The 114,413-nt window shown below is 47.5% G+C and carries 111 protein-coding genes and 1 other RNA gene; 79 read left to right on the top strand and 33 right to left on the bottom strand.

What is annotated here, in order from left to right; translation table 11 throughout:
- Both NJR55_RS03970 and NJR55_RS03965 read left to right on the top strand, forming a co-directional pair.
- The coding region (locus NJR55_RS03970; RefSeq protein ID WP_253618040.1) for an EF-Tu C-terminal domain-related protein at window positions 1-471 on the top strand (471 nt) is incomplete at its 5' end.
- Window positions 472-709: 238 nt separating this feature from the next.
- Entirely contained in the window at window positions 710-1,435 is a 726-nt protein-coding gene (locus NJR55_RS03965; RefSeq protein WP_253618038.1) for an amino acid ABC transporter substrate-binding protein, read from the top strand.
- Here the strand turns inward: NJR55_RS03965 and glsA are convergent.
- Genes glsA through uvrA form a run of 3 tightly spaced genes read right to left on the bottom strand, consistent with a single transcriptional unit; the run spans window position 1,432 to window position 5,623 of the window.
- Window positions 1,432-2,388: a glutaminase A gene (gene glsA / locus NJR55_RS03960; RefSeq protein WP_253618035.1), complete on the bottom strand. Its 957-nt coding sequence runs from the start codon at window positions 2,386-2,388 to the stop codon at window positions 1,432-1,434. The two genes, NJR55_RS03965 and glsA, sit on opposite strands and share 4 nt — an antisense overlap.
- A complete protein-coding gene (locus NJR55_RS03955) occupies window positions 2,378-2,785 on the bottom strand; it encodes an acyl-CoA thioesterase (protein WP_253618033.1) in 408 nt (135 codons plus the stop codon). Before NJR55_RS03955 ends, glsA begins: the two co-directional genes overlap by 11 nt.
- A 12-nt stretch (window positions 2,786-2,797) precedes the next feature.
- Window positions 2,798-5,623, bottom strand: coding sequence for an excinuclease ABC subunit UvrA (gene uvrA, locus NJR55_RS03950; protein WP_253618031.1), 2,826 nt, complete (start codon window positions 5,621-5,623; stop codon window positions 2,798-2,800).
- Between the two features lie 116 nt (window positions 5,624-5,739).
- On the opposite strand from uvrA, the gene NJR55_RS03945 reads away from it, so the two are divergent.
- The 5 genes from NJR55_RS03945 to NJR55_RS03925 all read left to right on the top strand — a co-directional run bounded on the left by NJR55_RS03945 (window position 5,740) and on the right by NJR55_RS03925 (window position 10,478).
- The gene (locus NJR55_RS03945; protein ID WP_253618029.1) at window positions 5,740-7,116 is read left to right on the top strand and encodes an MFS transporter; all 1,377 of its coding nucleotides are present in this window, start codon (window positions 5,740-5,742) and stop codon (window positions 7,114-7,116) included.
- Window positions 7,117-7,160: 44 nt separating this feature from the next.
- Window positions 7,161-7,721, top strand: a complete 561-nt coding sequence (ssb, locus tag NJR55_RS03940; protein WP_253618027.1) for a single-stranded DNA-binding protein — start codon at window positions 7,161-7,163, stop codon at window positions 7,719-7,721.
- A 168-nt stretch (window positions 7,722-7,889) separates the two neighbouring features.
- The gene (locus tag NJR55_RS03935) at window positions 7,890-8,378 is read left to right on the top strand and encodes a MarR family transcriptional regulator (protein WP_253618025.1); all 489 of its coding nucleotides are present in this window, start codon (window positions 7,890-7,892) and stop codon (window positions 8,376-8,378) included.
- Window positions 8,375-9,436: an HlyD family secretion protein gene (locus NJR55_RS03930; protein ID WP_253618023.1), complete on the top strand. Its 1,062-nt coding sequence runs from the start codon at window positions 8,375-8,377 to the stop codon at window positions 9,434-9,436. Before NJR55_RS03935 ends, NJR55_RS03930 begins: the two co-directional genes overlap by 4 nt.
- 13 nt (window positions 9,437-9,449) lie before the next feature.
- Window positions 9,450-10,478, top strand: a complete 1,029-nt coding sequence (locus NJR55_RS03925) for a DUF2955 domain-containing protein (RefSeq protein ID WP_253618021.1) — start codon at window positions 9,450-9,452, stop codon at window positions 10,476-10,478.
- A gap of 90 nt (window positions 10,479-10,568) precedes the next feature.
- Here NJR55_RS03925 and NJR55_RS03920 read toward each other — a convergent pair whose 3' ends face one another.
- Window positions 10,569-11,801 (bottom strand): adenosine deaminase family protein, encoded by a 1,233-nt coding sequence (locus NJR55_RS03920; RefSeq protein WP_253618067.1) that lies wholly within the window; start codon window positions 11,799-11,801, stop codon window positions 10,569-10,571.
- A gap of 100 nt (window positions 11,802-11,901) precedes the next feature.
- On the opposite strand from NJR55_RS03920, the gene NJR55_RS03915 reads away from it, so the two are divergent.
- From NJR55_RS03915 to tldD, 28 genes are all read left to right on the top strand, one after another.
- A complete protein-coding gene (locus NJR55_RS03915; protein WP_153849928.1) occupies window positions 11,902-12,483 on the top strand; it encodes a thymidine kinase in 582 nt (193 codons plus the stop codon).
- Window positions 12,484-12,569: 86 nt separating this feature from the next.
- Window positions 12,570-13,604 (top strand): dihydroorotase, encoded by a 1,035-nt coding sequence (gene pyrC / locus NJR55_RS03910; RefSeq protein ID WP_253618019.1) that lies wholly within the window; start codon window positions 12,570-12,572, stop codon window positions 13,602-13,604.
- 130 nt (window positions 13,605-13,734) lie between these two features.
- Window positions 13,735-14,646: a Type II secretory pathway component gene (locus tag NJR55_RS03905; RefSeq protein WP_253618017.1), complete on the top strand. Its 912-nt coding sequence runs from the start codon at window positions 13,735-13,737 to the stop codon at window positions 14,644-14,646.
- Window positions 14,643-15,251, top strand: a complete 609-nt coding sequence (locus NJR55_RS03900) for a PilN domain-containing protein (protein ID WP_253618015.1) — start codon at window positions 14,643-14,645, stop codon at window positions 15,249-15,251. Before NJR55_RS03905 ends, NJR55_RS03900 begins: the two co-directional genes overlap by 4 nt.
- Window positions 15,244-15,879 carry a Type II secretory pathway component gene (locus NJR55_RS03895; protein ID WP_253618014.1) on the top strand — a complete coding sequence of 212 codons (636 nt, stop codon included), beginning with the start codon at window positions 15,244-15,246 and terminating at the stop codon, window positions 15,877-15,879. The genes NJR55_RS03900 and NJR55_RS03895 overlap by 8 nt, the downstream gene beginning before the upstream one ends.
- Complete coding sequence (locus tag NJR55_RS03890) at window positions 15,872-16,213, top strand: Type II secretory pathway component (protein WP_253618013.1); 342 nt, start codon at window positions 15,872-15,874, stop codon at window positions 16,211-16,213. The genes NJR55_RS03895 and NJR55_RS03890 overlap by 8 nt, the downstream gene beginning before the upstream one ends.
- Window positions 16,210-17,886 carry a pilus (MSHA type) biogenesis protein MshL gene (gene mshL / locus NJR55_RS03885; protein ID WP_253618012.1) on the top strand — a complete coding sequence of 559 codons (1,677 nt, stop codon included), beginning with the start codon at window positions 16,210-16,212 and terminating at the stop codon, window positions 17,884-17,886. Before NJR55_RS03890 ends, mshL begins: the two co-directional genes overlap by 4 nt.
- Window positions 17,887-17,896: 10 nt before the next feature.
- Window positions 17,897-18,805, top strand: coding sequence for an ExeA family protein (locus NJR55_RS03880; RefSeq protein WP_253618011.1), 909 nt, complete (start codon window positions 17,897-17,899; stop codon window positions 18,803-18,805).
- Window positions 18,802-19,875 (top strand): tetratricopeptide repeat protein, encoded by a 1,074-nt coding sequence (locus NJR55_RS03875; RefSeq protein ID WP_253618010.1) that lies wholly within the window; start codon window positions 18,802-18,804, stop codon window positions 19,873-19,875. Before NJR55_RS03880 ends, NJR55_RS03875 begins: the two co-directional genes overlap by 4 nt.
- On the top strand, window positions 19,872-21,587 hold the full coding sequence (locus NJR55_RS03870; RefSeq protein WP_253618008.1) for a GspE/PulE family protein: 1,716 nt from the start codon (window positions 19,872-19,874) through the stop codon (window positions 21,585-21,587). Before NJR55_RS03875 ends, NJR55_RS03870 begins: the two co-directional genes overlap by 4 nt.
- The gene (locus NJR55_RS03865; RefSeq protein ID WP_253618007.1) at window positions 21,587-22,825 is read left to right on the top strand and encodes a type II secretion system F family protein; all 1,239 of its coding nucleotides are present in this window, start codon (window positions 21,587-21,589) and stop codon (window positions 22,823-22,825) included. The genes NJR55_RS03870 and NJR55_RS03865 overlap by 1 nt, the downstream gene beginning before the upstream one ends.
- Window positions 22,825-23,274, top strand: a complete 450-nt coding sequence (locus NJR55_RS03860; RefSeq protein ID WP_253618005.1) for a Type II secretory pathway component — start codon at window positions 22,825-22,827, stop codon at window positions 23,272-23,274. The genes NJR55_RS03865 and NJR55_RS03860 overlap by 1 nt, the downstream gene beginning before the upstream one ends.
- Window positions 23,275-23,349: 75 nt before the next feature.
- The gene (locus NJR55_RS03855) at window positions 23,350-23,943 is read left to right on the top strand and encodes a prepilin-type N-terminal cleavage/methylation domain-containing protein (RefSeq protein WP_253618003.1); all 594 of its coding nucleotides are present in this window, start codon (window positions 23,350-23,352) and stop codon (window positions 23,941-23,943) included.
- 30 nt (window positions 23,944-23,973) lie between these two features.
- Complete coding sequence (locus NJR55_RS13705) at window positions 23,974-24,537, top strand: type II secretion system protein (protein WP_275978033.1); 564 nt, start codon at window positions 23,974-23,976, stop codon at window positions 24,535-24,537.
- A gap of 51 nt (window positions 24,538-24,588) precedes the next feature.
- Window positions 24,589-25,074, top strand: a complete 486-nt coding sequence (locus tag NJR55_RS03845; protein WP_253618002.1) for a prepilin-type N-terminal cleavage/methylation domain-containing protein — start codon at window positions 24,589-24,591, stop codon at window positions 25,072-25,074.
- Entirely contained in the window at window positions 25,064-25,633 is a 570-nt protein-coding gene (locus NJR55_RS03840) for a type IV pilus modification PilV family protein (RefSeq protein ID WP_253618000.1), read from the top strand. The genes NJR55_RS03845 and NJR55_RS03840 overlap by 11 nt, the downstream gene beginning before the upstream one ends.
- Entirely contained in the window at window positions 25,633-26,457 is an 825-nt protein-coding gene (locus NJR55_RS03835) for a PilW family protein (protein ID WP_253617998.1), read from the top strand. Before NJR55_RS03840 ends, NJR55_RS03835 begins: the two co-directional genes overlap by 1 nt.
- A complete protein-coding gene (locus tag NJR55_RS03830) occupies window positions 26,447-26,908 on the top strand; it encodes a Type II secretory pathway component (RefSeq protein ID WP_253617996.1) in 462 nt (153 codons plus the stop codon). Before NJR55_RS03835 ends, NJR55_RS03830 begins: the two co-directional genes overlap by 11 nt.
- The gene (locus NJR55_RS03825) at window positions 26,908-31,203 is read left to right on the top strand and encodes a DUF6701 domain-containing protein (RefSeq protein WP_253617994.1); all 4,296 of its coding nucleotides are present in this window, start codon (window positions 26,908-26,910) and stop codon (window positions 31,201-31,203) included. Before NJR55_RS03830 ends, NJR55_RS03825 begins: the two co-directional genes overlap by 1 nt.
- A gap of 197 nt (window positions 31,204-31,400) precedes the next feature.
- On the top strand, window positions 31,401-33,260 hold the full coding sequence (locus NJR55_RS03820) for a formylglycine-generating enzyme family protein (protein ID WP_253617991.1): 1,860 nt from the start codon (window positions 31,401-31,403) through the stop codon (window positions 33,258-33,260).
- Between the two features lie 59 nt (window positions 33,261-33,319).
- Window positions 33,320-34,363, top strand: coding sequence for a rod shape-determining protein (locus NJR55_RS03815; protein ID WP_011233642.1), 1,044 nt, complete (start codon window positions 33,320-33,322; stop codon window positions 34,361-34,363).
- 3 nt (window positions 34,364-34,366) lie between these two features.
- Window positions 34,367-35,224 carry a rod shape-determining protein MreC gene (gene mreC / locus NJR55_RS03810; RefSeq protein ID WP_253617988.1) on the top strand — a complete coding sequence of 286 codons (858 nt, stop codon included), beginning with the start codon at window positions 34,367-34,369 and terminating at the stop codon, window positions 35,222-35,224.
- Window positions 35,221-35,706: a rod shape-determining protein MreD gene (gene mreD / locus NJR55_RS03805; RefSeq protein WP_253617987.1), complete on the top strand. Its 486-nt coding sequence runs from the start codon at window positions 35,221-35,223 to the stop codon at window positions 35,704-35,706. The genes mreC and mreD overlap by 4 nt, the downstream gene beginning before the upstream one ends.
- Complete coding sequence (locus NJR55_RS03800; protein WP_253617985.1) at window positions 35,706-36,302, top strand: Maf family protein; 597 nt, start codon at window positions 35,706-35,708, stop codon at window positions 36,300-36,302. The genes mreD and NJR55_RS03800 overlap by 1 nt, the downstream gene beginning before the upstream one ends.
- Complete coding sequence (rng, locus tag NJR55_RS03795; RefSeq protein ID WP_011233646.1) at window positions 36,292-37,761, top strand: ribonuclease G; 1,470 nt, start codon at window positions 36,292-36,294, stop codon at window positions 37,759-37,761. The genes NJR55_RS03800 and rng overlap by 11 nt, the downstream gene beginning before the upstream one ends.
- A gap of 5 nt (window positions 37,762-37,766) precedes the next feature.
- Window positions 37,767-41,636: a YhdP family protein gene (locus tag NJR55_RS03790; protein ID WP_253617983.1), complete on the top strand. Its 3,870-nt coding sequence runs from the start codon at window positions 37,767-37,769 to the stop codon at window positions 41,634-41,636.
- On the top strand, window positions 41,578-42,405 hold the full coding sequence (locus tag NJR55_RS03785; protein ID WP_253617982.1) for a carbon-nitrogen hydrolase family protein: 828 nt from the start codon (window positions 41,578-41,580) through the stop codon (window positions 42,403-42,405). Before NJR55_RS03790 ends, NJR55_RS03785 begins: the two co-directional genes overlap by 59 nt.
- The gene (tldD, locus tag NJR55_RS03780) at window positions 42,402-43,823 is read left to right on the top strand and encodes a metalloprotease TldD (RefSeq protein ID WP_253617979.1); all 1,422 of its coding nucleotides are present in this window, start codon (window positions 42,402-42,404) and stop codon (window positions 43,821-43,823) included. Before NJR55_RS03785 ends, tldD begins: the two co-directional genes overlap by 4 nt.
- Before the next feature lie 15 nt (window positions 43,824-43,838).
- On the opposite strand, the gene yjgA is transcribed toward tldD, so the two are convergent.
- Window positions 43,839-44,354 (bottom strand): ribosome biogenesis factor YjgA, encoded by a 516-nt coding sequence (yjgA, locus tag NJR55_RS03775; RefSeq protein ID WP_253617978.1) that lies wholly within the window; start codon window positions 44,352-44,354, stop codon window positions 43,839-43,841.
- A 54-nt stretch (window positions 44,355-44,408) separates the two neighbouring features.
- Between yjgA and pmbA the strand changes: the two genes are divergently transcribed.
- Entirely contained in the window at window positions 44,409-45,755 is a 1,347-nt protein-coding gene (pmbA, locus tag NJR55_RS03770; protein WP_011233651.1) for a metalloprotease PmbA, read from the top strand.
- Between the two features lie 12 nt (window positions 45,756-45,767).
- Here pmbA and mgtE read toward each other — a convergent pair whose 3' ends face one another.
- The 11 genes from mgtE to NJR55_RS03715 are packed head-to-tail and all read right to left on the bottom strand — an operon-like array spanning window position 45,768 to window position 53,842.
- Window positions 45,768-47,129, bottom strand: a complete 1,362-nt coding sequence (gene mgtE, locus NJR55_RS03765) for a magnesium transporter (RefSeq protein ID WP_253617976.1) — start codon at window positions 47,127-47,129, stop codon at window positions 45,768-45,770.
- Between the two features lie 2 nt (window positions 47,130-47,131).
- The gene (locus NJR55_RS03760) at window positions 47,132-47,407 is read right to left on the bottom strand and encodes an HPr family phosphocarrier protein (RefSeq protein ID WP_253617975.1); all 276 of its coding nucleotides are present in this window, start codon (window positions 47,405-47,407) and stop codon (window positions 47,132-47,134) included.
- Window positions 47,400-48,251 carry an RNase adapter RapZ gene (gene rapZ / locus NJR55_RS03755; protein ID WP_011233654.1) on the bottom strand — a complete coding sequence of 284 codons (852 nt, stop codon included), beginning with the start codon at window positions 48,249-48,251 and terminating at the stop codon, window positions 47,400-47,402. The genes NJR55_RS03760 and rapZ overlap by 8 nt, the downstream gene beginning before the upstream one ends.
- Window positions 48,242-48,712: a PTS IIA-like nitrogen regulatory protein PtsN gene (ptsN, locus tag NJR55_RS03750; protein ID WP_011233655.1), complete on the bottom strand. Its 471-nt coding sequence runs from the start codon at window positions 48,710-48,712 to the stop codon at window positions 48,242-48,244. The genes rapZ and ptsN overlap by 10 nt, the downstream gene beginning before the upstream one ends.
- 3 nt (window positions 48,713-48,715) lie before the next feature.
- Window positions 48,716-49,003: a ribosome hibernation promoting factor gene (hpf, locus tag NJR55_RS03745; RefSeq protein ID WP_011233656.1), complete on the bottom strand. Its 288-nt coding sequence runs from the start codon at window positions 49,001-49,003 to the stop codon at window positions 48,716-48,718.
- 27 nt (window positions 49,004-49,030) lie between these two features.
- The gene (locus NJR55_RS03740; RefSeq protein ID WP_253617973.1) at window positions 49,031-50,491 is read right to left on the bottom strand and encodes an RNA polymerase factor sigma-54; all 1,461 of its coding nucleotides are present in this window, start codon (window positions 50,489-50,491) and stop codon (window positions 49,031-49,033) included.
- A gap of 21 nt (window positions 50,492-50,512) precedes the next feature.
- Window positions 50,513-51,238 carry an LPS export ABC transporter ATP-binding protein gene (lptB, locus tag NJR55_RS03735; RefSeq protein ID WP_253617971.1) on the bottom strand — a complete coding sequence of 242 codons (726 nt, stop codon included), beginning with the start codon at window positions 51,236-51,238 and terminating at the stop codon, window positions 50,513-50,515.
- Window position 51,239: 1 nt separating this feature from the next.
- A complete protein-coding gene (gene lptA / locus NJR55_RS03730) occupies window positions 51,240-51,782 on the bottom strand; it encodes a lipopolysaccharide transport periplasmic protein LptA (RefSeq protein WP_253617963.1) in 543 nt (180 codons plus the stop codon).
- Window positions 51,751-52,314 (bottom strand): LPS export ABC transporter periplasmic protein LptC, encoded by a 564-nt coding sequence (gene lptC / locus NJR55_RS03725; protein WP_253617961.1) that lies wholly within the window; start codon window positions 52,312-52,314, stop codon window positions 51,751-51,753. Before lptC ends, lptA begins: the two co-directional genes overlap by 32 nt.
- A complete protein-coding gene (kdsC, locus tag NJR55_RS03720) occupies window positions 52,311-52,865 on the bottom strand; it encodes a 3-deoxy-manno-octulosonate-8-phosphatase KdsC (protein WP_253617959.1) in 555 nt (184 codons plus the stop codon). The genes lptC and kdsC overlap by 4 nt, the downstream gene beginning before the upstream one ends.
- Window positions 52,865-53,842: a KpsF/GutQ family sugar-phosphate isomerase gene (locus tag NJR55_RS03715; RefSeq protein ID WP_011233662.1), complete on the bottom strand. Its 978-nt coding sequence runs from the start codon at window positions 53,840-53,842 to the stop codon at window positions 52,865-52,867. The genes kdsC and NJR55_RS03715 overlap by 1 nt, the downstream gene beginning before the upstream one ends.
- A gap of 156 nt (window positions 53,843-53,998) precedes the next feature.
- On the opposite strand from NJR55_RS03715, the gene NJR55_RS03710 reads away from it, so the two are divergent.
- From NJR55_RS03710 to murA, 8 genes are all read left to right on the top strand, one after another.
- Window positions 53,999-54,574, top strand: a complete 576-nt coding sequence (locus NJR55_RS03710) for a TetR/AcrR family transcriptional regulator (RefSeq protein WP_253617957.1) — start codon at window positions 53,999-54,001, stop codon at window positions 54,572-54,574.
- A gap of 84 nt (window positions 54,575-54,658) precedes the next feature.
- Window positions 54,659-55,459, top strand: a complete 801-nt coding sequence (locus NJR55_RS03705; RefSeq protein ID WP_253617955.1) for an ATP-binding cassette domain-containing protein — start codon at window positions 54,659-54,661, stop codon at window positions 55,457-55,459.
- Entirely contained in the window at window positions 55,456-56,235 is a 780-nt protein-coding gene (mlaE, locus tag NJR55_RS03700; protein ID WP_275978032.1) for a lipid asymmetry maintenance ABC transporter permease subunit MlaE, read from the top strand. Before NJR55_RS03705 ends, mlaE begins: the two co-directional genes overlap by 4 nt.
- 2 nt (window positions 56,236-56,237) lie before the next feature.
- Window positions 56,238-56,705, top strand: a complete 468-nt coding sequence (gene mlaD / locus NJR55_RS03695; protein ID WP_034818660.1) for an outer membrane lipid asymmetry maintenance protein MlaD — start codon at window positions 56,238-56,240, stop codon at window positions 56,703-56,705.
- A 17-nt stretch (window positions 56,706-56,722) separates the two neighbouring features.
- On the top strand, window positions 56,723-57,394 hold the full coding sequence (locus NJR55_RS03690) for an MlaC/ttg2D family ABC transporter substrate-binding protein (protein WP_253617953.1): 672 nt from the start codon (window positions 56,723-56,725) through the stop codon (window positions 57,392-57,394).
- On the top strand, window positions 57,394-57,705 hold the full coding sequence (locus NJR55_RS03685) for an STAS domain-containing protein (RefSeq protein WP_253617951.1): 312 nt from the start codon (window positions 57,394-57,396) through the stop codon (window positions 57,703-57,705). Before NJR55_RS03690 ends, NJR55_RS03685 begins: the two co-directional genes overlap by 1 nt.
- Before the next feature lie 37 nt (window positions 57,706-57,742).
- Window positions 57,743-57,997: a BolA family protein gene (locus tag NJR55_RS03680; protein WP_011233669.1), complete on the top strand. Its 255-nt coding sequence runs from the start codon at window positions 57,743-57,745 to the stop codon at window positions 57,995-57,997.
- Window positions 57,998-58,013: 16 nt separating this feature from the next.
- The gene (gene murA, locus NJR55_RS03675; RefSeq protein WP_253617949.1) at window positions 58,014-59,273 is read left to right on the top strand and encodes a UDP-N-acetylglucosamine 1-carboxyvinyltransferase; all 1,260 of its coding nucleotides are present in this window, start codon (window positions 58,014-58,016) and stop codon (window positions 59,271-59,273) included.
- 16 nt (window positions 59,274-59,289) lie between these two features.
- Here the strand turns inward: murA and NJR55_RS03670 are convergent, their stop codons facing one another.
- The 3 genes from NJR55_RS03670 to NJR55_RS03660 all read right to left on the bottom strand — a co-directional run bounded on the left by NJR55_RS03670 (window position 59,290) and on the right by NJR55_RS03660 (window position 62,310).
- Window positions 59,290-60,339 (bottom strand): trypsin-like peptidase domain-containing protein, encoded by a 1,050-nt coding sequence (locus NJR55_RS03670; protein ID WP_253617947.1) that lies wholly within the window; start codon window positions 60,337-60,339, stop codon window positions 59,290-59,292.
- A 63-nt stretch (window positions 60,340-60,402) separates the two neighbouring features.
- Window positions 60,403-61,758 (bottom strand): DegQ family serine endoprotease, encoded by a 1,356-nt coding sequence (locus NJR55_RS03665; protein ID WP_253617945.1) that lies wholly within the window; start codon window positions 61,756-61,758, stop codon window positions 60,403-60,405.
- Between the two features lie 87 nt (window positions 61,759-61,845).
- A complete protein-coding gene (locus tag NJR55_RS03660) occupies window positions 61,846-62,310 on the bottom strand; it encodes a Z-ring associated ZapG family protein (protein ID WP_253617943.1) in 465 nt (154 codons plus the stop codon).
- A gap of 119 nt (window positions 62,311-62,429) precedes the next feature.
- On the opposite strand from NJR55_RS03660, the gene zapE reads away from it, so the two are divergent.
- From zapE to NJR55_RS03620, 8 genes are all read left to right on the top strand, one after another.
- Window positions 62,430-63,524, top strand: coding sequence for a cell division protein ZapE (gene zapE / locus NJR55_RS03655; protein WP_253618062.1), 1,095 nt, complete (start codon window positions 62,430-62,432; stop codon window positions 63,522-63,524).
- Between the two features lie 197 nt (window positions 63,525-63,721).
- Window positions 63,722-64,150 carry a 50S ribosomal protein L13 gene (gene rplM / locus NJR55_RS03650; protein ID WP_034818651.1) on the top strand — a complete coding sequence of 143 codons (429 nt, stop codon included), beginning with the start codon at window positions 63,722-63,724 and terminating at the stop codon, window positions 64,148-64,150.
- Between the two features lie 17 nt (window positions 64,151-64,167).
- Window positions 64,168-64,560: a 30S ribosomal protein S9 gene (rpsI, locus tag NJR55_RS03645; RefSeq protein ID WP_011233676.1), complete on the top strand. Its 393-nt coding sequence runs from the start codon at window positions 64,168-64,170 to the stop codon at window positions 64,558-64,560.
- Between the two features lie 225 nt (window positions 64,561-64,785).
- Window positions 64,786-65,376, top strand: a complete 591-nt coding sequence (gene petA / locus NJR55_RS03640; protein ID WP_253618060.1) for a ubiquinol-cytochrome c reductase iron-sulfur subunit — start codon at window positions 64,786-64,788, stop codon at window positions 65,374-65,376.
- Window positions 65,376-66,644, top strand: a complete 1,269-nt coding sequence (locus tag NJR55_RS03635; protein WP_253617941.1) for a cytochrome b — start codon at window positions 65,376-65,378, stop codon at window positions 66,642-66,644. Before petA ends, NJR55_RS03635 begins: the two co-directional genes overlap by 1 nt.
- On the top strand, window positions 66,641-67,375 hold the full coding sequence (locus NJR55_RS03630; protein ID WP_253617939.1) for a cytochrome c1: 735 nt from the start codon (window positions 66,641-66,643) through the stop codon (window positions 67,373-67,375). Before NJR55_RS03635 ends, NJR55_RS03630 begins: the two co-directional genes overlap by 4 nt.
- 84 nt (window positions 67,376-67,459) lie before the next feature.
- On the top strand, window positions 67,460-68,083 hold the full coding sequence (gene sspA, locus NJR55_RS03625; protein ID WP_011233680.1) for a stringent starvation protein SspA: 624 nt from the start codon (window positions 67,460-67,462) through the stop codon (window positions 68,081-68,083).
- Between the two features lie 26 nt (window positions 68,084-68,109).
- Window positions 68,110-68,520 carry a ClpXP protease specificity-enhancing factor gene (locus NJR55_RS03620; RefSeq protein ID WP_114982062.1) on the top strand — a complete coding sequence of 137 codons (411 nt, stop codon included), beginning with the start codon at window positions 68,110-68,112 and terminating at the stop codon, window positions 68,518-68,520.
- Window positions 68,521-68,532: 12 nt separating this feature from the next.
- Here the strand turns inward: NJR55_RS03620 and dolP are convergent, their stop codons facing one another.
- From dolP to NJR55_RS03600, 4 genes are read right to left on the bottom strand one after another with little or no spacing between them, the layout of a single operon-like run.
- Window positions 68,533-69,108, bottom strand: coding sequence for a division/outer membrane stress-associated lipid-binding lipoprotein (gene dolP, locus NJR55_RS03615; RefSeq protein ID WP_253617937.1), 576 nt, complete (start codon window positions 69,106-69,108; stop codon window positions 68,533-68,535).
- Window positions 69,109-69,113: 5 nt separating this feature from the next.
- The gene (locus NJR55_RS03610) at window positions 69,114-69,656 is read right to left on the bottom strand and encodes an SIS domain-containing protein (RefSeq protein WP_253617935.1); all 543 of its coding nucleotides are present in this window, start codon (window positions 69,654-69,656) and stop codon (window positions 69,114-69,116) included.
- A gap of 2 nt (window positions 69,657-69,658) precedes the next feature.
- A complete protein-coding gene (locus NJR55_RS03605; RefSeq protein ID WP_253617933.1) occupies window positions 69,659-70,009 on the bottom strand; it encodes a YraN family protein in 351 nt (116 codons plus the stop codon).
- The gene (locus NJR55_RS03600) at window positions 69,987-71,870 is read right to left on the bottom strand and encodes a penicillin-binding protein activator (protein ID WP_253617932.1); all 1,884 of its coding nucleotides are present in this window, start codon (window positions 71,868-71,870) and stop codon (window positions 69,987-69,989) included. The genes NJR55_RS03605 and NJR55_RS03600 overlap by 23 nt, the downstream gene beginning before the upstream one ends.
- 75 nt (window positions 71,871-71,945) lie before the next feature.
- On the opposite strand from NJR55_RS03600, the gene rsmI reads away from it, so the two are divergent.
- Together rsmI and rnpB are read left to right on the top strand one after the other, a co-directional pair.
- Window positions 71,946-72,800 (top strand): 16S rRNA (cytidine(1402)-2'-O)-methyltransferase, encoded by an 855-nt coding sequence (gene rsmI / locus NJR55_RS03595; RefSeq protein ID WP_253618059.1) that lies wholly within the window; start codon window positions 71,946-71,948, stop codon window positions 72,798-72,800.
- 46 nt (window positions 72,801-72,846) lie between these two features.
- Window positions 72,847-73,196: RNase P RNA component class A (gene rnpB / locus NJR55_RS03590), an RNA gene on the top strand.
- Window positions 73,197-73,208: 12 nt separating this feature from the next.
- Here rnpB and NJR55_RS03585 read toward each other — a convergent pair.
- A complete protein-coding gene (locus NJR55_RS03585) occupies window positions 73,209-75,347 on the bottom strand; it encodes a putative bifunctional diguanylate cyclase/phosphodiesterase (protein ID WP_253617930.1) in 2,139 nt (712 codons plus the stop codon).
- 224 nt (window positions 75,348-75,571) lie between these two features.
- Here NJR55_RS03585 and mraZ point away from each other — a divergent pair, with 224 nt between their 5' ends.
- The 16 genes from mraZ to lpxC all read left to right on the top strand — a co-directional run bounded on the left by mraZ (window position 75,572) and on the right by lpxC (window position 93,302).
- The gene (gene mraZ / locus NJR55_RS03580) at window positions 75,572-76,030 is read left to right on the top strand and encodes a division/cell wall cluster transcriptional repressor MraZ (protein WP_011233688.1); all 459 of its coding nucleotides are present in this window, start codon (window positions 75,572-75,574) and stop codon (window positions 76,028-76,030) included.
- The gene (gene rsmH, locus NJR55_RS03575) at window positions 76,030-76,977 is read left to right on the top strand and encodes a 16S rRNA (cytosine(1402)-N(4))-methyltransferase RsmH (RefSeq protein WP_253617928.1); all 948 of its coding nucleotides are present in this window, start codon (window positions 76,030-76,032) and stop codon (window positions 76,975-76,977) included. The genes mraZ and rsmH overlap by 1 nt, the downstream gene beginning before the upstream one ends.
- Window positions 76,970-77,287: a cell division protein FtsL gene (gene ftsL, locus NJR55_RS03570; RefSeq protein ID WP_011233690.1), complete on the top strand. Its 318-nt coding sequence runs from the start codon at window positions 76,970-76,972 to the stop codon at window positions 77,285-77,287. Before rsmH ends, ftsL begins: the two co-directional genes overlap by 8 nt.
- Window positions 77,278-79,011: a peptidoglycan D,D-transpeptidase FtsI family protein gene (locus tag NJR55_RS03565; protein ID WP_253617926.1), complete on the top strand. Its 1,734-nt coding sequence runs from the start codon at window positions 77,278-77,280 to the stop codon at window positions 79,009-79,011. The genes ftsL and NJR55_RS03565 overlap by 10 nt, the downstream gene beginning before the upstream one ends.
- Entirely contained in the window at window positions 79,008-80,474 is a 1,467-nt protein-coding gene (gene murE, locus NJR55_RS03560; protein WP_253617924.1) for a UDP-N-acetylmuramoyl-L-alanyl-D-glutamate--2,6-diaminopimelate ligase, read from the top strand. Before NJR55_RS03565 ends, murE begins: the two co-directional genes overlap by 4 nt.
- Window positions 80,471-81,874, top strand: a complete 1,404-nt coding sequence (locus tag NJR55_RS03555) for a UDP-N-acetylmuramoyl-tripeptide--D-alanyl-D-alanine ligase (protein WP_253617922.1) — start codon at window positions 80,471-80,473, stop codon at window positions 81,872-81,874. The genes murE and NJR55_RS03555 overlap by 4 nt, the downstream gene beginning before the upstream one ends.
- Window positions 81,868-82,950 (top strand): phospho-N-acetylmuramoyl-pentapeptide-transferase, encoded by a 1,083-nt coding sequence (gene mraY / locus NJR55_RS03550; protein WP_253617920.1) that lies wholly within the window; start codon window positions 81,868-81,870, stop codon window positions 82,948-82,950. The genes NJR55_RS03555 and mraY overlap by 7 nt, the downstream gene beginning before the upstream one ends.
- 6 nt (window positions 82,951-82,956) lie before the next feature.
- Window positions 82,957-84,348: a UDP-N-acetylmuramoyl-L-alanine--D-glutamate ligase gene (gene murD, locus NJR55_RS03545; protein WP_253617918.1), complete on the top strand. Its 1,392-nt coding sequence runs from the start codon at window positions 82,957-82,959 to the stop codon at window positions 84,346-84,348.
- Window positions 84,332-85,561, top strand: coding sequence for a cell division protein FtsW (gene ftsW / locus NJR55_RS03540; RefSeq protein WP_253617916.1), 1,230 nt, complete (start codon window positions 84,332-84,334; stop codon window positions 85,559-85,561). The genes murD and ftsW overlap by 17 nt, the downstream gene beginning before the upstream one ends.
- Window positions 85,558-86,646, top strand: coding sequence for an undecaprenyldiphospho-muramoylpentapeptide beta-N-acetylglucosaminyltransferase (gene murG / locus NJR55_RS03535; protein ID WP_253617915.1), 1,089 nt, complete (start codon window positions 85,558-85,560; stop codon window positions 86,644-86,646). The genes ftsW and murG overlap by 4 nt, the downstream gene beginning before the upstream one ends.
- Entirely contained in the window at window positions 86,639-88,111 is a 1,473-nt protein-coding gene (gene murC / locus NJR55_RS03530; protein WP_253617913.1) for a UDP-N-acetylmuramate--L-alanine ligase, read from the top strand. The genes murG and murC overlap by 8 nt, the downstream gene beginning before the upstream one ends.
- Complete coding sequence (locus tag NJR55_RS03525) at window positions 88,101-89,030, top strand: D-alanine--D-alanine ligase (RefSeq protein WP_253617912.1); 930 nt, start codon at window positions 88,101-88,103, stop codon at window positions 89,028-89,030. Before murC ends, NJR55_RS03525 begins: the two co-directional genes overlap by 11 nt.
- Before the next feature lie 2 nt (window positions 89,031-89,032).
- Window positions 89,033-89,779: a cell division protein FtsQ/DivIB gene (locus NJR55_RS03520; RefSeq protein WP_253617910.1), complete on the top strand. Its 747-nt coding sequence runs from the start codon at window positions 89,033-89,035 to the stop codon at window positions 89,777-89,779.
- A gap of 6 nt (window positions 89,780-89,785) precedes the next feature.
- Complete coding sequence (gene ftsA, locus NJR55_RS03515) at window positions 89,786-91,018, top strand: cell division protein FtsA (RefSeq protein WP_016341267.1); 1,233 nt, start codon at window positions 89,786-89,788, stop codon at window positions 91,016-91,018.
- Between the two features lie 39 nt (window positions 91,019-91,057).
- Window positions 91,058-92,257: a cell division protein FtsZ gene (gene ftsZ, locus NJR55_RS03510; RefSeq protein WP_011233702.1), complete on the top strand. Its 1,200-nt coding sequence runs from the start codon at window positions 91,058-91,060 to the stop codon at window positions 92,255-92,257.
- 124 nt (window positions 92,258-92,381) lie between these two features.
- Window positions 92,382-93,302, top strand: a complete 921-nt coding sequence (lpxC, locus tag NJR55_RS03505; RefSeq protein WP_011233703.1) for a UDP-3-O-acyl-N-acetylglucosamine deacetylase — start codon at window positions 92,382-92,384, stop codon at window positions 93,300-93,302.
- Here the strand turns inward: lpxC and NJR55_RS03500 are convergent.
- A complete protein-coding gene (locus NJR55_RS03500) occupies window positions 93,299-93,757 on the bottom strand; it encodes a DUF721 domain-containing protein (RefSeq protein WP_011233704.1) in 459 nt (152 codons plus the stop codon). The two genes, lpxC and NJR55_RS03500, sit on opposite strands and share 4 nt — an antisense overlap.
- 34 nt (window positions 93,758-93,791) lie before the next feature.
- Here NJR55_RS03500 and NJR55_RS03495 point away from each other — a divergent pair, with 34 nt between their 5' ends.
- The 3 genes from NJR55_RS03495 to mutT all read left to right on the top strand — a co-directional run bounded on the left by NJR55_RS03495 (window position 93,792) and on the right by mutT (window position 97,947).
- Window positions 93,792-94,724: a M23 family metallopeptidase gene (locus tag NJR55_RS03495; protein WP_253617909.1), complete on the top strand. Its 933-nt coding sequence runs from the start codon at window positions 93,792-93,794 to the stop codon at window positions 94,722-94,724.
- Between the two features lie 82 nt (window positions 94,725-94,806).
- Window positions 94,807-97,524, top strand: a complete 2,718-nt coding sequence (secA, locus tag NJR55_RS03490; RefSeq protein ID WP_253617907.1) for a preprotein translocase subunit SecA — start codon at window positions 94,807-94,809, stop codon at window positions 97,522-97,524.
- Between the two features lie 6 nt (window positions 97,525-97,530).
- Entirely contained in the window at window positions 97,531-97,947 is a 417-nt protein-coding gene (gene mutT, locus NJR55_RS03485) for an 8-oxo-dGTP diphosphatase MutT (RefSeq protein WP_253617905.1), read from the top strand.
- 35 nt (window positions 97,948-97,982) lie between these two features.
- Here the strand turns inward: mutT and yacG are convergent, their stop codons facing one another.
- The 8 genes from yacG to nadC form a co-directional block, all read right to left on the bottom strand.
- Entirely contained in the window at window positions 97,983-98,177 is a 195-nt protein-coding gene (yacG, locus tag NJR55_RS03480) for a DNA gyrase inhibitor YacG (RefSeq protein ID WP_253617903.1), read from the bottom strand.
- Window positions 98,174-98,938, bottom strand: a complete 765-nt coding sequence (zapD, locus tag NJR55_RS03475; protein WP_253617901.1) for a cell division protein ZapD — start codon at window positions 98,936-98,938, stop codon at window positions 98,174-98,176. The genes yacG and zapD overlap by 4 nt, the downstream gene beginning before the upstream one ends.
- Before the next feature lie 40 nt (window positions 98,939-98,978).
- On the bottom strand, window positions 98,979-99,587 hold the full coding sequence (gene coaE, locus NJR55_RS03470) for a dephospho-CoA kinase (protein ID WP_253617899.1): 609 nt from the start codon (window positions 99,585-99,587) through the stop codon (window positions 98,979-98,981).
- Window positions 99,588-99,589: 2 nt separating this feature from the next.
- Entirely contained in the window at window positions 99,590-100,450 is an 861-nt protein-coding gene (locus NJR55_RS03465; protein WP_253617897.1) for a prepilin peptidase, read from the bottom strand.
- 15 nt (window positions 100,451-100,465) lie between these two features.
- Window positions 100,466-101,644, bottom strand: coding sequence for a type II secretion system F family protein (locus NJR55_RS03460; protein WP_253617895.1), 1,179 nt, complete (start codon window positions 101,642-101,644; stop codon window positions 100,466-100,468).
- A complete protein-coding gene (locus NJR55_RS03455; RefSeq protein WP_253617893.1) occupies window positions 101,631-102,947 on the bottom strand; it encodes a GspE/PulE family protein in 1,317 nt (438 codons plus the stop codon). Before NJR55_RS03455 ends, NJR55_RS03460 begins: the two co-directional genes overlap by 14 nt.
- Entirely contained in the window at window positions 102,947-103,429 is a 483-nt protein-coding gene (locus tag NJR55_RS03450) for a pilin (protein WP_253617891.1), read from the bottom strand. The genes NJR55_RS03455 and NJR55_RS03450 overlap by 1 nt, the downstream gene beginning before the upstream one ends.
- Before the next feature lie 99 nt (window positions 103,430-103,528).
- Window positions 103,529-104,398 carry a carboxylating nicotinate-nucleotide diphosphorylase gene (nadC, locus tag NJR55_RS03445; protein ID WP_253617862.1) on the bottom strand — a complete coding sequence of 290 codons (870 nt, stop codon included), beginning with the start codon at window positions 104,396-104,398 and terminating at the stop codon, window positions 103,529-103,531.
- 67 nt (window positions 104,399-104,465) lie between these two features.
- Between nadC and ampD the strand changes: the two genes are divergently transcribed.
- The 6 genes from ampD to NJR55_RS03415 all read left to right on the top strand — a co-directional run bounded on the left by ampD (window position 104,466) and on the right by NJR55_RS03415 (window position 114,237).
- Complete coding sequence (ampD, locus tag NJR55_RS03440; RefSeq protein ID WP_253617860.1) at window positions 104,466-105,014, top strand: 1,6-anhydro-N-acetylmuramyl-L-alanine amidase AmpD; 549 nt, start codon at window positions 104,466-104,468, stop codon at window positions 105,012-105,014.
- Between the two features lie 10 nt (window positions 105,015-105,024).
- On the top strand, window positions 105,025-105,849 hold the full coding sequence (gene ampE / locus NJR55_RS03435; protein ID WP_253617859.1) for a beta-lactamase regulator AmpE: 825 nt from the start codon (window positions 105,025-105,027) through the stop codon (window positions 105,847-105,849).
- A gap of 289 nt (window positions 105,850-106,138) precedes the next feature.
- Complete coding sequence (locus NJR55_RS03430) at window positions 106,139-107,953, top strand: InlB B-repeat-containing protein (RefSeq protein ID WP_253617858.1); 1,815 nt, start codon at window positions 106,139-106,141, stop codon at window positions 107,951-107,953.
- 25 nt (window positions 107,954-107,978) lie between these two features.
- A complete protein-coding gene (locus NJR55_RS03425) occupies window positions 107,979-112,820 on the top strand; it encodes an RHS repeat domain-containing protein (protein WP_253617857.1) in 4,842 nt (1,613 codons plus the stop codon).
- Window positions 112,813-113,286 (top strand): hypothetical protein, encoded by a 474-nt coding sequence (locus NJR55_RS03420; RefSeq protein ID WP_253617856.1) that lies wholly within the window; start codon window positions 112,813-112,815, stop codon window positions 113,284-113,286. The genes NJR55_RS03425 and NJR55_RS03420 overlap by 8 nt, the downstream gene beginning before the upstream one ends.
- A 615-nt stretch (window positions 113,287-113,901) precedes the next feature.
- Entirely contained in the window at window positions 113,902-114,237 is a 336-nt protein-coding gene (locus NJR55_RS03415; protein WP_253617855.1) for a hypothetical protein, read from the top strand.
- Window positions 114,238-114,413 lie beyond the last annotated feature (176 nt).

The raw sequence follows: 114,413 nt of genomic DNA, 5'->3' as shown, positions 1-114,413 counted from the left end.
ACAGGCGACGAGTGTGAAATCGTTGGTATGAAAGACACGACTAAGACCACTGTTACTGGTGTTGAAATGTTCCGTAAGCTGCTTGACGAAGGTCGTGCAGGCGAGAACATCGGTGCCTTGTTGCGTGGTACTAAGCGTGACGACGTAGAGCGTGGCCAGGTACTGGCTAAGCCAGGTACAATCACTCCGCATACTAAGTTCGAAGCGGAAGTTTACGTACTGAGCAAAGACGAAGGTGGCCGTCATACGCCATTCTTCAAAGGCTACCGTCCACAGTTCTACTTCCGTACAACGGACGTAACTGGTGCAGTAGAATTGCCAGAAGGCGTAGAAATGGTAATGCCTGGCGACAACCTGAAGTTTGTTGTAGAGCTGATAGCTCCAATTGCAATGGACGAAGGTCTGCGTTTCGCTATCCGTGAGGGTGGCCGTACCGTAGGTGCAGGCGTTGTATCAAAAATCATGGACTAAGCAGTCCGTTTGATTTTAGGAGCCCGGCTTTGGCCGGGCTTTTTTATGCCTACTAATAAGTTTTATTAAAAGAGCCTTATCAAAAGTAAGCGAAGGCTCGCTCAAGTATTGACATTTAAGTCCAAAAAATGAACTATTGAGAAAGATACTTAACTTATAGTCAGCCGATCAATTGAAATTACTCAGATACTTTTCTGTGTTCGTTTTTATGGGACTAAGCTGTTCTGCTAGAGCACAAGTGCCCGTCTATGTTGCTGCCTACGATTACCCTCCCTATTTTTCCGATGTACTGCAAACTGATCTCACCCGTGAACTGATAACCTTGTTGAACGAGCATCAGGACAGCTATGAGTTCCGTATTCAGGTAATCCCTCCAGCAAGTCGCCATAAAGCCTTGAGTGCGAAAGGGTGCTGTGATGTTATATTTTTCGAGTCACCCCTCTGGGGTTGGAAGAAAAGCGGAGTAACCTTTCAGGAAACAATTCCTTTAGTCAAAGGAAATGAGAGGCTGGTCGCCTTGAAAAAAGAGGGTAGAGATCAGTCGTTTTTCGATACATTTGATGGCAAAACCTTAGGTGGGGTTAAGGGGTATCATTATCTGTTAGGAGGCGAGCTATTGGCTTCAGATGAAGTCGAGGAAAAGTATACGACGTATTTGGCAGACTCCAGAATTATAAATTTGCAGATGGTATTAGGAGGTCGCATAGATCTTACTATTATCAATGATGAACTTCTGGCTGCTTTAAAAGGCTCAAATCAAATTAATGTGGACAGTCTATTGTTGTCCGAAAAGGTTAGTCTGGAATACAAGCTGCACTTACTCGTTGGCGATAATAAGAGTATCAGCGCAGATACGTTACAGAGGTTGCTGCGAGAGCTTGGCCGACAGGGAGAGTTTGAAATACTATTTAGACGATTTAATATGGAGCGGTTTCAGATATATCGGCCGACAATAACGCGCTAGTAAACACTAAGCCCCAAGCGGTTTGCTAGCTCGCGTACCATGTACATTCCACGGGCACTGTTACCGTAGCTGTTTAATCTTGGGCTCCATGAGCAAATAACGCCAAAGTCAGGAACGACAGCAATCATCCCACCACCAACACCACTTTTAGCGGGAACACCTACGGTAAAAGCAAACTCACCGCTTTGGTCGTACATGCCGCTGGTTGATAGCAATGCATTAATGCGTTGAGAGTCTCGTTTTGACATAATTTTCTTTTTGGAAAAAGGACAAATTCCGTCATTGGCAAGAAAAGTAAAAGAGCGAGCCAGATTTTCGCATGACATGGTCAACGCACACTGCCAAAAGTAATGATCCAGTAGTTCATCAACTTCTGCGTCAATATTACCAAAGCTTTTCATTAGGTGAGCAAGAGCCGCATTGCGGTGGCCATGCTCTTTTTCTGACTGGTGAACAATGTTATCGGCGTAAACATTGTCATTGCCACAAAGGCTGCGAACCAAGCTTAAAACTGCGTTCTTACTGGCTGAGTAGCGACTAACCAATACATCGCTGACCACAATAGCCCCGGCATTTATCATCGGATTACGGGGTATGCCTTTTTCCCACTCTAGCTGCACTATAGAGTTAAATGCCTGGCCTGAAGGCTCCATTTTAACTCTGTCCCACAAGTCCTCTCCAAGGCGTTCCATTGCCAGCATAAGACCAAAAATCTTCGAGATCGACTGGATAGAGAATTGCTCCTGGGTATCACCGACGTTAAACACCTCTCCGTCGAGAGTGGCCAGAGTAAGTCCGCAGAGCTCGGGGTCGACCTCTGCTAACGCGGGGATGTAGTTAGCAACATGCCCTTCGGTGATCTTCATTGCCTGCTGGTGAATCTCCTCCAGTAAGCTTTTGAGATCATCCGGGGCATGTATCTGCTGCCCGCCACTGACAAGATCACGCGTCAAGAGGATGCTCCGGATGCGTGATGGTAGACAGGCGTTCTTTTAATTCGTCAGATAGCTTCACAGAGCGCTCCTGCTGAAAATCAAAGTACACTAATACTGTTTTACCTTTAGCGCACAGTTTATCTTTCTGCCAAATTTCGGTAATGATATCAAATGAGCTGCCACCTAAACGGCTGACGTAAGTATTCACTGTGACATGCCCGCCAAAATAAATGGGTAAGAGGTAATCGACTTCCAGTCGCGCAACAATCAAGCTTTGTGTTTTCGGAGACATTTCTCCAAAGAACTCAAAAATAGGCAAACGCCCGGTTTCTATCCACCCCGGTATCACCGTGTTATTGACGTGCCCAAGGGCGTCGGTTTCATAAAATCTTATTTTAAAGTCTTCCGTTAACATATTGCGTCCTTTTTATGACAGCTTAAGCATAGGTTTTAAGAAACGGGCCGTGTGTGAGCGCTCATTTTCACAGATATCTTCTGGTGTACCTTCGCAGAGGATTTCACCACCGCCAGAACCACCTTCAGGGCCTAAGTCGATGATCCAGTCAGCGGTTTTTATTACGTCTAAGTTGTGCTCAATAACCACTACCGTGTTGCCGTGGTCACGCAAACGGTGAATAACCGCCAGCAGTTGCTTAATATCGTGGAAGTGCAGACCGGTTGTAGGCTCGTCCAGAATGTATAAGGTTTTGCCGGTATCACGCTTGGACAACTCACGTGACAATTTCACCCGTTGCGCTTCACCACCGGAGAGTGTTGTCGCTGACTGGCCTAACCGGACGTAAGACAAGCCTACATCCATTAAGGTTTGCAACTTGCGCGCAATAGCCGGAACCGGATCGAAGAATTCACGAGCATCTTCAATGGTCATATCCAGCACTTCGTGAATATTTTTACCTTTATACTGTACTTCCAGCGTTTCGCGATTATAGCGCTGACCTTTACAAATATCGCAAGGAACATACACGTCCGGCAAGAAGTGCATTTCAACCTTAATAACCCCATCGCCCTGACAAGCTTCACAACGACCGCCGCGTACGTTAAAGCTGAAGCGACCGGGTTTGTAACCCCTAGCTCGTGATTCCGGAACACCTGCGAACAGTTCGCGAATGGGCGTGAAAATACCGGTGTACGTTGCCGGGTTAGAGCGAGGCGTGCGGCCTATTGGGCTCTGGTCAATATCTACGACCTTATCCAGCAGTTGCATGCCATCGACACTTTTGTAAGGAGCCGGTTCGCCCGTTGTCGCGCCGTTAAGTTCGCGGTGCGCAATATGGAAAAGCGTATTGTTGACCAGCGTCGACTTACCTGAACCTGATACTCCGGTCACACAGGTCATAATACCCAATGGTAAATTGAAATCGACATCCTTCAGGTTGTTACCGCTAGCTCCGTGAATGGTTAACCGGCGTTTATCAGGTTTGTGGCGTTGTTTGGGAACTTCTATTTCTTTTCTGCCGGACAGGTAGTCACCGGTTAGTGAACCTTCACTTCCGACAATATCTTCAACCTGACCCTGAGCAATGATTTCACCACCATGTACGCCGGCACCAGGTCCAATATCAATAACGTGGTCGGCCTGACGAATAGCGTCTTCATCGTGTTCAACCACAATTACGGTGTTACCCAGGTCACGCAGGTGAGTCAGAGTGTTTAACAGCCGTTCGTTGTCGCGCTGGTGCAAGCCAATACTGGGCTCATCCAGTACGTACATAACACCAACCAGACCTGCACCAATTTGGCTGGCCAGACGAATACGCTGCGCCTCACCACCAGACAAAGTTTCCGCGCTACGAGACAAACTTAAATAGTTAAGCCCCACGTTAACTAAAAAGCGCAGACGGTCATTAATTTCTTTCAGAATTTTTTCTGCAATTTGCGCGCGCTGACCTTCCAGACTCAGTTGCTGGAAGAACTCAAGTGCGTCGCCAATGGACTGCTCAACCACTTCCGGCAGGGTCGTGCCCTGAATAAACACATGACGTGCTTCAGTACGTAAGCGCGTACCATCGCAGCTTTTACAGGGTTGCGTTGCTACGTATTTGGACAACTCGTCACGCACAGCCTGTGACTCAGTCTCGCGGTAACGACGCTGCATGTTAGGAATAATTCCCTCAAACGGATGCGCTCTGACCACCTTGTCGCCGCGGTCGTTCATGTAAGTGAATTTTATTTCTTCCTTACCGCTGCCAAACAGAATCTTTTCGCGAATATCATCGGGTAATTCGTTAAAAGGCTGCGACAATTTAAAGTCGTAATGCTTCGCCAGGGACTGCAGCATTTGGTAATAATAGAAGTTGCGTTTGTCCCAGCCGCGAATTGCGCCGCCGGTTAGCGACAGCTCTGCATTAACAACAACTTTGGCCGGATCAAAAAACTGCTCAACACCCAGACCGTCACAGGTAGTACAGGCGCCAGCCGGATTGTTGAACGAGAACAACCGTGGCTCCAGTTCCTGCATGCTGTAACCACAATGCGGGCAGGCAAAGTTCGCCGAGTACACTTCTGCATCACCGTCGCCGTCCATAGGCACGACTAAAGCTGTTCCGCCACTAAGTTCCAGCGCGGTTTCAAAAGATTCCGCCAGACGCTGCTCCATGCCTTCGCGAACTTTAAAGCGGTCAACGACCACTTCAATGGTGTGCTTTTTCTGCAACTCTAACGTCGGAGGATCGCTTAAATCGCATATCTCACCGTCTATACGAGCGCGGATATAACCCTGCAAGGCGAGATTTTCTAGCACTTTTAAGTGCTCGCCTTTACGGTTTTGAATAATTGGCGCAAGCAACATACGCTTTTCGCCTTCAGGAGCCGCCAGCACGTTATCGACCATTTGCGATACGGTTTGCGCCGCCAGCGGCACGTCGTGAGTCGGGCAACGGGGCTCGCCCACCCGGGCAAACATCAGACGTAAATAGTCGTAAATTTCCGTAATGGTACCGACCGTCGAACGCGGATTATGCGATGTTGACTTCTGTTCTATTGATATAGCCGGAGACAAACCCTCAATACTGTCAACATCAGGCTTTTCCATCAGCGATAAGAACTGACGTGCATAGGCAGACAGCGACTCTACATAGCGTCTCTGCCCCTCGGCATACAAGGTGTCGAAGGCAAGTGATGACTTACCCGAACCGGATAAGCCGGTAATCACAATAAGCTTATTGCGGGGTATCGTCAGATTGAAATTTTTTAAATTGTGGGTGCGCGCACCGCGTACTTCAATAGTATCCATAATTCCCGTCTGTTGTTCAGTAAATGACTGACGACAAAACGCTATTATCGCACAGTGTTAGGCATCTGGTACAATAACGGCATCATTTATCATGTTACTGATATAAAAGCAGTGAAATGACGCCGCAAAAATTAAATAAAACAGAGAAAAAAGCCGCTTTAGCACTAGCTTCCGTGTTTGGTATACGGATGTTAGGGCTGTTTTTGATCATGCCAGTTTTAGCGGTTTATGCACAAGACTACCCTGACTACTCGCCGCTGTGGGTTGGTATTGCTCTGGGTGCCTATGGCCTGACACAGGCATTGTTGCAAATTCCGTTAGGCATGCTGTCTGACCGCCTTGGCCGAAAACCGGTTATTGTCGGTGGCTTGCTGGTCTTTATTCTTGGTAGTGTGGTGGCCGCTCAGGCCGATACTCTATTCGGTGTATCCATTGGTCGGGCGCTACAGGGGCTAGGCGCTATTGCGGCTGCTATTCTGGCGCTGGCAGCTGACTTATCGCGTGACGAACAACGACCGAAAGTGATGGCCACTATTGGTATGTGCATTGGCCTGGCGTTTGCTATTTCGCTGGTAGCCGGGCCTTTATTGGGCGATATTATTGGTCTTTCGGGTTTGTTCTGGTTTACTGCTGCCAGTGGTGTTCTGGGCATTCTGGTGTTGTTGCTGAGTGTACCCAAAGTGGTGACAACCTCTGCCAGGCGTGAATCCTTACCCGTATTGTCTGAACTGGGCCACTTGCTTAAACACAAACAACTGTGGTGCCTGAACAGCGGTATTTTTGTGTTACACGCTATTTTAACGGCCTGGTTTGTGACTTTACCCATGCAGCTGCAAAATGCGGGTTTTGAAAGTCAGACTCACGCCTGGTTTTACTTACCTACGCTGGCGGCTTCTATTTTGTTCATGGTACCAATGATTATCAGCAGTTCGCGCAATAATAATTCTGTGCAGTGGCTGCGGTTTTCTATTATTACCTTAATTGTCGCGCTGTTAATTATTGCCATAGCGGGGCAAAACGCCTGGCTGCTGGTTGCTGCTTTGGTGATATTTTTCACCGGCTTTAATTTTATTGAAGCCAGTTTACCTTCGTTACTGACCCGAGTTGCTCCGGCGGGGAGCAAAGGCAGTGCCAGTGGGATTTATTCAACAGGTCAGTTTCTAGGCTCTTTTGTCGGTGGGGTCGTAGGCGGCTCCGTCTTACAATTTTTTGGGCTATCTGGCGTTGTTGTTTTCTGCCTGATCTTGCTAGTATGTTGGTTGCTAATCAGTTTCGTCATGGTTAACCCCGCAGGTGTCACCAGCGTCTCGTTATCATTGCCGGGGTTAACTGAAAGCAAGGCTATCAAGCTAAGTGAGCAGTTACTTACCGTAACCGGCGTTACGGAAGCAAGATGGGTTGAAGAAGATCAGGCCACTTACTTAAAAGTTGATAAAAAACATTACGATGAAAAGGCGGTTAATCAGTTGCTTAAAGAAGCATCGGTCGCTTAATAATTTAAAGCAGTTGTAACGCGTACAAGGAACAGGAGAATCTAATGGCCAGTCGCGGTGTAAATAAAGTAATTTTAATTGGTAATTTGGGCGCTGACCCAGAGGTTCGTTATACCCAAAACAGCACAGCGATAGCCAACCTGTCGATTGCGACCAGTGAAACCTGGAAAGATAAGCAAACAGGCGAACCGCGCGAACAAACCGAATGGCACCGTTGTGTGGCTTATCGTCGCTTAGCAGAAATTGCCGGCGAGTACCTGAAAAAGGGCTCTAAAGTTTATGTTGAAGGGCGTTTGCAAACGCGTAAATGGACAGGCCAGGACAACGTAGAGCGTTACACGACAGAAGTGGTCATTAACGAAATGCAAATGCTGGATTCTCGTGGCGGCCCTCAGGGTGGTGCTCCACAACAAGGCCAGGGTTTTGGTGGCGGTCAGCAGCAAGGCGGTGGTTACGGTGGTGGTCAACCACAACAGCCGTCACAGCAACAACAGCGTCCTGCGCCTCAGCCAGCGCAGCAGCAAAATCAACAGTCACAACAAAAACCGGCAGAACCCGCGCCGTTTTCACCTGACAACGATTTTGATGACGATATTCCCTTCTAGATTGCCAAGTGTAGGATTTACCCGCTGGATATCTGTATTATTTGATAAAAGCCCCTTTTTCAGGGGCTTTTTTGTATCTAATTTTTAGCTCAAACCTATCGCTATTTTCATTTTAGTTAGCACGCTAAGTTTGTTATTATACTTAGCGTGCTAACTAAAGAGATTGATATGACATTAACACAAGAACAGCTCAGACAATTATCTGTACCTGAACGACTCGGTCGCGTTGCGCGTCAGTGGCAGGCTATTGCGGATAAGGAACTGGCACCGCTGGGGTTAACCTACCCACGCTGGAGTGCTATGTGGAAATTGGCACGTATTGGTGATGGAGTCAGTCAGAAGCAGCTTGCGGAAGCGCTTGAACTAGAACTTGGTTCACTTATGCGCACGCTGGCGCAGCTGGAGGAGCAAGAGCTGGTTACGCGCAAAGCAAGCCCGGACGATGGTCGTGCTAAGCAAGTGTTTTTAACAAATTCAGGTCATGCCCTGGTTAGAAAAATGGAAGCGAAAATTCTAAAAGTTAGAAGGGCGCTGCTGGCCAATATCGAAGACGAAGAGCTTGAAACGGTTAAAAAGGTATTGGCCATGATTTCATACAATGCGAATCACATGTCTGAAGCTCAGCAGGCTGACCGAAATAACGAGGACGAAGTATGACTGCGGACGAAAAGTTTGCCCGCTGGGTTAAGCGGGCACTGGTATTATTTGTACTCGTATTTGCCTACTTCCTGTGGGCTGATTTAAGCCTGCCGTTGACCCCGCAGGCAATGGTAACCCGGGTGGTGACTCAGGTTGCGCCACAGGTGAATGGTACGGTAGAAAAAGTCTTGGTTAATAATAACCAGTATGTTGAAGAGGGCGATCCATTATTTAAAATCGACCCGCGGCCTTATCAACTTCAATTACAGCAAGCAGAGCTTGCACTGGCTCAGGCGCAGCAGTCAAACCAGCAGTTTGATGCCCAAATTCGAACTGCCCAGGCAAAGTTAAAATCAGTACAGGCAACAGCTCAAGAGCTTAGCCGTGAGGCTCGGCGCATTAAAAATCTGATGGAAGACGGCAGTTCGTCGCAGCAGGAATATGACCGCGCGCAGAGTAGCAAGCTGGAGGCCATGGCAAATGTTGAAGCCGCCCAGTCACAACTAAAAAGCCTAAAAGTGCAACGAGGTGCTGAGGACGATGCAAGCAACTTACTTATTCAACAAGCCGAAAATGCAATAGAAACAGCGAAGCTTAACTTAAGCTACACCACCGTGCGTGCGAAACATGCCGGACGTGTCGGCAATTTAAAGCTCAGCGAAGGCGCTTATGCTCGTCAAGGATCTCCGCTAATGGCGCTAGTTTCCCCCAATGCCGATATTGTTGCCGATTTTCGCGAGAAGAACTTACGGAACATAAAGTCCGGGCAGCAGGCTCTGGTGGTATTTGATGCCGAACCCGGCACGCTTTATGAGGTAAAAGTGGAGAGCATTGATGCCGGTGTTAACGCGGGTCAGTTAAGTGCCGACGGAGCCTTAGCAGCACCGGTTAATTCAAACCGTTGGATACGTGACGCGCAGCGACTTCGGGTTCATTTGCGTTTAACCGAACAACCGGATTCAGAGCGCCCGGCCGGAGCGAAGGCCACGGTACAGATAGTTCCTGAAGGAAGCGTCAAAGCTGCGATCGCGAAAGCTCAAATCCGGTTGCTGGGCTGGTTGCACTACATTTATTGATCAGGAAGAGACTATGGCAACTTCAGCACTGAGCGAAAACGGCCTAAGGCAATGCTTACGAATAGCCTTTGGTGGCTCCATTGGCTTTCTGGCAACGGCACTGTTTGACTTGTCTTATGGCGTGTTTTTTACCGTTTTACCAATGCTACTATTGGGTTTAGTGCCAATGATAAACCGGCAGGTCGCCCGGCAAATACTTGCGGCGTCGGTTATGTGCGGACTGGAAGTCGGTATTCTGGCGCAGATACTGGGCGGGCATTCAGTATTAATGACAATGGTCGCCTTTGTCTTATTTCTGTATCGGTTTGCTTTTATGGCGCGGGGCACGGCCTTTCTGTTCGGAGCGAACGGTGTGCTGATGCTGAGCATTATGCTGCATTACGCCAGTTACCCAGGCACCGACGTTAATAACCTAATAGCCAGTAACTTTTTTGCGTCGATACTGGCAATAGTCATTGCCTTTGTTATGCATGCGATTATACCCAATAAGAAACACAATGCGGCACCACCACCTTTGCCGGATAAGTCACCTAGCCGCGTGCGCCATGAAGCGATTTTGGGCGCTACGGTGACAACCCTGTCGTTTTTGGTGTTTCAGCTGTTTGATTTACAGGATTCCATTTCTGCGCAGGCCACGACCATTTTGGTGCTATTTCCCATGAATTGGAACGGGGCATTAACTTACGCGCGCAAGCGAGCGGCAGGCACACTTATTGGTGTTATGTTTGGTCTTGGTGTGCAGGTTCTGCTGTACGGTTGGTATGACATACTGTGGTTGATTGTGCCTCTGTTCTGGCTTGGGGTGATGTTATTTGCCCGCATTCATGTACTTGAAGCTTCGGGAGCCGGAGTGGGGTTTGGGGCAATGACCACCATGGGCATTCTGTTCGGTCAGTATTTGTCACCAGCGCAAGATTTGATTTATTCCGGGCTTTATCGTCTGAGCAGTACTTTTGTGGCAATTATCGCCGCTATGATGGTGTGCTATTTGGTGCACAAACTTTTGAATCAGTTCGCGGGAACGCGATTTGGCGCGGCATAATAACTAACACTTGCAGGGGCTGAAAGAGCATGCAGCCACTTAATCAGCTGCATGCTTGTCTAAAATATCTAAACTCGAACGGTTCTTTACTTAGCTGGCGTCGTTTAGCCCAAACTGCTTAACCACTTTGTCAAAATATTCCAGGTTTTGCTTGGCGTAATCACGCTTTTCTACATAGCGACCCGGGAAGAAGTTTTTCTTGAAGCCGTAGGCGACAATGTCTTTCAGGCGCTTCAGCGAAATATCAAAATTATCCACAGCTAACTGATATTCGTTGCTGACCGTGGTACGAGAAACCAGACGGTTATCAGTACAAATAATGGTGGCTAAGCGGTTATCCAGCATGTGCTGGAAGTTGTGGTTTTTAATGTCGCCAATATCCGGGTTAGTTTGCAGGTTGCTGGTCAGGCAAACTTCAACGGCAATACGGCGATCAGCAATATAAGAGGCCAGGCTTTCACCATAAGCTTTAGGGTCTTCAATAGACGGATCCTGAGTCATTTCAGGAGAGAATAAGGAATAACCGTGACCCAGGCGGTCGGCATGGCATTTGGTTAAGGCTTCAAAAATGCTCTCAGCACCGTAAGCTTCTCCGGCATGTACGGTTTTCAGCAGAAAGTTCTCGTGCGCGTATTCGTATACTTCTTTGAACTCACCCGCCGGGTAACCAATTTCCTGGCCGGCAATATCCAGTCCGACAATTGGCATAGCTTCTTCATCACGCATACGAACGCTGGCGCGAACCAAATCCATTGCGGCCGTTTTAATAACCTGCATAGGTTCGAAGTCGCGCATTAACTGGAACATTTGTGTGTAATAAGGGGAAAATCCTTTTTTACCGAACATCCGCATGGCGCAGTTGATAATGCCGTAGTCAAATGGCGGTTTATCGCCGTTCTTAACGTCGGCACGGTTGTTGTACTCTTTCTTTGCGCGCAAAAGACCGTCGTTTACTACGTGCATTATGGTGTCAAAAGTAACACCTTTACCCGGATCCATGAGTAGCTGAGGAGCAAAGCGTACCTCTATGTAATTTACCCCTTCGTTTTGATTATCGACGGCTAATTCATAAGAGGCTTGCTCCAGGTTTTCTAAATCACGCAAAGCGGCGCAGGTGTATTGAAAACCGTTAAGGTATTCACCCAAATTGTTGTAATGCGATTTAAACACCAGATCAAACAAGCCTTCTTCGGTATAGCTTGGAAGTTCGATATCAGCGCGTTTAGCCATATCAATTAAGCTGCTGGCACGAAGGCTGCCATCAAGGTGCAAATGCAAGTCAGCTTTAGGAATGGCTTTGATAAACTCGGGGGAATATTGCATAGAGAACTCCTGCCTTAAGGTTGCTTTGTCCCATAATGCCATAAAATCGTGCTAATCTCTGCCAGGATCTGACCACATTAACTTAAAAAAATAGAACAAAATGGCTTCTCTATATTTCACTTACTCGGCAATGAACGCAGGCAAAAGCACCTCGTTATTGCAAGTGGCGCACAACTACGAAGAGCGCCAACAACATGTCTTGCTGATGACGCCGGCTTTAGATGACCGGGCAGGTAAAGGACGTATTGCTTCCCGGTTAGGTATTGGTCGCGATGCAGTGTCTTTCACACACCGGACGGATTTAGCTGCCGTAGTCCGGGCTCGCTATATGCAACAGGCAATTGACTGCGTGTTAATTGATGAAGCACAGTTTTTAAGTGAAGAGCAAGTGTGGCAACTGTCCAGCCTGGCTGACGCCGACAATATTCCGGTAATGTGTTACGGCATACGCACCGACGCTTTCGGTAACGCCTTTCCGGGTAGTGCGGTGTTGTTGGCTATAGCCGACAAGCTAGTGGAAATGAAAACCATCTGCCACTGCGGGCGCAAAGCAACCATGTCATTGCGGGTTGACGAGCAGGGCAATGCAATACGTATGGGGCAGCAAATAGCTATTGGTGGCAATGATCGTTACGTTTCCTGTTGTCGTAAACACTGGAAAGAAGCCATGGGGCTGCGCTAAAACGGTCAAATAGAGTACGGAATATGGGTTTTAGCCAAAGCACTTGATGGTATACTGAGTTTCTCATTTTTTAGCCAGAAGTGACTATGCAAAGCTTAACAATTCCAAGACCTGATGACTGGCACCTGCATTTACGCGATGGTGCAATGTTACAAACAACCGTACCTGCAACTGCGGCAGTGTTTCATCGTGCTGTGGTTATGCCAAACCTTGTACCTCCGGTAACAACCGTAGCGGCCGCTATGGAGTATCGTGAGAGAATTCTGGCCGAGATCCCCGCTGGCATGAGTTTTAATCCGCTCATGGCTTTGTATCTCACGGCAGACACGACCCCAGCAGAAATTGCTGAAGCTGCTGCAAACGAGTATGTTATTGGCTTCAAGCTATATCCATCAGGAGCGACCACCAATTCCGCTGCCGGTGTGAAGTCGGTAGAAGCTCTGGCTCCGGTGCTGGCAGCTATGCAGGAGCATCAGGTGCCTTTGCTGGTGCATGGTGAAGTCACCGACAGCGACATTGATATCTTTGACCGCGAAAGAGTTTTTATTGAGCGGCATTTAATTCCGATAACCGAGCGCTTCCCGCAGTTAAAGCTGGTGCTGGAGCACATTACCACCGCCGACGCGGTTAAGTTTGTCGAAAATGCCAACAGTAATGTCGCAGCAACAATGACCCCGCAACATTTGCTGATGAACCGCAACGACTTGCTGGTCGGCGGTATTCGTCCACATAATTACTGCCTGCCAATTTTAAAGCGCCGCTCACACCAACAGGTATTACAGCAGGCGGCCTTGTCCGGTAACCCTAAGTTTTTCCTCGGCACTGACTCAGCCCCGCATGTGCAGGCAAATAAAGAAACCGCTTGTGGTTGCGCTGGTTGTTATTCAGCTCCAGCTGCAATCGAGCTGTATGCCGAGTTTTTTAGTCAGCATAATGCGTTGGATAAACTGGCGAACTTTGCCAGTGTTTTTGGTGCTGACTTTTATCAGTTGCCCCGTAATACTGAGACTATAGAACTGGTTCAGCAACCATGGACTGTCGCTGAAACGGTAGACACTGCAACAGGGCCTATGGTGCCTTATTGGGCAGGGGCTGATTTGCAATGGAAACTGCGTAGCTAGTCGTCGCAGTTGTACTGCGACAAATGGGTTATGACGAAGATCATAAACTGTAGCGAACCAGCGCTTTTTATAATGAGCTTTGCAAAGTTTCTGTTAACATGGTTGAAAATAAAATAAAGGATGTTGTTGAGTGCTAGAATTTTCAAAGCAAAAACAAAATGATCACCGTATTTGCTTTCAAATAACGCAAAACAGCGTCCGTCTTCTTGTTGTCAAAGGCTCTGCTAAAGCCCCCGAGTTGATAGTTAATGACTATGAACCTGTGCGTCGAGGTTCGTTACTTAAGCACGCGGGCACTCTTTTGGATAAATATTCCCGTTTGTCCCTAAAAAATGCGCAAGTCACGCTGGTGTTGGGAACTGATTTATACGAGTCGGTTCAGGTGGATAGGCCTATGCTGGAACCGGAAGAAATTTCGGAAAGCTTAAAGTACAGTTTAAGCGACTTAGTGTCCTTTGCGGCTGACGAAATCATTGCCGACTATTATGAGTTTCCGGAACAACCATCCGGTCAGGATAAAGTGATTGCGGTTGCGGCCAACAAAAATGATTTAATGCCCTGGGTTGAGTTATTCGGTGAACATGACCTGAGCTTAACGGATATCGCCATTACCGAACTGACGTTACCCAGCTTAGTCGAAACTCAGAACCACGCTGAACTTACTTTATATCAAAACCCTGCGGGCAATTACCTTGCACAAATTAATACCCCTAAAGGGCTTATGTTTACTCGTCTGCTGCGTGGCGTGACCGACGTTTCTAAATACACAGAGAGCGAAATAGAAGCTGGTGCTTTAGAACCTTTGGCAACCGAGTTACAGCGTTCGGTCGATTATTTCGAAAGTCATTTGCGACAAGCCCCCATTAGCCGAATTATTCTCGCCGTAGAGCACATGAAGCCTGCCTCCCTTGAGAAGAGCCTGGCTGAGCTGTTAGCGGTAGAGTGCACTATGTATCAATATCCGCAATGGTCTGCTGACTTGCGCGAGGGTGACTACTCCGATCTTGCTGGTTTAGGTGCGTTAGTTGAGGGCGATTTATGAAGCAATGGGTAAATCTGTACCGCAACGAGCTGAAGCCTATAAAGCAGAGACTCACACTGACAAAGGTCAGTTCTGTTTTGGGCCTTTGGCTGGCGCTGCTGTTGGTTGTGGTGGCTGTTACTCAGTGGCAAACGGCAACGGTTATTCAAAAGAATGAGCAGTTATCGGCTACATTGGAAAAACTCAATAATGACTTGGCCAGTAATCGCGAGAGAATTTCCTTGCGGCAGCCAAGTCCGCAACTTCAGGCAGAAAAAGAACAATTACAGCAAGAATTGCAGGACGCCAGAAGCTTCAGTCAGCAAATTGCAGAGTTTCGTCAAAGCCGGTCTTCATCTGTTAGTGAATTTTTACATGAACTTGCAGAGATAACCCCGGAAGACATCTGGTTAACCGATTTTTCAATGTCTGGCGAAAATATCCGTTTACACGGGCAGGCGCTAAACAGTGAAGCCTTAGTGTTATGGATGGATAAGTTTGGTCAATCGAGGGTTCTGTCAGATAAGCGTTTTGCGGTTGTCGAGCTTAAGCGCAGTGAGCAAGGCTATCAGCAGTTTTTGCTGCAAAGCGTCAGAGGCAGCGAGGACGAATTAAACGATGAATAACTGGTGGTTACGCGCACAAGAAACCTTTAACTCTATGCCCGGGCGACAGCGAGCGCTGTTGTTGCTGGCCGGTTTTTTAATTATTACCCTGCCGCTTATGAGCTACGTTATTTTCCCAACGCTGGAGCAGAACAAAACTCTTTCAGCGGATAACCACCGTATTGCCTCTCAAATAGAGCAATCTGAGCAATTAGAGCAGGACTTGCAGGCGCAGCTAGCTAAGGATATTGATGCTCCGATCAGGGCTGAAATTAAGCAGTTAAAGCAGCGCTTAGCTCAAGCAAAAGGTGATTTTTCGGAAAGCCAGGTTTTGTTGCCCGCACAACAACGAAAACAGTTTCTAAATGGCGTTTTGCGTCATGCTTCAGAACTGGCAATGACTAGCCTGGAAGCTAAAGAGCCGGCCGTCGTATTTGAAACTGGGTCTATTAAACTCTATCAGCACGCCGTACAGGCGGAGTTTACCGGGCACTTTTTCGCTATATCCGACTTTGTCGATACACTGCAAAGCGAATACCCAAATGTCCAGTGGGCTCGCTTTGATTATCAGGTAGGTGACTATCCGACAGCGAAGGTAACGATAGTCTGGTATCTGCTAAGTACAGATAAGGAGTTTATCAGTGCTTAGAGGCATTGTGTTTTTACTGCTCATGGTTCCGGTCTCGGTTTTTGCGCAAGAGCGGGATCCGACCCAACCTCCGTTCACCGTAAGTCAGCCCGCAGTGGAAATGGGTAGTTGGGTGCAGAATATAAAACTGTCTCAAATTTTTTATTCAGAACAGAGCCAGTCAGCGCGTATTAACGGTGAATGGGTTAGGCCTGGCGAGAATATAGATGGGTTTCGGGTTAACTCAGTTAATCCAAACAGCGTTATTTTAGAGAAGAACAACGAAAGAGTAGAGATTACTTTGTTTAAGCCGATAAAGCAGAACGAGAAAGGCAATCCGGGGGCGGTACAATGAAAAGAGTTGCAGCAGGAGCGTTATTGTTGGCACTGAGCGGCTGTGCCTATCAACCGAGCTACTCTCCAGATGAAGCCAATAAAGCGATGAAACCGGAAGCTTCTGAGAAGAAAGAAACAGAGGCAAAGAAAGAGCTGCCAGCAGAAGTCAGTAACTTCTTAAATCAGACGGCAAATAAAGAACAAGAAGATGGACTCGCCTTACTCGAGGAACCTCGTTTTGTGCTGCAGGCCGATGATGTCGACGCGCAAGCCTTTTTTTATGGGTTAGCGGCAGATTCTCCTTATAATATTCTGGTACACCCCAATGTCAGTGGTGAAATTTCGTTAAGCCTGAAAGACGTGACCTTAGATGAAACGCTGGATGCGGTGCAGGATATGTACGGTTTTGAAGTTCGCCGTTCCGGGCGTACTATTCAAATATACCCAGCCGGGGTAAGAACTCAGACTTTCTCGCTGGATTACCTGTCACTCCGCCGTTTTGGCATGTCCCAGACTGAAATTTCAGGTGGTGGGGTGAGCGAGGAGCGCAATCAAGGCTCACGGAATAACTTCGGAAGCAGAAATAGTAATACTCGTTCCGAAGGGAGCTCCCTGCTGGGTAATAATAGTGGTGAGTACAGCGGAAACAACCAGCAAAGCCAATTGCAGGGCAACGGCTCCAGCATTAACACCCAGTCAGAAACCGATTTATGGGGTAGCCTGAAAGAAGTGATTGAGGGCATTATTGGTGAAGGAAATGTGGTGCTATCGCCGCAGGCTGGCATTGTTAGTGTAACAGCGTCCCCGGGAAAATTGCGGGCTGTGGACGACTTTATTAATACTCTGGAAACACGCCTGCAAAGACAAGTCATTTTGGAAGCGCGTATCATAGAAGTAACCTTGAATGATGGTTACCAGCAAGGCATCGAGTGGGAGAGTCTGGCATCTGGAAATGTAGGTTTTGATGTCGACTTTAGCTCTGTTACACCCAGTAACTCGACGTCAGCCACTATTGGAGGCTTGTTTGGGCTAACTTATCGTGATTCGAATAATGGCTTTGAAAGCGCAATAAAAATGTTGCAGACACAAGGTACTGTTCAGGTTCTTTCGAACCCTCGTGTCAGCGCCTCGAATAATCAAAAAGCCGTGATAAAAATTGGCGAAGATGAGTACTATGTTACTGACGTTAACTCAACGACTAACTTAGGTACCAATGGCAGCTCGGCTGTTTCGAATTCAGACATAGATTTAACGCCATTCTTCTCGGGTATTTCATTAGATGTAACGCCACAGATTAGTGATGATGGCGAAGTCATCTTGCATGTACATCCATCGGTAGTAGAAACCGAAGAGCAACAAAAAGTCATTACCTTAACAGAAGGTGAACTGGTGTTGCCGCTGGCGCGAAGTAATATCCGTGAGTCAGACACTATAGTTAAAGCTCGCAACGGAGAAATAGTGGTTCTCGGTGGTTTAATGCAAACGACTAACTCGGAAGAAGTCAGTAAAGTGCCGCTATTAGGTGACATTCCTTTGTTGGGCGAGTTATTTACTAACCGCCGCAACCGTAAGGAAAAGAAAGAACTGGTCATATTACTGAAACCGACTGTGGTGGGTGTTGATACCTGGCGCGATGAATTGAAACGATCACGCGAGCTGTTGCAAGAATGGTTCCCGGATATTGAGAAATAGTTAAGCTAGTATGTATTTATACCATTACGGCTTACGCGAACTGCCTTTTACCATAACGCCGAACACGCAGTTCTACTATGACTTGAAAAGCCACCACGAGGCTTTCGAGGTGGTTTTGACTGCGCTGAAAACCGGTGAAGGCTTTATTAAAATTACCGGAGAAGTCGGAACCGGTAAGACCTTGCTGTGCCGACGTTTGTTAAACGATATTCCTGATTTTTTTAAAACCGCTTACATTCCGGATTCATATCTTGATCCGGCTGAGCTAAGGCTGGCTATTGCTCAGGAACTGGGTTTGGAAACTGAGGAAATAACCAATCAGCAACAGTTAGCGCGCGCATTGCAACAACGCTTGCTGGACATAAATAAAAATGGGCAGGCCGTGGTGATACTCATTGATGAGGCACAGGCGCTTCCGGAAGAAAGTCTCGAAGCTTTGCGTTTGTTGTCCAACTTAGAAACTGAGCGGCGTAAATTGGTGCATATTGTTTTACTGGGTCAGCCGGAACTGGATGAGCGTTTGTCACAAAAAGCCTTTAGGCAACTTCGTCAGCGAATCAGTTTTTCACATAAATTAACCGCCATGAATGCGGATGAGACGGCGGAGTATATAGCGCACCGTATGGATGTTGCCGGTTACCAAGGCACTCCGATATTTGACTGGAAGTTAGTTCGGCGATTACACCGTTGCAGCCGTGGCGTGCCCCGTTTAATTAACATGCTGTGTCATAAAATGCTGCTGCTGGCATACGGAGAGGGGCGTCATCAGCTGTCGACACATGACTTAAGGTTAGCGGTTAATGACACCGAAGACGCGGAATTGACTCGTTCCGTATGGCTTCCCGTAACTGTGTCTGTGTGTGTATTTTTTCTGGCGGCAGCCGCGCTCAGTTATTGGCAAATGGGTGGTTCGCTATGAGCGTTATTAATAAAGTTTTAAAAGATTTAGACCGTCGGGGGCAACAGCCTTTTTCAAAAAGAGCTGCGAGTAGCGCCGTAGAGCGCCGCAGTAGTCATCGTTTAGGGTTATGGTTGCTGGCGCTGATGCTGGTGATTGTTCTGGCTTTAGTGGTTTTCTGGTGGCAGTCGCGTTCAGAAAATACGATGACGGTAACGGAAAGCGGGCCGGCTGAAATGCCAAAACTGCAAGAGCGGGTTGAACCCTTAATTGATGCTGCGGTAATAAAAGTACCAGCCGAGCGAACCCCTATTTCAGAAAGAGCTTTGCAACAATCTAGTGAAATAGTAACAAAAGATTTAGCTTCGATTACGGTTCCGGAAGTGGAGCAGGACTTCCCCGAAAAAGCAGAATCTGAACCAGAAGAGCCAGCGCTGGCTGCTAAAGAGACCGAAAGTGAAGCGGAAAAAGGTGGTGAATTTAGCAAGCAGCCCGTGCAGCTCTCGCCAGCAGAAATTTCCGCGCAACATATTGAGAAAGCACAAAAAGCTCAGCAACAGGGGCGTTTAACTTCGGCAGAAGATCACTGGCGTAAGGCGCTGGCTGTTACACCGGAAAACAAAGAAGTGAGAAAAAAACTGGCGGCTTTGCAGTTTGGCCGGAATAAGGTTTCGCAGGCATTAACAACGCTGGAGGCCGGTTTTAAACTGAACCCAGATGACTTTGAGTTTCGCCTGCTAAGTGCCCGAATCCTGGAGAAAGAAGCGCGACCTGCCGCGGCACTAAGTTTGTTGAAGCAAGCGACGCCGGATGCCGGCCTCTATCCAGAGTATGTGCAGAAGCAGGCGCTGTTAGCTCAGGCTCAGGGTGACTACCAGGCAGCGGCTGACGCGTATCAGCGCCTTATTGAGTCCGAACCTGCACAAGGCCGCTGGTATTTAGGTAAAGCCGTTGCGCAACAGGAGTTCGCGCCGGAAGCCGCTGTTGCCTCTTACCAGAAAGCGTTTAAACGGATAAAGCATCAGCCGACTCTGGACTTTATTGAGCAGCAAATTACGTCTTTACAGGTAACTGAAGCAGGTGAGCAATGAAGCGTCCTCGTCTTAAAATGCGATTAGGCGATTTGCTTGTTCACGAGCAAATCATCAGTGAAGAGCAGCTGCAAAAAGCGCTAGAGCAACAGCGCATTAGCGGGCGTAAGCTGGGCGCGACCTTAACCGATCTCGGTTATATTTCCGAACAACAGTTACTCGAATTCCTGGCGCAGCAACTTAAACTGCCGCTTATCAGTATTTCTGAACGTAAAATTCCGGCTGAAGCCTTTAAATTGCTGCCCGAAGTTCAGGCGCGTCGGCATCGGGCATTGGTTATAGAAGCCAGCGAGGAGCAGGCCTTAGTTGGCATGAGTGACCCGGCCGACTTGTCCTCAATTGATGCGATAAACCAGTTGCTTGCTCCGCGTCAGGTAGAGTTGGCAGTGGTTCCTGAAGGCGAGTTGATGCAGGCGTTTGATAACCTTTATCGACGCACCAAAGAAATTGAAACCTTTGCCAGCCAGCTGCAGGACGAATACGAAGATACCAGTGAGTTTGAACTGGGGCAGTTAAGCCTCGACGAAGATACCGATGAAGCCACGGTGGCTAAGTTACTGCAGTCCATTTTTGAGGATGCGGTGCAAGTCCGAGCTTCGGACATTCACATAGAGCCGGACGATCGTAAACTACGGATTCGCCAACGTGTTGACGGCGTCCTGCAGGAAAATGTGCTGGAAGAAACCAACATCGCCAACGCACTGGTTCTGCGTTTGAAGCTTATGGCCGGGCTGGATATTTCTGAACGACGCCTGCCGCAGGACGGCCGGTTTAATATTAAAATTCGCAAACACAGTATCGATGTGCGGGTATCAACCATGCCGGTGCAATATGGCGAGTCCTGTGTATTGCGTCTGTTGGACCAGTCTGCCGGACTATTGTCGCTGGAGCAAACCGGTATGCCTGCTTCTATTGTTAAGCGTATACGGGCGTTAATTAAACGTCCGCATGGCATGTTGCTGGTAACCGGGCCTACCGGCTCGGGTAAAACCACGACGCTTTATGGTGCACTTAGCGAGCTGAATACCGAAGGCAAAAAGGTGATTACGGTTGAAGACCCGGTTGAGTACCGTTTGCCGCGTATTTCGCAAGTGCAGGTGAACAGTAAAATTGGGCTGGATTTCTCACGGGTTCTGCGCACCACCTTACGTCAGGATCCCGACATTATTATGGTTGGTGAGATGCGCGACCATGAAACCGTTGAAATTGGTTTGCGCGGCTCTATTACCGGTCACCTGGTTTTATCTACTCTGCATACCAATGACGCCATTACCAGTGCTATGCGTTTAATTGATATGGGCGCGCCGTCCTATTTGGTCGCTGCTGCGCTACGAGGCATTTTGGCACAACGTTTGGTACGCCGGGTTTGCGATAAATGTGCCGAGAGTTATCAGCCGGATGAAGCCGAAAGCCAGTGGCTGGAGCACTTACGTGAGGGCAGCTCTGACTATTCGTTTAAACGGGGTGTGGGCTGCCAGACATGCAACCATACCGGCTACCGTGGGCGTATTGGTGTGTTTGAACTGCTGGAAATGAATACGCCAATGATGGACGCCCTGCGTGATGGTAATACACGAGAGTTTGCAATAGCAGCGAAAGCGCACCCGGGTTATCAGTCTATGGCCACGGTTGCACTGGACTATGCCCGTGAAGGTATTACCAGCGTCGATGAAGTCTTATTTCTGGCTGAAAGTGTTGAGGACAGTATCTGATGCAGTTTCGGTATCGCGCACGGGATAAAGCCGGTCAGTTACAGCAGGGCTCGCTGGATGCCAGTGATGAGCGCAATGCCGCCGATATGCTGATGCGTCGCGGCCTGGTTCCGTTGTCGGTTAATTCCGTAAAAAGTCAGAGCTTTTCCTTCTTAAACAGTGGCTTTGGGGAAAGTTTAAAGTCTGCGTTTCAGCAAAAAGTGTCACTGGACGAGTTGATTATATTTTGTCGACAAATGTATTCGCTGACGCAAGCCGGTATCCCTATGCTGCGGGCTATTGAAGGGCTGGCAGATACAACCCAGAACAAGCGCTTACGTAAAACCTTACAGGATGTGCATGAGCAACTGGAGCGGGGGCGAAACTTGTCGTCAGCCATGTCGAATCACCGGGGCGTTTTTCCGCGGCTGGTTATTGCTATTGTGCATGTGGGTGAAAATACCGGTCAGCTGGAAGAGTCCTTCCAACAGCTTTCGGTTTATTTAGAAAAAGAACAAGACACCAGAAAGCGGATAAAAGCCGCCACCCGCTACCCAAGCTTTGTTCTTATTGCGCTTGTAATAGCCATGTTTGTACTGAATATTTTCGTGATCCCAACTTTCGCGTCAATGTTCAGCCGGTTTAATGTTGAACTGCCATGGGCAACCCGCGCCTTGTTGGGCTCGTCTGAGTTTTTCGTTGCCTATTGGCATGTGTTGTTGATTGCAATGGTCGGTACTTTTTTCGGCCTCAGGTATTACATAGCGACCGACAGCGGAAGACTGAACTGGGACAGTCTGAAGTTAAAAACACCTATTATTGGCTCCATTTTAATGCGTTCCATGTTAGGTCGTTTTGCCCGCAGTTTCTCGGTCATGATAGGAGCCGGGGTTCCGCTGACACAGGCTTTATCTTTGGTTGCTGAAGCGGTTGATAACGCCTGGATGGAAAAACGTATTATTGAAATGCGGCGCGGCATTGAACGAGGTGAGAACTTGTCGCGAGTTGCCCGTCAGTCAGGCCTGTTTACGCCATTAATTTTGCAAATGATATCCGTTGGTGAAGAAACCGGCCGGGTTGATGTTTTGCTGTTAGAGGTCGCTGAATATTACGAACGTGAAACCGACTACGATCTCAAAACTTTAACCGCTCGTATTGAGCCATTAATGATAGCTGTTGTTGCCGTTATGGTATTGATTCTCGCGCTGGGCATATTCACCCCAATGTGGGACATGATGAGCGCGTATCAGGGACGGTAATGACCAGAGCCGAAACGGATGAGCGCAAGGGTATTCAGCGGCTGCAGAATATTCTGGTGGTATTGCTGTTGTTGGTCTTGGCTGCCGTGGCGGCCAGAATGGTTTTGGTGGAAGAGCCGCAAAAATGGCGTCAGACCGAGTTGGATATTGCGGTTTCGCGTTTTATTGACTCGCTTTGGCTGGCCAGAACTGAGTGGATGCGCCGCGGTAAGCCAAAAGAAGTTGCTTTGCTTTATGAAAATAAAGCGCAGCAAACCACTGTAGTAATGAATGAGCAAGGGTGGCCGTCGGTTAAGGCGGGGTGTTTGCAGTTGTGGCAGCAGCTGGGCAGTAACGTGCCGGGCAGTGCTTTAGATACGGAATTAGAGAACGGGAATTGCCATTACAGAATTAACCAAAGCCCTTGGTTTACCTATAAAAGTGACCGGGGTCAGGTTGTTCGGAAATAACCCGGGAACTCGGTGTTAAGTGTTAAGGAAATGTAATAAAATGGATTCTATTGGAGTTTTAGTATGAGAGCTAAAATGAGTAAAAAACAGCAGGGTTTTACCATCATCGAGCTGATTATTGTCGTAGTCATTCTCGGCTTGTTGGCAGCCGCCGCCATTCCGCGCTTCACCGATGTGTCATCGGATGCTGAAGACGCCGCCCTAGAAGGTGTTGCCGGTGGCTTTGCCAGTGCGGTTGGTATTGTTCGCGGCGAATGGGAACTGAGTGGTCGTCCGAAAGGCGCCAGTGACACCGGTGCAGGTGCTGAAGTGTCTATGGATCAAATTCAGCTTTACGTAGACGGCAGCACGGGTTATCCGGTAAGCGGTGATAACAATCAGGCGCACGACGAAAATTTAGCGGCAACAGACTGCGTCAGTGTTATGCAGTCTATTTTGCAGGGCGCACCAACGGTCACAACCAATTTTAATAACCTGAACGAAACACGCTATTTTACTTACGTGACACAAGATAGCGCTGCAGGTAACGATATGTGTGTTTACTATTTAGCGAACACCATAAAAAATGAAACAGAAGCTCCGTCGGGTGATGATTATCTGACAGTGGGTAATGCTTTCGTTTATAATCCACGCAACGGCGGCGTGAGTATTCACAGCAACAACCAGTAAGTTTTTTTACAACAATTGAGAGTTTTAATTATGCGCAATCAAAAAGGTTTTACCCTGATCGAACTGATCATCGTTATTGTAGTTTTGGGGATTTTAGCAGTAACGGCTGCGCCTCAGTTTATTAATTTTTCTAGTGATGCTCGTGCCAGTGCCTTAAAAGGTATGGAAGGTTCGGTTAAAGGAGCTACACAGCTTGCTTATTCAAAAGCTGCGATTAAAGGAGTGGAAACTCAACCGTCAGCTTCGATTCAAGTTAAAGGTAATTCCAACGTAGCATTGACGTTTGGTTATCCGGCCGCTTCTGAAGCCGGTATCATAAGCGTTCTTGACGGGGGCTTTGCGTCTGACCTTAGCAGTGACTGGGTCTATGAAGCAGGTAGCCAAGACGATGGTTCTGGTGGCACGGAATCAACAGGTGAAATATTTATAGCTCAGTCTTCGTCAGTTAATGGCTCAGGTACAGATGGAGCCTATAGCTCTGGTGATATTGTTAGTTCACAATGTTATCTAACCTATACCGCAGCCTCAGCAACAACGGCTACACCTCCTGTAATTTCACCCGCAAGTGTTACAGTTACAGCCGACGGCTGTTAAAAACAACGAAGCCCGCAGCTCCCTCTGCGGGCTTTCAAACTAAGGCCGCATATGAAGTCCAAAGGCTTCACACTTATAGAGCTTATCATCATACTGGTGATCATCGGTATCCTCGCCGTATCGGTCAGCCCCGTTTTTTTTGATAGCTCCGGTACGCAAAGTCTCGTTTTAAGACAGCGAGCAATAAGTATTTTGCGCAGCATTCAGCAACAAGCGATGCAAAATATAGACAAAAGCCTCCAACTAGAGGTCCGTCTTGAGGTAACACAAAACACACTGGGTGTTCCTCCATACAACAATGAAAACAACCTTCAAATTAGCAACATTGAAGGCGTAAACTTTTCATTCTCATATTCAGGCTCAGACGTTTTGCCCGCCACTATTGCATTTGATGCGCTAGGCAGACCAATTGTTTTTAACGGGTCAGGAAAAGAAGTCAGCGGTTGTGCTAGCGCTTGCACTATCACGATTAAAGAACGTTCGGGTGTGGAACGGGTAATTGGCATTAATAAAGAGGGCTTTATTGATGCGCGCTAATATTTCTAAGGGCTTTACACTTATAGAGGTGGTTGTCGGCTTAGTCGTTATTGCCATAGTTACTTTGGTCATTACGGTTGGGATGGGCTCAGTGTTTCGTCAAACGGAGGATCCATGGCAACAAGTTCGCGCGGCTGAGTTAGGTCAAAGTTTGATGAATGAGATTATGTCGCGAAAGTTTGATGAGATGAATACATCTACTTTACGCTGCTCCATGGATTCTGAACCCTGTACTAATCCCCTCCCTCCGTCTGAAGCGAGTTGCCCTGCAGTGGGTGAAGATTTACCTAACGTTGATCCAATCGACCCAGATACTCCAACTATTCTGGAAACTCGCAGTGAGTTTGATGATGTCGATGATTTTAATTGTTTAGGTATTACCCTCACAGGGTTGAATAATGTTTTTGGTAACAACATTGAGCTGGATTTCTATCGGGGTTTTAGTGCGGAGGTTCGAGTTTTCAATGTTACTGATGATAAACTCAAACAAATCGATGTTGTTATCATCACCCCGCAGGACGAGCGTATAAAGTTTTCAGCGCAGCGGGGCAATTGGTAATGAAAGTAAAAGGCTTTACCTTAGTTGAGCTCATTATCGTCATTGTGTTACTGGCTGTTATCTCAACTTTCACCTTCCGCTTCGTCGGTATTGGCGCCGAAATGTATGCAACAGGAGCCTCCCGTCTTCAACTATTAGAGCAAAGTCGTTTTGCGGTAGAGCGTATAACGCGTGAGCTCAGGAATTCCGTCCCTAATAGTGCAAGAGTTACGAATGGTAACCAGTGTCTGGAGTTCGTTCCTGTTAAAGCTGCCGGTACCTATTACGATGCGCCTTTTTCTTCGTCTTCTTCGGCATCGCTGGATTTTGTATCGCTATCGACCGGATGGGATGAGATTGTTGATGACGAGACGTCGACAGCTTCTTTAGTATACCCGCTGTATGACCGTTTGTTTATTTATGCCACCCAGGCTATTTATATTTACCAGGATGAATCCTCCTTTCCCAGACGCTGGGCAAAAGTTGAAGACGACACCACGCGTGAGAGCGCCTTAACCGATTTGGAGCTTGAGCCGGACAGTTACTTTGCGCAGAAATCTCCCCTTCGTAGAATGTATGTGGGGAAGCCCCCGGTACGCTTTTGCGTGGAAGGAACGCAGTTAATACGCTACAGCAATTACGGCTGGGAAAACCCTCCCGATGGGGATGACGGGGTTGTGATTAGTGAACACTTGATGAATTCTTCGAGTGGCGCAATATCATTTAGAGTTATTAACGCGGAGTTAATGCGAAACAACGTTGTGCATATATTCTTAGAGTACCAATCGCCGAACGCGGAGCCGCTGTTCTTTAACCAAAAGATTCATATTCCCAATGCACCTTAACAGTTCAAAGTATCACCCTATAAAGAAACAGCAAGGCAGCACCTTAGTGGCCGCGATTTTCGTGATCGTGGTATTGGGCGCGCTGGTTGCTGGCCTGTCGAGCTTAGTAAGAACGACTTCGGAAAGTGTGGTGGTTGAAGTTTTAGGCGCGCGCAGCTTTATGGCTGCACAGTCAGGTTTAGAACGCGGAATGGTTAAACTATATTCTCCGAATCAAAATCCTGTAGAAATCTGCAGGAATTTTTCTCTTGATAATGAAAGTGGCAATGTTCTGGATTTAGATACTAACTGTAAGGCAACGGTGACTTGCCGAGAACCACACGAATATGAGCTAGAGTCAAAAGAAGTTGAGGTTCATCTTAGGCTAGAGTCGGTTGGCTCATGCACTGGCGGCAAAGAAGAAACCTCGCGGAAACTCGCAATTGAAACACGTGTAAGGGTGGAGAACTGATGAGCATATTGAAGGGATTTCAGTTCGTCTTAACCATTGTAGTCGCTTTTGCGTCGCTTCCCGCTATGGCCGCCAATTACAATCTGCCCAATAATAATCTTCCCGGGTGTTCTAAATCTGGTAATACCTATACGTGTCCTAACGGGTTAAACCTGAACTTCCGCGACCGAATCCAAATTTCCGGCAATAATTCGGTTGTGATTAATGTGAATGGAAATTTTAATCTCGGCTCTGAAATGCGCATTAACGAGAATGGCAGCGCTCAGCAGTTAACAATTACTACCACAGGCTCATATAACGGCGGCTTCCGAAGCGTTATTAACGCGAATATTAGCAGCCAGCAAAACATCACCCTGGCCAATGAGAATATCTTTTCCGGTTCTTTAGTTGCGGCAAACGATGTCTCCGTCGGTTTTCGAACAAATATTGATGGTTCTATCCGGTCGACCAATGGCAGCGTTATTTTACAGGGTGAAAACAGTATTACGGGTAATGTCGATGCCCGAGATAATGTCATTGTGCGCTTCTTAACGGAGGTCAATGGCAACCTTAACGCGACAAACGGCAACGTTATTCTGGAAGGACAAAACGATGTTTCCGGTGTTATTTTCAGTGGCGGTGACACCATTTTACGTTTTCGTTCAGACGTTGAAGGGGCAATTACTAGTGACGGGCGAGTTGTTTTAGAAGGAGAGAACACCGTTAATGGTAATATTATTGCAGGCGACGACGTAACACTTAGATACGGCTCCGATGTAAATGGTGATATTGATGCAGATGGCAGCGTAACGCTGGATGGGGCGAATCTTGTTGATGGAAATATTAACGCTACTGACAGGGTCACCATTCCTAACTCAAGCACGGTAACAGGCTATGTGAATGCTCCGCAGATTATTGACGAAAGTAATGTTCAGGGTGAAACCTGTGACATCAACAATAACGAAGGGCCTTGCGGAAGTGAGCCTCCGGACCAGCCGTTAGATGGGCTTGGTTACTGGACTTTTGATCAACCCGAGTGGCGCGGGCAGTTTGGTGAGGTTCTGGATATTTCCGGCAACGGTCTGCACGGGCAAGCATTAAGAGGGGCTAATACTTCAGGGTTTAATCCGGCAATTGCAGGCAGCCCCGGCACCTGCCGTTATGGAAAATTTAATGGCGATAACGCAGTGCGTGTAGATAACGCTCAGTCAATTGCTAATGCTGAATCGGTAAGTGTTGCATTTTGGTTTAAAGGCAGTGCCACTGAGCAAAATCAGTCGGATCGTTACCAGAGTCTTTTAGTGATAGGTAACGGACCTACTGAAGGGGCTTCCGGACGTTTCGAAGTTTACCGGCAGGACACCCGCGATGGTGGCGGACTCTATTTTGAAATACGCCGCAATAACGGTCAAATTGTTAATGTCGAAGCAGGCAATACGCAACAAGGCCAGGCCAACTTGCTGGATGATAACTGGCATCATCTGGCGGCTTCTTATGACAGTAATGCACGACGTTTAACTCTTTATATTGACGGGCAACGGGCTGATCAAACCTCATTTAATGGGTCATCCAACTTGAACCCTGTTGTCCCCCGTTTGTATATTGGCGGACAAGGAACTGGGGAAAACAGCTTCTACGGTGAAATTGATGAGGTTTTTATTGATGACAAGGTTCTCACCGAAAGTGACGTGGCAACATTAAAAAGCATTACGCGACCTTGTAATGACCAGCGACCACTTTGTGAAGATGTCTGGCCTGTTGCTTTTGAAGTGCCGAATAACGTACCTAAACCTTTTGATTTACCGGATCGCTCCTACAATACGCAGCTTCCCGCGCAGTTGCAGCCAATTGATTACTTACGTACCGGAAATTTCAGTAACACCGGCTTTAATTACACCACCAATGGGCAAACCTCTCGTGTCTATATAGATGGTGATGTGACTATTCAATCCGGACGCCGTATTAACGTTGGCGGTAATGCCAATGAAATGATGCTGATTGTAACGGGCGATTTAACGTTAGAGCAGGATGTCCAGTTTAATGGGTACATATACGTTGCTGGTAATTTTCTTTTTGAGCGTAGTTTCTTCTTTTGGCAGACATCAGAAGTAACCGGCGGAGTGAGTGTTGGTGGGCGAAGCTTTGCCACAGGTAACTTCGGTTTTTTTGATCCCGAAGTGAATTATCAGGCGCCTGCAGAACCCATTGCCGGAGGTAACTTCTGTAGAGCGTCCGATACGGCGCCACCTGTGTCGCCAGTGCATCATTACCAGCTGTCTTATAACAGCCCGGCATTGACCTGCTCTGCTGCTGACATTGAGGTTACCGCCTGTGCCAACGCCAGCTGCTCGGAATTGTATGCGGGTAGCAGCACCATTCAGTTAAATTCTACAGCAGGAGGTTGGTCAACTAACCCTGTTTCGGCTTCTCCGGTGGGTAACACTAGCCTGGAACAGATTAATGCCGGCACTTATCCTCTCGCCATTGAAACAACAGGGACTTTACCGCAACCGCAGAATCCGATGCGTTGTTTAGTTAATGGGAACTTGTCGGAGAACTGCAATATTGAGTTTACCGATACCGGATTCATTTTCACTAGTGGTGATAACTTTGAGGATACTGATATTCCGTCACAGGTGTCAGCTGTGCCTTTTAATAATCTGCAATTGCGTGCAGTGGAAACGAACAGTCAGACATTGGCTTGTCAGGCTGTGACGCAGCCTTTGAACTCGGTATCTATGAGTATGAACTGTGTTGACCCTGACCAATGTTTGATGGGGGCGTCTGTTAATGAAACAGAGGTGACAGAAAATAGCACCAGTAATATCAATGTTAGCTTTACTGACGGAAAAGCGCCTCTGGAAATCAACTATAAAGACGCTGGTGCTATCAATTTAACAGCGGAAGCCACTTTACCGAATGGGAAGACGTTAAGGGGAACGTCGGAAGCTTTTGTATGGCGCCCCGCAAGTATTGATGTCGAAGCCAGTCAGGACACCTCAAGCAATTACGACGGAACTATTTTAGCAAAAGCTGGAGAAGTTTTTTCCGCACAGCTTATCGCGATTAATGATGAAGGTGACGTCACACCAAACTTCGGTAATGAAGCTGCTCCTGAAACATTACAGCTTATGGCTCAGACTGAGGCGGTTGAATCTTATAACGGTGAAATAACGAATGCTGATGGATTTACTAAGGATGGAGCCAGTGTCTTTACAAACTCGGGGCTTACCTACACTGAAGTCGGCTCAACTCGGGTAACTGCATATATAAGAAGCCAGAATTATTTGCCTGGCTACCACGCGTCTCCAATTATGTTGACAACGGAGAGTGAAGTAGGAAGGTTTATCCCTTACGAATTTCAAATGGAAACCTTCGGTGGTTTCAGCGGTGTCTGTAACAGGAATAATGAAAGCCAGGGCGACGAATTTTATTATATAGGGGAGGCGCAGCTATTAGGAGCAAGCTTTACCTTAACAGCGGTTAATAAAAATGGTGAAACGACTAAGAATTACCCGACAGAAGTTGTCGAGGGTGAGTTGGAGTTCTATCCGTTTAATGAGGTAAATGGTAATCCTGAACCTTTGAACCCAAGCCAGCTTTTTGCAACAGACGTTGAACTTGAATGGGGGCAAGATGAAGAGAGTGCGGGAACGGCTTCGTTCAAGTCGCTTACCCCGTCAGTTACTTACCGTCGAAACGGTGCAGAAGAAGGCCCTTATGAAGACTATAAATTGGGAATTCAGTTTAATGATAGCGAAGGCGGCAATTATTATTCGATAATAACAGAGTCTAACCTTCCGGCGGCTGCCCAGGCACCAGCATTCAAACTGTATGATAGTGTAAAGTTACTTTACGGGCGCTTTGTTTTAGATAATATCTTCGGCGCCGAAGTTGATGACCTTCCGCTGTCTGGTCGAGCCCAGTTTTGGAACGGTGATAATTTCGTCAAAAATACTAATGATAACTGCTTTACTGTCTCAGTATCCAAACTCGACGTCCTATCGGCTATCGATCCTACAACGGAGCCGGTTACAAGCTTAGACATTGAATCTATTGAGCCGACAGATACGCCGGACTCGGTCAGTTTGGCTGAAGGTGCATTGCAGGAAGAATATAGTCCAATGGAAGACTTGTTGCGCTGGCGAGCTTATGGTTCTGCAGCCGAATTTACTTTCGAGCTGACTGTTCCTTCATTTTTGCAATACGATTGGGACGGCGACAGTAACTACCAGGATAACCCCACAGCCGAAGGTACATTCGGTATTTACAGGGGCCGCGACAGGCAAATTTACTGGCAGGAAGTGGGTTGGTAGAACGAATTATAACGATTAATCGACAATTCGATGACAATGCCTCTTGCTCTTTTGTTAACAAGCAAATAGCATAAAGCAGAGTTTAAACGAAAAATGCGGACGTTGACGAACGTTCATAATTATTACAATAACGATAGTGCGACTACAGCTTTGGCTTTTACGCCGCTTTGTTATTTTTTCAAGCTTGGAATGGAAACATGATGCGATTGGCTCGACTGGCCCTGGTAATGGCCTCTACATTGACATTCGCCTCGACGGCTCTTGCTCAGCAGGAGATGACTGTCGAAGAAATTGCTAACCAAATTTCGACTCTAGAGAGCGATTTTGAAAACTTTTCTGGCACCGTAAACACGCTTCAGCAAGAAGAGCGGGACCTGCGGGAAAAGCTACAAAACTTGCGTGAGCGCAATAGCGAACTGGAAACGAAACGCGAATCAGCACTGGCGGAAATGAATGACCGCTACCAACGTTTGGTGGAAGACCCAACAATTGATATTGCTGGCGCTCAAGAAGCGTACAAGCAAGCCGTTATGGCTCACCAACAGAATAAAGCAGACATTAAGCAGCAAGTGAGCTTGGTTAATGAGAAGGCGCGCGAAGTAGAAGAAGCGCGGGTGAGCAAACACAGCCTGATTAATGAAATTGAGACGCTAAAAGAGCAACGTAATTTAGCTCGTGTCGATCGCTTAGAAAATGAATTTAATCGTACTGGCGAACTCGAAGTGAGTCAGTCAATTAGCTGTGACCGCCAGGAAACACTGGGACAGTGTGAAAATCGTGGCAAACTCATGGCTAAACAAAAAGCGTCTAAGCAGTACCTTAATACCATTTTAGATGGTTTAAGTGAGGCTTCACTCGCTCGTGAAAATATTGAAAAAGCCAGCCCGAATGTGCAAATTCTGGGCTCTAAAACAATCAGTAACGGTTTTAGTGGCGCGGGTAACTATGGGGTTAAATTGGCGGTTGAGCTGCGTGGACAGTTACCTCAAAGCCAGGCTTGTACGTTATTGAACGTTGACATGCGCTATTGCGCGTCGGAGCAACGGCCGGGGGAGCTGCAAGCGGGTGATGAGGAAACGGTTGATAGCTCCGTCATGCACCCGTTAACCATACGCTCTAACGTGTATGACGATGAAGTTGTTATCGATGGTGTTAGCTATGGTTCTACCCCGCTGGAAGTTATGCTGCCGGGTGGTGAACATCAGATTGAAATTCTTAAGTATGGTTACTCTGCCTATGCGGAGAAAATCTTACTGAAAGACGCTACCGCTATTCGGGCTGAATTAGAGAAGTCTGATTATTCCTTTACTCGTGGCGAAAAAATTCAGGATATTCTGTATCGTGATGTTCGTGGCCCTGAACTGGTTGTCGTTCCTGCGGGTAAATTTAAGATGGGTGACCTGGTCGGCAATGGTTTACCAAATGAACGTCCGGCAGAGACGCGTGAAATTCCAACTGCCCTGGGCATCTCTGATACCGAAATTACGGTTGAGCAATTTGGGAACTTTGTCGAAGACACGGCTTATGTCACCGAGGCTGAAAAAAGTGGTACTTGCGCAAGTCTGAGCGATGGGCGTCCGCAGTTTAATGAAAAACTCAGCTGGAAAAACCCTGGGTTTAAACAGTCTGAGAGTTCTCCGGTTGTTTGCGTAAGTTATAACGACGCACAAGCTTATGCTGAGTGGTTAACTCAAAAGAGTGGCTTTAAATACAGCATTCCCACTGAAGCGGAATGGGAATACGCTGCCCGCGCCGGGTCGGAAACCGATTTCTGGTGGGGAAATGATGTTGGTTATGGCAAAGCAAACTGCCGTAACTGTGGAACAGATTGGTCAAATACACGTCCAGCTCCGGTAGCTAGTTTTCATCGTAACCCCTGGGGATTATACGATACTGTCGGTAATGTCTGGGAGTGGGCTGAAACCGATGAGGGTGTTGTAGTTAAGGGCGGAGCCTGGAACTTTACACCAAGTTTGGCTCGAGTTTCGACTAGAATGGAACTTCCGTCAGATTTTAACTCCAACTACATTGGATTCCGTGTTGTAAGAGCTCAGTAAGTACTTGCTGCGCTCTTTGCTGTCACTCTGTTAGCTTATAAGTAGGGATATACCGCTTCATGTTTAAAAAAATTCGCGGCCTTTTTTCAAACGACCTTTCTATTGACCTGGGAACAGCGAATACGCTTATCTATGTCAAAGATGAGGGGATCGTTCTGAACGAGCCGTCCGTTGTTGCCATTCGTCAGGAACGCTCAGGCGGGCCAAAATCTATCGCCGCCGTTGGTGCAGCAGCAAAACAAATGCTGGGTCGTACACCAGGAAACATTCGTGCCATTCGTCCTATGAAAGACGGTGTTATCGCAGACTTCTATGTGTGCGAGAAAATGCTCCAGTTTTTCATCAAACAAGTGCACGACAGCCACTATTTCCGGCCTAGCCCTCGTGTTCTGGTATGTGTTCCATGCGGATCAACTCAAGTAGAACGCCGTGCTATTCGCGAATCTGCATTGGGTGCAGGTGCACGCGAGGTTTACTTAATTGATGAACCAATGGCCGCTGCTATCGGTGCTGGTTTGCCAGTGTCTGAAGCTACGGGTTCGATGGTGGTTGATATTGGTGGTGGTACAACGGAAGTCGCCATTATTTCATTAAATGGTGTGGTTTATTCATCATCGGTTCGTATTGGTGGTGATAAATTTGACGAAGCCATTATTAACTATGTTCGTCGTAACTTTGGTGCACTTATTGGTGACGCAACTGCTGAACGTATTAAGCACGAAATTGGTTCTGCATTCCCGGGCGAAGAACTGAAAGAAATTGAAGTTCGTGGACGTAATCTTGCTGAAGGTGTTCCGCGTTCATTTACTCTTAACAGTAATGAAATTCTGGAAGCTTTGCAGGAACCTTTAATGGGTATTGTCAGTGCCGTTATGGTTGCGTTGGAGCAGTCTCCACCAGAGCTTGCATCGGACATATCCGAGCGCGGCATGGTGTTAACTGGTGGTGGTGCGTTACTGAAAGACATCGACCGTTTGCTTCTGGAAGAAACAGGCATTCCGGTCATTATTGCTGATGATCCGCTAACTTGTGTCGCTCGAGGCGGCGGTAAAGCTCTGGAAATGATTGATATGCATGGTGGTGATTTATTCAGTTATGAGTAATTCATGAAGACGCTGTTTGCTCGCGGTCCATCGTTACTCTCCAGGCTAGTGCTCGCACTAGCCTGTTCGTTTCTGCTGATCTTTATTGACCACCGGCTTCAGGCAATGAAGCCGGTTCGGTTATTTTTGAATTCCCTGGTTGCCCCGGTTCAATATTTGGCTATTTTGCCAGAACAGCTGCTGGATGGTGTCTCCGAATCATTAAAAACCACGTCGCAGTTAAGCAATGAAAATAAGCGGTTAAAGCAGGCTATTCTGGAATTACAGGGTGAGCAACAGCAGCTTCGCTTTCTTCAGAACGAGAATAAACGGCTACGTGAACTTCTCGGTTCAGACGCCCGCGATTCAGTCCGGCGTATGGTTGCTGAGGTCATCGCTGTTGCCTCTGAACCGTTTTCACAGCAGTTGGTCATTAATAAAGGCACACTTAGCGGAGTCTACGAAGGCCAGCCCGTACTCGACAGTCATGGCATTATTGGACAAGTGCAGGATGTAGGCGGTAATACCGCGCGCGTACTGCTACTCTCTGATCAGAGTCATGCGATATCATTGCGCTCTGAGCGCAATGATATTCGTGTACTGGCGCAGGGAACCGGCGATATAGGACGGCTGGAGTTGATGTTTATCCCCCACAGCACTGAGCTAAAAGAAGGGGATCTTCTAATGTCTTCGGGGTTAGGAGGCATATTTCCTGAAGGTTATCCGGTGGCAACAATTCGACAGATTGTCAGAGATGAGTCTCTGCCTTTTGCTAAAGTGATAGCGGATCCGGTCAGTGCGCTTGACCGCGTGCGTAATGTTTTATTGTTGTGGCCAAGCGACGGTGAACAGCAACCTATTTTTGATGAGGACGAGGAATGATAGTGATTAAACCCGGCTTCATTACGTTGTTGATTACCTATGTCATTGCGCTGACTCTTATGGTCATGCCAATGCCTGCCGCGTTCGATACCTTTCGGCCTGACTGGCCAACTTTGGTTATGCTCTACTGGATAATAGCCTTGCCGCACCGGGTAAACATGGGAACCGCTTTGGTGCTCGGTGTGCTGAGCGATATATTGCTGGGTTCTATTGTCGGTGTTCATGCTTTAGGTATGGTCGTTGTTACTTATTTTGCGGCGCGTCATTTTCAGCGTATTCGCAATTTTGCTTTAATACAGCAAGCACTGGTTATTGCCGTGCTGATTTTTATTAAGCGCTTTGTTGTGTTTGAAGCCAATGTGTTTTTGCACGACGCTGAATTTACTTTCTCTTACTTCTGGCCAGTGCTCACCTCAGCTGTTTTCTGGTTGTGGGTGTTTCCGTTACTGCGAAAAGTTCGTCGTCAATTCGGAGTGGTTTAATGCGCCTGCTGCTCGCTTCTTCTTCTCCCCGTCGGCGAGAGCTGCTGACGCTTTTGCATCGCCCCTTTGATTGCGAAGTTCCGGAAATTGAGGAGCTACGAGGGGCTCATGAGAATGCCGATGACTATGTGACTCGTCTGGCTGAAGAGAAAGCCCAGGCTGTGGCACAACGCCAACAAGCTCCCTGCTTGGTGATTGGTTCTGATACCCTGATAAGCTTTCAGGGACAAGTGCTGGAAAAACCAGAGAGTTATGAACATTTCAGTCAAATGATGAAGCAACTTTCCGGTCAGACACATCAGGTTCTGACATCAGTTAGTGTTTGCTACTGGAATGGCCACAGCGTGGTTGCCAGCGAAACAGCTTTAGTAACAACGCAGGTGGAGTTTGCCGCCCTGAGCCAGGAAGAAATAGACGCCTACTGGGAAACCGGTGAACCTCATGATAAAGCGGCTGGCTACGGTATTCAGGGCTATGGCGGGAAATTTGTAAAACGTATTGAAGGTAGCTACTTTGCTGTTGTTGGCTTACCTTTATATGAAACTGAACAGTTGTTGCGGATGTTTGAAATGACAGGTGAAGTCGATGAGCGTTGAAGTCCTAATGAATGTGACCCCCACAGAGACTCGTGTAGTGCTTGTTGAAAATGGCATCCTGCAGGAAGTCCACATTGAACGTCAGGCAAAGCGCGGCTTAGTTGGCAACATTTACATGGGTAAGGTATCGCGGGTGTTGCCGGGAATGCAGGCGGCGTTTATTGATATTGGTCTCGACAAGGCGGCTTTTTTGCATGCCTCGGATATTGTCGTTCAGGTGGATGGTGATGATTTACCTCGACCTGACGAAAAGCCACAACAAAGCATTACCGAATTGGTGCATCAGGGACAGCATATTATGGTGCAGGTGGTTAAGGACCCTCTGGGAACCAAAGGAGCGCGTTTAACCACTGACATCACCCTACCGTCGCGGTACCTGGTCTTTATGCCTAAGAGCGACCATGTAGGCGTCTCTCAGCGTATTGAAGAAGGCGAGGAGCGCGAACGTTTGCGGCAGTTGGCAGAAGAAGTCAGTAAAAGCGACGGAAAATTCATTGTTCGCACAGCGGCAGAAGGTGCTTCAGATCAGTCGCTGCGGGGCGATGCTGACTTTCTTTTCCGGCTGTGGGAGAAAATAAAAGCGCGGAAAAAATCTCAACGCAAAGTGGGCATGTTGTACGAAGACTTGAATCTTTCCTGTCGTGTACTGCGCGACTTTGTTGGCGAAGAAATAGAACGTATTCGGGTTGATTCCAAAGTCACCTTCGACACGCTCAAAGTATTTACTCAGGACTTTATTCCCGAACTAACCAAAGTCCTTGAGTATTACACCGGTGACCGGCCTATTTTTGACTTATTTGATGTCGAAAATGAAATGCAGCGCGCGCTCGACCGTCGGGTTGACTTGAAATCCGGTGGCTCTCTGATTATTGACCAAACCGAAGCGATGACCACGGTCGATATCAACACAGGTGCGTTTGTTGGTCACCGTAATCTGGAAGAAACCATATTTAATACCAATATCGAAGCCACGCAGTCGATAGCCCGTCAATTGCGGTTACGGAATCTTGGCGGCATTATCATTATCGACTTTATTGATATGCAGGACGAGGAGCATAAGCGACGGGTATTGCATAGCCTTGAACAGGCGTTAGGTAAAGACCGCGCAAAAACAACCATCAATGGTTTTACCTCGCTTGGGTTAGTGGAAATGACCCGGAAGCGGACCAGAGAAAGCCTGGAGCATGTTTTGTGCTCAGAATGCCCGGTTTGTCTTGGGCGCGGGAGCATGAAGACGGTTGAAACCGTCTGCTATGAAATTATGCGTGAAATTGTCCGGGTTCATAAAGCTTATGAAGCCGATAAGTTCGTTGTTTATGCCTCTGCACAGGTAAGTGAAGCCTTACTTAACGAAGAATCTCATGCGCTGGCTGAACTTGAGCTGTTTGTTTCGCGTCAAATAAAAATACAAACCGAACCTCTGTATAATCAGGAACAATTCGACGTAGTAATGATGTAAGGCGCATGCGGACACTGTCGTGGATTTTGAACAAACTCTGGCTAACGCTGGCTATTGTGCTGGTGCTGGTTGCTGTCGGCCTGAGTTTATTGCGTTACAGCCTGCCATACCTGCCCGATTTGACCGAACCACTTGAAGAGCAACTGGAAGCCCGTTTCCAGCAACCCGTTAGCATTAGCGACTTATCTATGGCCTGGACCCGGGAAGGGCCTTCCATTGTTCTGGATAATCTCGTTTTGCTGGAACGCGAGCAGTCGCCTGTGCAGGTTCGTGTTGGCAAGGTTCATGTGGTACTCGACTTCTGGAAGACTTTACTGGATCAACAGCTCATTGCGCAGCAGTTTATTCTTAATGACGCCCGCATAGCAGTAGATATACGTAAATTCTCGGCCGCTAACGAAGCTGAGAAATTAGATTTAGATTACGTTAACCGCTTATTCCTGCAGCAATTAGAGAAGTTTTCACTGAATAATGGTGAGTTGTTACTGACAAACTTGCGGGGCGTAACACGAGAAATTGATATTGACCGGCTGTCCTGGACTAATGAAGGCAAGAAGCACCAGGGGATTGGTCAATTCCGGATGGAAGACTTTGCGACTAATAGCCTCGATTTTATTATTGATTTGCGCGGTGATCGCTGGTCGGAATTTAATGGTCAGTTTTACGTCAATTCGCAGAACGTTGATATCAGCCCCTGGCTTGAAGAGCAACTGGGCGACATTGACGTACAAGCTTCAAACGTAAACTTTACCGGTTGGCTGGATGTTCGTAATGGTCAACTATTTGAAGGGCTAGTTAAGTTAAGAGACAACCGTATTACCTGGTTGGACAATAATTCTGAAGAACTCAACTGGTTGCAATTACCCGAGGGTGAAATTGTGCTGCGGCCGGAAGAAAATGGCTGGCTACTCAACAGTTTGCCAATGACAGTAAATACCTCAGTAGGTCATCTTGAATTACCGCGTATAGCCTGGCAGCAACTGGATGAGATCCACGATATCAGTGTAGATAATATCGCAATTGATGAGGTTACCGGATTACTACCTCTGCTGCCTTTTAAGATATCGGCGGAATCGGTCATGAGCCTGGGCTTAAAGGGTAAAGCCAGTGTGCGCTATCGTCTGCACCCTGTCTCTGGCCAGCAATGGTCTATAAAAAGCCACAGCCTGTCGGCAGACGGGAATGAGCGTTGGCCTGGCTTTAATGGCCTGGATGTCAGTATAAGCAGCTTATCGAATCACGGTTTGTGGCAAGTAGAAGGTGATAACGTTAGTCTCACGGGGAACAGCCTTTCCGGTAAGCAAGCGTGGGATATTGATACTTTTAATTTGTCCGGCTCCTGGTTGTTACAAGCTGATGGCTGGCGGGTAAATTTAGAGCAGCTCCAACTTCGGCGAGACGACTTTCAGCTTACCGGTAGTGGCGGTCTGTCCGGCGACAGCGAGACAACGCCACAAATTGACTTATTGCTTTCTACCGCACAGGGCTTTTCTGTCGACACCGCCCGCAAGTTGCTGCCATCAATTATGGGGCAGGGAGTAAAAGACTATCTTTCCGCAGCCTTAGTATCCGGTCGGGCTCGTGGCATGGAATTACTGTGGCGCGGTCCCGTCACTCAGTTTCCGGGTGCGGACAATCAAGGCGTCTTCAATGCGCGGGTGGAGTTCGATGATTTAACCTACCGGTTTCAGCCAGACTGGCTTCCGTTAGCCGATGCTCCGGTAAAGCTCGATTTTTATAACAGGAGCTTATTCATGTCGGCGGATGCTGGGCATATAGAAGATGTGCAGGTAACCCGGGTTGACGCGCAAATTAAGGATTTAGCAGATGCTTCGCAGGGCTTGCAGGTTCAGGCTAGTGTTAGTGCAAAGGGGGAATCGCTGTTACCTGTGTTTGAACAGTCGCCGCTGGACAGCGTAACCGAGACGCTCACTCAAATTAACCCTGGCGGAGAGGTTTCTGGTTCTTTCCAGCTGGATATACCGTTAAACAGCTCGCGAGATGTTGATGTTGCTGTTGAGGCTCCGTTAGCCGGTCTTTCTCTTAACATTGACGCCATACAACAAGATTTTACGGTTTCTGAAGGTCTTCTGAAAATTGACAACAGCAAGGTAAGTACCGAAGGGCTGCGCCTTAACTGGTACGGTATGCCTATACCAACTAAAGTATCCGGAGAGCTAAACGGGGCGGATTACTTACTGAATGTGAATACAACTCTGGACTGGCAAAGCGAACCTTTATTTAAGCAATTGCCTTATCCACAGTGGAAACCGTTTTTCTACGGAGCGGTAAACGGTGAAGCTAATCTTCAGTTAACTTTTAACGCCGACACTGTTGGCGTCGCGTTAGAGTCGCGGTTTGATTTGACCGGTCTTGAAACATCGCTGCCAGTGCCGTTGCAAAAAGATTTTGGAGATAACTGGCAACTGTCGGTTCAGCTCAATGGGACTGGAGAAGAGCTGCGTTTACGGGCTAATATCGACCAGCGCCTTTACTGGGATAGCCGCTGGAAGCCGGGCAGCGGAGGTTGGCAAAAGGCAAGACTGGATATTGGAGAGGTCAGCTCTGCGAACGAACTGGTTAATGGCTTTGCGGTAAACGCGCAGTTACCGCATGCCGATATCGGGCAGTGGTACTCATTACTTTATGCGCTGGCCGGAGATTCAAATGTTGATACTGAAGGTGATAGTGGCGAAGGGTGGCTGCCCGATTCCATTCGCATTGAGACGCCTCAGTTACAGTGGGGACAGCAGAAATTTGCTCAGGCAGATATTCAGGTGTGGCCGGATGATTTAGGCTGGCAAGTGCGGGTAGATGCTGAGAATGCAGTGCTGAACGTGATTATTCCGGAGAAATTTGTACAGCAGGGCATAAAAGTTAGAGCCGATTATCTGGCGTTAAGCAGCAAGGTTGAACTGCCGGAAACCACTGAGAAGACCGACTGGAGCTGGCTTGAAAAAGTACCGGCAATTAACTTTCTCTGTCGCAGTTGTCGTATTGACGAGCATGAGTTAGGCGAAGTTGAATTGGTGCTAGCTCCGCTTGAGGATGGCTTCAGTATAGAAAAGATGGCTCTTAAAAAAGGAAGTGATGAGCTCGCCTTAACGGGGTACTGGCGGTATAAAGATGAACAGGCTCGAAGTGCGCTGTCCGGACGGCTGGAGGCAGGAGATCTTGGTGACTTATTACGTGACTATGGTCTGGAAACGGCGGTAAGAGATAGTGCTGCCGTTATTGATTTTAACTTAAGCTGGCGCGATCATTTGTATCAACCAGACTGGAGTTCGTTGAACGGAGAGGTAGTCTGGGATTTAGAAAAAGGCTATCTGGCCGAAGTGAGTGACGGCGGCGCGCGTATTTTTTCATTATTGAGCCTGGACAGTATTCTCCGAAAGCTGACTTTAGATTTTCGTGATATTTTTTCCCAAGGAATGTTTTTTACTGATTTAACCGGCAGTGTTCAGATTGAAAATGGTGTCGCGCGCACCAAAGATGCAAGATTACTGGGATCCGCAGGGGATATGGATATTCGTGGCTGGACCGATATGCAAACCGGTGAGCTAAATTATAATTTGACCTATGCGCCAAAAGTTACCTCCAGTCTTCCAATTATTCTTGCCTGGATGGTGAATCCTCCCAGCGGCTTGGCTGCGCTGTTCATCGACAAAGTACTGCACGATGCGAAAGTGATTTCGCGTCTGCGTTATCAGGTCACCGGTACTATTGAGGAACCGGTGGTTGAAGAAATAGAACGTGACAGCCGCCCGGTTGATTTGCCAGAATTGGAAGAGAACTCAACCGATTCAGAGGCAGACGATGACACAAGTGCAACTGACGGCGCTGCAAATGAGCAGTCGTCCGGATCCGCAAGATAATTTAGCCATTGTTGCTAAACTGCTGGAACAACTCCCTGCCGCACGTCCGCAACTGGTAGTATTGCCTGAAGCCTTTAGCTGCTTCGGAGCAGGTGACCGCGCTCAGTTGGCAATGGCTGAAACCTACAAGGATGGCGAGGTGCAGAAACGACTGGCCGCCTTAGCAAAAAAGCATGGGGTCTATCTGGTTGGCGGCACCCTGCCAGTAGAGGCCGGTGAGCGATTTTCCGCCGCATCTATTCTTTTCGGGCCCGATGGCGCCATTCTCAATCGCTATGACAAAATTCATTTGTTTGATGTTGATGTGGCTGATAATACTAAGGAATACCGCGAGTCAAAGTGGACTCAGCCGGGCAGTAAAGTGGTAACCACAGAAACGGACTTTGGTGTGGTTGGCATGGCAGTGTGTTATGATCTGCGCTTTCCAGAGTTATTCAGAGCATTGCGTCAGGCTGGCTCCCAAATCATTGTTTTACCCTCTGCTTTTACTCAGGTTACCGGAAAAGCTCACTGGCATGCGCTGGTTCGCGCCCGCGCCATTGAGCAACAGGTTTTTATCGTGGCGCCGGGCCAGGTAGGGGAACATGCAAATGGTCGTGAAACGTTCGGCCATTCAATTATTGTCAGCCCCTGGGGTGAAATACTGGCAGAACAGGAACTGGATGAAGGTGTTGTTTCTGTCAGCGTTGATGTAGCGGATATTGAACCCATACGAAAACAAATGCCAGTGGCGCAACAAAATCAATTTGAGGTTGTACAAAAGACATGACACTAACTGACTACGAATTGTCGCAAGACGACATAAGCAAAGCTTTATCCACGCTATACAGCGGTGATATTGATTTTGCCGATATCTATTTACAACACAGTGTCAACGAGTCGTGGGTGCTGGAAGATGGCATCATTAAAGACGGCGCGTTTCATATTGAAACGGGTATGGGTGTGCGCGCCGTACAGGGTGAAAAAACGGGCTTTGCTTATGCCGATGAAATTACGTTAAAAGCGTTGCAGCGTACCAGCGAGGCGGCTCGCGGTATAGCTCGTCAGGGGCAAAGTAAAAAAGTCGAGGCGTTGAAGTCGGTGCAGGCTAAGTCGCGCTATGAAGCGCTTAATCCGCTGGATACTTTATCTGAAGACGAAAAAATTGAATTGCTGAAGAAAGTCGATGCGCACGCACGGGCGCAGGACTCACGTGTAAGCCAGGTGGTGGTGAGTTTGAGCGGCAGTTATGACGAAGTTTTAGTCGCCGCGACAGACGGCACTTTGGCTACCGATAAACGCCCCCTAATTCGTCTGAACTGTTCTGTTATTACCGAGCAAAACGGTCGCCGCGAGCGCGGCAGTGCCGGTGGTGGAGCTCGTGTAGGATATGAGTTTTTCCTTGATGAAGACTCTGGTAATGCCCGCTGGCAGCGTTTTGCAGAAGAAGCCGTACGTCAGGGGCTCGTGAATTTAGAAGCAAAACCTGCACCTGCAGGCAATATGCCTGTGGTACTGGGCTCCGGTTGGCCGGGTGTGCTGCTGCACGAGGCGGTCGGACACGGCCTGGAGGGCGACTTTAACCGTAAAGGCTCGTCTGCCTATTCCGGTAAAATTGGCGAGCAAGTGGCGTCACCGCTTTGTACTATTGTCGATGACGGTACGCTGAGTGATCGTCGTGGTTCAATGAGTATTGATGACGAAGGCACACCCAGTGGCTACAACGTGTTGATAGAAAACGGCATATTGCGTGGTTACATGCAGGATAAAATGAATGCGCGTTTAATGGGTCAGGCAACGACCGGAAACGGCCGCCGTGAAAGTTTCGCTCACTTACCTATGCCGCGAATGACCAATACGTATATGCTCGCCGGAGAAAGTAGTCCGGAAGACATCATTGGCAGCGTGAAAAAGGGTATTTACGCACCGCAATTTGCTGGCGGTCAGGTCGATATTACTTCCGGACAGTTTGTGTTCTCAGCATCTGAAGCTTATTTAATTGAAGACGGTAAAATTACCACACCGATAAAGGGTGCGACACTTATTGGTAACGGACCAGAAGCTATGGCCCAGGTGTCTATGGTGGGTAATGACCTGTCGCTGGACGAAGGTGTGGGTGTGTGCGGTAAAGACGGGCAGAGTTTACCCGTAGGCGTTGGGCAACCGACGCTAAAATTAGATTCAATGACGGTTGGCGGTACCGAATAAGCGAGTTGCCCGGTATTAACCGAGCAGCTCACGTAAATAAACAAACAGCTGACGGGCAGCAACCGGTGGTTTTTGTTCGGTCTGCTGTTTTTCGGCAAGACGAATAAGCTGACGCAATTTTTGGCGATCAGCCTGAGGATGCTCTTCAATGAATTCTTGCAGAGCGTCGTCGCCTTCATGCAGCAGTTTATCGCGAGTTGTTTCAATCTCGTGGAAAATGGATGTTTGCTGCTGATGTGCATTTTTTAAGTTATTCAAGGCTTGCTCGATAGGCGCGATATCACGTAAGCGCATGAGCTTGCCAATAAATTGAAGCTGACGTCGGTAGCCTTCGTGCTTGTTACGAATTTTACGGGCAAGTAAAACGGCATCGCGCAGCTCATCATCCAGTGGCATTTTTGCTAACTGGCTGTCGGTCAAATTGACAAGTTGAGTCCCGAGCTCCTGGCGTTCAGCCATTTCGCGTTTTTTTTGGGACTTGCTGACGAAGTCGTCAGGTTGTTCAGGATTTTCGGCTGGGCGTTTCGGCATAAGTTCGATTCATTAGCGCTACAAAGCCGTCAGTTTAGCAGTGAGGAGAGTTTTTTGATAGTACAACTGAGTGACTTACAGGTTCAAATGAAGCAGGTAGAGAGTGCTGTTAAAGAAGCACTGCGACTGGCTGAAGCAAAAGGCGTCAGTTCTGCTGAATGCTCAATCAGTCACAGCTCCGGTATTTCGGTGGGAACTCGCCTGGGCGAAGTCGAAACCGTAGAGTTTAATCAGGACGGAGCGCTGGGCATCAGTGTCTACCGTGGTAACCAGAAAGGTTCGGCGTCAACTACGGACTTGTCGGAACAGGCCATTAGCGCTGCGGTTGATAAGGCTTGTGACATTGCCCGATTCACCTCTCCGGACCCATACAATGGTTTGGCTCCGGCAGAGTTAATGGCGACCGATGTACCAGATTTAGACTTGTGCCATCCGGGTGACCAGAGCGCAGAGTATGCCATAAAGCAGGCACTGGCCTGCGAGAAACACGCGTTGAATCTGGACGAGCGCATTGTTAACTCTGACGGCGCGCATTACGGCAGCCACACAGGCTTTCGCGTTTATGGTAATAGTCATGGTTTTATCGGTGGTTACTTACAGTCGCGGCATAACCTCAGTTGCGTTTTAATAGCTAAAGAGGGCGACAAAATGCAGCGCGACATGAGCTACTCGGTCGCCCGCAAAATGCACGAATTAAAATCTGCCGAGAGTGTTGCCGAAGAAGCCGCCGCAGAAACCTTGTCGCGCTTAGGAGCGCGCAAAGTACCAACCGCTAAAGTACCGGTTATTTTCCGGGCTGACGTGGCAGGAAGTTTGTTTGGTCATATGGTCAGTGCAATAAGCGGTGGTAATTTGTATCGTAAGTCCAGTTTCCTGCTCGATCATTTAGGCAAGCCGGTGCTGCCAGAATGGCTGAGCATTCAGGAAAAACCACATATTATCGGCGGCCTGGCGAGTTCACCTTTCGATGCAGAAGGTCTGGCAACAAAAGATAGAGAAATTATTACCGACGGCGTTTTGCAGACTTACCTGTTAACCAGCTATGCCGCACGTAAACTGGATATGCAGCCTACGGGTCACGCTGGTGGTATCCACAACTGGCGGGTGACACAGCAGGACAACTCGTTAGCGCAGTTGTGCAAAAAAATGGGGACAGGCTTGTTGGTAACCGAATTGATGGGGCAGGGCGTGAATATGGTTAATGGTGACTATTCGCGTGGTGCGGCCGGCTTCTGGGTTGAAAACGGTGAAATTCAGTATCCGGTAGAAGAAGTGACCATAGCCGGTAACTTAAAAGACATGCTGGCGAATATTGTTGCTATAGGTAATGACACCGATGAGCGCCATGCGCTACATACCGGCTCGGTGTTATTAGAGCAAATGAGTATTGCCGGCAATTAAAAAGACAGGGAATTAAGACAGTAACAAGGTTGCCGAGCCAAGGAAGGCAAAGATACCGACAACGTCAGTTACTGTGGTCAGAATGACTCCGCCAGCCAGTGCGGGGTCGATATTAAAGCGCTTCAGAACGAGCGGTATGGTAGCACCGGCTAAAGCGGCAGCGACTAAGTTCATCATCATGGCAAAGGCAATAATACCGCCAACCAGCCAGTCTTGTTTCCACAGCGCGACGACAGCCGCAATCAGTACCGACCAGATAATGCCGTTTAAGAAACCAATAGCCAATTCTTTACCGATAAGCCATCGGGAGTTACTGGTGCCTATGTGACCCAGTGCCATTCCTCGTATTACCAGAGTTAATGTCTGGCTACCGGCTATGCCACCCATACTGGGCACAATGGTATTTAAAATAGCCAATACCGCCATTTGTGCCAGTATGTCTTCAAATAATGAGCTGACCATAGCGGCCAGTAAGGCAGTAACCAGGTTTACCGCCAACCATACAGTACGGCGTCGGGTACTTTTTAATACCGGAGCGAAGGTATCTTCGTCATCTTCCAGACCGGCCATGCTCAACATGGAATGCTGGGCTTCTTCGCGGATAATATCGACCACGTCATCGATGGTTATACGACCCACCAACTGCTGCTCATTGTCTACTACTGGAGCGGATACCCAATCATGGCGCTCGAACAGTTTTGCGACTTCCGTTTCATCCATAGTCACGGGGATGGTGGTAATGTCGGTCGACATAATCTCGTCAATGCGATGGCTGGGGTCAATCGTTAACAACTGGGTTAAGGTAATTTCGCCAATGAGCTTCTCGTGACGATCGACTACGTAGAGTTTATCGGTGGCTTCGGGGAGTTCACCTTTAAGACGCAAATAACGCAGTACCACATCGATAGTGACGTCCGAGCGCAAGGTGATGGTATCGGTGTTCATGATACCACCGGCGCTGTCTTCGGCGTATGAGAGCGCGGTTTCCGCACGTTCCCGGTCGCTTTCGTCCATGGACTTCAGAACTTGCTGATAGACAGGTTCAGGTAAGCCACGCAAAACGTAGGCTAAGTCATCGGTGTCCATACCTTCGGTGGCCGCCGCAAGGTTCTCCGGCGCCATTTGACGAATAATGTCTTTCTGAACCTCTTCGTTCAGTTCTTCAAGAATTTCACCATGTTCTTCTACGTCAACCAGTTTCCAGACAATGGAACGGCTTTTGGGCGGCGAGGATTCCAACAGCAATGCCACATCGCATGCCGGCATATTATGCAGCATTCGGCGGGCAGCAACGAACATCCCATCGGACAGCGCGGAGTTAACCTCCTGAATGCGCTGCATGGCATATTCTTTGTCGGAAAGCTCTGCAATCATGCTTACTCGTCTTCCTCGAAGCGATCTTCAAACAAAGTACTCACGGCATCCAGTGCCGCTTGGGCGTCTTTTCCTTCGGCACAGACTTCAACAGTTTTTCCCTGTTGACTGGCCAGTAGCATCAGGCACATAACGCTGGCAGCATTAACGCATTGCTCACCTTGAGTGACTGTAATGTCTGACTCAAATTCCTGCGTTAACTGCGCTAACTTTGTTGCCGCGCGTGCATGCAAGCCTAGTTTATTGCGAATAATTAGCTTTCTGCAAACTTTATCCATGGGTTTTTAGTTCCCGGTGTCTTACCTGAACTTTTACAGCTTTCTGTTCAAAACGCTCGGCTAACTGCTGAGAAATATAAACCGAACGGTGCTGGCCACCGGTACAGCCGGTAGCTATTGTCAGGTAGCTGCGATTGCTGCGCTGGAAGTGCGGCAACCAGGTATCAAGAAAGTTTTCTAGCTGATAAATAAACTTAGTCACCAAAGGTTCCTGACGAAAGAAAATCTGAACGTCGGTATCCAGACCGGTAAGCAGCTTAAGCTCGGGTTGCCAGTGCGGATTAGGTAAAATGCGCGCATCAAAGACAAAGTCAGCGTCTTTGGGCAAACCATATTTAAAGCCAAAAGACTGAAACACAATAATCAGTTTTTTATCAGCCCGCCCCAGCACCCGCTCAGTGACCTGCTCACTTAATTGATGCAGAGATAAATCGCTGCTGTCGAGGCGCCAGGTTGCTCTCTCCATAATAGGTTCAAGCATTTTATGTTCGGCCTGAAGCGCTTCCAGCAGAGGCAGTTCTTTTTGCGATAACGGATGCAGGCGACGAGTCTCGCCAAAACGCTTTAGTAAGGTGTTGTCGTCAGAGTCAATAAACAGAATTTCCGGTTCAACGCCTTTTGGTAAAAAGCTCAGAGAGTCCAGTAGTTCTTCGGAGTGCTCCGGTAAGTTGCGGACATCAATGCTAATGGCTATTTTTTGATACTGTTCTATGACCGCATGCACCAGAGTTGGCAGCAGGCTTATTGGTAAATTATCAACGCAATAAAAGCCTAAGTCCTCCAGTACGCGCAGAGCAATTGTCTTACCTGAACCGGAACGACCACTAACAATGATCAGTTGCATGGCGACTGCTCACCTTCGCCCACAAATAATTGATATAACGCTTTATCAGAATCTGCGTGGCGCAGTGCGCGAGTACAGTCTTTGTCGTTCATTCTTCTGGCCACTGTGGCCAATGTTTGTAGATGGTTTTCGTGCTCTGATTCCGGAACCAGAAGCGCGAAGATAATATCGACAGGCTGGTTGTCAATAGAATCGAATTCGATAGGTTCGTCTAAGGTCAGTAATACCGCTACCGGATGATTCGCATTAGGTAAGCGGCCATGAGGAATTGCGATACCCAAGCCAATTCCCGTACTGCCTAAACGCTCACGGTTTAACAGGCTCTCAAAAATGTCATGACGGGTAATGCCAGACAGCTTAGGGGCTACGATTTGACTAATGGTTTCAAGTAGTCGCTTTTTACTTGCGCCCTCGACTGCACACTTGGTGCAGTCGGGGCTTAACAATTCACTCAGTTGCATGGATTAATGTTGTTTCATTTTCTCTTTGTGTTTAATCACCTGACGGTCCAGTTTATTAATTAAACCGTCGATGGCCGCGTACATATCTTCGTGTTTTGCATCGGCGAAAAGCTCACCGCCATTCACGTGCAGCGTAGCTTCCGCTTTTTGAATCGTTTTTTCAACATTTAGGATGACGTGAACATTAGTTATATGGTCAAAATGTCTTTCCAGCTTGGCAAATTTTGTGTCCACGTAGTCACGCAGAGCTTCGGTAATATCGATGTGATGACCGGTCAAATTAATTTGCATAACGTCTTCCTTCTGCAGTTAACAAAGTTACAAAAGACTTTTGCGTTGGCTCGATGATGGAATGTTTAACGATTCCCGATACTTCGCAATTGTCCTTCTTGCTACTTGGATACCTTGTTCGGCTATCAGTTCAGCAATCTTACTGTCACTTAACGGTTTACTGCGATTCTCAGCAGCGACCATCTTCTTAATTAAAGCACGTATTGCCGTGCTTGAACACTCGCCACCGCCTTCTGTACTGACATGACTTGAGAAAAAATATTTCAACTCAAATACGCCACTTGGACAGTGTAAGTATTTTTGCGTTGTTACGCGTGAAATCGTACTTTCATGCATATCCACGGCTTCAGCAACATCGTTCAGAACCATGGGCTTCATAGCTTCTTCACCATGCTCAAAAAAGCCCTGTTGGCGCTGTACTATGCAATTGGCAACTTTTAGCAAAGTGTCATTGCGACTTTCAAGGCTCTTTATGAACCAGCGAGCTTCCTGTGTATGGTTCTTTATGTACTGGCTGTCGGCTACTGACTTTGCTGCTTTACTCAAGGCCGCGTATTCTTCGTTCACTTTTAATTTAGGTACGCTGTCCGGGTTTAATTCGACCATCCAACGACCATTTTTTTTTGTAACAGCCACATCAGGAATAACATATTCAACCGGTTGCTGCGCAACTTGTTCGCCCGGGTGCGGGTGCAACTGTTGAATTAATCGCATAGTCTGGCGTAAATCGTCTTCCGATAGCTTCAGTTTACGCTGAATGGTGCGAAAATCGCGACTGCCTAGTAAATCCATATGCTCTGTAACCAGACATAGGGCAATATCTCTGTATTCTGTGTCTTCGCTCAGTTGGCGTAATTGAATGGCAAGGCACTCGCTGACGCTGCGTGCGCCGACACCAATGGGGTCGAAATGCTGAATGCGCTTAAGCACCATGCAGACTTCTTCTGCTTCAACTTCGGGCAGGCGCACGGCTTCAATAATTTCATTAACATCGACCATTAGATAGCCGTTGTCGTCTATGGCTTCAATAATGGCTTCAGCTATGGCGGTGTCTTCTTCCGAAAAATGAGAAAGTTGCATTTGCCAAAGCAGGTGATCCTGCAGAGATTCGCTGGTAGAGCCTTGATAGACTTCAAAGTCGCCGTCAAAAGATTTACCGGAAGAGGCTGCACCGTTAGTTGGCGTATGACTGGAGTAGGTGTCGTCCCAGCTACTGTCGACCGGTAGCTCGTCAGGCATTTCCTGCGTTTTTATAACGTCGGATGTTTCCCGCTGACTGTCGTCTCTTTCTTCAATATTGCGGTTTTCCGGCTGATCTGCGTCGTTATTCGTTTCACCTTCAACCTCGAGCAATGGGTTGCTGTCTAATGCATCCTGAATTTCTGACTGAAGATCGAGCGAGGAAAGCTGCAGCAGGCGGATAGCCTGTTGGAGTTGTGGCGTCATGGTCAGGTGCTGACCAATTTTTAGCTGCAGACTTTGCTTCATAATGACTATCCCGGTATCACGTTATAGGGTGAACTGCTCACCGAGGTAAACGTCTCTAACCTGTTGATTCGATAATATACTTTCTGCATCCCCGCTGGCAATAAGCTCGCCATGACTCACAATATAAGCATGTTCACAAACAGACAATGTTTCGCGAACATTGTGGTCGGTAATAAGTACACCAATACCACGTTGTTTCAAATGTTCAACAATCTTTTTAATATCAATAACCGAAATAGGGTCAACTCCGGCAAAAGGCTCATCCAGCAAAATAAACGTAGGTTCCGCTGCCAGGGCGCGGGCAATTTCAACCCGACGGCGCTCACCGCCTGAAAGACTCATGCCCTGACTATTCGCTATGTGGCCAATATGAAATTCTTCGAGCAAGGCATCAAGCTGCTCTTCACGCTCATTGGTTGAAAGTTCTTTACGAGTTTCCAGAATAGCCATTAGGTTATCGCGCACGGTTAATTTGCGAAATATGGAAGCTTCCTGCGGCAAATAGCCAATACCTCTGCGTGCCCGTTCATGCATTGGCAGTAAGGTAAGGTCATTGTCATCCAGCAGAATTTGGCCTTTATCGCTATTAACCAAACCAACAATCATATAGAAAGTTGTGGTTTTACCTGCACCGTTGGGGCCTAGTAAACCAATAACCTGCCCCTGACTAACTTCCAGGCTAACGTCTTTAACGACTTGTCGGTTTTTGTAGCTTTTGGCTAAATGTTTGACTCGTAAGGTTGCCATATTAAGGATTCTCGTTATTTTTTTCGTCGGTATCGGTTTTTGGTTTAGGCGTGAAAATAGTGATAACACGGCTGTCTTCTTCACCTGAACTGCTTGCCGTTACCGTTTGTTTATCCAAATCATAGGTAATCAAACTGCCGCTTGAGCTGCTACTACCTTGAGATATGCGAGCGTCTCCACTAAGTTCCAGTCGCTGTTCCGACTGAAAGTAGGTGATTTTCTTTGCTTCAGCGTTAATTTCATTGCCGTCGTCCAGCGTCTGGCTGTAAGTAGCAGGAGAGCCTTCTGCAATAAAAATGTCTGCTTGCTCAGCACTTTCACTGGCGGACGCTTCTAGTCGATCTGCACGGATTAATAAGGTGCCCTGACGAATAATAACGTTGTCCGTTAAAACCAGACGGTTATTTTTAATATCAAGCTCTTCTTTACTAGACTCAACTTCCATTGGCTTACTAAAGTCAGACTTACCCTGAGCCATAACTGCTGACGGCACTAAGGCAACCAGAATGAGTTTACTCAGCAGGCTGGAAAATCGTTTTAACATGTCTTTTTAGCTCCATTCGTTCAGCTTTGAGATCCGCCGTCATACCGTTCCCCCGAATTAATAGTCGTGGTCCGTGAATGCTTACCGGATATTCGGTGCTCATTGACTCATTTTTTAAATCAACAATCAGGTACTCGGTTAACACTTGCTCAATGTGAGTATCCGGCTCTAAAGCAAGGATTTCAACATCGTGCTCCAAAATCAGGGTTTGATCGTCATAGAAAGTTCCTTGCGCGGCACTGACTTCCCAAAGCTCTTCACCTTGCTCAGAAAATACCGTGTAAACCGGACCCTTAAGTTCAGTTAGACCAATTTGGTTATAGTGAGACATTTTCTCAGATTTTATCTTGTGAGCCAGTAAACCGTCACTTTCGAAAATACGCGTCTCCAGCCCAAAAGCGGTAAAATCGGGCTGCATAGTGCGTGTTGTAGCCGCGTTGTTACCATCAGCATCATCACTAAAAGGGCGCCAGACAAGCAATAGCCCGGCACCGAATAATAAAATTAGAATGACAGTAACGCGTCGACTCACACACTGGCTCCTGTAGCCAGGTGAAGTTGCCCTTGACTGAGCATGATTAAATCACAGATTTCCCGCACCGCACCATGTCCACCATGGCAGCGTGAAATATAATCGGCCTGTTGTTGTACCGATGCGTGAGCGTCCTGGACTGCAATCCCCAGGCCTGCGGCTTTAATTAAAGCTAAATCCGGGGTGTCGTCGCCAACATAAGCAACTTGTTCTGCGCTAAGGCCTAACTTTGTCAGAAGCTCATCGAAAGCAGCCGTTTTATCGTTTTGTCCCTGATAAATAAAGCCGACATCTAAGTGTTCCATGCGATGTTCAACAATGCGTGAGGTTCGTCCGGTAATTACTGCTGTTTCGACTCCTGATTTTTTCAGTGCTTTCATGCCGAAGCCATCCCGGGTGTGAAACGCTTTTAGTTCTTCACCATCGTTACCTAAATAAATGCGGCCGTCGGAGAACACTCCGTCCACGTCCAGCACCAGCAGCTTTATCTCGGAAAAGCGTTTAAACAGGCTTTTTTCAATGTCGCCGTACCAGGTGTTAATACATTCCATCAGAGCACTCCCGCCTGTAGTAAATCATGCATGTTCATTGCGCCACAAGGCTGTCCATCGTCGTTGGTAATTATCAGCCCATTTATTTTTCGGTCCTGCATGAGTTTTAATGCCTCAGCGGCCAGCATATCCTCGTTCGCAGTAATACAGGAGCGGGTCATAACTTCTGCTATCGGAGTCTTATGAACATCAATTCGGTTATCCAGAATGCGACGTAAGTCACCGTCTGTAAAAATGCCGGCAAGACGTTGGTTTTCATCAACTATCGCGGTCATACCCAGCCCTTTACGCGACATTTCCAGTAAGGCATCACTAATAATAGCGTCGGCAGGAATAACCGGGACACGCTCGCCAGTGTGCATCACGTCATGCAACCGTAATAGCAGGCGTTTACCCAGCGAACCGCCAGGGTGTGATAGCGCAAAGTCGTCGGCGGTGAAGCCGCGGGCATTGAGCAGGGCAACCGCCATTGCATCACCCATAACCAGCGTTGCTGTTGTAGAAGCTGTAGGTGCTAACCCGAGTGGGCAGGCCTCTTGTTCAACCGCGATACAAACATGAGTATCAGCCAGTCGGGCAAGAGTGGAGCCAGGTTTACCGGTCATTGAAATTAAGGGCACGCCCAGACGTTTAATGACCGGAATAATATTCAGCACTTCGGCCGTTTCACCACTGTTAGATATCGCAATGACCACATCCTGAGCTGCAACCATGCCTAAGTCTCCGTGGCTGGCTTCGCCCGGATGCACAAAAAACGCCGGTGTGCCGGTTGAGGCAAGCGTGGCTGCTATTTTCCCGCCAATATGGCCGGATTTACCCATGCCGGTGACAATAACGCGGCCTTTGCAGTTAAACAGGGTTTGGCAGGCGGCATCGAAATTATCATCTAAATATTGATACAGGCCTTCAATAGCCTTCTTTTCGATATCCAGTACTTGTTCGCCCAGTAGCCGAAAGTTCTGGGTGACTTGTTTCATTGTCATGCCTCTGGCGTTGTGCTTTTGCCCTGTATAATACGTCATTCGGTACAACTCTGCCTACCGTACACAGGTAAATCTTGTATTTTATTACAAAAATAATTACTATACCAACCAGACGGTTGATAAAGTAAGTGCAGGTAAAGTGAATACACCATGGTAGAGAAAAAAGGCGCAGGGCGACCCAGCAACAGAGACGTCATTCTGGATGCCGCAGATCAATTGGTCGCTGCCGAGGGTGCAGGGCACCTTACATTTGACGCCTTGAGCCAGACAACGGGCATCAGCAAAGGTGGTTTGCTTTATCATTTCAAGAGCAAAGATTGTTTGCTGCAGGCTATGTTAAAACGCCGCGTTGAACGTTATGAAGCACTTCGTGAGCAATATCATCACGAGTTTGCCAATGACCCAAAAGGCGAATTAAAAAGTATTTTACTAGCAGCGCTTGATACGGACGCTGAATGTTCCCGGCTCGGCAGTGGCATGCTGGCTGCCGCTGCGACTAATCCGGAGTTGTTAGGCCCGTTAAAAGAACATATAGCACTGACTTTGCAGCGGTTGGAGCGTATTGCCGGAAGCAAAGTTGGGAAAACTCTGTTTTACGCCGTTCATGGTGCGCGGTTGTTTGAGCAACTCAACTTGTGTGACGCCTGCGTGCATGAACGTGAAGATTTTGCACAATATTTACTGAAGCTTGTCGATGAATTGACAGAAATAGAATCAATTCGCTGATAAGATTTGCAACACTTTTTCGGTATCAGATAATACCGACAGCCCTTAAAATAAAGGCTGATAAACTCGTAACAGGAAACTGTCGTGACAAACTTGGTAGAACTTAAAGATCTGACTTTTGCGCATGGAAGCCATCGGGTCTATGACGGCCTGTCGTTAGATGTTCCGAAAGGCAAAATGGTTGCTGTCATGGGGCCTAGTGGCATTGGCAAAACGACGCTGCTGCGCCTTATCGGTGGCCAGCTTAAGCCTGACAGCGGCAGTATCAAAGTGGCCGGAGAGGAAGTCCCGCAGTTAAAACGCGACGCTTTGTATCAGTTACGAAAGCGCATGAGCATGCTGTTTCAAAGTGGTGCGCTGTTCACTGACATGTCGGTATACGAGAACGTCGCCTTTCCACTGCGCGAACACACTGACTTACCCGAGGAAATTATTCGTAGCGTGGTTTTAATGAAGCTGGAAGCGGTGGGACTGCGTGGCGCGCGTCACCTTATGCCTTCAGAACTGTCTGGTGGCATGGCTCGCAGAGCAGCTCTGGCAAGGGCAATAGCTCTGGATCCCGACTTAATCCTGTACGATGAGCCTTTTGCTGGTCAGGATCCCATTTCTATGGCGGTAATCGTAAAGCTTATTAAATCTTTGAATGAATCGCTGGGTTTGACATCTATTGTTGTATCGCACGACGTAAAAGAAGTGTTATCTATTGCGGATTACGCTTATGTCATTGCTGACAAAAAAGTGGTCGGCAAGGGAACTCCGGATGAACTCCGTAATAATGACACGGCAATTATTAAGCAGTTTTTGAACGGTGCGCCAGATGGACCTGTAGCATTTCATTATTCAGATGACGATTTTACAACGGACTTATTAAGGGGCGAGGGATGATCCAGTTTATACAGTCTGTCGGTCGCCAGGTACTGGACAGCCTGGCGGGTATTGGATACGCCCTGGCTATGTTAATGGGCGCCATTATTGGCAAACCTCAACCAGCTAAGTCCTGGCCGCTCTTTATTAAACAAATGTATGTCGTCGGCGTATTGTCGATGCTCATCGTTATCGTCAGTGGCTTATTTATCGGTATGGTGCTGGGCTTACAGGGCTACACTATTTTAGTGGATTATGGCGCCGAGCAAAGTCTGGGTCCTATGGTTGCGCTGTCGTTACTGCGTGAGTTAGGGCCTGTAGTTACAGGACTTTTATTTGCCGGGCGAGCGGGTTCCGCATTAACTGCTGAAATTGGCCTCATGAAAGCCACTGAGCAACTCTCTAGCCTGGAGATGATGGCGGTTGATCCTTTACGTCGTGTGATTGCACCCCGGTTCTGGGCTGGGGTGGTCAGTATGCCGCTGCTGGCATTGATGTTCTCAGCCGTTGGAATTTACGGCGGTTACCTGGTTGGCTCTGGCTGGCTGGGTGTCGATGAAGGCGCTTTTTGGTCAGTTATGCAATCGGCAGTCGATTGGCAGGATGATCTTCTGAACGGCATTATTAAGTCTATTGTATTTGCCTTTGTTGTTACCTGGATAGCTTTGTATAAAGGTTATCGTTCGGTTCCAACCTCTGCGGGAATCAGTGCTGCGACAACGTCAACAGTTGTGACTGCGTCGTTGGCAATTCTAGGACTCGATTTTATTCTTACAGCTATCATGTTTGGTGGATAACCATGGAATCAAGAAAAACACAGTTATGGGTAGGCGTTTTTGTTGTCGTCGGTATTTTGGCTTTGTTCTTTATCGCATTAAGAGCAGCCAGCGGGACTATGACAACATCGGGAGACAGTTACACCCTGTACGCTAAGTTCGATAATGTTGGTAGCCTGAAAGTCCGCTCGCCGGTGAAAGTAGGTGGTGTAGTTGTGGGTCGTGTTACTGATATTTCATTGTCGGGTGACTACTATGAGCCGCGTGTGACAATGAGTATTAGCAAAGATTACGACAAGTTTTCTGAAGCCAGTACACTGTCGGTGCTAACGTCAGGACTCCTGGGTGAGCAATATCTTGGACTTGAACCCGGCTTTATTGACGATAGCGTAGGTACGTTGGAAGACGGCGATACTATTACTGATACCAAGTCAGCATTGGTTTTAGAAAACCTGATAGGCCAGTTTCTGTTCAGTCAGGGCAATGAATAAGTGGTAAGGAGAGCACCATGGCAGTAAAACAATGGATAGCGGCTGTTTTTGTAACCATAGTACTGGTTGCATCCGCGTCAGCCGATTTAATTCGTAACGATGATCCGCAAGAGTTATTAAAAGAAGTTGCAGAGAAAACTTTTGATCGCATCGCATCGGACAGAGACAAAATTGACGCAGATCCTAATTATCTAAAGGAAGTCGTTGAAGACGAGATGATGCCTTATGTGGATAACATGTATGCGTCGAAGAAAGTATTGGGCCGTTACTTGCGCGACACGACAAAAGAACAGCGTGAGCGTTTTTACCAAGCATTTTATGACTACTTAGTCGCAACTTACGCGCGTGCCTTTACTCAGTATGACGAGGACAAGCATAAGGTCACTTTTGAACCTAGTCAGGAAATTTCTGATGATGCACGTTCGGCCGTCGTGAAGGCGCGAATAAAAGAAGAAGGGCGCCCGGAAATTCGTCTCGATTTTCGTATACGTTACGACTCTGATGAAGAAATCTGGAAGGCCTACGATTTAGTCGTTGAAGGCGTCAGTTTGCTGAACAGTAAGCAAAGTGAAATTTCTTCGGTTATTCGTGCCAATGGTATTGATAAAACTATCGAGCTGATTGAAAAGAAAGCTTCTGAGCCTATTAAGGCGGATGACGAAGCAGAAAGCCCGGCAGAGGGACTCTGATGAGTGCTCAACAGGCAGAATTAACATCCGTTAAAGTGAGCGATGATCAGACGTTGGTTTTCAGCGGTTCATTGACTCGTCACAGTGTTGCTAAACTGTGGTCACAGCGCAAAAGCTGGTCGGTGGGAAGCGAAACCCGGGTTGATTTAACCGATGTCGAGGTTATCGACACTGCCGGTGTTGCCTTTTTGCTTGAAATTCTCAAGTTAATTGGCGATGGCAAAGGGCCGTTAACCTGTATAGGCGCATCTGAGCAGCTAAAACAAATTGCCCGCGTTAGTGGCGTTGAGTCATTGCTTTCGTTAAGCTAGGCGGTCTTATTCACTTTTAAGCCAACGGCAGATAACAATGAATACTGAAGAACTAAAAACTTTGCTGAACGATGCGCTTTCTCTGGAAGAGCTACTGGTTAAAGCTGAAGGCGCTAATGTAGAAATTATTGCTGTCAGTGAAGACTTTAAAGATATGAGTCGTGTTAAGCGTCAGCAAGCCGTGTATGGTCCTCTAAACCCGTTGATTGCCGACGGTTCAATCCATGCCGTATCGATAAAAGCATACACGCCTGAAGACTGGGCGCGTGATAAAAAATTAATGATGCCATAAGGTTGTTGGTTAGTTGATGGATAAATTTAAAATACGTGGTGGCCAACCTTTGTCGGGTTCGGTCACTATTTCAGGGGCAAAAAATGCGGCGCTACCTATTTTAATGGCTTCGCTGTTGCCGTCTGAAAAAATCACCCTGTCTAATGTCCCCGACCTTCATGATGTCGACACGACACTGGAATTATTAGACTGCCTGGGCATTAGTCACAGCAACCTGAATAATAATAGCGTTTGTATTGACCCGACCACGCTTAATCACTTTAAAGCACCTTATGATCTAGTTAAAACTATGCGCGCTTCAATTCTGGTTTTAGGTCCGCTATTAGCTAAAACCGGTAAAGCGGAAGTGTCCCTGCCGGGTGGTTGTGCTATAGGTGCGCGACCAGTAAATCTTCATATTGAAGGTTTGCGCAAAATGGGCGCACATATTGACGTTGAGAATGGTTACATCAAAGCGTCAGTAGAGGGGCGCCTGCAGGGCGCAGAGATTTTGCTGGATACGGTAAGCGTGACCGGCACTGAAAACTTAATGATGGCAGCGGTACTGGCTGAGGGTGAAACGGTTATAGAGAATGCCGCTCGAGAGCCTGAAGTCATTGATTTAGCAAACTTTCTTAACAGCCTGGGCGCGAACGTCCGTGACGCTGGCAGCGACACCATTCATATTACTGGTGTTAATAAGCTGCATGGTGGCGAATACAGTGTCATGCCTGACCGTATCGAAACAGGGACTTTTTTAGTCGCAGCTTTGGCAACTGGAGGCTCGGTGCGTTGTGAGAAAACTGACCCGGCAAGCCTTGATGCGGTGTTGAAAAAGCTGGAAGAAGCTGGCGCGACAATTGATAAAGGTGATGACTGGATAGCGATACAAAGTCATGGGCGACCTAAAGCTGTTAATATTATTACCGCTCCTCACCCGGCCTTTCCAACGGATATGCAAGCTCAATTTTGTGCGCTAAATGCTATTGCAGAAGGTACTGCTGGTATTCGTGAAACGATATTTGAAAACCGCTTTATGCACATTCCCGAGTTACGACGCATGGGCGCAAATGTCGAGTCAGAGGGTAATACTGCATTATGTCACGGGGTTGATGAACTGACCGGCGCAGAGGTTATGTGTACCGACTTACGAGCTTCAGCCTCTCTTGTTATAGCGGGTCTGGTTGCGACCGGCGAAACTGTTGTCGAGCGTATCTATCATATTGACCGGGGCTATGAAGGGATTGAGAAAAAACTTCAGGGCTTAGGTGCTGATATTGAACGAGTAACGGCATAGCTGCCGTTCTCACTCGTTATCTGGGTAATTCGGCCACTGTTACGGTGGTCGTCATTCGTTTTTCATTACGGTAAAATTCAACTTCTAATTTAGTGCCGGGTTCACTACCCGCAACCAGGTCAAGGCCCTCCGGCGCAGAGCGAACAGGGTCACCGCCAATAGCTACCAGAAAGTCGTTTGGTTGTAATCCTGCTTTTGCTGCCGGACTATTCCGTTCAACTCCAGTTATTAATATACCCGATAGTGATTGCTCTTCACTAAAGTTTGGATTAACGCTAATACCAATGTATCCGCGTACCACTTTACCTTCCTGAATAAGGGTTTTCATTACCTTGCGAGCGTTTTCATAGGGTACGGCAAAATAAATGCCTTCGCCGCCATCTCCAAAAGCCGAATTATAGCGGGCGTTATTGATTCCGATAAGCTCTCCGGCGCTATTAACCAAAGCACCGCCTGAGGCGCCCTGGTTTATCACTGCGTCCATTTGAATCAAATCGGAATAGGAATTGCTGACGCCAACCCGGCCGCCACTGGCACTGACAATACCCTGTGTAATTGTCTGGCCAATATTGTATGGATTACCTATAGCAAGGACAATGTCACCAACCCGCACGCGGCGTGTTGACTGCACGGGAATTACCGGTAGGTTCTCCGCATCAATTTTCAGTACAGCTAAATCGGTGTAACGGTCACTACCAATTAACTGAGCGGCATAGCGTCTGCCGTCTTGCAGCGCGACTTCAATTTTATCAACGTTATCGACAACGTGATGGGCGGTCAGAATATAGCCCTGAGAGTCCATAATAACACCTGAACCTAAACGCCATACACGTGATGATTGAGGTTGATAATAAGACCCCTGAATTTCCCCCATACTATAAATATTCACAACGGCAGGGGCGGCTTTTCGGACGGCCTGATTAAAGGAAGTAATTTCGTTGCTGTTTTGTCTTAATGATTCCGATTGTGCCCAGAAAGGCTTAGCGATAATAACAATAGCCGCAACAACTAGGCCTAAGCCAACTGACTGAAGTAAGAATCGTAGAGTTGAAGAAAGTTGTTGCATACCAGCTTCCGGTTAAATCAGGTGATATCAGCATAGCACTGATACCACCTGCCTGTCACAATGTCAGTTTGCGTTACGCAACACAATAAAGAGTGAACTGTCGCCTCGTTTGATATTAAGGGCTATAACGCCGCTTTTATCTTCAATTGCTGCCCGCAACTCCGATAGTGAGCTCACTGCCTTTCTGTTAACGCCCTGAATAATATCGCCTTCCTCGAGGCCAATTCGCGCAGCAGGGGAACGTTCTTCAAGCTCCTCTACTTCAACTCCATTTCCATCCGTTGCAGCAAGAGTAGCGCCCTGTAAAGCCGGGTGAATTGACTCAGCTGTAACAGACATGTCCTGTGCACCAAGGGTGACGTTAATCGATTGCTCTTCACCGTCGCGAATCACCCCAAGTTTTAATGAGTTCCCCGAACCTATAGAGCCGACCATTGCACCAAGCTCCGAAAATGAGCGGATTGTCTGCCCATCGACTGAGATAATGACATCGCCGGATTCAATACCAGCTTCAGCTGCTGAACTACCCGGTACAACTTGTGAAACAAAAGCCCCCCGGTTGACCGGAATATTCAATGCCTGAGCAACATCATGAGTTAAATCGTTACCCCGGACTCCCAGTACTCCGCGGCGAACTTCGCCAAATTCAATCAGTTGTTGTACTAAGTTATTCATCATGTCCGATGGAATAGCGAAACCGATACCGATATTGCCGCCGTTAGGGCCGAGTATCGCGGTGTTAATTCCAATGAGTTCGCCGTCTAAGGTAACCAGAGCTCCGCCCGAATTACCGCTGTTAATAGCGGCATCGGTCTGAATGAAGTTTTCCAACTCCTCAATGCCAAGACCTGCTCGGCCTAGAGCGCTAACGATACCGGAGGTGACTGTCTGACCAAGTCCGAAAGGGTTACCAATAGCGACCACGAAATCACCAACTCGAAGCTCGGATGACTTGCCAAGCTCTATTTCGGTGAGGTCTTCGCCGTTCTCTATTTTTAGCAAAGCCACGTCGCTACGCTCATCAGTGCCTATAACTTTGGCATCAAACTCACGGCCATTTTTTAGAGTGACGAGAATTTCTGTTGCGTCGTCAACAACATGGTTATTGGTTACTACGTAGCCTTTTTCGGCATCAATAATCACGCCGGAACCTAAGCCTCTAAACGGACGCTCGCGGACTTGTTCATGTGGAGAGTTGGGGCCAAAAAAGAAACGAAGCGCTTCCGGCAGGCGCTGTCGCACTTCTCGCTTGCCTTTTACTGATATGTTGACGACGGCGGGTGTGACTTCCTCAAGCATCGGCGCTAAAGTCGGCTGTTCGTCGTCATTGCCAAAAAAAGGAATGCCAGCCTGGGCAGAAGGTATAGAGGTGAAGCTAACAACACAGATTAAACTGAATAATGCTAAGACTCTTTTCATGATTCGAGTAACTCCTTAATCAAGCACTAACAAGCGGTCGCCAGTTATGACCGCCTGTTGGCTATATGAGTTCACTCTAAAAATGTTTCAAGATGTTTTTTTTGACGGCGCTTTTTCTGGGTCTTGTTCATAGTTGTTTGAAAATAAGCCGCTGGAACCCTCGGTGTAATCGCGGGGAATATCATTGGCGCTATAGCTATCACGGCCAGAACGGTGGTCTTTATTTAATGAATTTGCTACGCGCAGTTGCTTAATTGTGTCTTCTGCGAAAAAAGGCAGGTCACTTTGTACATCGCTTTTCTCCAGCAGCTCAGCACTTTGGTTCAAGTAGCTTTGTAAACGCTGCTGCGTATCTGCCAGTTGTTCGACCATAGCGTTTGCAGTGGCGAAGTGTTCGGCAACTTCTCTTTGGTAGTCGGTTAAACGCTGCTGACTTTGCTGTACTTGCTCTTCGAGATCGCCTGACTGGCCTTTCGACTGGCTGTAACGAGCCGCAAAAAAGCCAATGATAGCACCAGCAACGACCAACAGAACTCCAATAATCCAACTCATAATTAACTCCTGAACAAGCTGTCGCAGCGGCGAATGATTGCTGCGCTTCACCTTCATGGTAACATATTAACTTATAGGATAATCCCAACTGAGGTGAAGTGGTAGTGTCCAAACAGCAAATGTCTCCACTAGAACGTTATCAGTATGATATCGAACACAATGATTTCTCGAAAGATGCTGCGCAGCTCAACGCCGTTAAACATTTGCAAAGATTGCATGATGAGCTTATTGAGTGGCATCAATATCAGAACCTGTCGCGCTGGAAAAAGTGGTTTAACAAAGAGCCAGATCAGCCTCAGGGCATCTACTTTTGGGGTGGTGTTGGCCGTGGGAAAACCTATCTGGTTGATACATTCTTTGAAAGTCTGCCAATTGAGCGTAAATGGCGAATCCATTTTCACCGATTTATGCACCGGGTTCATAATGAACTTAAACAACTGGATAAGCAGAGTGATCCGTTACGCATTGTGGCTGATAACATTGCCGCTGAAGCACGAGTTGTCTGCTTTGACGAGTTCTTTGTGCAGGATATTACCGATGCGATGTTACTGGGTAGGCTGTTTGAGTACTTATTTGAGAAAGGGGTGGTGCTGGTAGCCACGTCAAACATTGTTCCTGACGAACTCTATAAAAACGGACTGCAACGGGCGCGCTTTATTCCTGCTATTAAACTCATCAATCAGCACTGCGAAGTGGTTAATGTGGATAGTGGTATTGATTATCGACTAAGGACGTTAACGCGCGCTGAAATTTTTCATTCGCCACTGGATGAAAAGGCCGATAAGAATTTATGGAAATACTTCAAAGAGCTAGCGCCGGAATGTAAAGAGCGGTACGAATCAGACTGTATTGAAATTGAAGGACGGGATATTGACGTTCGGGCAGAGTGTGACGATGTAGTGTTTTTTGATTTTACCTCCATTTGCAAGACAGCCCGTAGCCAAAACGACTATATGGAAATAGCCCGACTTTACCATGCGGTATTGATTAGTAATGTTGAGCAAATGGGCGCAGGGAAAGATGATACGGCCCGCCGCTTTATCGCGTTAGTCGATGAATTTTATGAGCGCCGGGTGAAACTGATTTTGTCAGCTGATGTGGGTATTGAAGCACTCTATACGGAAGGCCAGTTAACTTTTGAATTTCGCCGTTGTGTTAGCCGATTGCAGGAAATGCAAAGTCAGGAATATCTGGCAATGGCTCATAAAGCATAAATTTCAGAAAATGCGTGATCTTTAACCGCATTTTTCCTATAATCCGCGCAGCCCACGTTACAGTCCGTTGTGTTACATAACGTAATGCAGCGGTCGCAGCAGATAACTAAATGATTTTTATCATTTTTTTATTGTTGTGATTCGCGGGGAAGCCCGGAATTACTGTCCGTGAACTTTTAAAATGTAGGTTTTATACAATGAAAACATTTGTAGCCAAGCCAGAAACGGTAAAACGCGACTGGTACGTAGTAGACGCTGAAGGCAAAACTTTAGGTCGTTTAGCTACTGAAATCGCTCGTCGTTTACGCGGCAAGCATAAGCCTGAGTATACTCCTCACGTTGATACCGGCGATTACATCGTTGTAATTAACGCTGAGAAAATTACTGTTACCGGTAATAAAGCTCAGGGCAAGATGTACTACTCGCACACTGGATTTCCGGGTGGTATCAAATCAATCAGTTTTGAAAAACTGATTGCTAAGAAACCAGAGATGGTCATTCAGAAAGCGGTGAAAGGTATGTTACCCCGTGGTCCATTGGGTCGTGCCATGTTCCGTAAACTGAAAGTGTACGCAGGTACTGAGCATAACCATATTGCTCAACAACCTAAACAACTGGATATATAATACGGAGCAAGAACACTATGGCAGATAATCAATACTACGGTACTGGTCGTCGCAAAAACTCCACGGCTCGCGTATTTTTGCGTCCTGGTAGCGGCAACATCAAAATTAACAACCGTGAACTGAACGAATACTTTGGTCGTGAAACGGCTCAAATGGTTGTTCGTCAACCATTAGAGTTAGTTGAAATGACTGAAAAGTTTGACATGTACATCACTGTAAGTGGTGGTGGTACTACAGGTCAGGCGGGTGCAATTCGTCACGGTATTACTCGTGCATTAATGCAATACGACGAAGCTTTACGTGGTCCATTACGTAAAGAAGGTTACGTTACTCGTGACGCTCGTCAAGTTGAACGTAAGAAAATCGGCTTGCATAAAGCACGTAAACGCCCACAGTTCTCAAAGCGTTAATTCGTCTTTGTTTTTTGTGGCAAAACCCAGCTTCGGCTGGGTTTTTTTATGTCAAAAATAAATGGAAATAGACCAATAAGGGCGGCTATTAAGCTTGTAAAAAGTGTGTCTTTTCATTATCATCTCAAAGCATTTTCTGTAATCCGCATAAGCGGACAAAGCAGCAGCTAATTCCCGACTTCGCGACAACGCATCGTGGAGCGTCCAAAACTGGAGAATAGATGGATGAGCAATGCGCCTGTAGATAAAGGCCGCCGTCGTTTTTTGACTGTCGCAACCTCAGTGGTAGGTGGTGCCGGAGCGGTAGCAGTAGCCGTTCCTTTCATAGCATCGTGGAACCCAAGTGCGAAAGCAAAAAACGCGGGAGCGCCCGTAGAAGTAAATATACGCAAAGCTGAGCCTGGCCAGCTAGTCCGTGTTAAATGGCGTGGTAAGCCTGTATGGGTGGTTCGCCGTACACCGGACATGCTTGAAGAATTAGGTGATATCGAAGACAAGCTTCGCGATCCGAATTCTCAAGAGCCGCAGCAGCCACCTTATGCAGCAAATCAATATCGCTCAATTAAAGAAGAATTCTTCGTTGCGGTTGGTATTTGTACCCACCTTGGCTGCTCTCCGTCTTATCTTGCTAGTGGAATGGGGGAGCACGTTGAGGGCGTTGAGTCTGGCTTTTTCTGCCCATGCCACGGTTCTAAATTTGATGTAGCAGGGCGCGTATTCCAAGGTGTTCCTGCACCACTGAACCTGGTCGTGCCGCCACATTATTTTATCGACGATAACACCATTTTGGTGGGTGAAGATAAGGGGCAAGCATAATGTTTAAGCGATTTGTAGAGTGGATGGATGCCCGCATCCCCATGACCAAAACCTGGAACATCCACCTGGCGCAGTATCCGGCTCCAAAAAACTTTAACATGTGGTATGTTTTTGGCTTTTTGGCAACCATCGTATTAATTAACCAAATACTGACTGGTGTCTGGTTAACCATGAACTATGTGCCAAGTGCCGAGGGTGCCTTTGCCTCGGTTGAATACATCATGCGTGATGTCGAATACGGCTGGTTGTTGCGTTATATGCACTCCACCGGTGCTTCTGCGTTCTTCGTTGTCGTTTATCTGCATATGTTCCGCGGTATGATGTACGGTTCTTACCAGAAGCCTCGTGAACTTATTTGGCTGTTTGGTATGTTCATCTTCCTGGTGCTTATGGCCGAAGCCTTTATGGGCTATTTGCTGCCTTGGGGACAAATGTCTTACTGGGGCGCACAGGTTATTATTTCGCTATTCGGTGCCATACCAGTTATTGGTGATGATTTAACCTTATGGATACGTGGTGACTACGTTATTTCAGGGGCTACACTGAACCGTTTCTTTGCGCTGCACGTTATTGCTCTGCCGCTAGTACTGGTTATTCTGGTGTTCCTGCACATTGTCGCTTTACATGAGGTTGGTTCGAACAACCCTGACGGTATCGATACTAAGAAGCCTAAAGGCTCTGTGCCAGACGAAGAAAAGCCGAAGTTTAAGTTCCACGAGCGCTTTACTAACAAGAAAGACATTGTCGATTCTATTCCGTTTTTCCCTTACTACATTATTAAGGATTTATTCGGGTTCGGCGTGTTCTTGTTCTTGTTCTGTTACGTTATTTTCTTCAACCCGGAAATGGGAGGCTTTTTCCTTGAGCCGCCTAACTTTGAGCCGGCGAACCCCTTGAAGACACCGGAACACATTGCTCCTGTATGGTATTTCACACCGTTCTATGCAATTTTACGTGCGGTGCCTGACAAGCTGTTTGGTGTTATTTTGATGTTCGCTGCTATTGTCTTCCTGGCTCTGTTGCCTTGGCTAGACCGTGGACGAGTACGTTCTATTCGCTATCGTAGCCTGTTGCATAAGCTAAACCTCGGCGTATTTGCCATCAGTTTCGTTGTGCTGGGTTATCTGGGAACGCAACCTGCAACTCCTGTTGCAACAATATTCGCACAGATATTTACGTTCCTGTACTTTGCATTCTTCGGGCTGCTTTGGTTCTACAGTAAGCGCGAGAAGACTAAACCGGTACCAGAAAGGGTGACGTCGAAATGAAAAAATTGTTAATCGCTCTTGTAACTTTGGTTCCGTCGCTTGTATTTGCGGCGGGCCCTGAAGTTCCCTTGGATAAGGCCGAAGTCGATTTACACGATAAAGCCTCACTGCAGCGCGGCGCGCAGTTATACATGAACTACTGTCTGGGTTGCCACCAACTGCAGTACCATCGTTATAACCGCACTTTTGAGGATCTTGGTATTCCGCAGGAGTTAGGCGAAGAGAACTTGCAGTTTACCGGCAACAAAGCCGGTGACAGGATCACCAACAATATGAATCCTGAGTCAGCAGCGAACTGGTTTGGTACCGCGGTACCCGATCTGACTAACGTAGCCCGTGTACGCGGAGCCGACTGGATTTATACTTATTTACGTTCATTCTATAAAGATGACAGCCGTCCTTTCGGTGTCAATAATGCGGTCTTCCCAAATGTCGGAATGCCCCATGTATTGCAAGAGCTTCAGGGGCTTCCTGAGAAGACTTATGAAGAACGCCTGATAGACGGTGAAATGGAAGACGTGTACGTCGGGATTGAAACCGATGGCAGCGGGCGTTTATCCGAAAGTGAATATGATCAAGCTATGTTGGACTTAACCGCGTTTCTGGTTTATACCGGAGAACCTATGTTGTTAGAACAACGTCGCATTGGTTGGTTTGTTTTTGGTTTCCTGCTGGTATTCACCATTTTGGCATGGTTACTGAAAAAAGAGTTTTGGAAAGACCTGAAATAATCGGGGCTTATCAGTCTGTTAGACAACGACTTAACAAAGGGTGGCTTGCCACCCTTTTGCCGTTGATATTATCTGGAGAAAGGAATGGCTGTTGCAGCAAATAAACGCTCAGTAATGACGTTATATTCAGGAAAGGATGACTTAAAGAGTCATCAGGTACGTCTGGTGTTAGCTGAGAAAGGTGTTGGGGTCGAAATTACCTATGTGACCGACGAAAGTACGCCGGAGGATTTGTTACAGCTTAATCCGTACCCAGAGGCTAAACCCACTCTGGTTGACCGTGAGCTTGTGCTTTATAACGCTCAAATTATTATGGAATACTTGGACGAGCGTTTCCCGCATCCTCCTTTAATGCCTGTTTACCCAGTTGCTCGTGGAACGAGCCGTTTAATGATGTACCGAATTGAGCGCGACTGGTATAGCCTGGCTGAAAAGATCCAAAAAAATGACGCTCAGGCAAGGCAGGAACTGAAAGAAGGTATTCTTTCTCTGGCTCCTATTTTTGCAGATACACCGTATTTTATGAGCGAAGAATTTAGTCTGGTTGATTGTTATTTGGCTCCTCTGCTTTGGCGTTTGCCAGCCTACGGTATCGATTTAGAAGGTCAGGGCGCAAAAGAAATAAAGCAATATATGGTACGCCTGTTTGAACGCAAAACGTTCCAGGACTCTTTAACAGAAGAAGAGAAAGAACTCGCGCGTAATTAATTTCATCGACGTCGAGGAGTTTTACTATGACGCCGAAAAGACCTTATCTGCTGCGTGCATTGTACGAGTGGATAGTTGATAACGATCTGACTCCACACTTGGTGGTTGATGCAACTATTGTGGGAACCGTTGTGCCCCAGAATTTTGTTAGTGAGGGGCAAATTGTACTCAATATTTCTCCGACGGCGGTTCAGGGGCTGCAACTGGCTGACCATGAAGTTCGCTTTAACGCGCGCTTTGGTGGACAGCCAATGCAGGTGATTGTGCCTATGACGGCGGCTTTAGCAATCTATGCTCGTGAGAACGGTGCTGGAGCGATGTTTGAGGCCGAACCCGAGCTGGATAAAATGCCTGAGCTTGATGAAGAAGATAAGGGTAGTGACGATGCTGAGCAAAAATCAGCAAAGAAAAAGCCCAACCTAAAAGTAGTTAAGTAACAATACAAAGCACTAACGCTTAATGGTTAGTGCTTTAATTACCCGCTCAACGCCATCTACGTTTCTGGCAACTTCTACCGCAGCATCTGCCTCAATCGCGCTTACATGACCTAGTAAAAATACCTCAGCGTTCTCTGTCACTACTTTGATATTAGTTGCATCTATAGATTTATTATTAGCAAACTTGAGCTTAATTTTGCTGGTTATCCAGCTATCCCCGGCGCGCACGGCTGCCGATGCCTTAGAGCCAATACGCAGCTGATTGAAAATTTTATTGATACCGTTAGTGTCTTTGATGATCTCTTCAGCTCTTCTTTTCAGAGCTTCGCTTGGAACCTGGCCAACCAAAAGAACATTAGTATCGTAGCTGATAGCGACCACGCGGGCATCTTCAAGTTGTTCGTCATTTCCCAATTTAGCGTTAGCTTTCAATTCGATAGTCTGATCATCCACTTGTGTTCCAATTGTCCGCGGATCAGTAGCTGAAGATATTCCTACTGCGGCAGCTCCGACAGCAACTGCGGCGCAGCCCTGTAAACTTAACAAACTGATAAAAATGACGGGTAAAAAAGTTCTAGATAAAGTCATACGCTTCAGTGCTCCTGCGGAAAGATCGTGTTTTCAATTTGTTCACATAAGCCGTGGACAATAAACAGCTGAGTTTCTAATATACGAGCTGGATTTAAACTGGGCGCCCTTAATTCGATATCATTAGCACCTAGTAACCCGGAAACAGAATCGTTGCCCTCGCCGGTTAAAGCAATAATAAGCATATCGCGGCTAATAGCTGTTTCCATAACCGATGCCAACTCCTCATTCTCCTGGTTGTCAGCTATGACCAGTAGAATATCACCGGCTTGACCGAGTGCCGCAAGTTGCTTTTGCTTGCCAAGAGCCAATGCCAGTACTGGAAAGGGAGGACGTTCTAATTTCATGCCTTCGGTCATGAGGTTTGCAAAGTGCTGTGCAACGATTCCTGTCGTACGGTCGCCGCAGCAAAAGACACGCTGGCCATTCAACAAATTAGCCACCAACAGTTCAACCGTTGCGGCCATCTCATCGGTCAGGCTTTCCACCGCTGAAATTTGTGTCTGTATGCTTTCTGTAAAAAGCGCCTTAATCAATTCGTCATTCATAATCAGAATGCGTCCTTAAACCATTCAATTTTTGTTGGCTGACCTACTATTGCAATTACGTCGAAACGCATAGCTGCAGTATGTTCATCGATATTATTACTGAGTAAGTAGTGGCGAGCGGTGTATCGAATTCGGCGACATTGCTGCGGGCGAATTTGTTCGATAACCGCTGCAAAATTCTCATCGTCCCGGAACTTAACCTCGCAAAACACCCAGTAATGACCGTCTCGGGCTATGATATCAATTTCACCACCGTCAATACGGTAATTTTTGCAAATAATTGTAAGGTTATTTTTCTTCAGAAACTCGGCTGAAAGTAATTCAGCGCGCTTACCGGTAACGACTTCCTGCATTGTCTGCTTCCTTAGCTAAGGTGATTTCTCCTTCACTAAAGGTAGCCCAAATAAGCTTCCGCTGAACAACTGAATTATCAATGTGCAGTTCACCACTTAAACCCGACCAAACCAATCCGGGCATGCGGTTCATCATCTCAAGTCGTTGAATCAAGGATACGCTGTCGTATCCCATAGCGGTTAAGCGCGCTAGCGACAGCCCCCACCCATTTCGCAATTCAAGCCATTGACTTAGAAGTATGTTTTTACCTGAATTCTCTATTAACCAGGGAATATCTGAAAAAATAATGCCATTAAGATCTGAGTCACCTAAACGATTTTTGAGTTCATGGGTAGCCGAGCTGGCATAAACAGGAATAGGTTCTGCAAATGGCGAAACGCTGACATCAATAAAGGGTTTTAACAGACGTGTCTGTTGTAGATTGCCAGGCAGGTAAATAGCACTAATGTCTCTTCGGCTGCGTTCCTGTGCATCGACAATAATTTTTCCCGCGGCAATTTTAACTGCGCGAATACGCTGCTGACTGTCCGTTAACCCCAGTGACCGTTCGACCGTAGCCTTCATATCTTCGCGTTCAGAAAAATAGGAGATAGTGGGCTGTTCAGCCTGCTCATTTTCCCAACTGGAGGTGAAGGCATCAACCATTCTGCGGCCGCTGGAGCCATCCGCAGTAATTACCAGTGCACTTTTTGAACCGGGGAATTGCTTGTTAATTTTCTGCGCAGCTTGCTCAGCTTCACTCTCAGGGCTTAGTGCGAAAAAAATATTGGTTAATGAATTTTGTGTTGCTTCATCGTCAATCTGATTAAGATAAACTTGAGGAATACCCGTAATAGGTTGTGCTGACCACGCGGCTACCTTGTCTTTTAAGAGTGGGCCAATAATTCCTACGGGGCTCAGTTCCTCTATTCGCTTTTGCTGAGACTCAATGTCGCCCGCTTCGCTGTCTATAAAGACAACTCTTAGGTTTTTCATTTCGCCGGTGCGGGCGATAACACCGTCACGCACAGCCTGGCCTTGTTGCTTATAGCGGCCGGATAATGGCAATAATACCGCGAGGGTGGGTTCCGGGGATGCCTGTTCGGCTTCCGGTTCAAGTTCTGATGGCTTTAATGATGGCTCAAGCCAGGCTTCGACCAGAGTAGCGGCTTCATGGTTTGGGAAGCTTTGTTGCCACTGATTTAAGTATGATGTCAGATTATCAGGGCGAGTCATTGCCTGATGATGATAATCGACCAATCGCCACCAACCCGCCAGGGCTAAATCGTTAGGCCGCTGCTGCGGCAGCTCTGATTGTTTAATCCGGCGTGCAATGGACCAGACTGTATCGGTATTCCGCTGTTCGGCAAAGCGCTGGGCATCAACTTGCCAGACTAGCGACTGCCAGTAGTCTTGTTGCTGATAAGCTGCCTGTGAAAGTAATTGCAAACTAAGAACGCGAAATTCTCGTTGATTAAACTGAGTGGCTACATCTTCTAGCTCTTCTATTACCTTTGCCCAGATTTTCTGTTCTGCGGCCCAACGGGCTTTTGCCAGGCGGTAATATTTCTGACTGTGATGAGTAATTTTTTGCGGAGCTAACTGCGCAAGAATAGTGGCCGCCTGTTGCCACTGTTGTTCATTTTGAAAAGCATTAGCGGCTCTTATTAAAGCCGAGTGTTGCTCAACTTCATTTGCTGCTGCATCGGCTTCCTGTAACCAGTCCCTGGCTGACTTTTCTTCTGTTAAGCTTAATTCCTGATCAGCGACATCGACAGCCTCTGCCGGGCCCTTCGTTGAACGGTCAGGTGCCGAGGTACACTGGGTTAATACCAGTAATGCCATTAGAGCTAAAAGTACAAATGAATGAGTTCTAAACACTGTAAGGTTCCGCTTTGGTGCCTGTTCGGTGATACTATAAACGGCATTGACGTTGGAAACAAACAGAGACTGATTATGACAGAGCAGGGCATTCTTTATATTGTACCGACACCTATCGGTAATTTAGGCGATATAACGGAAAGAGCAGTTAAAACCTTGGCTGAAGTTGCAGCCATTGCAGCGGAAGATACTAGACACACACGCAAGCTAATGCAGCATTATGGTATACAAAATGATGTATTCGCGCTGCATGAACATAATGAGACACAGCGTGTGGACGCGGTTATCGAACGTTTGCTGCAAGGTGATTCGCTGGCGTTAGTCAGTGACGCAGGTACGCCACTTATCAATGACCCTGGTTATGTTTTGGTGCATCGTTGTCGGGAGCGTGGGTTGAAGGTTATTGCGTTACCCGGTGCCTGTGCTGTTACGGTTGCTCTGTCTGCAGCCGGGTTACCAACAGACCGCTTTGCTTTTGAAGGCTTTTTGCCATCAAAGCCGCAGCAACGTCGTGCAAAGCTGGAGGCTCTGAAAATCGAACCCCGAACTGTTGTGGTGTATGAAAGCCCTCATCGAATTTTGCATACGCTGGCTGACATGAATGTGGTTTTAGGCAGTGGCCGGCAGATAGTGCTTGCGCGCGAGCTGACTAAGCAGTTTGAAACTTACTTAAATGGCACTGCGGCTGAATTGTTGCAGGTTTTAACCGACGATACGAACCAACAGCGCGGCGAAATGGTTTTGCTAATAGCACCTGCGCAGTCGGAAGCCGATGTTCGTGACGGTCCGGGAGAAGCGGCTAAGCGCACGTTACTACTGTTACTAGAAGAGTTGCCGTTAAAAAAGGCGGCAGCTATGACCGCAAAAATTCACGATGAACGAAAAAATGAACTCTACCAGTGGGCGCTTGAGAATAAAAATAATGAGTGAAACAAAGATTGAGTTAATGCCTGCTGCAGCGTAGAATCCCCCGCGGAGAGCTGGCCAGACAATCGCCGCCTGTTTACAGGGGGAGGAAAGTCCGGGCTCCATAGGGCAGGGTGCCAGGTAACGCCTGGGCGGTGTAAGCCGACGACTAGTGCAGCAGAGAGTAAACCGCCGATGGCTGCTTGCAGCACAGGTAAGGGTGAAAGGGTGCGGTAAGAGCGCACCGCGCAACTGGTAACAGTTTGTGGCACGGTAAACTCCACCCGGAGCAAGGTCAAATAGGGGTTCTTTGGCGCGGCCCGCGTTGAACCCGGGTAGACTGCTTGAGGGTCAGGGCAACCTGATCACTAGATGAATGATTGTCCACGACAGAACCCGGCTTATCGGCCGGCTCTCCACCTTCTTAGGGTTTTAAAACTGCCAGTCTTTTAGAAATTTTAATAATTCATTAAGCGGCAATGGCTCACTAATAAAGTAGCCCTGTGCAAAATCGCATCGTTGTTGCTGCAGTAACTCCCACTGTTGCCGGGTTTCAACACCCTCGGCAATAACGTTAATATCCAAAGCTCTGGCTACCTGCAACAACGCATCCAGCAGTGCTACCTGCACCTTGTTTTGAGGTGCCTGATTTAAAAAGCTACGGTCTATTTTTATATAATCCACAGGATACCGCTGCAGGTAGTTAATACTGGAATAGCCGGTCCCAAAATCGTCGATTGCCAACTGCACTCCCTGAGACCGCAAATAATGTAAAATTTGTAATTGCCGCTGTTTATTGCTCATTAACAGTGACTCGGTAATTTCAAAGGTTATGCTGGTATTAGGTATTCCATGCTGACTGATGCAGGACAGCCATCGTTTGGCTGACTCCATATCGTTAAGTTCACGTTCGGAGCGGTTAATTGAGACCTCAATGGGGTAACCAGACTTGTGTACGACAGCCCAGTCAACGCAAGCTTGCTCCAGAACAAACTGCCCTAATTCATGAATAAGCCCTGTACGTTCAGCAACTGGAATGAATTCAGCGGGCGAAATCATGTTTCCATCTTCATCCTGCCAGCGCAACAGCGCTTCGCATTTACTGATTTTACCGGTGCTGAAGTCGATGATGGGTTGATAAACCAAAGAAAACTCATGCCGCTTAAGGCCTTCACGCATCCGTTTATGAATGGCATTTTGGCGTTCAGTTTGCTCTCTTAATTCGTCGTTAAAAAAGTAATGCGTGCGTCGCCCTGCCGTTTTTGCTGCGTACATCGCAAGATCGGCATTTTTTAATAGTTCAGAGGCTTTGATGCCGTCATCAGGGTAAAGCGCAATACCTATGCTGCAGGTGGTTTGAATTTGGTTCTGGCGTAAGTTGAAAGGCTCACTTAACTGCCGGTTAATTTGGCTGGCAAGGTCATTAATTATTTGATGCGAGGTAAAACGGTTAATAACGACAACAAATTCATCACCACCAATACGGGCAATGAAGTCTGAACCCCGTAGTTGGTTTCGTAAACGGTCAGAAACTGAAACTAATAGTTCGTCGCCAGCATCATGGCCAAGGTTATCGTTAACTTCTTTAAAGTGGTCAAGGTCGATGAATAGAATGGCAAAGTGTTGTTCCCGGCCTTTCTGGGTAAGTTGATCAAGGTAGTCGACAAAAGCCCGACGATTCGGTAAATCAGTAATCGAATCAAAATGCGCCTGATGGTCAATAGTAACAAGCGCCGAACGCAGGCGGCTTTGCGTCGTCACCAAATTGTACATAAAGGCGGTCATTAAAAAGGACAACAGCAGTCCGGCGACAATAATGATCCAATAAATGCTACCGCGACCGGCCCAAACTGAATTTTTTGGAGCCAGAGCCAGTATCCACTTGCCGGTTGAAACTGCCACTTCAATGGCGACGTAATCTTCGTCCCAGAGTGAAGCGTCGCCGAAGTCAAACAGGTGGTCGCCATTGCCGTTTTCTTTCTTTAACGCGAAAAGGTAATCGTCTACGGAGTCCAGACCACTGCTGGCAAGCAAGTCTCCTATATCAATGACCACAGCAATCATCCCCCACAGCTTATTGTCATTGATAAAAACCGGAGCCCTGGCAATTAGCGCCCAGCCTCCTTGTATTAAATTGACCGGGCCATCAATAATAATTCGCTTTTTCTGAATGGCTTCCTGAACGCTTTCGAACTGTGCCGGTGAGGTGCGGTAATCAAAACCCAGTGCGGCTTTATTAGGAGCCAACGGGTATACAAACTCAATTATCAAGTTAGGCGCTAACGCTACATGGCGTATTGGTGCATCACCGCTAATCAATTCCTGCATTAGTAGTCGATAACGTTCCGGGGAAATGTCTGGTGAGAGCTTAATTTCGGCCTGTAGCGCACGAGCCGTGGCTAACGAGGAATTGATCTGACCTTCCAGCGCGGCACGGAGTTTACCTAAGCGTTCGGTAGCTACTCGTTTGCGTGACTCTACTACCTGCGAGTGCTGATTCTCAGCAAACCAGATAACGCCGGTTACCAGGATGCAGAAGCTGACAAAAATAACGAATAAGTAGCGTTTCATTAATTACCGTTGCTCATCAAAACTGAAATGAGTATCGCACAAAAATTATACGAGCTCTAACGGAAAAATAATTTTACGCGTTGCATCAACCGCTTAATGTAAATTTACCGTCAAGGCCTGACAAATAGAGAGGTTTTTTCTTGACAGTGGGAAAGAGAGACACCTAGACTGTAACATTGTGGGGATTTGTGGATAATAGTGGATCGCAATGATCAGGTGGGATCATGTTCCGAGGTGCAACAACATTAAGTCTGGATAGCAAAGGGCGGTTAGCCATACCGGCTAAATATCGCCATGCGTTGTCATTAGACTGTGAAGGCAAAATGGTCTGCACGATTGATATTAAGCAACCGTGCCTGTTGCTGTACCCGCTTCCCGAGTGGCAAATCATTGAGCAAAAGCTGACTCGATTATCCAGTATGAACCCTGCAGAACGTCGCCTACAGCGACTTCTTTTAGGCCACGCCGACGACTGTGAAATGGATAAAAATGGTCGTCTGCTCCTGTCAGCTCCGTTAAGACAACACGCCGGTTTAGAGAAAAAACTGATGCTTGTCGGGCAGCTGAATAAATTTGAAGTTTGGAATGAAGACGCCTGGCACGAACAAGTGGCGCAGGACATGGATGTTGAACGCGAAGGTGACTTTACTCTCAACGAACGACTAGAAGACTTTTCATTATAATGATTACAACGTCACCGCAACACGTTTCGGTGCTACTGGAAGAGTCGATAGAAGCATTAGCGACTGATCCGCAAGGCACATACATCGACGCCACATTTGGTCGCGGCGGACACACGCGTGCGCTGCTTAACCAGTTAGGTGACGACGCCCGCGTTATTGCCCTGGATCAGGACCCTGAAGCTATTGCTGCTGCGGCTGCATTTGCTGACGACCCCCGTTTTCAAATTATCCACACCCCTTTCTCAAACCTGCAACAGGTGCTTGACGATCTGCAGTTGAACCGGCAAGTGACCGGGATTCTATTTGACCTTGGCGTATCTTCCCCACAATTAGATGACGCTGAGCGCGGTTTTAGTTTTATGCGAGATGGCCCTTTGGATATGCGGATGAACACCACCAGCGGAGAAACCGCCGCCGAATGGCTTAATCGTGCAGAAAAGGATGATATTAGCTGGGTTCTTAAAGAATACGGAGAAGAGCGCTTTGCCCGCCGTATAGCCAGCGCTATTGTGATGGATCGCGAGAAAAAGCCCTTTACCCGCACGAAGCAGCTTGCGGAAATGATTGCCCGCGTCAGTCCGGTAAAAGAAAAGCATAAACACCCGGCAACACGAACCTTTCAGGCCATTCGCATTCACATTAACCGCGAACTGGAGCAAATAGAGCAAGCGCTGGAAGCATCTCTGTCGGGTCTGAAAGAAGACGGCCGACTGGTGGTTATTAGTTTTCATAGTCTGGAAGATCGTTTAGTAAAACGCTTTATTCGTAAGCACAGCGAAGGAAAGCAGTTACCTCCGGGCTTGCCGGTAACTGAAGCTGAGCGCAATAAAGATAAAGCGCTGGAGAAAGTCGGCAAAGCGATTAAGCCGGGTAAAGCTGAAGTGCAGGTTAATCCTCGTTCGCGCAGCTCTGTGTTGCGCATAGCAAGGAGGGTTCACAATGACTAAGCAGCGTTATCCCAGTCTGATGAAAATGTTGCTACAAGATTTATTGCAGCACAAATGGATTTTGCTTCTCAGTGTGGTGGTTATCGGGAATGCGTTAAGTATTGTCTATACCGCTCATTTGAATCGGCAGTTAACCGGCGAGCGTGATGATTTATTGTCGCACCGGGACACTCTGGATCGTGAGTGGCGGCACCTTGTGGTGGAACAAAACGCACTGACTGAACACAGTCGGGTTGAACGTATTGCGCAGGAACAACTCGGCATGCGGGACGTTGAACCAGAGCAGGAGGTGTTGGTTTCATGGCAGTGACTCGTCGCAAGAAGCACACAGAACCAGCGGGTACTCGTTGGCGCTTTTACACCGCAGTATCCCTGCTGTTCGGTGTATTTTCTGTGTTAATTGCACGCGCAGCCTATATTCAGGTGATAAGCCCCGATGCCTTTTCACTGCAAGGTGATATGCGCAGTTTACGGGCGTCCAGTGTTGCGGTTCAGCGAGGTACTATTGTTGATCGTAACGGACGCGAACTGGCGGTTAGCGTCCCCGTAGAAACTGTGTGGGCCGATCCTAAACGAATTGCTGACAAAGATGCTTTAGCGGATGAAATGCGCTGGCAGGCTTTGGCGGAAACCTTCCGTATGAATCGCAAAGAGCTGGTCAGTAAAGTGGATGACCCATCAAAACGTTTTGTTTATCTGCAACGCAAAGTTACGCCATCTGAAGCCGACTATGTGAAGCAGCTGAAAATTCCGGGTGTGTATTTAAAAACAGAATCTCGTCGTTATTACCCTACCGGAGAAATCAGTGCGCACCTAATTGGTTTAACCAATATAGACGGCGTCGGACAAGAAGGTCTGGAGCTGTTGTATGACGAACATTTAACCGGCAAACCGGGTAAGCGAGTTTACCGCAAGGACGCACAAGGGCGGGTTGTTGAAGAAATTAGCCAGACAGATGCACAACAACCAAAACAGCTAACACTGAGTATCGACCAACGTATACAGGCAACTGCTTATACCGAGCTGAAAAAAGCCGTGCGCTACAATCAGGCAACTTCAGGCTCGGCAGTAGTGCTGGATGTCGAGACAGGTGAAGTGCTGGCTATGGTCAATAGCCCGTCCTATAACCCTAACAATCGCGCCGATCTGCAGTCTTTCAGAATGCGAAACCGGGCGATTACCGACAGCTACGAACCAGGTTCAACGATGAAACCTCTTGTGGTTCTTGGTGCGCTAGAAAAAGGCCGGCATAAAGCCGGCGATACCATTGATACAAGCCCCGGCTGGTTAAGAATCGGTGGACGCCGGGTGAGTGATCCTCGTGACTATGGCGAATTGACATTGAGCGAGGTGCTTGAACATTCATCTAACGTGGGTGTAACTAAAATAGCTTTGGATCTTGGCGTTGACTCTTTATTGCAAACCTACGCCGACGCAGGCTTAGGCAGCGACACCGGGATAGCTTTGCTAGGCGAGAGTATTGGTTTGCTAAGTGGCAGACGGCGCTGGTCGGATTTTGAAACTGCGACATTGGCTTATGGCTACGGTTTGTCGGCAACGACACTGCAACTGGCTAACGCTTATAACATTATCGCTAATGGCGGGAAAAAAAGACCGCTGACGATTTTCAGGCAGGAATCGCCTTTACCTGCAGAGCAAGTTTTCAACCCGGATAACACCCGAGCCGTCATGCATATGCTCGAAGAGGTGGTTCGCGATGGAACCGCCACAGCAGCACAAGTTCCCGGATATCGTATTGCAGGAAAAACAGGAACTACGCGTAAAACCAAAGCAACAGGCGGGTACGGTGATGAATACGTCGCTTTGTTTGCGGGGATAGCTCCGGTTAGTGATCCGAAAGTGGTTGTGGTGGTGACAATAAACGAACCGGGTACCGATGACTATTATGGCGGCACAGCCGCGGCTCCGGTGTTCTCAAAAATCGTATCGCAAACTATGCGGCTACTGAATATACCGCCGGATAACCTGGATGATACGCAGGTACATGCTGCGGGCTTTGGAGGAGATAAATGATGAAGCTTGCAGAGTTGCTAACTATGCTGCCGACGTCGTTTTCCATTCCGGATGTTACCGTTAGTGGTATAAAACTCGATAGCCGGCAAGTTGCTAATGGCGATGTTTTTGTCGCTATTCCTGGCTATGAAACCGACGGCCGGGCTTATATCGATGCGGCTATTGATGCTGGTGCAGCGGCAGTTATTGCTGAAGCCCCGGGAATGGCGGTTGAACAGCGCCGGGGTGTGGTCGTCATCGGTTTTAGTGGCGTTCGTGAGCACCTTTCTCGTATTGCCGGTAACTTTTTTGGGCATCCATCAGAAAAAATGAAGCTGGTTGGTGTGACTGGAACCAATGGTAAAACGTCGGTTACCCACATTATGGCGCAGTTGGCAAAAGCACTGGGTATGGAAGCGGCTGTTATTGGTACAACCGGAAGCGGACTTATTGGTCGCTTATTACCTGAGCGTCATACCACACCAGATGCCGTTACCGTCCAGCAACGCCTGGCCACGCTATTGGCTGAAGGCGCAGAACTGGTTGCTATGGAAGTGTCTTCACACGCACTTATACAGCGTCGTGTCGAGGCTTTACACTTTGCGGCGGCCGCCATTACCAATATCAGTCGGGATCATCTCGACTATCACGGCACCATGGAAAATTACGTGGCCGCAAAACAACGTTTATTTGCTGATTTTGGCGTGCGAAACCGAGTGGTTAACGCCGATGACGACACGTTAAGCCAGTGGCAGCAGGATGATTTAACGGACTTATGGGTTAGCCTTAATGCCAGCCCCAATGAACCCTGCCTACAAGCGACCGGAGTTCAGTTTCATGAGCAAGGCTCTGTGTTCAGCTTAAATTGGCAGGGTGAATCCTGCGTCGTTGAAACTCCATTGTTGGGGCGTTTCAACGTTTATAACTTACTTTGCGCGGTTGCGGTACTGTTGAAACTGAATAAACCACTTGCGGATATCGGCAAAGCCTGTGGCAGTTTGCAGCCTGTTCCCGGGCGAATGGAAGCCTTCCATAATAATCAGTCGCCGCTGGTGGTGGTTGACTACGCGCATACACCGGATGCTTTGCACCAGGTACTGAGCGCGCTGCGTCTGCATTGTAAGGGGCGTTTATGGTGTGTATTTGGCTGCGGCGGTGACCGTGACCGTGGTAAGCGTCCGCAAATGGGTAAAGTAGCGGCAGATTACGCTGATGTTGTTGTGGTTACCGATGACAACCCGCGGACAGAACCCGCGGAACAAATTATTGAAGATATTTTGACCGGTATTGCGGATAAAACTCAGGTTAAGGTTTGGCCGGGTCGCCGGGAGGCTGTTATACGCGCAATGCGGGAAGCCGGAAAAGATGACGTTGTACTACTAGCTGGTAAAGGGCATGAAGACTATCAGGTTATTGGTACTCAACGCATTGACTATAACGAACGAGCGGTAGTCAGCGAATGGCTGCAAGGAGACTGCGCATGATCTCAGTATCACTGAAATGGATTGCGGAGCAGGTGGAAGGCCGCCTGATTGGCTCTGATTGTACAATTGATGCAGTGTCCACGGACACTAGAGCAGATTTAACCGACGCGTTGTTCATAGCCTTAAAAGGCAAGAATTTTGATGCCCACGACTTTGTCGAACAGGCTATAGCTAAAGGCGCATCGGCCGTTATTTGCGAAAAGCAAGTGGATAGCGAGTGCCGCCAGATTATTGTCGAGAACAGTCGTCATGCGCTGGGGCGCTTAGGTGCGGCTATTAAGGCGAAGGTAGCGCCGAAAACCGTGGCTGTCACCGGCAGCAACGGTAAAACCACAGTAAAAGAAATGCTGGCAGCCATTTTATCTATTCGTCATCCGGTATTGGCCACGCAGGGTAACTTTAATAACGATATTGGTGTGCCGCTTACATTGTTGCGCCTGCAGGAAAAACACAAATACGCAGTGGTTGAACTGGGTGCGAATCATCCGGGTGAAATTGCTTACACCACAGATTTGGTCAAGCCCGATGTCGCCATATTGAATAATGTGAGCGCTGCCCATGTTGAAGGTTTCGGAAGTTTACACGGGGTTGCCCGTGCTAAAACTGAGATTTTCCGTGGAGTGGGTGGCCAGGGAACGGCCATTACCCCTCGCGACTCCGAATTTTATCCCTGCTGGCAACGAGCTTGCAGCGATATGAAGTGGAAGACTTTTGGCTTGAGCGATAGCGCCGACGTTTACGCCAGCGACGTAACACTGAACGGAGAAGGGCATCCGTCGTTTACTCTGCATTTAGGCGGAGAAACAAAACAGCTGGAGCTTAAACTAAGTGGTCGGCACAACGTGCTTAATGCTCTTTCTGCAGCTGCTGCGGCAAATGAACTGGGTATATCGCTGAATGATATCGTTACCGGTCTGCAGCAGGTTCAACCTGCCCAGGGGCGACTAACCACCATAAAAGTGAGTGATCACTTACGCATTATTGATGACACCTACAACGCTAGCGTTGCCTCAACTAAAGCTGCCCTGGATTTACTGGGAAGTTATCAGGGCTATCGCATTTTTGTATTGGGCGATATGGGTGAGTTGGGCGCCGATGCGCGAGCTTACCACGAGGACATTGGTGAACATGCTATAGGCACCGGTATTGATAACTTATACAGCCTGGGCGTGCTTAGTCAAAGTGCCAGCGAGGTCTTTAACGGCCACGGAGGCAAACACTTCGGTAGCTTACAGTCGCTGGTTGAGTCTGTTTTACAAAGACTTACAGAACAGACCGGCAAGCAACCTGTCACAGTGCTGGTTAAAGGCTCACGCTCCGCACATATGGAGCGCGTTGTTGCAGCAATACAGCAGGCTGTCACGGTCAGTGACAGCGTAGAGGATAAGCACGCATGTTAGTTTGGTTGGCGGAGTACCTAACCCAGTTTGAAAGCGCGTTTAACGTGTTTTCCTACTTAACCTTGCGGGCAATACTCAGTGTTTTGACCGCACTGGTTTTGTCGTTGTGGTTAGGACCAACATTAATTCGCCGTTTGCAGCGTTTACAGATAGGGCAAACGGTGCGGGATGACGGCCCGGAAAGTCATTTAGTAAAAAGTGGTACGCCGACTATGGGAGGTGTATTGATACTGGCAGCGGTTTTGGGTTCTTCACTATTGTGGGCCGATCTCGATAACCGCTACGTTTGGGTCGTTTTATTGGTTACTACTGGCTTTGGTATCGTAGGCTTTGTCGATGATTACCGCAAAGTTGTACGCAAAGACCCGAAAGGTTTAATCGCTAAGTGGAAGTATTTCTGGCAGTCAGTCATTGCCAGCGTCGCCGCCGTTTACCTTTATTGGAGCAGCACTCAGGGCGCTGAAACCGCTCTTCTCGTTCCATTCTTCAAAGATGTGATGCCGCAGTTGGGCATGCTTTATATGCTCATGGCCTATTTTGTCATTGTCGGTACCAGTAATGCGGTTAATTTAACCGACGGTCTGGACGGCCTGGCCATTATGCCAACCATTATGGTAGCTGCGGCTTTGGGAATTTTCGCCTACGTATCCGGCAACGTGAATTTTGCTGAGTACCTGCAAATTCCGTATTTACCTTTGACCGCCGAATTGTTGGTGGTGTGCACCGCTATTGTTGGCGCCGGTCTTGGCTTCCTCTGGTTCAATACTTATCCGGCTCTTGTCTTTATGGGCGACGTTGGCTCGTTGGCGCTGGGAGCCGCGCTTGGCATTATCGCTATATTGGTCCGGCAGGAACTGGTGCTGTTCATTATGGGCGGTGTGTTTGTTATGGAAACAGTATCGGTAATGTTGCAGGTGGGTTCCTATAAGTTGAGGGGTAAGCGTATTTTCCGTATGGCGCCTATTCATCATCATTATGAGTTAAAAGGGTGGCCGGAGCCGCGGGTAATTGTTCGCTTCTGGATATTGTCGCTAATTTTTGTACTGATAGGACTCGCAACTTTGAAGTTGCGTTAAAAAATAATGACTAAAATAGCCTGGCAGAACACAAAACACATTGTTGTCCTTGGTCTCGGAAAGACCGGGGTGTCTGTGCTGCGCTATTTGCAACATAAACGGCAGCAGGATAAGAAGTTCGCCGAGGTTCAAATTCAGGTTTTTGATTCGCGTGAAAACCCTCCGGGTCTGGAAGAAGCGAAACAAATATTGGGCGATACCGAACTGCTTAATCGGCATTGGGAATTAGAAGACACCCTGGCGGCCGACTTAATCATTGCAAGTCCGGGCATCGATTTACGTGAAGACTCAATAGTTCTGGCGCGTGATGCAGATATTCCGATTGTTGGTGACGTTGAGCTGTTTGCCCAAGAATCAAAATTACCGATAGTGGCCGTAACCGGTTCTAATGGAAAATCGACAGTAACTCGCATGGTCGAGTTTGTTGCTGAGCGATGCGGCAAGAATGTGGCCGCTGCCGGAAATATCGGCGTACCAGTACTAGAGTTGCTGCTGCAAGAGCAACAGCCCGATGCTGTAATACTGGAGCTTTCCAGTTTTCAGCTGGAGTCAATTTCCAGCTTAAAACTTAAAGCCGCGGCGCTTATGAATATTAGCGCCGACCATATGGATCGCTACTGCACTCTGGAAGAATATGTAAAAGCCAAACAACGTATTTTTACTCATGCCAAAACATGGATATTGAATCGCCAGCAGCAGGATACCTGGCCACATCCGGTTACCGGAAAGTTAATGACTTTCGGTAACGACTCGCACCCCAAACACTTTGGCTTGCTGTCTGGAAATATCGACCGTGTCAGTGGACCGGTTGCCGTGACTTTCGATGGCAGTGTCGTACTGCGGGCAGATCAATTGCAGCTTCAGGGTATTCATAATCTGGTGAATGTGCAGGCAGCTCTGGCTTTGTGTCAGGCAATAGATATTGATATTGAAGCAGCGGTTAGCGCGGTAAAAGAGTTTAAAGGCCTGGCGCATCGCTGTGAGTTAGTCAGTGACAACAAGGGTGTGCTCTGGGTTAATGATTCAAAAGCCACAAATATCGGTGCTACTGCCGCCGCGGTTGAGGGCCTGAGGCCAATGATCAACGGGCGTTTACTGCTAATAGCTGGTGGAGTCGGGAAAGGCGCAGACTTTCGTGAGCTGCAATCGACTTTGGAGCGGGTCGATATTCTATTAACTATAGGTGAAGACGGCCCCCGCATTGGTCAATTGTTTAACGGTTCACGGCAGGTAAAAAGTTTACAGCAGGCTGTGGAGCTGGCTGCATCTTTAGTGCAAACCGGCGACATGGTGTTGTTGTCGCCTGCGTGTGCAAGCTTTGATCAGTTTCAGAACTTTGAGCATCGGGGCGACAGTTTCCGTCATGCAGTGGAGGCGCTTTATGTCGACAGTGCGTGAAGAACAATTAAATCTTGAGATACCGGCCTCTGACGTCAGTAGTCGCTGGCAGAAACTGATTAACTGGTTTCAACCAAAAGCGAGTCAGCCACTCTACGACCGTATGCTGTTTACCGTTGCAATGGCGTTGCTGGCCTTTGGTTTTGTTATGGTCACGTCCGCATCTCTACCTACGGCAGAACGGTTGACGGGTAATCCGTTCTATTTTGCCATTCGTCACGGTATTTATATTGTTATTAGCTTAGCTGTTATGTTGGCGACTTTAAGAGTACCTACGAATAGCTGGAATCAACAGAGTGGCAAGTTGCTATTGCTCGGGTTGATTATGCTGCTGATGGTTTTAGTTGTGGGGCATGAAGTTAACGGTGCGCAACGCTGGATAAAAGTCGGACCCATTACTTTTCAGGCGGCAGAGGTCGCTAAACTTTTCTTCTGTATTTATATGGCCAGTTATTTGTCCCGTCGGGAAGACGAAGTTAGAGAAGCGACTAAAGGCTTTATAAAACCTCTGGCGCTATTGTTTATCGCCGCTGTGCTTTTATTAATGCAACCGGACTTCGGAACGGTGGTTGTCTTGTCGGCAACAACTGTGGCCATGCTGTTTTTAGCTGGCGCGAGGTTGTGGCAGTTTTTTGCAGTGTTTATTACCTGCGTACTGGCTTTAATTTTACTGATCATCGTTGAACCATACCGAATGCAACGGTTGCTAACCTTCCTGGAGCCGGAGAAAGATCCGTTCGGTGCCGGTTACCAGTTAATGCAGTCACTTATTGCTTTTGGTCAGGGGCAATTCAGTGGTGCCGGTTTGGGTAATAGCATTCAAAAATTACAGTATCTGCCAGAAGCTCACACCGACTTTATTATGGCCGTTGTCGCCGAGGAATTGGGTTTTCTCGGTGTGCTGGCCGTTATTGCAACCGTATTAATGTTGGTGTCGCGAGCCTTAATTATTGGGCGCCGCTGTTTAATGCAGGAACAACGTTACGGCGGTTATCTGGCTTACGGTATTGGTATTTGGTTCAGTATCCAGGCCTTCGTGAATATCGGTGTTGCGTCCGGTGCATTACCAACTAAGGGGCTGACTTTGCCTCTGGTGAGCTACGGCGGTAACAGCCTGATCATCTCGGCTCTGGCCGTTGGGCTGTTGTTACGCATAGACCACGAACGTCGGATGCTGGGTCGCAAAGTGGCACCGCGCGGAGGTGCCGAATGAATAGAGTTTTGATAGCAGCAGCCGGCACCGGCGGTCATATTTTTCCAGCTTTAGCCGTAGCAGAGCAATTGCGCGAGAATGGCTGGCAAGTTGACTGGCTGGGTACGCAAGAAGGCCGATTAGAGAGTCGGGTTATTCCGGCAGCTAATTTCCCTTTACACAGTATTAGCATGACCGGGGTTCGCGGTCATGGGCTGAAGAGAAAGCTGTTTATGCCACTGACTTTGGCGAAAGCCGTACTGCAGTGTCGACGCTTACTGAAAACACTACAGCCACAGGTAGTGGCAACTTTTGGCGGTTATGTCTGCGCACCAATGGGGTTAGCCGCCAAACTGCTGGGCATCCCCTTAGTGGTGCACGAACAAAATGCCATACCGGGCATGACCACCCGGTTGTTAGCTCCCAGAGCAAACAAAGTTATGTTGGGGCTGCCGGTTGCCCTCCCGCAGTGGCAGCAGTATCCGGTTGTTGGCAATCCACTGCGCAAGGGGTTATTGGCACAAGCGGCTGAACAGACAGAAAACTCAAATGCAGACGGTGTCTTGAATATATTGGTGGTTGGTGGAAGTTTAGGTGCGCAGGTATTGAACGAAGCCGTGCCGGAAGCCGTCAAAGCATTAGAAGGTGTTGAGCTTAATGTCTTACACCAATGTGGTGCTGAGCGTGAGGCAACAACTGAAAAGGCTTATTTAGGTGCGTCAGTGCTTAAAACGCTGAAAGTAACTGAGTTTATTGAAGATATGGGCGATGCTTTTAGCTACGCTGACTTGGTCATTTGTCGCGCTGGCGCATTAACCATATCTGAGTTGGCGGTGATGGGCGTAGCGTCCATTCTGGTGCCATTGCCACATGCTGTAGATGACCACCAAAGCGCCAATGCGAAAGTTTTAGAAAGCCGTGGTGCGGCAGTTTTATTGCCGCAAACTGAAGTAATGGAAGGCGCATTGAAACAACAGTTAAAACGTTTATTGCATGACAGACAACAACTGTGGACAATGGCGCGTTTCGCTCGCCAGTGTGCGATGCCAGAGGCAACGCAACGACTGGTGAATGAATGTATGGAATTTAAAAAGAGCGATGACTAGCATGACCGCAACCAACGCACAGCCATTTACAATTGTGAACGTCCCGGAAATGCGCCGGGTACAGCGAATACACTTCGTTGGTATCGGCGGTGCGGGTATGGCCGGTATTGCAGAAGTTCTGTTAAATCAGGGTTATCAGATTTCGGGCTCAGATATTGCCGAAAACGCCAATACCGAACGGTTGCGCTGTCTCGGAGCCACTGTGGTTCTGGGGCATATGGCTAACAATATCGACGGCGCCAGTGTGGTTGTGGTATCCAGTGCAATAAAAGCCGATAACGCTGAACTGGTAGCTGCACACCAGCTGCGGGTGCCTGTGGTACGTCGTGCTGAGATGCTGGCCGAGCTTATGCGTTTTCGCCATGGCATTGCGGTAGCCGGTACACACGGTAAAACGACGACCACGTCATTGGTTGCGAGTATTTTTGCCGAAGCTGATCGTGATCCTACTTTTGTTATTGGTGGCTTGCTCAATAGTGCTGGTTCAAATGCTCGCTTAGGTAACAGTAAGTACCTCATTGCTGAAGCCGATGAAAGCGATGCATCGTTTCTGCATTTACAACCGATGGTCGCGATAGTGACAAATATCGAAGCAGACCATATGGACACCTATGAAGGTGACTTCAATAAGCTGCTGGACACCTACGTTGAATTTTTGCATAACCTGCCGTTTTACGGTTTAGCTGTTATGTGTGTCGATGACCCGGTCGTAGCTGATTTAATACCGCGACTCGGGCGTCAGACAATGACCTACGGCTTTAGTGAAGCCGCTGATGTAAGAGCGATAGATTATAAACAGACCGCCAGTGAGAGCTGCTTTACCATTTTACGTAAAGGGTTGAAACCGCTTGACGTGTGCCTGAACCTGCCGGGCAAGCATAATGTATTGAATGCTTTAGCCGCAGTAGCTGTAGCAACAGATGAAGGAATTAACGACGAAGCCATTAAGTCAGCATTGAATAAATTTGAAGGTATCGGCCGTCGTTTTCAGCATTACGGGAACTTTGTCATCTCAGATAAAGGCTCGAATAAAGAACCGGGCGAGGTCATGCTGGTAGATGACTATGGTCACCATCCTTCAGAAGTTGCTGCCACTATTCAGGCCGCGCGGGAAGGTTGGCCTGAGCGTCGTTTGGTAATGGCATTTCAGCCGCATCGTTATTCGCGCACCCGGGATTTATATGAAGATTTCGTCAATGTACTGTCACAAGTTGACGTATTACTGATGTTGGAAGTTTACAGTGCCGGGGAGACGCCGGTAAGCGGTGCAGATAGCCGTTCATTATGTCGTTCCATACGCCAGCGCGGACAGATAGATCCTGTTTATGTGGCAACCGTGGATGATATGCCGGAAGTTCTTGAATCGGTGCTTGCTCCGGGAGACTTGCTGTTAACGCAGGGCGCTGGAAATATTGGCGCCTTGGCCAAGCGAATTGCAACTGAGGTGTTGAGTCATGAAAGCTAATGCCTTTGGTAAAGTGGCCGTCATGCTGGGCGGTACGTCGGCTGAGCGCGATGTTTCTTTGAAATCCGGAATGGCGGTATTAAAAGGCCTGGTTGCAAAAGGCATCGATGCACACGCATTTGATCCAGCGGCGCATAGTTTGCAGGAGCTTGTGGAGCAAAAGTTTGACCGCGTTTTTATCGCTTTGCATGGCCGCGGCGGTGAAGATGGCAGCATGCAGGGTGCATTGCAAATACTGGAAATGCCATACACCGGCAGTGATGTTCTGGGCTGTGCGCTGGGTATGGATAAAGTGCGTTGTAAACAAATTTGGCATTCACTGGGTCTGCCAACCGCCAATTGGCGGGTGGTAACGCAAGCTGAAATAGAGCAAGTGAACGTGGAAGCTATGTTGCAGGAGCTCGGTGGCCGGGTGATTGTAAAACCTGCACGTGAAGGCTCGTCTATAGGTATGAGCATTGCCGATAACGGGCGAAGCCTGGCTTTAGCGTTGCAGCATGCGGCACAGTTTGACGACGACCTGTTGGTCGAACAGTGGGTTGAAGGTGCGGAATATACTATTGGCATATTAGAAGGTAAGGCATTACCGGTTATTCGACTGCAAACGCCACACGAGTTTTACGATTTTGAAGCCAAGTATCAGGCAAATGATACCCAGTATCATTGTCCTGCAGGACTAAGTGACGATGACGAAGCAAGTTTGCGAACGTTGGCTGAACGCGCTTTCGTGGCCATAGGAGGCAGTGGCTGGGGACGCATTGATGTGATGCGCAATAACGCAGGTGAGTGGTTTTTGTTAGAGGCTAACACCGTACCGGGAATGACAGAAAAAAGCCTGGTACCTATGGCCGCAAAAGTTGCAGGTTTACAGTTTAATGACTTAGTGGAGCGCATTTTAGCGCAAACGCTGGAGCGCTAACGATGGCTGCTGAACAGCGCCTGCGCTCAGTTAATTTTTGGTCAGGTGTGGTGGTGTTATGCCTGACAATTGCGGGGGCATTAGTTGGTATCTATCAGTTAAACGAAGTGCTGACAGACGAACAACAAGTGCCGCTGGCTGAACTAAGTGTGCAAGGCGAGTTGCATTATACCGCCAGCGAAGAGGTTAGACAGGCATTGACAGCAGAGCCGTTAGGAAGCTTTTTTACGGCCGATGTGGATGATTTAAGGCGTCGGGTAGAGCAGTTGCCGTGGGTGCAAAAGGTCTCTATTCGCAAGGTTTGGCCGGATAAGTTGTCGGTTTATGTGACAGAGCACAAACCTGTTGCTATGTGGAACGGTGATCGGCTCATTAATCAGCATCAGGAAGTTTTCCGGGCTGATATAACGAGAGCTGACAGCAGTTTGCCACAGTTGTTCGGCCCGGAGAACGCGGTGAAGGAAACCTGGGAGGAGTTTAACCGGGTACAGCAAATGCTGGAGGTTAATGGCTTTCAGATTAGAGCGTTGAGATTAACCGAACGCTTTGCTGTCAACGTGGTTCTGGCACAGGGAATTGAAATTAAATTGGGGCGGGAAGCCACATTAGAGAGAATTAAGCGGTTTATCGATGTGTTTCCCAGCATCGTTGAGCACGAAAAAAGTAAAAACAACGAAATCGATACTGTGGATTTACGATATGACACCGGGGCTGCAGTGGCCTGGCGTGAAGCAAAAAGTGAGAGTTAGACGGTTATGTCGAAAACATCGGAACACAATATGGTTGTAGGTCTGGATATAGGCACCAGCAAAGTGACTGCACTTATAGGCGAGCTATTGCCTGATAATGAGATCAGTGTTGTTGGCGTTGGCACGGCTACATCGCGGGGAATGGATAAAGGCGGTGTGAATGACCTTAATCTGGTCGTGCAATCGGTTCAGCGCGCTGTTGATGAGGCTGAGCTTATGGCTGACTGCCGTGTGGCATCGGTGTATCTGAACATTTCCGGACGTCATATTTCCTGTCAGAACGAAAGTGGCATGGTACCGATTAACGAAGCTGAAGTGACTCAGGACGATGTCGACAGCGTGATTCACGCAGCGCAGTCAGTGCCTATTGCAAAAGAACGTCGTATTTTGCATGTACTGCCGCAGGAGTATGTCATTGATTCGCAAGAGAGCATTCGCAGCCCCATTGGCATGTCCGGTGTTCGCATGGAGTCGAAAGTGCACATTATTACCTGTGCCAACGATATGGCGAAAAATATTATAAAAGCGGTTGAGCGTTGCGGACTGTCGGTGGATAAACTGATTTTCTCAGCTCTGGCGTCCAGTATCTCGGTACTGACAGACGATGAAAAAGATTTGGGTGTGGCTCTGGTCGATTTAGGCGGCGGCACCATTGATATCTGTATTTATGCGGGCGGTGTACTGCGCCATACCGCGGTGATTCCGGCGGCAGGCAATCAGGTCACCAGTGACATTGCCAAGATATTCCGTACGCCGACTAACCACGCGGAAGAAATTAAGACCAAGCACGCTTGCGCGTTACGGCAAATGGTCAGCATGGAAGACACCATTGAAGTGCCTTCGGTTGGTGGTCGTCCGTCGCGGGTTATGTCGCGTCATACGCTGGCTGAAGTCGTTGAGCCGCGTTATCAGGAATTGTTTGAGCTGGTCAGGGACGAAATCCAGCAAAGCGGGTTAGATGAGCAAATAGCAGCCGGTGTAGTGATTACCGGTGGTAGCGCGAAAATGGAAGGCTGCGTTGATTTTGCCGAAGAAATTTTTCAAATGCCGGTTCGTATCGGCGTTCCTCTGGGCATGAAAGGCCTGCGGGATTACGTCGAAGATCCGGTTTATGCCACGGCGGTGGGACTGTTACGGTATGGGCAGGAAGATGCCGCTGTGTCACAAAAAGAAAGCTCTAAAACTGACGTGATCGGACTCTGGCAAAAAGTGCAGAGTTGGTTCAAAGGTGAGTTTTAACTTGGGGTAGCACGTTAAAAGCAGGTAGGGAGAATTATTATGTTCGAACTGATGGACAATTATGAAAGCGAAGCCGTCATTAAGGTGATTGGCGTCGGTGGTGGTGGCGGAAACGCTGTCCAGCACATGGTAAAAGAATCAATTGAAGGTGTGCAGTTTATTGCAGCCAATACCGATGCGCAGGCTCTGCGTAATCATACGGCGGATGTCACCATTCAATTAGGGCAGGACATCACGAAAGGTCTTGGCGCTGGCGCCAACCCGGAAGTGGGTCGTCAGTCGGCAGAAGAGGACCGCGAGAATATCCGAGTCCACTTAGAAGGTGCCGACATGGTCTTTATTGCAGCTGGCATGGGCGGCGGTACCGGAACCGGTGCAGCACCTGTGGTTGCTGAAGTTGCTAAAGAACTGGGTATTCTGACCGTTGCGGTTGTGACCAAGCCTTTCCCGTTTGAAGGGAAAAAGCGTATGGCCGTAGCCGACGAAGGCATTAACGCACTGGCACAAAGTGTCGACTCGTTAATTACTATACCAAACGAGAAGTTGCTCAAGGTTATGGGTCGTGGAACCAGCTTGCTGGACGCCTTTAGTGCTGCAAACAACGTATTGTTGGGTGCGGTTCAGGGCATTGCCGAGCTGATTACTCGCCCGGGTCTTATCAACGTCGACTTTGCTGACGTTCGCGCGGTAATGAAAGAAATGGGTACTGCCATGATGGGCACCGGTGTTGCCAGCGGTGAAGACCGTGCGCAGGAAGCCGCGGAAATGGCCATTAACAGCCCATTACTGGAAGACATCGACTTGTCTGGTGCTCGTGGCGTTCTGATTAACGTGACTGCCGGCATGGACATGAGCATTGAAGAACTGGACACCGTCGGTAATACGGTTAAAGCCTTTGCTTCAGATAACGCAACGGTGATCGTGGGTACGGTTATCGATACTGAAATGTCTGATGAGTTGCGCGTAACTGTTGTCGCGACAGGTATTGGCGCGGAACGTAAGCCCGATATCTCTTTGGTGAATAATACTAACCAGACAACGGCCAAGCGTGAACCGCAACCGGCTTACCGTAGTAATGATATAGACCGCGGCGGTGCAGCACCTCGTTATGAGGAGCAGGAAGAGCTGCAACCGGAAGCAAAAGCGGAACCAAAACGTCAGCCCGCTGCCAAAGCTAAACAGGATAAAGAACTCGATTACCTGGATATTCCGGCGTTTTTGCGAAAACAGGTCGACTAAATTGACGTAACGCTTGATAAGTATGCGTAAAATTTGATCGAACCATGACAAATGTCGTATAATATGCGGCCGCTTTGGCTTTTGCCTTGGCGAACCGAATATAAAAGGTAGGTGAACAAGTACCATGATTAAGCAACGTACATTACAGCAAGCGATATCAACCACTGGTGTTGGGCTGCACAAAGGCAATAAAGTAAACCTTACTTTACGCCCTGCGCCGGCTAATACCGGTTTGATATTCCGTCGTGTGGACCTTGATCCTGTGGTGGATATTCCAGCACGGGCCGACTGGGTGCGTGATACGCAGCTGTGTACCTGTCTTATCAATGAGGAAAACGTTCGCGTTTCTACCGTCGAGCATTTGCTCGCTGCGCTGGCCGGCGTTGGAATTGATAATGCGATTATCGAAGTCGATTCGCATGAAATTCCAATTATGGACGGCAGCTCGCACCCGTTTGTTTACCTGCTACAAAGCGCGGGCATTGAAGAGCAGTCAGCAGCGAAGAAGTTCATCCGGATCAAACAGCCGGTACGTGTCGAAGACGGTGATAAGTGGGCGGAACTGCTACCCCACGATGGTTTCCGTATCGACTTTGCTATCGACTTTGAACACCCGGCTATCGCAGACACAGGGCAGACCGTTAGTATCGATTTTAGCGCGAATGCTTTTATCAAAGAAATTAGTCGTGCCCGTACCTTTGGCTTTATGAAAGACATTGAGTATTTACGGGAAAACAATCTGGCATTAGGCGGCAGTTTTGATAACGCCGTGGTGCTGGACGAATTCCGCATTCTGAATAGTGACGGCTTACGTTACGATGACGAATTCGTAAAACACAAAATGTTGGACGCTATTGGTGATTTGTACATGGGTGGCCACAGTATTTTAGGCCATCTGCGTGCTTACAAGTCAGGGCATGCGCTGAATAATCAGCTATTACAGGCATTGTTAGCGCAACAGTCAGCATGGGAGTTTGTGACCTTTGACGAAGAGCAGGCTACTGCGCCTATCGCTTTCTGGTCACCAGCAACAACGACAGCTTAATCTTTATCGTTGGCGGTAAACTTTGCCGCCAACGCTTTTAATTCCGACTTCAACGGCTCATCGCACCCCTCAGCCATTGTCAGCAGGCGCTCTGCGCTGCTCGAACCTTTCTGATTTTTAATACTTTTCTCAAAACTGTTCATTGACGGAGACACCTTAATTGAAAGGCTCTGTACCGGGACCGTCGCATTGTGGCGAAAATGCGTTATAATGGCCGCTTGCTGAAGTTTTAGCCTGGTTGCCCAGCTACCGTTATCCACCTGAATGATCATTTGACCATCGCGGATATTCAGCAATTGGCAGTGTTGACTGGTATTTTTATCAACGCATTGTTGAAACAATTGTTGCCAATGCGAAAGTTGGGCGGCAAACTGTGCATAATGTCGTAATGTTGACGACAAGGTTTTTTGACCTGAACGAAGCCATTCTGATGGTGTTTTCGGATGTCGTGACATAGTTGCGTAGTAGGCAAATATTAAGAGAGTTCGAATGAGTTTATCAGTCTTTTATCGAGGCTCCAAAATACGTTTTCGTATTCGGTTAAGTCGACGTCGATTTTTTTCCTTTGTCGGTATTGCAGCCTTTATTGGCCTTGCTACCTGGCAGCCATGGCAGTATCAGGGTATCGACCCTGCGGTGGCGCAGAATAAAATCACGGAAGAGCAGAAAAAGCTTGTGTTACAAGAGCAGGCACTAAAAGAGTTAAAAGAAGATACTCAAAAGCGTCTGGGTGCTATGACCATTTATCTGGGCGAGTTAAGAGCTCAAATGCGTCGTCTGGACGCCTTAGGTGAGCGTTTAGCTGGTGTCGCTAATCTCGACAATGGTGAGTTTAACTTTAATCAGGAACTTCCCATTGGTGGGCCGGAACTAGAAGTTGCTGAACTTCCTCACAGCTCTGGTACGGATGTCCTCACTGAAATTGAAGATATGTTGTCGCAGATCTCTGACAAACAAAAACAGCTATCGCTACTTGAATCTGTGATGATGAATCACCAACTTAATAATGACGCGTATATTGCAGGCCGTCCAATTTCAGATGGTTGGTTGTCTTCGCAATATGGAGTTCGTAAGGACCCTTTCAATGGCACACCCGCTATGCATAAAGGGTTAGATTTTGCCAGTTATAACGAAGACGTTAAGGTTATTGCTACCGGAGCCGGTGTTGTCACCTGGGCCGGCGACAGATACGGTTACGGCACCTTAGTCGAAATTGACCACGGTGGTGGCTTAAAAACCCGTTATGGTCATAACGACGAGTTAACAGTTTCAGTAGGGGATGTTGTTACCCGCGGTCAGCAAATTGCGAAAATGGGCAGCAGTGGCCGGTCGACTGGACCACATGTTCATTACGAAGTTTTGCGTAATGGCCGTCAAATTGACCCTAATCAGTTTGTGTATCGTAAAGCTGACTCAAAATAACTCGGTAATTAATTAGAACGTAGGCGGTACTTTAGGTACCGCTTTTGTTGTTCAGGAAAGTAACACAGGATAAATCAATCTCATGCTAGGCAGTCTGTTTCGAAAAGTATTTGGTAGTCGCAACGATCGCATTCTCAAAACTATGAAGAAAGACGTTGAGCGAATTAATTTGCTGGAACCCGAGTTTGAAGCGTTAAGTGATGCCGAGCTAAAAGAGAAAACCACTGAATTTCGCAAGCGTCTAAACGATGGTGAGCGTATAGAGAAAATTTTACCCGAAGCCTTTGCTACTGTTCGTGAAGCCAGCAAACGTGTTTTTGGGATGCGCCACTTCGACGTACAGCTGATTGGCGGTATGGTACTGAACGATAACCGCATTGCAGAAATGAAAACGGGGGAAGGTAAAACGCTGACAGCGACCTTGCCTGCTTATTTGAATGCGTTACCGGGTAAAGGCGTTCATATTATTACGGTGAACGATTATCTGGCCAAACGTGACGCTGAATTCAACCAACCATTATTCGATTTCCTTGGGTTGACCGTCGCGTTCAACATTCCGGGTATGGCGCCTGAAGACAAAAAAGCGGCTTATCAGGCCGACATTACTTACGGTACCAATAACGAGTTTGGTTTTGATTACCTGCGCGATAATATGGCTTTTGCGCCACAGGACAGAGTTCAGCGCGAATTAAACTACGCTCTGGTCGATGAAGTCGACTCAATTCTGATTGATGAAGCCCGTACACCTCTTATTATTTCCGGTCCGGCCGAAGACAGTTCAGAAATGTACCGTAAAATGAATGAGCTGGTTCCACATTTGGTTCGTCAGGAAAAAGAAGACACTGAAGAAGAACTAGGCGACGGTGATTTTACCATTGATGAAAAAGCCAAGCAGCTGCATCTTACTGAACACGGTCAGGAACACATTGAAGAGCTACTGAAAGAGAAAGGCATGCTGGACGCGGATGATTCGCTATACTCAGCCGCTAATATCAGTTTACTGCACCATATCAATGCTGCTTTACGTGCTCATCATCTGTTTCAAAAAGATGTCGATTACATCATCAAAGACGACAAAGTTGTCATTGTTGATGAACACACCGGACGTACAATGGAAGGCCGTCGTTGGTCTGAAGGTCTGCATCAGGCGGTAGAAGCCAAAGAAGGTGTGCCAATTCAGAATGAAAACCAAACTCTGGCATCTATTACCTTCCAGAATTATTTCCGTCTATACAACAAGCTAGCCGGTATGACCGGTACAGCCGATACTGAAGCCTTCGAGTTCCAGTCTATTTATGGTCTGGAGACCATTGTACTGCCAACCAATAAACCAATGGTTCGTGATGACAGAGCCGACCTGATTTATCTGACCACACTGGAAAAATATGAAGCTATAGCTGAGGACATTGAAGAGTGTCGTAAGCAGAAGCGTCCGGTGTTGGTGGGTACGGTCTCTATTGAAAACTCTGAGCTTTTGTCACAGCTGCTGAAGAAAAAGAAAATTCCTCATGCGGTACTGAACGCTAAATTCCACGAACACGAAGCCGACATTATTGCTCAGGCAGGCCGTCCGGGAACTGTGACCATTGCGACCAACATGGCCGGTCGTGGTACCGATATTGTTCTGGGCGGAAGCTGGATGGCAGAAGTTGAAAAGCTGGAAGAGCCATCTAACGACAAAATTGAGAAAATAAAGCAAGACTGGCGAAAACTGCATGACGCCGTGATTGAAGCCGGCGGATTGCACATTATTGGTACAGAACGCCATGAGTCGCGCCGTATTGACAACCAGTTACGGGGTCGTGCCGGTCGTCAGGGTGACCCTGGTTCATCGCGTTTCTATCTGTCGCTGGAAGATCCACTTATGCGGATTTTCGCTTCAGACCGTATTGGCACTATGATGAAGCGTCTGGGGATGAAAGAAGGCGAAGCCATTGAACACCCCTGGGTAACGCGAGCTATTGAAAATGCGCAACGTAAGGTGGAAGGACGTAACTTCGACGTACGTAAACAATTGCTTGAGTATGACGATGTAGCCAACGATCAGCGTAGTGTTGTCTATGACCAGCGTAATGAATTGCTGGACGAAGGTGATATCTCTGAAACCATCGTTGCGATACGTGAAGACGTGATCAATTCAGTGATCAGCGAGTACGTTCCGCCGCAGTCTCTGGCTGAGCTCTGGGACTTAAAGGGTTTGGAAGAGCGTCTGCGTGGCGATTTCCACATCGAGCTGCCATTACAGCAATGGCTGGACGAAGAAGATCATTTCCATGAGGAAGTGTTGCGGGAGCGAGTACTGGAAGAGCTGGTTAAAGCTTATCAGGAAAAAGAAGAGATGGTGGGGCCAGAAGTACTGCGCCGCTTCGAAAAATCCATCATGTTGCAAAGCCTTGATCAGCACTGGAAAGAACACTTAGCGGCAATGGATCATCTGCGTCAGGGTATTCACCTGCGTGGTTATGCTCAGAAGAACCCGAAACAAGAGTACAAAAAAGAGGCCTTTGAGCTCTTTACCGAGATGCTGGAAGCCCTGAAGCTAGACGTTGTGACTATTCTGAGCAAGGTGAAAGTACGTGCTCAGGAAGATGTCGATGCAGTAGACGAGCAACGTAAAGCTGCCGATAGCGCACCTCGTGAGTTCCGTCATGAACAAAGTGGCCCGGCGGCTGAAGAGCCTCAGAAAAGCTCTGATAATGCTCAGGGGCAACCGGTTCGTAAAGGTGCAAAAGTGGGTCGTAACGAACCATGTCCTTGTGGGTCAGGTAAAAAATACAAACATTGTCACGGTAAACTATAGGTTTTTATGGAAACCCAAAAATCGCCTGCTGTCCATGTGGCAGTCGGCGTGATTGAAAATGAGAAGGGCGAAATTTTTATCGCCCAACGTCATCCTGAACAACATCAGGGTGGTAAGTGGGAATTCCCCGGTGGTAAAGTCGAAGCTGGCGAGAATGTTCAACAAGCATTGCAGCGCGAGCTAAAAGAAGAGTGCGGTATTGATGTGACCGATATGGCGCCGTTAACCGTCATAGAGCATCAGTACAAAGATAAACGCGTTTTACTCGATGTCTGGTGGGTGCTTGCTTACAGCGGTGAAGCGCGTCAGTTAGAAGGTCAGGATTGGTGTTGGGTTGATAAAAACCAACTGGATGCATTCCAGTTTCCGGAAGCTAATCAACCCATTGTCGAATGCATTATGCAGTCATTGAACGCTTATTAATGCAGCAACTCAGACTCTAAAGGCTACTACCTGAACTAATAGTCCTGTTCGTCGTTGTTATAGTCGTCGTTAGCTATGACAACGGGCTCGCCCGGGATGCTTTTTTCTTCGTTTGCCCACTCACCTAAATCAATCAGTTTACACCGTTCACTGCAAAAAGGTCTGGCAGGGGATTTATCTGACCATTCTACTTTAGCCTGACAGGTTGGGCAGTTAACACTTATACTCATGGACTACACCTTGCGAGTTCAAATTCAATATCGTGCAGGGATGCCTCTTTGCTCTCCCCGGGTAAGGGCATGAATCGTACCGTAAATCGTTGCCGATGCCCACTGATGACCGGATAAATCTTGGCCGAGCGGGGGACTTTAATTCGCAGCATAGCTAGTAACTGCTCTGAACTTTCCTGCAGGAATCCATTTTGCAATTGTATTGGCGCGAAAACGGATTGCTCGCGTAATAATGTCAGTTTTAAGGTAATTGCCAGTTCGACAAAAGCCAGTGTCTGACTCCAGCGTTCACATTGTTGTTGCTTTTCTTCAGCAGACTGGCTTAACCATAAATGTAGTTGCGGTAATTCAAATAAGCCGCTCATGCCAGGCTGGCTGAACCGTTGGCGTATACTCGTCAGCAGGGCATCATCTTTGAGCTGGCGTAAGTACTTTGGAATATCCTGTAGCGTGTTGAGACAATGCGCAATTTCATTAATGGTTCTTCGCAATGCATCGCGGTCTACGTCGGGATGTTCTTCCCATTTTTGTAAACGTTGTTTGTCGAGTTCTAAATCTTTCGTCAGTTCGGTGCGGATGTCACAGCGTTCAAGCAACTCAGTAACGGCAAACAGGGCGTTAAAAAAGGGTTCAGCCTGCTTGTCAAAACAGGTTTGGCTGGCTTTTAGCTGCTCAAAACCATGCTCTAACCGCAAATAAGTTCGCATACGCTCCTGAAGCGGATATTCATAGAGAATGTTGTCGTTATCAGTAGATGTCATGCGATTGCCGATTGTTGAACTCTGTTTCTATGATAGCGGATTACTCTTCCTGTGCAACGGTTGCCGAAAGATAGCGCTGATGCAGTTGGTTAACCTGCTGACGTAATTCGCCGATACTGCCCTCGTTATTCAGAATATCGTCCGCTTTGAGAAGTCGTGCATCACGACTCAACTGAGCTTTCATAATAGCCTCAACTTCCTCTTTTGGACTCTCGTCTCGCCGAATCGTTCTTTGTAATTGTAATTCTTCTGAAACATCCACCACCAATACGCGCTGGCAGTACTTATCCAAATTATTTTCCAGCAATAACGGCGCTGATAAAATCACATAGGGCGAACAGGCCTGTTCCAGTTGAGCCAGAATTTCCTCGCGTATGGCCGGGTGCAACAAGCTGTTCAACCAGTCTTTTTCTGCGGGGTCAGAGAATATTTTTTGGCGTAGAGCTTTGCGGTCAAGCTCCCCTTTGTCTGTTAACAGGTCCCTACCAAAATGCTCTGCAATTGCTCGCAGGCAGGGGGTGCCCGGCATAACAACCTGGCGGGCCACAATATCGGCATCGACCACGGTTATGCCCAGTTTTTCAAACTCAGCTGTGGCTGCTGACTTTCCGCTACCGATACCGCCGGTTACGCCAACTACATAGGTCATTTTCAAACGCCTCCTAGCCAATGCCAGTAGCTGAACAACAGCTCCATGCCATAGAAGTAGCTAAGCAGGCCTCCGCCGATTAGAAAAGGCCCAAAAGGTATGGGTTGCGAGCGGCTTTGCCGGCGTAACATAATCAGGCCTATTACGGCTCCGCAAACCGAGCTGGCAAGAATTGTGACCGGCAACAGAGTCGCGCCGGTAAAAGCTGTGATAGCTGCCAGCAGTTTAAAGTCACCATAGCCCATACCTTCTTTGCCGGTGATAAGCTTATAGGCCCAAAACACGCTCCAAAGGCTAAGATAACCCGCTGTGGCGCCAATAATTGCGGAGGCCGGAGTCATGTCACTTAAGTCAGAGATGGACCAGAGCAAAGCCACCCAGAGTAAAGGGTAAGTGAGCTGATCGGGCAGTAACTGATGACGCCAGTCGATAACGAACAGGCAAATTAATAACGAAAAGGCCGTAACATACACCAACGCCGGTAGGGTGAAGCCGAAATGCCAGCTTATTATGCCGAACACCAGGCAACTGATAATTTCAACTAGCCAGTAAGTAACCGGAATGTGAGTTTGACAATGGCGGCAGCGAGCGCGCAAAACCAGATAGCTCAACAGCGGAATATTATCGTACCATGCAATAGAGGCCTTGCATTCAGGGCAATGTGAACCCGGAAACGCGATGGAAAAACGGTCCTGTTCGGTTACTGGAGTGCCGTTCATTTCGGCACATTCACGCTGCCATTGGCGTTCCAGCTGTATTGGCAGTCGGGTGATCACTACGTTCAGGAAGCTACCGATAACGGCGCCCAGCACTAGCGCGACCACCAATGTCGGTACTGACCCGGCAGCAAGCAAGTATTCCATACTTCTATTCCTTAGTTATTGAAACTGCTGCCCCATAGAAAACAGCGGTAAATACATAGCGACCAAAAGAGTGCCTATAATGCCGCCTAAAACGACCATCAGCAAGGGCTCTGCCAGAGCAATCAGGCGTTCACAGTTTTGTTCAAATCGTTGTTGCCTGAAATTGGCAAGTGCGGCAAAGGCGTTATCAATTTTACCATTTTGTTCGCCAACTTTAAGAAAACTGAGAGTGCGAGGTTCATTTAGCGTACTGGAGCGGAAGCTGTCTACCCAACCGTTACCAGACTCGAGTTGCTGATGAATTTGATGTAAGGCTGCTTTATGGGGCAACCAGTTCAGGGACGATTCGGTGCTGAGAATAGCTTGTCGGGTTTCAATACCAGCCCGCAAAGCTACCGCCAGCCGGTGAAACAGCTGCTGTAGCTTAATATCCTGTAGCAACTGGCCAATAACGGGTAATTGCGCGAGTGTTCGTTGGAAGAACAAGGGAGCTTTGTTTTTAACGGCAAAAAGAATAACTGTCGCAGCTAATATCGCACTTAAAATGACAAATGCCTGCTCTTTCAAAAATGCTGATGAGTTCAGTAAAACGGCAGTCAGCCAGGGTAGCTCACCTTCGCCAAAAAGCTGAGCAAAAGCCGGCAAAACCCAGCCCATCATTATGAAGCAAACACTTGCAGCCACTATTAATACAATGACGGGATAACGCAGCGCTTTGGTTAATTTCTTTTTCAGTTGAAGCTGGCGTTTTTCCAGTTCTTGTAACTGCTGTAACGCATCGGCGAGCTGTCCGTTTTGTTCCGCCCAGGCTATGGCGTTAATGTCAGCTTTGGGTAACCAGCTTTCATAATAAGTTAGTGCTCGACTAAAAGAGAAGCCGTGCTCAATGCTGCGAATACAATCTTCAATTAACCAGCGCAGGCTTCTGGACTTAGTTTCACAAATACTGTGTCGCAGAGCTTCTGAAAGCGGCAGGCCACTCTCCAGTAGACTGGCGGTTTGTTGCAGTAGAATATACCAGAGCGATAATTTAGGTTTATTAAGCTTTCTTTGACGCTTCGATAGGCGTTTTATTTTTGTACAACGGATATGATGTTGCGATAGCAATTGTTTAGCCTGCAAAAGTGAGTCTGCATGAACCAGCCCGGACGTATTATCAGCCTGCCACTGCCAGCAGTAATTAAGCGTCTTCATAACTGAAACGCTCCCTCTCTGCACGGCTAATCAAACCGCTATCGATATAATGCTGTAGCGCCTGTGAAAAATCCGGAAGCTTGAGTTGGTTCAGGTAGTTACGCAAATCTTTAATGGAGGCTTGGGAGTTGATTAATTTCTCAACTAGCTCTTCAGAGTCATCCAGCCAGGGCACAACCTCAAACACCGCCTGACGGTTTTTCTCTGTCTGGTGGTAGCTCTTCTCGGCTACTGGCAGCAAACGTTGGCTGACAATAAGCTTTAATGAGCTGCGAATATCCAGCGGGTTAACGCCCAGAGATTGCAAGCGTTTTAAACTGTCCAGGCAGTTGTTGGTATGCAATGAGCTCAGAACTAAATGACCCGTTTGCGCTGCCTGCACTGCAATTTTGGCGGTCTCTGCATCGCGGATTTCGCCGATAAGGATAACATCGGGGTCTTGTCGGAGGAGGGCGCGAAGAATTGATGCGAAGGTCAGCCCCTGGCGCGTATTGACCATCACCTGACTGCAACCCTGCAGCGGGACCTCAACCGGGTCTTCGACACTGCAAACATTGCTGCGCTCAGTATCCAGCTGGCTCATTGCACTGTACAAAGTTGAAGTTTTGCCGCTACCTGTAGGGCCTGTCACCAGAATTAACCCCTGCGTCTGACTTAAACAGCGGGCAAACCAACCGTACTGTTCTTCCAGCAGGCCGGTTTGCTGTAAGGGGGTAATGTTGTGAGTTGGCTGTAAACATCGCAGCACCAACTTTTCTCCACCGATAACCGGACAGCAGTTTAACCTGAATTCCAGTTGCGTGTTATTACCAGACTGCATCGACAAGCGGCCGTCCTGCGGTTGGCGTTGCTCGGTTAAATCAAGGTTGGCCTGTACTTTAATACGCGAATAAACCTGTTGAGCAAACTCTCGCGCTATAAAATCTAAACGGCGCAGCTGGCCAGCTTCCCTGCCTCTGACAATAACACCTTGGTTCAGAGGTTGCAGATGCAGATCGGAGAGCCCTTTTTCTGCGCAGTACAACAGTAGCTGGTCAACGTACTCTATAGCTGAGTCTTTAGGCAGTTGAATACCGGGTAGCCTGCCTTTGCCACGAATGAGCAATACTTTTTTATCGCTGTAAAAGCTCAGTAATACCCCGTCGACCGGCGCAAACCCGGGTTGTTGTACTAACATGAGCCACGTTTCTCCCTGAGCAAAAAACAGCAAACCATGTTGTTGCAAAAAAGGATCGTGCTCATTTTCCGACGAACTCGTCGGCCCGGACAGGTGGCGAAGTGAACAAGAGGCGACGCTGGTCATCAGTAGCTTACCTGTCGTTCACAGTTTTGCACCACTGAGCGCATTTCGTTGTAATCGGAACAGGCAATATTCCAGTCTAAATAAGTATTCGTGGCGTTGGGTGTCAGTTCAATCTGCAGTGGCTGATTGTTAATATTGACCGAGTTAAGAGTTAAGCGCACCGCGGCTGATTCGGTCAGACTGAGCTCGCTGAGTTCATCGGGTAGAGGTGATGGTAAACCGGGGATGCCTTTATTTCCGGCCTGATTGCACTGGTTTAACTGCCCTTCAATTTGCCAGCATAAAGCGATACCCAACTGTAACGGCTGGGCATGGGCTAAAGCTTTACTAACTTTGGCCTGCTGGGTGTAATAGGTGTACGACGGAACGGCAATAGCCGAGAGGATGGCAATGATGGCCACCACGACCATCATCTCGATAAGACTAAAACCCTTACCTGGAAAACGAAGAACGGGTAAATGGTGAAAATGTGCTTCCTGCATAATTCAGCTCCCTGTTTAAAAACAGCAGAACTGTGGTTCACCCGGGCGAATTAGTAAATTCTATTTTCCTGTAATCTATTGGCTATCTATGGCAATTTTCTAGCTATCTTCTGAAATTCTCATTGATAAATCAATTGCCTGGACGTTCTTTGTCAAAGCGCCGGAGGAGATAAAATCAACCCCGGTGGCAGCCAGTTCCGGTAAACGCTCATCGGTAATATTACCCGAAACTTCCAGTTGCGCGCTGTGCCCGGCATTGTCATGATTTTGCTGTACCGCCTGCTTAATGTCTTCAATACTGAAGTTATCCAGCATAATCACGTCGGCTTCGGCCTTCAGAGCCTGTGCGAATTCATCCAAATTCTCAACTTCAACTTCCACCGTTTTACCCGGATTCAGACGTTTTGCCGTAGCTACAGCCTGAGCAATACCACCACAGGCAAAAATGTGATTCTCTTTAATCAGGTAGGCATCAAATAAACCAATGCGGTGATTCACACCGCCACCGCAACGCACCGCGTATTTCTGCGCTAAACGCATACCAGGCAGAGTTTTCCGGGTATCCAGTAGTTGCGTTTTATAACCGTCGAGCAATTTGCTGTAGTGATAAGTGGTGGTCGCGGTAGCAGATAGCGTTTGTAAAAAGTTAAGTGCCGCGCGTTCACCGGTCAGCAAAATACGGCTGGGGCCCTTTAAGTGGCACAGCTCCGTATTTGCTTTCACCTTATCGCCGTCTTTTACCAGCCATTCAATTTCCACCTGATTTCCCATTTGGCGAAACACCTGATCAACCCAGGCACAACCACAAATGACAGCGTCTTCGCGGGTAATAATGCTGGCACGGGACTGGCTTTGTTCCGGAATCAGTTGCGCAGTAATATCTAAACGGGCATCTTCGCCGAATAAATCTTCTTTCAATGCGGCGCGCACACCGTCCTGAATAGCAAGTTGCAGCTCGGGCTGACTCATAGATGGCTTTACCTTTTAACAGACAATACGGATACTAGGGGGCAAACTTTACCGTTTTGTTGAGCCTGTGAAAAGCGACCCGATAAAAAATCATAAAATAACGACTGCGGTGCAGCATCCGTCCCCGCATTACGATGAACGCCCACAAAGCGCCGAAGTCAGTCTGCTGGTCATTCATTGTATTAGCCTGCCCGAAGGACAATATGGTACACCTTATATTCGCCAGTTGTTTATGGGCGAACTGGAAACCGATGCACACCCGGACTTTGCTATCCTGAGAGGGCTGAGGGTGTCGGCACATTGTGTGATCCACCGCGATGGTACGCTGGAGCAATACGTGCCTTTTGATAAACGAGCCTGGCACGCCGGTATGTCCCGTTACTGCGGGCGCAGGAGATGTAACGATTTCAGTATAGGCATTGAGCTCGAAGGAACCGACCACAGTGCCTATACTCAACAACAATACGAACAATTAATTGCAGTCACTAAGGCGCTAATCAGCACATATCCCAAGTTAAACCGTCGACGTATTGTCGGCCATCAGGATATCGCCCCGGGTCGTAAAACGGACCCGGGCAGTGAATTTGACTGGCAAACCTATTTAAATGCCTTATAAGGAGTCATGAATGGTCCTCATTGCGTTGCTGATTGCATTAAGCGTTGAGCGTTTGTATCACAGCCCGGCCTTTTTGCACTGGTCGTTTTTTCTGGAACGCTGGCAACACTGGAGTGCGGCACGGCTTACAAACGAAAAGTGGGAAAGCGAGCCACTGCAACTGGTTCGCCTGTTGGTTCCTGCTTTGGCTGTCGGCTTTTTGGTGGTGTTGCTGGACAACCTTATGGTGACTTTTATTGTCAGTATCTTGTCTTTACTGCTGGCGATGAACTGCGAGCCGGCCCGCAAAAGCTATAAAGCGTATTTAAAAGCGGCAAACCGGGGCGATGAACAACAGGTAAATGAACATCAACAGGCATTAACTGAATTTGCCGGGCATCATCAGCCAAAGCAGTTAAGTGACTCGTTAATCTGGATCAATTATCGGCAATATATTGCGGTGATGTTCTATTTTGTGCTGTTTGGCAGTTTCGGCGCTCTGGTATATGCCAGTCTGCGTTACGCCGAGAAGCAATTAAGTGAACAGGAGTCGGCTAAACCCTGGCAGCAATTTATGTGGTTTGCAGATTGGGTTCCGGCTCGCTTAGCCGGGTTTGGCTTATTAATTGTGGGGCATTTTTCGCGGGCGTTTCCGGTTTGGGTCAAGCGCAGTCTGAATCCGCAGGTCGACCCGGATAAACTGCTTTTTAATGTCGCCAGCAAAGCAGAAGACAGCCCTCAACATCCGGATGACAGAACCGAGCATGTTGCTTGTCAGTTGCGCTTAATGCGCCGCCAGCAGATTTTCTGGGTGTGTGTTATTGCGGCTCTTACGTTGTGGGGGACGGTTAATTAAATAGTAAAATAAAGTTTCTTGATAAAGGTTCTTACGATAGCGGAATGAGCCAATCTTTGATTGGCTCAAAAATGAGCTAAAAGAGAAATAATGATAAAAGAATAATCCACATAAACCCAAAAGTTACGTAAATTTAGTCCCTTGAATAATCAAAAAACTCTCTCTGATTGCCCTTCCTCCCTCTTCTAATACTTCATCAGAGTCTTCCAATAATAATTTCGCAGATCACACTATTCACTTCTGGATTATTATGATGTATAAAAAGTGTTATATATAATAAGGGCGATTTATGATTTTTTACTCTCGGAAACCTATCGTTATTTTAGGTATAACTATTGCTATTTTTTCTAGTCTCCCGGTTTTTGCTCAGGAGACAACTGAAGCCGATGAAAAGGTAAAGCCGTTTGCGATAGATTTGCCAGGGGGAAACCCGACAGTCCCTCCATCAGTAAGACCTGTCACTGTGCCGTCAACGAGCGACGGCGACTTTACTATTTCATGGAGTAACGTTGGGGCGCAGTCCTATGAAATTTATATGAGTCCAAATGGTGGTTCGAGCTATGGTAAAATCCAGACTTTAGGATCTGGGTATTCAAGCTATTCTGTCAATAATTACGGAGCAGGAACGTATCGGTTTCGCGTAACGGCCTGTAACAGTTCTAATCGATACTATTGTAGTCATACCTACAGCAATAATGTCACCGTCACGCTGCCAAAGTATACCGTGTCTGCCAGAGTAGATGGGGGAGGCGGTTCTGTTTCACCTGCTACGCAGTCAATTCAGAAAGGTAAAAGAACAACCATTAACGTTAGCAAAAGTACAGGTTATGAGATCCATTCTATTACAGGATGTAATGGTAGTCTGAGTGGCGGAACTTATACAACAGGCAAGATCACATCCAATTGTTCGGTTACCGCACGTTTTAAAAAGAAAACCTTTTCTGCAACTTCCATAATCAAGGTTGAGAATGGCGACATCAGTCCTCTTGCAAGAACAATAGAATACCAAAAAACTGGAAAATTCACTCTGACTCCCGATTCTGGCTATCGCAGCTCCTCCGTAATCGGGTGCCCTGGTCAGCTCAATGGCAATACTTTTACAACGGCTCCTATGACGGCGTCATGTTATTTAAATCCGCAGTTTGTCAAAGTATTTAATGTTACTACTGAAGCCAGCGCTGGGGGGAGAATAGATCCAGTCTCAAGGGTGGTCGATTCAGGGATGGAAGCTGAGTTCACTATCATTCCCGATTTGGGATATGAAACCCAAAGTGTATCGGGATGTTTTGGCGAGTATAGCAAACCCGTTTATACAACAACGCCCGTTAGTAGTGCATGCACAGTTAAGGCTAAGTTTGTGAAAAAGACCTATGATGTTAATACTAATATCGGCACTGGTGGAAAAGTTAGACCTGAGCATGCAGTGGTTGATGCCGGAGATAGATTATCACTCACTATTTCCCCCGATATTGGCTACAAAATTTCGGAGGTTAATGGGTGTGGCGTGACATTTAATGGAACAGCTTATACCACCACAGAGATGACGGTCGACTGCACAGTTAATGCTACATTTGAGAAAATAGATTACGAAATAAGTACGATTGTCGAGGGCTCAGGAGGCATTGTTAGCCCGTCCCAAGCTATATTAAATTATGGTGAAAAACAGACCTTTCATATAATTGCAAATAGCGGCTACCGAGTTTTGTCAACCCATGGTTGCCATGGTTCTTTACATGAAGGCAACTTATTTGAAACCGGAGCTATTACCGAGGATTGCAGCGTTACATCAACGTTTCAAAAAACTTACCAAGTTAAAACAAATACAAGTGTAGGAGGAAGTGTTATGCCACTAAAGAGAATCGTCGATTCTGGTGGTAAAGCCTCTCTCACAATAGTACCGGCCTTAGGTTATAGCATTTTGTCCGCAAATGGTTGCAAGGGGGAGCTTAGTGGCAACGTTTTTACAACGAGTGAAATAAATTCTGATTGCTTAGTCAATGTGACTTTTAAATTAGATACAACGGAGCGTCGGGTTGTTTTTATCCATACCGATTTACAAGGCTCTGTGGCAGCCGAGTCGGATGAAAACGGCAATGTTCACTAACCGGTCGCAAGCAAAGGATTTGTCAATGAGTCATTATTACCACAAAAAGTTTAGTCTGGCATTATTAGTGTTATTACCTCTTGCCGGTCATGCGAGTGATGATCAAGAAACACTTCGATCGCCTGCCGTAGTGGAAACACATATGCTGAGTCGTGCTATTCATTTTAGCCACAACCAGAATACGGCTGATTCATCAGCACAAAATGTCACAACTTCAGCAGCGAATATTGATTCTCCCGGTGGGACAAACTCGAATTTAGAGCCGTACCAGGCGAAAAGTATTATCCCAAAACTGAAGGTTAACGAGTCGGTCACTCCGGACACTACGGACTTACTTGGTGAAAAAATTGATTTAAACACAGGCTCTGTCAGCTTTCATCAAACCGATATTCGCCTTCCAGGAAATTCAGCGCTAGAAGTTGCCATTCGCCGCGTTTATCGGGGCAATTACTGGCAGTTTCAAAACTCAGCTGAGTTTGGTGACTGGAAACTCAGCATTCCTAATATCAGCACCACGTTAATGACAGGGCCTGGTTATATTTCCGGTGCATGGGGACAAGGTCAGGAATGTAGCGGGTCGTTAAACCCAGGACCGTTTTATGCAGGGGGGACAATGCTGGAGAGTTATCAGTATTGGAATGGTGACTCGCTGAATGTGCCGGGACAAATAAATGAAAAGTTACTTACACCATCATCCCATCTGCTCACTAGTAGTGAAGTAGGAATTTACCGACGGGTAACAAAGAGCAATTGGCGAATTTCTTGTTTTGATCGATACGATGAAAATAATGTTGTTGTGGGCGAAGGGTTTAGGGCCGAAGCTCCCAATGGAGATATTTACACGTTTGATCAGCTTCGTCTGGTTGAAGCAAAGCCATCAGGCAATAAAAGATGGGGCGGAGTGGTTAAGTATAATGCGTTTATGCTGGTCTCAAAGGTTGTCGACCGTTTTGGAAATTGGGTACGCTATCATTATGATGACGGTTATTTAACCCGCATTACGGCAAACGATGGACGTACCATAACGCTAGAATACAATGACCCCAGTTATCCTCATTTAGTTACAGCAGTAACAGCTAATAACCGTGAATGGGAATATAATTACGTAAACGAATACTCCGACCGGCAATTGCGGAATGTTATTTTGCCTAATGGGCAATCGTGGACCTATACGCTGGCTCCAATTTCAAAGCATGAACCAAACCCCGGTAATGAAAGCCTGCTTTTTTGTGGACGAACGCCCGACAGCAGTCAGTATAAAGGAACGATTATTCACCCAAATGGTATGACAGGTGAATTTTATGTTCAGGAAGTCATTCATGGTGAAACCAACGTTCTGCATTACCCTAATCAGTGGGGCAATATTCCTGAGTGTTTTTCTACGATGTCTCTGGTCAGTAAAAGCTTATCAGGTGACGGACTGGATACGGAACTTACCTGGCATTATGACTATTCACAAAACATAGGAACATTCAGTACGGACACAACGGCTTCGAGTGAAGCCCGCCTCAAACATGATAATTTACCTTACGGTGTTGATGCGGTTAATAACAAAACCACAACGATTACCGCACCGGACGGAAGTAAATCCCGGTACTTTTATAATCGTGACTGGTCTTCAGCATCAGAAGGCTCGTTAACAGCGGTACAGAATTTTGATACCGATGGTTTTTCGCTCTTAAAAAGCAAAATCCTCGATTATCAGAAGAGTCCCTCTATTGGGTCGACTCATATGAACTCTTCTAAAACAAACAGCAGGCCACACAGGTACCGGCTCGATTTAGTCAGTGAAAATATAGTGACAACCCATTCGGACGGCGAGACTCATTATCTGACAGAGTACTCGGATTATAACCTTTATGGGAAACCCGGACTTAAAAAAGAGTCGGGCCCGTCAGGAACCAAGTATACAAAGTACGAGTTTATTAATGACCGCGCGAACTGGACACTGAACTTACCGACCAAAGTTTCAATTAGCGCAAACGGCAGTTCATATAGCCCGATAAGAGAAAAAACATACAAGAGCCTCTCTCAGAGTAATGAGGGGGTTAGTTATGATGTGCTTGTTCCTCATCAGAATAAGGTTTATGGGACCTGGCGCTCGCGTTATTCTTCGTATCACTCCAATGGAAATGTGAAAGAAATTGAATACAATCAGCCCTTAATTAAAAGTGATGGACAGACATTCTCGTCAGAGTTTCGTTATAAAGTTCTCAGTGCCTACCACCGCGGTCAACCGCAGCATATCACGGTTCCTTCCCGTTACAGTAGCTCAGACACGATGAGTGCAAGCCGGGTGGTTGATGATAATGGGTGGGTAACGAATGTGACCGACTTTAACGGAAACTCGTATGGATACGGTTACGACGTGCTTGGGCGGCTTCTGTTTATTGATTTGCCAAACGATGCGAATCAATGGCTCGACACCTACTTTCAGTGGAGTGATGAGCCGGGCTTTGCCACCACGCGAACTGCGATGCGGTGTGAGCTAAATTCTGCCCGGACAGGGTGTGGAGGAAGCGTTACCAGCTCAAGTGAGTTACGGTTTGACGCATTGATGCGCAATATTCTGACTATTAAGACGGATCGTACGACAAATAATCAACGGTATCAGCGCAAAATGTTCGATGCGTATAATCAGGAAACCTTTGTTTCTCATTGGTCTGACTACCGTATGGAAAAAAATGGTTTGTCATTCGAATACGATGGCTTGAATCGGATGATAAAGGAAAAACAAAGCGGTCTGGATGGCAAATTTATTGACTATTTGTCAGACAATACAATGCGCCGTACGGACGGGGAAGGCAATGTCACACGGACACGTTACCGGGCTTTTGGCTCACCCTCTTATGAGCAGGCAGTAGTCATCGATTCGCCGGAAAACGTACGCACAGAGCTCTCTGTCAATATTTTTGGTGATATTACAGCCATTACTCAAAGTGGTCCGTTAACCGCTTCTCAGACTGAATACCGGGCCTACGATGAGAGCCATAACCTCTGTAAAGTCTCCCGGCCGGACGTCGGCGTCAGCGTTTATACTCATAATGCACTGGGAGAGGCCACTTCGCGGGCAGAAGGGGTAGCCAGTGCATCGGTTAATAGTTGCATCAGTAGTGGGGCGGACGACAAGCGCATACAGCAAGTCGCCGATAATGTGGGTGACGTTTGGCAGGTAGACTACCCGGAAGAAGGAGCTTTTCCTTCACCGGATAAAGTCTATAAACGCGACAACAACGGCAATTTGCAGCGCCTTGAAACAGGCTCGGTGGTTCAGACGTATTCCTTCAATAGCTTAGGTCAGCCCACAGCCGAAAGCCTCGCCGTTAACAGTCGTCATTATACGGTGCAGTACGGCTATAATCGTCAGGGTGATACCTCCTATTTCACGTACCCGGATGGTTATCAGGTGCACTTCGGGCCCAACGGTTTTGGTGAGCCGACCGGGTCGCGGCGCGTTAAATCGGGCGAGCCGGACTACATTTTTGCGGATGAAGCGAGTTACTATCCGAACGGGATGCTGAGCGGCTTTACCTATGGCAATGGTTTAGTTCATGAGATGACACTTGATACCGCCAGGCAAGTTCCCACACGACTGAATGACTCAGGTGATAATGCCACGGCGTTAGATTACCAGTTCGGCTACGATGACAACCTTAATATTGTTTATCAGCATAACCTTGTGAATAGCGACTATACGTTAACCCAGCTGGCTTATGATGGCCTGGATCGGCTATTGTTTGTGAATGGCGGAGCCGGAGTCGGCACCTCGGAGTTAACCTATGACGGGCTAGGCAATATTCGCTCATACCATCAGTCGCTGTCAGACCGGGAGCTGAATTATCATTACAGTGACTCAACCAACCGATTAAGCGCTGTTGATGGGGCTGGCTCGGCTTATGATGCGTTTACTTACGACGCGCGCGGTAATGTAACCGACAACGGCACACGGTCATTCACTTATAACCGCGCCAACCAATTGGTGCAGTCCGGCGACATCCGTTACCGCTATGACGGGCATAACCGGCGGGTGATGGAAACCCGTAACGGCAGCCACCGTTACAGCTTTTACCGGTTAGACGGCACGCTGGTGTATCGGGAAACCGAGGCTGGTAGTATCAATTACGTCTACCTAGGCGATAAACTCATTGCCAAAGACGGTTATATTCCAGAAGACAGCGGTACGCAGCATTACCAGCCTTTTGGTGAGAGTATCGAAGGTGCGGTTGATGATGTCGGGTACACGGGTCACCGTTTTGATGCCGATACCGGTTTAGTTTATATGCAGGCACGATATTATGATCCGGTGATTGGACGGTTTTATTCAAATGATCCTGTTGGTTTTAAAGGTGTCCATAGCTTTAATCGGTATTCTTACGCAAATAATAATCCGTACAAGTATGTTGATCCCGACGGAAAGGAGGTAATTTTAGCGGAAAGCCTTCGGAAGAATTATAACTCAGCTAAAAACTATTTAACCTCTAGATCCCGTTTAGCAAAAGCTTACTTCAGTAGAATTGAGAGAAAAGGCTCACCCACAGTTACAATTAATAAAACTAGTGGTGGTTCAAATGCCAAAATAGGCGACCCTGTATACGGAGATCAAATAGAATGGAATCCCCAAGAAGGATTAGTTACAAACGAAGGCTCTCAAAGTCCAGCTACTGGACTAATACATGAAATCATTCATGTATTAGTTAACCAAGATGGCGTCGCGAGTTCTGATCAAGACCAAGTTACGATAATGAAAGAAAATATTATTAACTCTGAAACAGGTGAAGGGAAAAGGGAAGATCATTTCGATGGAAAAGTTGAAAAAGTAAGTGGCCCTACATGTAGACCTACCAAAGAAGGTGAAATTTGTGGTTAAATATACTTTATTTATCATTACGTTATGCTTTGTTTTTGGATGCGCGACCTCCCCTAAGGTTTCTATATATTATGATGGTTTTTGGACAAAGCATAGAGTTTACCAAAGTGAACACAAATTAATTGAAAGCGCAAAGCTAAAGTTGATAAGTGTTCCGCTTGATAGCCTTACTAATAAAGCGGTGAACTATTTACTGAAAGATTATAAAAAAAGTCCGAATATGGAAAAGCCAAAAGATATAATATTTTTGATGTTGGTCCAATTGGATGAACATGACGTTGATAGGAAAATTATAGCTAATAGTGAGTACCTATATGATATTAGTAATGATTCTTATAAAGTTTTAAAAAATGTCGAAAAGGACTATTTGAGGTGTTTCTTATTATATCGTTCTAACGACCTCGATGAAAAAACTTTAAAAAATCACTGTGAAAAGTACAATTTTGACAATTCTGGTAAGCCGTGAAACTTCCTGATACTTTTATAATGATTTAGTATGCGTGGGCCTTTAATAGTTTTTATTGAGAAAAGATATCTATTAGCATTCAGGATAACAATGATTTTTATTTCTCTTCCTTTCTTGCATGATATCTACACCGTTTTAGCTACTGATGTAGCTGACTCTGGAAGATATATCGCTGAACGAGGGGAGGACTGGGGGTATTATGCTTATCTTTTCAAAAAATTCGCATTTGCGTTTTTATTTTTGTGGCTAGGTACTTTTGGATCGAGGGATAAGTTCTTATCTAAAAATGACTCCTAAAGTCAGGATGAGATAGACGAAACATGAAATCCGAGGGCGTACATCTATCTCTGCTACCTGAAGTAACGAGAAACGGGAGCGGGCGGATCAGTGACTTACAGTAGAATAGGTCAGTATCGGCCAGCAGAGCCTGCATTTGCATCCAGTACCACCAAATGGTGGGGCTAACAATCCTTATAAATATGTTGATCCAGATGGAAGAGACTACGAAGAAACTTTCTTGTCGCTAAAGGTGCCGTTCGTGGGAGCAGTAGATGTGGAACTGTAAGTTTTAAACCTAATGCTAGCGGCCAAGGAAATACTACTTCTGGGGTGTTTGTGCGATTTAGCACTAGTGCTTCAAATGTCGATTCAGATGTCACTAAAGGCGCTATAAAGCAGAAAGGGGCGATTGTTGGATTGACATTTGGCAAGGGAGCCGGAAGTCATACCGATCAGAACTTCGATGATCCGTCAGCTTCTATTGATGTGGGAGTTGGCGTAGGGACAGTCAGTATTGGGGATGCGTCTAGTTCAGAATCTAGTGCTACTGTAGAAATTGGCCCCTCACTAGGTGCTGATGCCACCGTCAGTAAATCTTTTACTTTAACAGGAAATGATGTCAAACAGGCGGCTCAGGAAGTAAAGTCAAAAATAGAAGATCTAATTAGGTGATACCATGGCAAGACACAATCAATTTAAAGCGACTTTGATAGCTTTAATAATCTGTATTATTGGCTTTAACTTTGTAAAAATCGGGGGGCAGTTCTATTTCAATCCCTTCTACATATTGAGCTTTGTATTTGCAATAACACTGATCGTTAAGTCAATAAATTATGTTTGTCCTAGCT

It is taken from the genome of Idiomarina rhizosphaerae (assembly GCF_024159085.1).
Taxonomy (GTDB): Bacteria; Pseudomonadota; Gammaproteobacteria; order Enterobacterales; family Alteromonadaceae; genus Idiomarina; species Idiomarina rhizosphaerae.
The sequence above is the reverse complement of the archived record's forward strand: the minus strand, read 5'-3'. Positions and strand labels throughout refer to the sequence as shown.

Bases quoted from the DNA above. Each gene is read 5' to 3' on its own strand.
- NJR55_RS03955 (WP_253618033.1), bottom strand. From the start codon at position 2,785: ATGTTAACGGAAGACTTTAAAATAAGATTTTATGAAACCGACGCCCTT.
- uvrA (WP_253618031.1), bottom strand. From the start codon at position 5,623: ATGGATACTATTGAAGTACGCGGTGCGCGCACCCACAATTTAAAAAAT.
- NJR55_RS03945 (WP_253618029.1), top strand. From the start codon at position 5,740: ATGACGCCGCAAAAATTAAATAAAACAGAGAAAAAAGCCGCTTTAGCA.
- ssb (WP_253618027.1), top strand. From the start codon at position 7,161: ATGGCCAGTCGCGGTGTAAATAAAGTAATTTTAATTGGTAATTTGGGC.
- NJR55_RS03935 (WP_253618025.1), top strand. From the start codon at position 7,890: ATGACATTAACACAAGAACAGCTCAGACAATTATCTGTACCTGAACGA.
- NJR55_RS03930 (WP_253618023.1), top strand. From the start codon at position 8,375: ATGACTGCGGACGAAAAGTTTGCCCGCTGGGTTAAGCGGGCACTGGTA.
- NJR55_RS03925 (WP_253618021.1), top strand. From the start codon at position 9,450: ATGGCAACTTCAGCACTGAGCGAAAACGGCCTAAGGCAATGCTTACGA.
- NJR55_RS03920 (WP_253618067.1), bottom strand. From the start codon at position 11,801: ATGCAATATTCCCCCGAGTTTATCAAAGCCATTCCTAAAGCTGACTTG.
- NJR55_RS03915 (WP_153849928.1), top strand. From the start codon at position 11,902: ATGGCTTCTCTATATTTCACTTACTCGGCAATGAACGCAGGCAAAAGC.
- pyrC (WP_253618019.1), top strand. From the start codon at position 12,570: ATGCAAAGCTTAACAATTCCAAGACCTGATGACTGGCACCTGCATTTA.
- NJR55_RS03900 (WP_253618015.1), top strand. From the start codon at position 14,643: ATGAAGCAATGGGTAAATCTGTACCGCAACGAGCTGAAGCCTATAAAG.
- NJR55_RS03895 (WP_253618014.1), top strand. From the start codon at position 15,244: ATGAATAACTGGTGGTTACGCGCACAAGAAACCTTTAACTCTATGCCC.
- mshL (WP_253618012.1), top strand. From the start codon at position 16,210: ATGAAAAGAGTTGCAGCAGGAGCGTTATTGTTGGCACTGAGCGGCTGT.
- NJR55_RS03880 (WP_253618011.1), top strand. From the start codon at position 17,897: ATGTATTTATACCATTACGGCTTACGCGAACTGCCTTTTACCATAACG.
- NJR55_RS03875 (WP_253618010.1), top strand. From the start codon at position 18,802: ATGAGCGTTATTAATAAAGTTTTAAAAGATTTAGACCGTCGGGGGCAA.
- NJR55_RS03870 (WP_253618008.1), top strand. From the start codon at position 19,872: ATGAAGCGTCCTCGTCTTAAAATGCGATTAGGCGATTTGCTTGTTCAC.
- NJR55_RS03865 (WP_253618007.1), top strand. From the start codon at position 21,587: ATGCAGTTTCGGTATCGCGCACGGGATAAAGCCGGTCAGTTACAGCAG.
- NJR55_RS03860 (WP_253618005.1), top strand. From the start codon at position 22,825: ATGACCAGAGCCGAAACGGATGAGCGCAAGGGTATTCAGCGGCTGCAG.
- NJR55_RS03855 (WP_253618003.1), top strand. From the start codon at position 23,350: ATGAGTAAAAAACAGCAGGGTTTTACCATCATCGAGCTGATTATTGTC.
- NJR55_RS13705 (WP_275978033.1), top strand. From the start codon at position 23,974: ATGCGCAATCAAAAAGGTTTTACCCTGATCGAACTGATCATCGTTATT.
- NJR55_RS03845 (WP_253618002.1), top strand. From the start codon at position 24,589: ATGAAGTCCAAAGGCTTCACACTTATAGAGCTTATCATCATACTGGTG.
- NJR55_RS03840 (WP_253618000.1), top strand. From the start codon at position 25,064: ATGCGCGCTAATATTTCTAAGGGCTTTACACTTATAGAGGTGGTTGTC.
- NJR55_RS03835 (WP_253617998.1), top strand. From the start codon at position 25,633: ATGAAAGTAAAAGGCTTTACCTTAGTTGAGCTCATTATCGTCATTGTG.
- NJR55_RS03830 (WP_253617996.1), top strand. From the start codon at position 26,447: ATGCACCTTAACAGTTCAAAGTATCACCCTATAAAGAAACAGCAAGGC.
- NJR55_RS03825 (WP_253617994.1), top strand. From the start codon at position 26,908: ATGAGCATATTGAAGGGATTTCAGTTCGTCTTAACCATTGTAGTCGCT.
- NJR55_RS03820 (WP_253617991.1), top strand. From the start codon at position 31,401: ATGATGCGATTGGCTCGACTGGCCCTGGTAATGGCCTCTACATTGACA.
- NJR55_RS03815 (WP_011233642.1), top strand. From the start codon at position 33,320: ATGTTTAAAAAAATTCGCGGCCTTTTTTCAAACGACCTTTCTATTGAC.
- mreC (WP_253617988.1), top strand. From the start codon at position 34,367: ATGAAGACGCTGTTTGCTCGCGGTCCATCGTTACTCTCCAGGCTAGTG.
- mreD (WP_253617987.1), top strand. From the start codon at position 35,221: ATGATAGTGATTAAACCCGGCTTCATTACGTTGTTGATTACCTATGTC.
- NJR55_RS03800 (WP_253617985.1), top strand. From the start codon at position 35,706: ATGCGCCTGCTGCTCGCTTCTTCTTCTCCCCGTCGGCGAGAGCTGCTG.
- rng (WP_011233646.1), top strand. From the start codon at position 36,292: ATGAGCGTTGAAGTCCTAATGAATGTGACCCCCACAGAGACTCGTGTA.
- NJR55_RS03790 (WP_253617983.1), top strand. From the start codon at position 37,767: ATGCGGACACTGTCGTGGATTTTGAACAAACTCTGGCTAACGCTGGCT.
- NJR55_RS03785 (WP_253617982.1), top strand. From the start codon at position 41,578: ATGACACAAGTGCAACTGACGGCGCTGCAAATGAGCAGTCGTCCGGAT.
- tldD (WP_253617979.1), top strand. From the start codon at position 42,402: ATGACACTAACTGACTACGAATTGTCGCAAGACGACATAAGCAAAGCT.
- yjgA (WP_253617978.1), bottom strand. From the start codon at position 44,354: ATGCCGAAACGCCCAGCCGAAAATCCTGAACAACCTGACGACTTCGTC.
- mgtE (WP_253617976.1), bottom strand. From the start codon at position 47,129: ATGATTGCAGAGCTTTCCGACAAAGAATATGCCATGCAGCGCATTCAG.
- NJR55_RS03760 (WP_253617975.1), bottom strand. From the start codon at position 47,407: ATGGATAAAGTTTGCAGAAAGCTAATTATTCGCAATAAACTAGGCTTG.
- rapZ (WP_011233654.1), bottom strand. From the start codon at position 48,251: ATGCAACTGATCATTGTTAGTGGTCGTTCCGGTTCAGGTAAGACAATT.
- ptsN (WP_011233655.1), bottom strand. From the start codon at position 48,712: ATGCAACTGAGTGAATTGTTAAGCCCCGACTGCACCAAGTGTGCAGTC.
- hpf (WP_011233656.1), bottom strand. From the start codon at position 49,003: ATGCAAATTAATTTGACCGGTCATCACATCGATATTACCGAAGCTCTG.
- NJR55_RS03740 (WP_253617973.1), bottom strand. From the start codon at position 50,491: ATGAAGCAAAGTCTGCAGCTAAAAATTGGTCAGCACCTGACCATGACG.
- lptB (WP_253617971.1), bottom strand. From the start codon at position 51,238: ATGGCAACCTTACGAGTCAAACATTTAGCCAAAAGCTACAAAAACCGA.
- lptA (WP_253617963.1), bottom strand. From the start codon at position 51,782: ATGTTAAAACGATTTTCCAGCCTGCTGAGTAAACTCATTCTGGTTGCC.
- kdsC (WP_253617959.1), bottom strand. From the start codon at position 52,865: ATGGAATGTATTAACACCTGGTACGGCGACATTGAAAAAAGCCTGTTT.
- NJR55_RS03715 (WP_011233662.1), bottom strand. From the start codon at position 53,842: ATGAAACAAGTCACCCAGAACTTTCGGCTACTGGGCGAACAAGTACTG.
- NJR55_RS03710 (WP_253617957.1), top strand. From the start codon at position 53,999: ATGGTAGAGAAAAAAGGCGCAGGGCGACCCAGCAACAGAGACGTCATT.
- mlaE (WP_275978032.1), top strand. From the start codon at position 55,456: ATGATCCAGTTTATACAGTCTGTCGGTCGCCAGGTACTGGACAGCCTG.
- mlaD (WP_034818660.1), top strand. From the start codon at position 56,238: ATGGAATCAAGAAAAACACAGTTATGGGTAGGCGTTTTTGTTGTCGTC.
- NJR55_RS03690 (WP_253617953.1), top strand. From the start codon at position 56,723: ATGGCAGTAAAACAATGGATAGCGGCTGTTTTTGTAACCATAGTACTG.
- NJR55_RS03685 (WP_253617951.1), top strand. From the start codon at position 57,394: ATGAGTGCTCAACAGGCAGAATTAACATCCGTTAAAGTGAGCGATGAT.
- NJR55_RS03680 (WP_011233669.1), top strand. From the start codon at position 57,743: ATGAATACTGAAGAACTAAAAACTTTGCTGAACGATGCGCTTTCTCTG.
- murA (WP_253617949.1), top strand. From the start codon at position 58,014: ATGGATAAATTTAAAATACGTGGTGGCCAACCTTTGTCGGGTTCGGTC.
- NJR55_RS03670 (WP_253617947.1), bottom strand. From the start codon at position 60,339: ATGCAACAACTTTCTTCAACTCTACGATTCTTACTTCAGTCAGTTGGC.
- NJR55_RS03665 (WP_253617945.1), bottom strand. From the start codon at position 61,758: ATGAAAAGAGTCTTAGCATTATTCAGTTTAATCTGTGTTGTTAGCTTC.
- NJR55_RS03660 (WP_253617943.1), bottom strand. From the start codon at position 62,310: ATGAGTTGGATTATTGGAGTTCTGTTGGTCGTTGCTGGTGCTATCATT.
- zapE (WP_253618062.1), top strand. From the start codon at position 62,430: ATGTCTCCACTAGAACGTTATCAGTATGATATCGAACACAATGATTTC.
- rplM (WP_034818651.1), top strand. From the start codon at position 63,722: ATGAAAACATTTGTAGCCAAGCCAGAAACGGTAAAACGCGACTGGTAC.
- rpsI (WP_011233676.1), top strand. From the start codon at position 64,168: ATGGCAGATAATCAATACTACGGTACTGGTCGTCGCAAAAACTCCACG.
- petA (WP_253618060.1), top strand. From the start codon at position 64,786: ATGAGCAATGCGCCTGTAGATAAAGGCCGCCGTCGTTTTTTGACTGTC.
- NJR55_RS03635 (WP_253617941.1), top strand. From the start codon at position 65,376: ATGTTTAAGCGATTTGTAGAGTGGATGGATGCCCGCATCCCCATGACC.
- NJR55_RS03630 (WP_253617939.1), top strand. From the start codon at position 66,641: ATGAAAAAATTGTTAATCGCTCTTGTAACTTTGGTTCCGTCGCTTGTA.
- sspA (WP_011233680.1), top strand. From the start codon at position 67,460: ATGGCTGTTGCAGCAAATAAACGCTCAGTAATGACGTTATATTCAGGA.
- NJR55_RS03620 (WP_114982062.1), top strand. From the start codon at position 68,110: ATGACGCCGAAAAGACCTTATCTGCTGCGTGCATTGTACGAGTGGATA.
- dolP (WP_253617937.1), bottom strand. From the start codon at position 69,108: ATGACTTTATCTAGAACTTTTTTACCCGTCATTTTTATCAGTTTGTTA.
- NJR55_RS03610 (WP_253617935.1), bottom strand. From the start codon at position 69,656: ATGAATGACGAATTGATTAAGGCGCTTTTTACAGAAAGCATACAGACA.
- NJR55_RS03605 (WP_253617933.1), bottom strand. From the start codon at position 70,009: ATGCAGGAAGTCGTTACCGGTAAGCGCGCTGAATTACTTTCAGCCGAG.
- rsmI (WP_253618059.1), top strand. From the start codon at position 71,946: ATGACAGAGCAGGGCATTCTTTATATTGTACCGACACCTATCGGTAAT.
- NJR55_RS03585 (WP_253617930.1), bottom strand. From the start codon at position 75,347: ATGAAACGCTACTTATTCGTTATTTTTGTCAGCTTCTGCATCCTGGTA.
- mraZ (WP_011233688.1), top strand. From the start codon at position 75,572: ATGTTCCGAGGTGCAACAACATTAAGTCTGGATAGCAAAGGGCGGTTA.
- rsmH (WP_253617928.1), top strand. From the start codon at position 76,030: ATGATTACAACGTCACCGCAACACGTTTCGGTGCTACTGGAAGAGTCG.
- ftsL (WP_011233690.1), top strand. From the start codon at position 76,970: ATGACTAAGCAGCGTTATCCCAGTCTGATGAAAATGTTGCTACAAGAT.
- NJR55_RS03565 (WP_253617926.1), top strand. From the start codon at position 77,278: ATGGCAGTGACTCGTCGCAAGAAGCACACAGAACCAGCGGGTACTCGT.
- murE (WP_253617924.1), top strand. From the start codon at position 79,008: ATGATGAAGCTTGCAGAGTTGCTAACTATGCTGCCGACGTCGTTTTCC.
- NJR55_RS03555 (WP_253617922.1), top strand. From the start codon at position 80,471: ATGATCTCAGTATCACTGAAATGGATTGCGGAGCAGGTGGAAGGCCGC.
- mraY (WP_253617920.1), top strand. From the start codon at position 81,868: ATGTTAGTTTGGTTGGCGGAGTACCTAACCCAGTTTGAAAGCGCGTTT.
- murD (WP_253617918.1), top strand. From the start codon at position 82,957: ATGACTAAAATAGCCTGGCAGAACACAAAACACATTGTTGTCCTTGGT.
- ftsW (WP_253617916.1), top strand. From the start codon at position 84,332: ATGTCGACAGTGCGTGAAGAACAATTAAATCTTGAGATACCGGCCTCT.
- murG (WP_253617915.1), top strand. From the start codon at position 85,558: ATGAATAGAGTTTTGATAGCAGCAGCCGGCACCGGCGGTCATATTTTT.
- murC (WP_253617913.1), top strand. From the start codon at position 86,639: ATGACTAGCATGACCGCAACCAACGCACAGCCATTTACAATTGTGAAC.
- NJR55_RS03525 (WP_253617912.1), top strand. From the start codon at position 88,101: ATGAAAGCTAATGCCTTTGGTAAAGTGGCCGTCATGCTGGGCGGTACG.
- NJR55_RS03520 (WP_253617910.1), top strand. From the start codon at position 89,033: ATGGCTGCTGAACAGCGCCTGCGCTCAGTTAATTTTTGGTCAGGTGTG.
- ftsA (WP_016341267.1), top strand. From the start codon at position 89,786: ATGTCGAAAACATCGGAACACAATATGGTTGTAGGTCTGGATATAGGC.
- ftsZ (WP_011233702.1), top strand. From the start codon at position 91,058: ATGTTCGAACTGATGGACAATTATGAAAGCGAAGCCGTCATTAAGGTG.
- lpxC (WP_011233703.1), top strand. From the start codon at position 92,382: ATGATTAAGCAACGTACATTACAGCAAGCGATATCAACCACTGGTGTT.
- NJR55_RS03500 (WP_011233704.1), bottom strand. From the start codon at position 93,757: ATGTCACGACATCCGAAAACACCATCAGAATGGCTTCGTTCAGGTCAA.
- NJR55_RS03495 (WP_253617909.1), top strand. From the start codon at position 93,792: ATGAGTTTATCAGTCTTTTATCGAGGCTCCAAAATACGTTTTCGTATT.
- secA (WP_253617907.1), top strand. From the start codon at position 94,807: ATGCTAGGCAGTCTGTTTCGAAAAGTATTTGGTAGTCGCAACGATCGC.
- mutT (WP_253617905.1), top strand. From the start codon at position 97,531: ATGGAAACCCAAAAATCGCCTGCTGTCCATGTGGCAGTCGGCGTGATT.
- yacG (WP_253617903.1), bottom strand. From the start codon at position 98,177: ATGAGTATAAGTGTTAACTGCCCAACCTGTCAGGCTAAAGTAGAATGG.
- zapD (WP_253617901.1), bottom strand. From the start codon at position 98,938: ATGACATCTACTGATAACGACAACATTCTCTATGAATATCCGCTTCAG.
- coaE (WP_253617899.1), bottom strand. From the start codon at position 99,587: ATGACCTATGTAGTTGGCGTAACCGGCGGTATCGGTAGCGGAAAGTCA.
- NJR55_RS03465 (WP_253617897.1), bottom strand. From the start codon at position 100,450: ATGGAATACTTGCTTGCTGCCGGGTCAGTACCGACATTGGTGGTCGCG.
- NJR55_RS03460 (WP_253617895.1), bottom strand. From the start codon at position 101,644: ATGAAGACGCTTAATTACTGCTGGCAGTGGCAGGCTGATAATACGTCC.
- NJR55_RS03455 (WP_253617893.1), bottom strand. From the start codon at position 102,947: ATGACCAGCGTCGCCTCTTGTTCACTTCGCCACCTGTCCGGGCCGACG.
- NJR55_RS03450 (WP_253617891.1), bottom strand. From the start codon at position 103,429: ATGCAGGAAGCACATTTTCACCATTTACCCGTTCTTCGTTTTCCAGGT.
- nadC (WP_253617862.1), bottom strand. From the start codon at position 104,398: ATGAGTCAGCCCGAGCTGCAACTTGCTATTCAGGACGGTGTGCGCGCC.
- ampE (WP_253617859.1), top strand. From the start codon at position 105,025: ATGGTCCTCATTGCGTTGCTGATTGCATTAAGCGTTGAGCGTTTGTAT.
- NJR55_RS03430 (WP_253617858.1), top strand. From the start codon at position 106,139: ATGATTTTTTACTCTCGGAAACCTATCGTTATTTTAGGTATAACTATT.
- NJR55_RS03425 (WP_253617857.1), top strand. From the start codon at position 107,979: ATGAGTCATTATTACCACAAAAAGTTTAGTCTGGCATTATTAGTGTTA.